At 63.1% G+C, this 115,343-nt stretch carries 95 protein-coding genes, 2 tRNA genes, 1 pseudogene and 1 CRISPR repeat array (2 of these 99 only partly in view); of the genes and pseudogenes, 52 read left to right on the forward strand and 46 right to left on the reverse strand.

What is annotated here, in order from left to right:
• From JQS30_RS01430 to JQS30_RS01445, 4 genes are all read right to left on the reverse strand, one after another.
• Positions 1-1,556, reverse strand: partial view of an SCO7613 C-terminal domain-containing membrane protein gene (locus tag JQS30_RS01430; RefSeq protein ID WP_213171629.1) — the 5' portion only. 1,270 nt of this gene lie to the left of the window's left edge; the window shows 1,556 of its 2,826 coding nt (coding positions 1-1,556); the start codon lies at positions 1,554-1,556; its stop codon lies off the left edge, out of view.
• A 102-nt stretch (positions 1,557-1,658) separates the two neighbouring features.
• Positions 1,659-2,270: a dihydrofolate reductase family protein gene (locus tag JQS30_RS01435; RefSeq protein WP_213171630.1), complete on the reverse strand. Its 612-nt coding sequence runs from the start codon at positions 2,268-2,270 to the stop codon at positions 1,659-1,661.
• A 94-nt stretch (positions 2,271-2,364) separates the two neighbouring features.
• A complete protein-coding gene (locus JQS30_RS01440; RefSeq protein WP_213171631.1) occupies positions 2,365-2,766 on the reverse strand; it encodes a VOC family protein in 402 nt (133 codons plus the stop codon).
• Between the two features lie 89 nt (positions 2,767-2,855).
• Positions 2,856-3,416 carry a TetR/AcrR family transcriptional regulator gene (locus tag JQS30_RS01445; RefSeq protein ID WP_213171632.1) on the reverse strand — a complete coding sequence of 187 codons (561 nt, stop codon included), beginning with the start codon at positions 3,414-3,416 and terminating at the stop codon, positions 2,856-2,858.
• Between the two features lie 88 nt (positions 3,417-3,504).
• On the opposite strand from JQS30_RS01445, the gene JQS30_RS01450 reads away from it, so the two are divergent.
• The 6 genes from JQS30_RS01450 to JQS30_RS01475 all read left to right on the forward strand — a co-directional run bounded on the left by JQS30_RS01450 (position 3,505) and on the right by JQS30_RS01475 (position 9,593).
• On the forward strand, positions 3,505-3,915 hold the full coding sequence (locus tag JQS30_RS01450; protein ID WP_213171633.1) for a hypothetical protein: 411 nt from the start codon (positions 3,505-3,507) through the stop codon (positions 3,913-3,915).
• Between the two features lie 294 nt (positions 3,916-4,209).
• Entirely contained in the window at positions 4,210-5,706 is a 1,497-nt protein-coding gene (locus JQS30_RS01455) for a CoA-acylating methylmalonate-semialdehyde dehydrogenase (RefSeq protein WP_213171634.1), read from the forward strand.
• An 8-nt stretch (positions 5,707-5,714) separates the two neighbouring features.
• Positions 5,715-6,854: an acyl-CoA dehydrogenase family protein gene (locus JQS30_RS01460; RefSeq protein WP_213171635.1), complete on the forward strand. Its 1,140-nt coding sequence runs from the start codon at positions 5,715-5,717 to the stop codon at positions 6,852-6,854.
• Positions 6,851-7,912: an enoyl-CoA hydratase/isomerase family protein gene (locus tag JQS30_RS01465; RefSeq protein ID WP_213171636.1), complete on the forward strand. Its 1,062-nt coding sequence runs from the start codon at positions 6,851-6,853 to the stop codon at positions 7,910-7,912. Before JQS30_RS01460 ends, JQS30_RS01465 begins: the two co-directional genes overlap by 4 nt.
• Positions 7,909-8,814, forward strand: coding sequence for a 3-hydroxyisobutyrate dehydrogenase (gene mmsB, locus JQS30_RS01470; RefSeq protein WP_213171637.1), 906 nt, complete (start codon positions 7,909-7,911; stop codon positions 8,812-8,814). The genes JQS30_RS01465 and mmsB overlap by 4 nt, the downstream gene beginning before the upstream one ends.
• Positions 8,811-9,593, forward strand: a complete 783-nt coding sequence (locus JQS30_RS01475) for an enoyl-CoA hydratase (RefSeq protein WP_213171638.1) — start codon at positions 8,811-8,813, stop codon at positions 9,591-9,593. The genes mmsB and JQS30_RS01475 overlap by 4 nt, the downstream gene beginning before the upstream one ends.
• Positions 9,594-10,004: 411 nt before the next feature.
• Here the strand turns inward: JQS30_RS01475 and JQS30_RS01480 are convergent, their stop codons facing one another.
• Positions 10,005-10,532: a MarR family winged helix-turn-helix transcriptional regulator gene (locus JQS30_RS01480; RefSeq protein WP_213171639.1), complete on the reverse strand. Its 528-nt coding sequence runs from the start codon at positions 10,530-10,532 to the stop codon at positions 10,005-10,007.
• Between the two features lie 82 nt (positions 10,533-10,614).
• Entirely contained in the window at positions 10,615-10,938 is a 324-nt protein-coding gene (locus JQS30_RS01485; RefSeq protein WP_425498844.1) for an ArsR/SmtB family transcription factor, read from the reverse strand.
• Between the two features lie 47 nt (positions 10,939-10,985).
• Between JQS30_RS01485 and JQS30_RS01490 the strand changes: the two genes are divergently transcribed.
• Both JQS30_RS01490 and JQS30_RS01495 read left to right on the forward strand, forming a co-directional pair.
• Complete coding sequence (locus JQS30_RS01490; RefSeq protein ID WP_213171641.1) at positions 10,986-11,444, forward strand: SRPBCC domain-containing protein; 459 nt, start codon at positions 10,986-10,988, stop codon at positions 11,442-11,444.
• A 165-nt stretch (positions 11,445-11,609) separates the two neighbouring features.
• Positions 11,610-12,281, forward strand: a complete 672-nt coding sequence (locus JQS30_RS01495) for a VOC family protein (RefSeq protein WP_213171642.1) — start codon at positions 11,610-11,612, stop codon at positions 12,279-12,281.
• A gap of 290 nt (positions 12,282-12,571) precedes the next feature.
• Here JQS30_RS01495 and JQS30_RS01500 read toward each other — a convergent pair whose 3' ends face one another.
• Positions 12,572-13,270 (reverse strand): MerR family transcriptional regulator, encoded by a 699-nt coding sequence (locus JQS30_RS01500; RefSeq protein WP_213171643.1) that lies wholly within the window; start codon positions 13,268-13,270, stop codon positions 12,572-12,574.
• Between the two features lie 87 nt (positions 13,271-13,357).
• On the opposite strand from JQS30_RS01500, the gene JQS30_RS01505 reads away from it, so the two are divergent.
• Both JQS30_RS01505 and JQS30_RS01510 read left to right on the forward strand, forming a co-directional pair.
• A complete protein-coding gene (locus JQS30_RS01505; RefSeq protein ID WP_213171644.1) occupies positions 13,358-14,815 on the forward strand; it encodes an MFS transporter in 1,458 nt (485 codons plus the stop codon).
• Positions 14,816-14,964: 149 nt separating this feature from the next.
• Entirely contained in the window at positions 14,965-15,822 is an 858-nt protein-coding gene (locus JQS30_RS01510; protein ID WP_213171645.1) for a protein phosphatase 2C domain-containing protein, read from the forward strand.
• Between the two features lie 49 nt (positions 15,823-15,871).
• A CRISPR array of direct repeats spans positions 15,872-16,387; the repeat unit is 28 nt; unit sequence ATGCTCCCCGCGCACGCGGGGATGAACC.
• A gap of 45 nt (positions 16,388-16,432) precedes the next feature.
• Here the strand turns inward: JQS30_RS01510 and JQS30_RS01515 are convergent.
• Complete coding sequence (locus JQS30_RS01515; protein ID WP_213171646.1) at positions 16,433-17,077, reverse strand: helix-turn-helix domain-containing protein; 645 nt, start codon at positions 17,075-17,077, stop codon at positions 16,433-16,435.
• Positions 17,078-17,124: 47 nt separating this feature from the next.
• Here JQS30_RS01515 and JQS30_RS01520 point away from each other — a divergent pair, with 47 nt between their 5' ends.
• Positions 17,125-17,964, forward strand: coding sequence for a class I SAM-dependent methyltransferase (locus JQS30_RS01520; protein WP_213171647.1), 840 nt, complete (start codon positions 17,125-17,127; stop codon positions 17,962-17,964).
• An 85-nt stretch (positions 17,965-18,049) separates the two neighbouring features.
• A complete protein-coding gene (locus JQS30_RS01525) occupies positions 18,050-18,997 on the forward strand; it encodes an NAD(P)/FAD-dependent oxidoreductase (RefSeq protein ID WP_213171648.1) in 948 nt (315 codons plus the stop codon).
• A 38-nt stretch (positions 18,998-19,035) separates the two neighbouring features.
• Here JQS30_RS01525 and JQS30_RS01530 read toward each other — a convergent pair whose 3' ends face one another.
• Positions 19,036-20,358 carry a carboxylesterase family protein gene (locus JQS30_RS01530; RefSeq protein ID WP_213171649.1) on the reverse strand — a complete coding sequence of 441 codons (1,323 nt, stop codon included), beginning with the start codon at positions 20,356-20,358 and terminating at the stop codon, positions 19,036-19,038.
• A 152-nt stretch (positions 20,359-20,510) separates the two neighbouring features.
• The gene (locus JQS30_RS01535) at positions 20,511-21,080 is read right to left on the reverse strand and encodes a TetR/AcrR family transcriptional regulator (RefSeq protein ID WP_213171650.1); all 570 of its coding nucleotides are present in this window, start codon (positions 21,078-21,080) and stop codon (positions 20,511-20,513) included.
• 41 nt (positions 21,081-21,121) lie between these two features.
• On the opposite strand from JQS30_RS01535, the gene JQS30_RS01540 reads away from it, so the two are divergent.
• Positions 21,122-21,943, forward strand: coding sequence for a metallophosphoesterase (locus JQS30_RS01540; RefSeq protein ID WP_213171651.1), 822 nt, complete (start codon positions 21,122-21,124; stop codon positions 21,941-21,943).
• The gene (locus JQS30_RS01545; protein ID WP_213171652.1) at positions 21,943-22,563 is read left to right on the forward strand and encodes a LysE family translocator; all 621 of its coding nucleotides are present in this window, start codon (positions 21,943-21,945) and stop codon (positions 22,561-22,563) included. The genes JQS30_RS01540 and JQS30_RS01545 overlap by 1 nt, the downstream gene beginning before the upstream one ends.
• Positions 22,564-22,871: 308 nt before the next feature.
• Here the strand turns inward: JQS30_RS01545 and JQS30_RS01550 are convergent, their stop codons facing one another.
• Entirely contained in the window at positions 22,872-23,321 is a 450-nt protein-coding gene (locus JQS30_RS01550; protein ID WP_213171653.1) for a MarR family winged helix-turn-helix transcriptional regulator, read from the reverse strand.
• A 244-nt stretch (positions 23,322-23,565) separates the two neighbouring features.
• On the opposite strand from JQS30_RS01550, the gene JQS30_RS01555 reads away from it, so the two are divergent.
• On the forward strand, positions 23,566-24,915 hold the full coding sequence (locus JQS30_RS01555) for an FAD-binding oxidoreductase (RefSeq protein WP_213172919.1): 1,350 nt from the start codon (positions 23,566-23,568) through the stop codon (positions 24,913-24,915).
• 61 nt (positions 24,916-24,976) lie between these two features.
• Here JQS30_RS01555 and JQS30_RS01560 read toward each other — a convergent pair whose 3' ends face one another.
• Complete coding sequence (locus tag JQS30_RS01560) at positions 24,977-25,222, reverse strand: hypothetical protein (protein WP_213171654.1); 246 nt, start codon at positions 25,220-25,222, stop codon at positions 24,977-24,979.
• Between the two features lie 154 nt (positions 25,223-25,376).
• On the opposite strand from JQS30_RS01560, the gene JQS30_RS01565 reads away from it, so the two are divergent.
• Positions 25,377-25,670 carry a hypothetical protein gene (locus tag JQS30_RS01565; RefSeq protein WP_213171655.1) on the forward strand — a complete coding sequence of 98 codons (294 nt, stop codon included), beginning with the start codon at positions 25,377-25,379 and terminating at the stop codon, positions 25,668-25,670.
• Positions 25,671-25,685: 15 nt separating this feature from the next.
• On the opposite strand, the gene JQS30_RS01570 is transcribed toward JQS30_RS01565, so the two are convergent.
• The gene (locus tag JQS30_RS01570; RefSeq protein WP_213171656.1) at positions 25,686-27,980 is read right to left on the reverse strand and encodes an ATP-binding cassette domain-containing protein; all 2,295 of its coding nucleotides are present in this window, start codon (positions 27,978-27,980) and stop codon (positions 25,686-25,688) included.
• Between the two features lie 412 nt (positions 27,981-28,392).
• Here JQS30_RS01570 and JQS30_RS01575 point away from each other — a divergent pair, with 412 nt between their 5' ends.
• The gene (locus JQS30_RS01575; RefSeq protein ID WP_213171657.1) at positions 28,393-29,151 is read left to right on the forward strand and encodes a TetR/AcrR family transcriptional regulator; all 759 of its coding nucleotides are present in this window, start codon (positions 28,393-28,395) and stop codon (positions 29,149-29,151) included.
• Between the two features lie 547 nt (positions 29,152-29,698).
• On the opposite strand, the gene JQS30_RS01580 is transcribed toward JQS30_RS01575, so the two are convergent.
• Positions 29,699-29,771: transfer RNA gene (locus JQS30_RS01580), tRNA-Arg, on the reverse strand.
• Between the two features lie 316 nt (positions 29,772-30,087).
• Between JQS30_RS01580 and JQS30_RS01585 the strand changes: the two genes are divergently transcribed.
• Positions 30,088-30,555, forward strand: coding sequence for a fluoride efflux transporter FluC (locus tag JQS30_RS01585; protein WP_213171658.1), 468 nt, complete (start codon positions 30,088-30,090; stop codon positions 30,553-30,555).
• On the forward strand, positions 30,552-30,917 hold the full coding sequence (locus JQS30_RS01590; protein WP_213171659.1) for a fluoride efflux transporter FluC: 366 nt from the start codon (positions 30,552-30,554) through the stop codon (positions 30,915-30,917). The genes JQS30_RS01585 and JQS30_RS01590 overlap by 4 nt, the downstream gene beginning before the upstream one ends.
• A gap of 10 nt (positions 30,918-30,927) precedes the next feature.
• Here JQS30_RS01590 and JQS30_RS01595 read toward each other — a convergent pair whose 3' ends face one another.
• Positions 30,928-32,676 (reverse strand): glycerol-3-phosphate dehydrogenase/oxidase, encoded by a 1,749-nt coding sequence (locus tag JQS30_RS01595; RefSeq protein WP_213171660.1) that lies wholly within the window; start codon positions 32,674-32,676, stop codon positions 30,928-30,930.
• Between the two features lie 276 nt (positions 32,677-32,952).
• Here JQS30_RS01595 and JQS30_RS17215 point away from each other — a divergent pair, with 276 nt between their 5' ends.
• From JQS30_RS17215 to JQS30_RS01620, 6 genes are all read left to right on the forward strand, one after another.
• Positions 32,953-33,855, forward strand: coding sequence for a hypothetical protein (locus JQS30_RS17215; protein ID WP_246497999.1), 903 nt, complete (start codon positions 32,953-32,955; stop codon positions 33,853-33,855).
• A gap of 4 nt (positions 33,856-33,859) precedes the next feature.
• Positions 33,860-34,231, forward strand: coding sequence for a dihydroneopterin aldolase (folB, locus tag JQS30_RS01600; protein ID WP_246498000.1), 372 nt, complete (start codon positions 33,860-33,862; stop codon positions 34,229-34,231).
• Positions 34,228-34,749: a 2-amino-4-hydroxy-6-hydroxymethyldihydropteridine diphosphokinase gene (gene folK, locus JQS30_RS01605; protein WP_213171662.1), complete on the forward strand. Its 522-nt coding sequence runs from the start codon at positions 34,228-34,230 to the stop codon at positions 34,747-34,749. Before folB ends, folK begins: the two co-directional genes overlap by 4 nt.
• Entirely contained in the window at positions 34,742-35,263 is a 522-nt protein-coding gene (locus JQS30_RS01610; protein WP_213171663.1) for a DUF3180 domain-containing protein, read from the forward strand. Before folK ends, JQS30_RS01610 begins: the two co-directional genes overlap by 8 nt.
• 187 nt (positions 35,264-35,450) lie before the next feature.
• Positions 35,451-36,896 carry a hypothetical protein gene (locus JQS30_RS01615; RefSeq protein ID WP_213171664.1) on the forward strand — a complete coding sequence of 482 codons (1,446 nt, stop codon included), beginning with the start codon at positions 35,451-35,453 and terminating at the stop codon, positions 36,894-36,896.
• A gap of 153 nt (positions 36,897-37,049) precedes the next feature.
• Positions 37,050-38,495 carry a hypothetical protein gene (locus JQS30_RS01620; protein WP_213171665.1) on the forward strand — a complete coding sequence of 482 codons (1,446 nt, stop codon included), beginning with the start codon at positions 37,050-37,052 and terminating at the stop codon, positions 38,493-38,495.
• Positions 38,496-38,612: 117 nt separating this feature from the next.
• On the opposite strand, the gene JQS30_RS01625 is transcribed toward JQS30_RS01620, so the two are convergent.
• Positions 38,613-39,398 (reverse strand): DeoR/GlpR family DNA-binding transcription regulator, encoded by a 786-nt coding sequence (locus tag JQS30_RS01625; RefSeq protein WP_213171666.1) that lies wholly within the window; start codon positions 39,396-39,398, stop codon positions 38,613-38,615.
• Between the two features lie 108 nt (positions 39,399-39,506).
• On the opposite strand from JQS30_RS01625, the gene nagA reads away from it, so the two are divergent.
• Positions 39,507-40,637, forward strand: coding sequence for an N-acetylglucosamine-6-phosphate deacetylase (gene nagA, locus JQS30_RS01630; RefSeq protein WP_213171667.1), 1,131 nt, complete (start codon positions 39,507-39,509; stop codon positions 40,635-40,637).
• Between the two features lie 18 nt (positions 40,638-40,655).
• Here the strand turns inward: nagA and JQS30_RS01635 are convergent, their stop codons facing one another.
• Positions 40,656-41,168, reverse strand: a complete 513-nt coding sequence (locus tag JQS30_RS01635) for a hypothetical protein (RefSeq protein ID WP_213171668.1) — start codon at positions 41,166-41,168, stop codon at positions 40,656-40,658.
• Between the two features lie 845 nt (positions 41,169-42,013).
• Between JQS30_RS01635 and hppD the strand changes: the two genes are divergently transcribed.
• The 3 genes from hppD to hisC all read left to right on the forward strand — a co-directional run bounded on the left by hppD (position 42,014) and on the right by hisC (position 45,736).
• The gene (gene hppD, locus JQS30_RS01640) at positions 42,014-43,168 is read left to right on the forward strand and encodes a 4-hydroxyphenylpyruvate dioxygenase (RefSeq protein ID WP_213171669.1); all 1,155 of its coding nucleotides are present in this window, start codon (positions 42,014-42,016) and stop codon (positions 43,166-43,168) included.
• 515 nt (positions 43,169-43,683) lie between these two features.
• Positions 43,684-44,652: an RDD family protein gene (locus JQS30_RS01645; protein WP_213171670.1), complete on the forward strand. Its 969-nt coding sequence runs from the start codon at positions 43,684-43,686 to the stop codon at positions 44,650-44,652.
• A 7-nt stretch (positions 44,653-44,659) separates the two neighbouring features.
• Positions 44,660-45,736: a histidinol-phosphate transaminase gene (gene hisC / locus JQS30_RS01650; RefSeq protein WP_213171671.1), complete on the forward strand. Its 1,077-nt coding sequence runs from the start codon at positions 44,660-44,662 to the stop codon at positions 45,734-45,736.
• Positions 45,737-46,162: 426 nt separating this feature from the next.
• On the opposite strand, the gene JQS30_RS01655 is transcribed toward hisC, so the two are convergent.
• Together JQS30_RS01655 and JQS30_RS01660 are read right to left on the reverse strand one after the other, a co-directional pair.
• Positions 46,163-46,687: a hypothetical protein gene (locus JQS30_RS01655; protein ID WP_213171672.1), complete on the reverse strand. Its 525-nt coding sequence runs from the start codon at positions 46,685-46,687 to the stop codon at positions 46,163-46,165.
• On the reverse strand, positions 46,684-47,136 hold the full coding sequence (locus JQS30_RS01660) for a helix-turn-helix domain-containing protein (protein WP_213171673.1): 453 nt from the start codon (positions 47,134-47,136) through the stop codon (positions 46,684-46,686). The genes JQS30_RS01655 and JQS30_RS01660 overlap by 4 nt, the downstream gene beginning before the upstream one ends.
• A gap of 446 nt (positions 47,137-47,582) precedes the next feature.
• Between JQS30_RS01660 and JQS30_RS01665 the strand changes: the two genes are divergently transcribed.
• The 8 genes from JQS30_RS01665 (at position 47,583) to pknB (ending at position 59,759) form a co-directional block, all read left to right on the forward strand.
• Positions 47,583-48,293, forward strand: coding sequence for an FHA domain-containing protein (locus JQS30_RS01665; RefSeq protein ID WP_213171674.1), 711 nt, complete (start codon positions 47,583-47,585; stop codon positions 48,291-48,293).
• A gap of 551 nt (positions 48,294-48,844) precedes the next feature.
• Positions 48,845-49,312, forward strand: a complete 468-nt coding sequence (locus tag JQS30_RS01670) for an FHA domain-containing protein FhaB/FipA (RefSeq protein ID WP_213171675.1) — start codon at positions 48,845-48,847, stop codon at positions 49,310-49,312.
• On the forward strand, positions 49,309-50,676 hold the full coding sequence (locus JQS30_RS01675) for a PP2C family protein-serine/threonine phosphatase (protein WP_213171676.1): 1,368 nt from the start codon (positions 49,309-49,311) through the stop codon (positions 50,674-50,676). Before JQS30_RS01670 ends, JQS30_RS01675 begins: the two co-directional genes overlap by 4 nt.
• 18 nt (positions 50,677-50,694) lie before the next feature.
• On the forward strand, positions 50,695-52,617 hold the full coding sequence (locus JQS30_RS01680) for an FtsW/RodA/SpoVE family cell cycle protein (RefSeq protein ID WP_213171677.1): 1,923 nt from the start codon (positions 50,695-50,697) through the stop codon (positions 52,615-52,617).
• Between the two features lie 343 nt (positions 52,618-52,960).
• Positions 52,961-54,421 (forward strand): penicillin-binding transpeptidase domain-containing protein, encoded by a 1,461-nt coding sequence (locus tag JQS30_RS01685; protein ID WP_213171678.1) that lies wholly within the window; start codon positions 52,961-52,963, stop codon positions 54,419-54,421.
• 223 nt (positions 54,422-54,644) lie between these two features.
• Complete coding sequence (locus JQS30_RS01690) at positions 54,645-56,117, forward strand: penicillin-binding transpeptidase domain-containing protein (RefSeq protein ID WP_213171679.1); 1,473 nt, start codon at positions 54,645-54,647, stop codon at positions 56,115-56,117.
• A 338-nt stretch (positions 56,118-56,455) separates the two neighbouring features.
• A complete protein-coding gene (locus JQS30_RS01695) occupies positions 56,456-57,946 on the forward strand; it encodes a serine/threonine-protein kinase (RefSeq protein WP_213171680.1) in 1,491 nt (496 codons plus the stop codon).
• A gap of 40 nt (positions 57,947-57,986) precedes the next feature.
• Positions 57,987-59,759, forward strand: a complete 1,773-nt coding sequence (gene pknB, locus JQS30_RS01700) for a Stk1 family PASTA domain-containing Ser/Thr kinase (protein WP_213171681.1) — start codon at positions 57,987-57,989, stop codon at positions 59,757-59,759.
• A gap of 341 nt (positions 59,760-60,100) precedes the next feature.
• On the opposite strand, the pseudogene JQS30_RS01705 reads toward pknB, so the two are convergent.
• The 7 genes and pseudogenes from JQS30_RS01705 to fahA form a co-directional block, all read right to left on the reverse strand.
• Positions 60,101-62,611: pseudogene (locus JQS30_RS01705) on the reverse strand (ATP-dependent Clp protease ATP-binding subunit); the annotation flags it as partial.
• Positions 62,612-63,534: 923 nt separating this feature from the next.
• Entirely contained in the window at positions 63,535-63,894 is a 360-nt protein-coding gene (locus JQS30_RS01710) for a histone-like nucleoid-structuring protein Lsr2 (protein WP_213171683.1), read from the reverse strand.
• A gap of 1,649 nt (positions 63,895-65,543) precedes the next feature.
• Positions 65,544-67,052, reverse strand: coding sequence for a lysine--tRNA ligase (gene lysS / locus JQS30_RS01715; protein ID WP_213171684.1), 1,509 nt, complete (start codon positions 67,050-67,052; stop codon positions 65,544-65,546).
• Positions 67,053-67,392: 340 nt separating this feature from the next.
• Positions 67,393-68,121 (reverse strand): class I SAM-dependent methyltransferase, encoded by a 729-nt coding sequence (locus JQS30_RS01720; protein WP_213171685.1) that lies wholly within the window; start codon positions 68,119-68,121, stop codon positions 67,393-67,395.
• Positions 68,122-68,550: 429 nt separating this feature from the next.
• Positions 68,551-69,345 carry an AmmeMemoRadiSam system protein B gene (amrB, locus tag JQS30_RS01725; RefSeq protein WP_213171686.1) on the reverse strand — a complete coding sequence of 265 codons (795 nt, stop codon included), beginning with the start codon at positions 69,343-69,345 and terminating at the stop codon, positions 68,551-68,553.
• Between the two features lie 178 nt (positions 69,346-69,523).
• Positions 69,524-70,645 carry an AmmeMemoRadiSam system radical SAM enzyme gene (gene amrS / locus JQS30_RS01730; RefSeq protein WP_213172920.1) on the reverse strand — a complete coding sequence of 374 codons (1,122 nt, stop codon included), beginning with the start codon at positions 70,643-70,645 and terminating at the stop codon, positions 69,524-69,526.
• 194 nt (positions 70,646-70,839) lie between these two features.
• Positions 70,840-72,057 carry a fumarylacetoacetase gene (fahA, locus tag JQS30_RS01735; protein WP_213171687.1) on the reverse strand — a complete coding sequence of 406 codons (1,218 nt, stop codon included), beginning with the start codon at positions 72,055-72,057 and terminating at the stop codon, positions 70,840-70,842.
• Between the two features lie 430 nt (positions 72,058-72,487).
• Between fahA and JQS30_RS01740 the strand changes: the two genes are divergently transcribed.
• Entirely contained in the window at positions 72,488-73,654 is a 1,167-nt protein-coding gene (locus JQS30_RS01740) for a homogentisate 1,2-dioxygenase (protein ID WP_213171688.1), read from the forward strand.
• A gap of 1,060 nt (positions 73,655-74,714) precedes the next feature.
• Positions 74,715-75,974, forward strand: coding sequence for an amidohydrolase (locus JQS30_RS01745; RefSeq protein WP_213172921.1), 1,260 nt, complete (start codon positions 74,715-74,717; stop codon positions 75,972-75,974).
• A 363-nt stretch (positions 75,975-76,337) separates the two neighbouring features.
• Here JQS30_RS01745 and JQS30_RS01750 read toward each other — a convergent pair whose 3' ends face one another.
• A complete protein-coding gene (locus JQS30_RS01750; protein WP_213171689.1) occupies positions 76,338-76,829 on the reverse strand; it encodes a YajQ family cyclic di-GMP-binding protein in 492 nt (163 codons plus the stop codon).
• 458 nt (positions 76,830-77,287) lie between these two features.
• Between JQS30_RS01750 and JQS30_RS01755 the strand changes: the two genes are divergently transcribed.
• Both JQS30_RS01755 and JQS30_RS01760 read left to right on the forward strand, forming a co-directional pair.
• A tRNA-Tyr gene (locus tag JQS30_RS01755) sits at positions 77,288-77,372 on the forward strand.
• A 553-nt stretch (positions 77,373-77,925) separates the two neighbouring features.
• A complete protein-coding gene (locus JQS30_RS01760) occupies positions 77,926-78,765 on the forward strand; it encodes a class I SAM-dependent methyltransferase (RefSeq protein ID WP_213171690.1) in 840 nt (279 codons plus the stop codon).
• On the opposite strand, the gene JQS30_RS01765 is transcribed toward JQS30_RS01760, so the two are convergent.
• Positions 78,762-79,271, reverse strand: a complete 510-nt coding sequence (locus JQS30_RS01765) for a tetratricopeptide repeat protein (RefSeq protein WP_213171691.1) — start codon at positions 79,269-79,271, stop codon at positions 78,762-78,764. The genes JQS30_RS01760 and JQS30_RS01765 overlap by 4 nt on opposite strands.
• A 187-nt stretch (positions 79,272-79,458) precedes the next feature.
• Complete coding sequence (locus JQS30_RS01770; protein WP_213171692.1) at positions 79,459-79,827, reverse strand: hypothetical protein; 369 nt, start codon at positions 79,825-79,827, stop codon at positions 79,459-79,461.
• A gap of 81 nt (positions 79,828-79,908) precedes the next feature.
• On the opposite strand from JQS30_RS01770, the gene JQS30_RS01775 reads away from it, so the two are divergent.
• Positions 79,909-82,005 carry a MalT transcriptional regulator family protein gene (locus tag JQS30_RS01775; protein WP_213171693.1) on the forward strand — a complete coding sequence of 699 codons (2,097 nt, stop codon included), beginning with the start codon at positions 79,909-79,911 and terminating at the stop codon, positions 82,003-82,005.
• Here JQS30_RS01775 and JQS30_RS01780 read toward each other — a convergent pair.
• The 5 genes from JQS30_RS01780 to JQS30_RS01800 form a co-directional block, all read right to left on the reverse strand.
• Entirely contained in the window at positions 81,941-83,746 is a 1,806-nt protein-coding gene (locus JQS30_RS01780) for a hypothetical protein (RefSeq protein WP_213171694.1), read from the reverse strand. The two genes, JQS30_RS01775 and JQS30_RS01780, sit on opposite strands and share 65 nt — an antisense overlap.
• Positions 83,747-83,931: 185 nt before the next feature.
• Complete coding sequence (locus JQS30_RS01785; protein WP_213171695.1) at positions 83,932-85,143, reverse strand: metallophosphoesterase; 1,212 nt, start codon at positions 85,141-85,143, stop codon at positions 83,932-83,934.
• 236 nt (positions 85,144-85,379) lie between these two features.
• A complete protein-coding gene (locus tag JQS30_RS01790; RefSeq protein WP_213171696.1) occupies positions 85,380-86,534 on the reverse strand; it encodes a DNA polymerase III subunit delta' in 1,155 nt (384 codons plus the stop codon).
• Positions 86,531-88,750 (reverse strand): dTMP kinase, encoded by a 2,220-nt coding sequence (gene tmk / locus JQS30_RS01795; protein ID WP_213171697.1) that lies wholly within the window; start codon positions 88,748-88,750, stop codon positions 86,531-86,533. The genes JQS30_RS01790 and tmk overlap by 4 nt, the downstream gene beginning before the upstream one ends.
• 1,282 nt (positions 88,751-90,032) lie before the next feature.
• Positions 90,033-90,965, reverse strand: a complete 933-nt coding sequence (locus JQS30_RS01800; RefSeq protein WP_213171698.1) for a TetR/AcrR family transcriptional regulator — start codon at positions 90,963-90,965, stop codon at positions 90,033-90,035.
• A 694-nt stretch (positions 90,966-91,659) separates the two neighbouring features.
• Between JQS30_RS01800 and JQS30_RS01805 the strand changes: the two genes are divergently transcribed.
• Both JQS30_RS01805 and JQS30_RS01810 read left to right on the forward strand, forming a co-directional pair.
• Positions 91,660-92,994, forward strand: a complete 1,335-nt coding sequence (locus JQS30_RS01805; protein ID WP_213172922.1) for a glycosyltransferase — start codon at positions 91,660-91,662, stop codon at positions 92,992-92,994.
• A gap of 65 nt (positions 92,995-93,059) precedes the next feature.
• Positions 93,060-93,572, forward strand: coding sequence for a YbjN domain-containing protein (locus JQS30_RS01810; RefSeq protein WP_213171699.1), 513 nt, complete (start codon positions 93,060-93,062; stop codon positions 93,570-93,572).
• Here the strand turns inward: JQS30_RS01810 and JQS30_RS01815 are convergent.
• Positions 93,556-94,452 carry a diacylglycerol kinase gene (locus JQS30_RS01815; protein ID WP_246498123.1) on the reverse strand — a complete coding sequence of 299 codons (897 nt, stop codon included), beginning with the start codon at positions 94,450-94,452 and terminating at the stop codon, positions 93,556-93,558. The two genes, JQS30_RS01810 and JQS30_RS01815, sit on opposite strands and share 17 nt — an antisense overlap.
• A gap of 127 nt (positions 94,453-94,579) precedes the next feature.
• Here JQS30_RS01815 and JQS30_RS01820 point away from each other — a divergent pair, with 127 nt between their 5' ends.
• Positions 94,580-95,329 (forward strand): phosphoglyceromutase, encoded by a 750-nt coding sequence (locus tag JQS30_RS01820; RefSeq protein WP_213171701.1) that lies wholly within the window; start codon positions 94,580-94,582, stop codon positions 95,327-95,329.
• A 242-nt stretch (positions 95,330-95,571) separates the two neighbouring features.
• On the opposite strand, the gene JQS30_RS01825 is transcribed toward JQS30_RS01820, so the two are convergent.
• Positions 95,572-97,308 carry an N-6 DNA methylase gene (locus JQS30_RS01825; protein WP_213171702.1) on the reverse strand — a complete coding sequence of 579 codons (1,737 nt, stop codon included), beginning with the start codon at positions 97,306-97,308 and terminating at the stop codon, positions 95,572-95,574.
• Positions 97,309-97,442: 134 nt separating this feature from the next.
• Here JQS30_RS01825 and JQS30_RS01830 point away from each other — a divergent pair, with 134 nt between their 5' ends.
• Positions 97,443-98,060: a hypothetical protein gene (locus JQS30_RS01830; protein ID WP_213171703.1), complete on the forward strand. Its 618-nt coding sequence runs from the start codon at positions 97,443-97,445 to the stop codon at positions 98,058-98,060.
• Between the two features lie 63 nt (positions 98,061-98,123).
• Here the strand turns inward: JQS30_RS01830 and JQS30_RS01835 are convergent, their stop codons facing one another.
• Positions 98,124-98,936 carry a ComEA family DNA-binding protein gene (locus JQS30_RS01835; protein WP_213171704.1) on the reverse strand — a complete coding sequence of 271 codons (813 nt, stop codon included), beginning with the start codon at positions 98,934-98,936 and terminating at the stop codon, positions 98,124-98,126.
• Between the two features lie 134 nt (positions 98,937-99,070).
• Positions 99,071-100,531 carry a serine/threonine-protein kinase gene (locus tag JQS30_RS01840; RefSeq protein ID WP_213171705.1) on the reverse strand — a complete coding sequence of 487 codons (1,461 nt, stop codon included), beginning with the start codon at positions 100,529-100,531 and terminating at the stop codon, positions 99,071-99,073.
• Positions 100,532-100,659: 128 nt separating this feature from the next.
• Between JQS30_RS01840 and JQS30_RS01845 the strand changes: the two genes are divergently transcribed.
• From JQS30_RS01845 to JQS30_RS01870, 6 genes are all read left to right on the forward strand, one after another.
• Positions 100,660-101,985 (forward strand): sensor histidine kinase, encoded by a 1,326-nt coding sequence (locus JQS30_RS01845; RefSeq protein WP_213171706.1) that lies wholly within the window; start codon positions 100,660-100,662, stop codon positions 101,983-101,985.
• A 2-nt stretch (positions 101,986-101,987) separates the two neighbouring features.
• Positions 101,988-102,677, forward strand: coding sequence for a response regulator transcription factor (locus JQS30_RS01850; protein ID WP_213171707.1), 690 nt, complete (start codon positions 101,988-101,990; stop codon positions 102,675-102,677).
• Positions 102,678-103,053: 376 nt separating this feature from the next.
• Positions 103,054-103,926 (forward strand): ABC transporter ATP-binding protein, encoded by an 873-nt coding sequence (locus JQS30_RS01855; RefSeq protein WP_213171708.1) that lies wholly within the window; start codon positions 103,054-103,056, stop codon positions 103,924-103,926.
• Entirely contained in the window at positions 103,923-105,122 is a 1,200-nt protein-coding gene (locus JQS30_RS01860) for an ABC transporter permease (protein WP_213171709.1), read from the forward strand. Before JQS30_RS01855 ends, JQS30_RS01860 begins: the two co-directional genes overlap by 4 nt.
• A gap of 527 nt (positions 105,123-105,649) precedes the next feature.
• Entirely contained in the window at positions 105,650-106,321 is a 672-nt protein-coding gene (locus JQS30_RS01865) for a potassium channel family protein (protein ID WP_213172923.1), read from the forward strand.
• 10 nt (positions 106,322-106,331) lie between these two features.
• Positions 106,332-107,675 carry a TrkH family potassium uptake protein gene (locus JQS30_RS01870; protein ID WP_213171710.1) on the forward strand — a complete coding sequence of 448 codons (1,344 nt, stop codon included), beginning with the start codon at positions 106,332-106,334 and terminating at the stop codon, positions 107,673-107,675.
• Between the two features lie 18 nt (positions 107,676-107,693).
• Here the strand turns inward: JQS30_RS01870 and JQS30_RS01875 are convergent, their stop codons facing one another.
• The 8 genes from JQS30_RS01875 to JQS30_RS01910 form a co-directional block, all read right to left on the reverse strand.
• The gene (locus tag JQS30_RS01875) at positions 107,694-108,611 is read right to left on the reverse strand and encodes an alpha/beta fold hydrolase (RefSeq protein ID WP_246498005.1); all 918 of its coding nucleotides are present in this window, start codon (positions 108,609-108,611) and stop codon (positions 107,694-107,696) included.
• 390 nt (positions 108,612-109,001) lie between these two features.
• A complete protein-coding gene (locus tag JQS30_RS01880) occupies positions 109,002-109,355 on the reverse strand; it encodes a cation:proton antiporter (RefSeq protein WP_213171712.1) in 354 nt (117 codons plus the stop codon).
• A complete protein-coding gene (locus tag JQS30_RS01885) occupies positions 109,355-109,612 on the reverse strand; it encodes an MrpF/PhaF family protein (protein ID WP_213171713.1) in 258 nt (85 codons plus the stop codon). Before JQS30_RS01885 ends, JQS30_RS01880 begins: the two co-directional genes overlap by 1 nt.
• Positions 109,609-109,977: a Na+/H+ antiporter subunit E gene (locus tag JQS30_RS01890; RefSeq protein WP_213171714.1), complete on the reverse strand. Its 369-nt coding sequence runs from the start codon at positions 109,975-109,977 to the stop codon at positions 109,609-109,611. Before JQS30_RS01890 ends, JQS30_RS01885 begins: the two co-directional genes overlap by 4 nt.
• Complete coding sequence (locus tag JQS30_RS01895) at positions 109,974-111,488, reverse strand: monovalent cation/H+ antiporter subunit D family protein (RefSeq protein WP_213171715.1); 1,515 nt, start codon at positions 111,486-111,488, stop codon at positions 109,974-109,976. The genes JQS30_RS01890 and JQS30_RS01895 overlap by 4 nt, the downstream gene beginning before the upstream one ends.
• The gene (locus tag JQS30_RS01900) at positions 111,485-111,889 is read right to left on the reverse strand and encodes a sodium:proton antiporter (RefSeq protein ID WP_213171716.1); all 405 of its coding nucleotides are present in this window, start codon (positions 111,887-111,889) and stop codon (positions 111,485-111,487) included. The genes JQS30_RS01895 and JQS30_RS01900 overlap by 4 nt, the downstream gene beginning before the upstream one ends.
• Entirely contained in the window at positions 111,886-114,687 is a 2,802-nt protein-coding gene (locus JQS30_RS01905) for a DUF4040 family protein (protein ID WP_213171717.1), read from the reverse strand. Before JQS30_RS01905 ends, JQS30_RS01900 begins: the two co-directional genes overlap by 4 nt.
• Before the next feature lie 327 nt (positions 114,688-115,014).
• A protein-coding gene (locus JQS30_RS01910) for a DUF397 domain-containing protein (RefSeq protein WP_213171718.1) crosses the window boundary here: on the reverse strand, positions 115,015-115,343 show its 3' portion. Its footprint extends 184 nt past the window's final position; the window shows 329 of its 513 coding nt (coding positions 185-513); its start codon lies beyond the right edge, outside the window; the stop codon is at positions 115,015-115,017.

Consider the following 115,343-nt stretch of genomic DNA (forward strand, 5'->3'; position numbering starts at 1 on the left):
AGCACGCTGATGGCGGCGAGGGTGACGATTCCGATGGCGGCGGCGATGGCGCCGATTTTCACCGGGTGGCGCAGGTTTTCGGGTAGCCCGAGGCCCAGGAGCGTCACGATGCCGGTGGCGGCTGCGGCGAACATGAGGTGTTGGCCGCCGGTGATGACGATGCCGATGGTGGCGATGGCGGCGATGAGGGTGGCGGTGGCCGCGATGGCGGTCACGTTGAGGGATGCGGGTTTTTGGTAGCTTTCGTCGGTCGCGTGGACCAGTCCGATGAGGACGGTGAGGCCGAGTCCGATGGTGGGGGCGAACAGTGTGTTTTCGTCGGTGTTGACGACCATCCACAGCGCGAATACGGCTGAGGATGCTACCGAGGTGTAGATGGTGATGGCGGCGGTGGTGGAGGTGATGCGGCCCGCGTAGAGGCTGCATCCCCAGACTCCGGCGGCGATGAGTGTCAGCAGGATCGCCGCGACGAGGCCTCGGTCGGTGAGGTTGAGGTCGTAGAACAGGTTTGCCAGCGCCAGCATGGTCAAGGCGATGGTGGTGATGGCTAGGCAGCGGCGGGCGAATTGGTCGGAGCGTGGGTAGGCGCTGGTGCGGGTTTTGATGAGGATGGCTGAGGCTGCGGCGGCCGCGGCGGCTCCGAAGGTGGCGGCGGTGCCGGTGAAGTTGTCGAGGGTGGAGCCGTATCCGGCGGCGATGATGGCTAGGCCCAGTAGGGTCCAGCCGGGCGCGGTGTAGGTGGCTGTGGCGCGGTAGAGCCCGATGATGGTGATGGTGATGAAGGTGAGGGCGGTGATGGTGGCTGCGTTGAGTGCTCGTCCGTCGGCGAATATCAGGTAGTACCCGGCGAGGCTGGAGCACCAGAGGCCGAAGCTGGCCAGGGCGGCGAATGTTTCGGCGGTGGCGTTGAGTTTGAGTTTGGTGAGGATGGTGGGTGCGGCGAAGAGGAGGGCGGTGACGGCGAGCAGGATCGCGAAGCGGCCGGCGTCGGTGATGCTGTCCCAGGCGTAGGCGGTGAATCCGGCGAGTGCGGTGGCGGTGAGGAGGCCGCCGAGGCTGAGCAGGATGACTTGTACGGTGCGTCCGGTGGCGTCGGGGTTGGCGTGGGGGTGGCCTGGTGGCGCGTAGTGCGGTGGTGGTGGGTTCGGTTGTGGCGTTGGGACGGGGTTGGCCATGGGCGTGGTGGGTTCGGTCATGTCGGGCGCGTTTGCGGGGTGGGTGGTTTGTTGTTGTGCGCCAGGTGGTGTTTCGAAGCTCGTGGCTTGGTTGTATGCCGGTAGTCTCTCGGAGGTTTGTTTGCCGGGGGTGTGGTGGTGGGTGTTGGCGAGTTCTTGCAGTTGGCCCAGGAGGGTTTGGTGGCGTTGGCGGAGGCTGGCGAGCTCGTCGTCGAGGTGGACTAGTTGGTCGTAGTGGTTTTTGCGGGCGTCTTGGCGGCTTTTGAGTTCCGCGTCGAGGGCTTCCAGTTGCCCAAGGAGGGGTTCTTCGCCTCGGCCGCAGTGGGTGCATGCGGCGGGGGTGCTCGCTTGATGGCAGCGAGGGCAGGCGTAGGTAGTCATGTCGCCATTGTCGCGCCCGTTGCAAATGGCTAGTAGGCCATTGCGGGTGGTTGTTGTGATCGGACGGTCATAAATGGTGGGTATGAGGGGTGTCGTGGCTACCTATCGGTGGCGGGGGCGTAGCCGGATGGTGGTGGATCGCCTTTGTGGCCTGACTTCTACGATGTCTAGTTCGATGGGGCCGCTGCGGTTTTCGAAGAGGTTGACGCCGCCGCCGAGGAGTATGGGCACTTGGTGCAGGAGCACTTCGTCGACGAGGTTGGCCTCGAGGCATTGGGAGGCGATGTTTGCTCCCAGGACGAGGAGGTCTTTGCCGTTGGCTGCCTTCAGGCATTCGTTGACGATGTCGTTGATGTCGCCACTGACGAAGGTGACGCCGTGGTTGTCCCCAGCGGGTGGACGGTGGGTGGCGACGAACGCGGGGCCGCTCCAGGCTCCCCCGAAGAGCTCGCCGGTCTCTGGGGGCACCTCGGTGGCGTCGCGGCCGAAGTCGTAGCAGCCGCGGCCGGAGAGGACTGCGCCGGTGGCGTCGATGACGGCGCGGGTGGCGGGGCCGTCTAGCACTCGGAGGCCTTCGACGTGTTCGGTGAGTTCGGCATGGTCGAAGACCCAGTCCATCCAGTCGTTCGGCCCGCAAATGTATCCGTCGAGGGACATGCTGCTGTGGATGCGGACGATTCCCATGGTTGCCTCCACTCGGGTGGATTGGTTCATTCTCTCAGTGCAGACGAGGCCAGGGGCGAAAAGTCATCTGTCGGGTTTTACGGGGGCGAATCCACGGTGGGGCGCGGGCTTGGCCGTGGGCCTGTTAGGGCCATACCACCTGTCCATCCACCCAGGTGACTCCTTTGTTGCGGCACAGGCAGAAGGGATGTCCGACGGGGTCGGTGTAGATGCGCCAGCCGTAGCCTTCGGGGCCGATGAAGTCTTTGTGTAGTTTTGCGCCGAGGTCGAGGATGCGACGCTGTTCGGATTCGATGTCGTCTACTTCGAAATCCAGGTGGAACTGTTTGGGGTGCTCCTGGTCGGGCCAGTGGGGGGCCCGGTAGTCGTCCACTCGTTGAAAGGCTAGCTCGATGTGGCCAAAGCGGATGCCAGCCCAGTGGTCGTGGCTGTCGGGCTTGAGCGCTTGGTTTGTCACCGCCGAGTAGAAGGCCGCCAGCCGCATCGGGTCGGGGCAGTCGATGATGAAATCGGTGAGTTTGAGCATCGGATGATCCTGTCACAACACAGGTCAGGACACACTTGAATTTTGTGCGGCGGCGTCGGTGATGTCACTGGGGTGTTAGGCCACCGGGACTAGGGTTGCAGTTTCTGGGTGAGAAGACGAGCGGTGGCGGCGGGGTCTTGTGCCAGCGACTCGGGCAGATTGCCCGCTAGTAGCAACGTGGCGTATCCGTGGACCAGCGACCAACCGGCCAGGGCGGTGATCTGCGCTTCGCCGGTGGAGGTCGCGGCGTCGGCTCCGGTTTGCAAGGCGTTGTAGGCGCGGGTACGGCCCGCTTGTAGGTCTGGGTCGTTTTCCCGCAGCAGTTCGAGGCGATACATGAGCCCGAAGTAGGTCCGGTGGTCCAGCGCGAACTGGACGTAGGCGATGCCCAATTCGGCGAAGTCGCCGGTCTGGGCCCACTTGGCTTCTAGCGCGTCGGCGAATTTGTGGTAGCCCTCGGCGGCGAGGGCGGTCAAGAGACCTGCCTTGTCGCCAAAGTGGTGGGCGGGGGCGGAGTGTGACACGCCAGCGGCTTTGGCGACAGCGCGCAGGCTGACCGCGCTGGGGCCGTGGGTTTCTATTTCGCCGATGGCGGCGGCGAGTAGGGCCTGTCGTAGGTTTCCGTGGTGGTACTGGTCGCTTTCGTTCACCCACCCAACCTACCCCCAATCTTGACACTGTCAAAATTTGCACGTATATTGACAATGTCAAGATTGGTTTACTAGGAAGGCAACCGCCATGATCGAGCTCTCCGATAGCTCCGCGTCCATCGCTGGAATCGTGCTGCTGACGATCGTCACCATCGAATTCGGTGGCGCATTCCTCTTGCGTATCGTGCGCGGACAAGTGCCCATGACCGAATTTCAAAAAAGCTTTGCCCGCGCGGGCCACGCCCACGCCGGGGTGCTGGTGACCCTGGGTCTGGTCTGCCTCGTCCTAGCCGACGCTACCGACCTGGCCGGCTTCGCGGGCTGGATCGCGCGAGTCGGGGTGCCCGCCTCGGCCATCTTCATCTCGGCCGGCTTCTTCCTCTCCTCGCTGGGCAAAGGCACCACCGCGCCGAACAAACTCATCGCGCTCATCTGGATCGGCGCGGCCTTCCTGGCGGCCGGAACCCTCACCTTGGGCGTGGGGCTGTTGACCGTCTAACCACACCTGGGGCCCGACAGCGGCCCATGCGACGACAACCCGGCCGGGGCGCTTCGGCGCCCAGGCGGACACAAGGCTGCCATCAACGGTAAATACGCAGGTGAGGAAGCCGAACAGCCCAGGCGGTGCCTTCGCATAAGCTCCTGACCACACCCGCACGACCTTTTACGCGACGTGAACAATTCCCCACCTCAAAGACCTTCGGTATTTCGGCCTCCACGTATATAATTTGGTTTCCATACATTTATTTGGAAACCCAAATACTTGGTCATCGACCCTATGGGAGTGTCAAGAATGGTCACCGAACTGAGCCACTTCGTGGGCGGAACCCACGTCGCGGGAACGTCGCAGCGCTACTCCGACGTCTTCGACCCCAACACCGGCGGTGTGCAAGCGCGCGTCCCACTCGCCAGCAAAGCCGAAGTCGTCACCGCCATCGACAACGCCGAAGCCGCACAAGCCGAATGGGCCGCCTGGAACCCCCAGCGCGCCCGCGTCCTGCTCAAGTTCCTCGACCTAGTCAACCGCGAAATGGACTCGCTGGCCGAAACCCTCTCGCGCGAACACGGCAAGACCCTCGCCGACGCCCGCGGAGACATTCAACGCGGCCTCGAAGTCATCGAATTCGCCGCCGGAGCCCCCCACCTGCTCAAAGGTGAATACACCACCGGGGCCGGAACCGGCATCGACGTGTACTCCATGCGCCAACCACTAGGCGTCGTCGCCGGAATCACCCCGTTCAACTTCCCGGCCATGATCCCGCTATGGAAAGCCGGGCCCGCGCTGGCCGCCGGTAACTCCTTCATCCTCAAGCCCTCCGAACGCGACCCGTCGGTACCGCTGCGCATCGCCGAGCTGTTCATCGAAGCGGGCCTGCCCGCCGGTGTCTTCAACGTCGTCAACGGTGACAAAGAAGCCGTCGACTCGCTGCTGGAAGACCCGCGCATCCAAGCGGTCGGCTTCGTCGGCTCCACCCCGATCGCGCAGTACATCTACGAAAACGCCGCCGCCAACGGCAAGCGGGCCCAGTGCTTCGGCGGGGCCAAGAACCACATGGTGATCATGCCCGACGCCGACCTCGACGACGTCGCAGACGCCCTAGTCGGAGCCGGTTACGGCTCCGCCGGCGAACGCTGCATGGCCATCTCGGTAGCCGTCCCAGTGGGCCAAGAAACCGCCGACGCGCTGGTCGAGAAGCTCAAAGAACGCATCAAAACCCTCAACATCGGCCCCAGCCTCGACGCGAAGTCCGATTACGGACCGCTCGTGACCGCCGAGGCCCGGCAGCGAGTCATCGACTACATCGGCGACGGAGTCGCCGAAGGCGCCGACCTGCTCGTCGACGGACGCGACTTCGTGCTCGAAGGCCACGAAGAGGGCTTCTTCCTCGGGCCCACCCTGTTCGACAACGTCACCACCGACATGCGCATCTACCGCGAAGAGATCTTCGGCCCGGTCCTCATCATCACCCGCGCCGAGAACTACGAAGACGCCCTGCGCCTGCCCTCCGAGCACGAATACGGCAACGGCGTGGCCATCTTCACCCGCGACGGCGACACCGCCCGCGACTTCACCGCCCGCGTCAACACCGGCATGGTCGGCGTGAACGTGCCCATCCCAGTCCCGATCGCCTACCACACCTTCGGCGGCTGGAAGCGTTCCGGATTCGGCGACCTCAACCAGCACGGACCCGACTCCTTCCGCTTCTACACGAAGACGAAGACGGTCACCTCCCGCTGGCCCAAGGGGGCCAAAGAAGGAGCCAGCTTCGTCATCCCGACGATGAAATAGGGCCGCGCATGTCTGAGGAATTCGAACTAAGCGACATGACCGAGGCGATCCGTAAATTCGCCGAGGCTGAACTCGAACCACACGCTGTGACCTGGGACGAGACTAAACATTTCCCCGTAGACGTGCTGCGTCGGGCCGGGGAGCTGGGACTGGGCGGAATCTGGGTCGCCGAAGATGTCGGTGGCGTGGGCCTGGGCCGGTCGGCGGCAGTGCGGATCTTCGAGGAACTGTCTCGTGGGGACACCTCGATTGCCGCCTACATTTCCATTCACAACATGGTCGCCTCCATGATCGACACCGCTGGCACCCCCGAGCAGCGGCAACGCTGGGTGCCGGACTTGGCCAGCATGGCGACGCTGGGCAGCTACTGCCTGACCGAACCCGACGCGGGGTCGGACGCGGGAAGCCTGCGCGCCACCGCCCGCCGCGACGGCGAAGACTATGTCCTCGACGGCGTCAAACAGTTCATCTCCGGAGCCGGAACCTCCGATGTCTATCTGGTCATGGCTCGCACCGGGGGCGAAGGGGCCGCCGGAGTCACCGCGTTCATCGTCCCCAAGGACAGCCCCGGGCTCAGCTTCGGGGCCAATGAACGCAAGATGGGCTGGAACGCTCAGCCAACTCGCCAAGTCATCTTGGAAGGGGTCCGCGTCCGGTCCGACCAGCGACTCGGCGCCGAAGGCGACGGCTTCAAGATCGCCATGCGCGGCCTCAACGGCGGACGGCTCAATATCGCCGCCTGCTCCCTGGGCGGGGCGCAATGGGCACTGGAAAAGGCCACCGCCCACCTGAGCTCTCGCGAGGCGTTCGGCGGACCACTGATCAACCAACAAGGTCTGGTCTTCGAACTGGCCGGAGCCCAGACCCGCCTCGAAGCGGCCCGCTGCCTGCTGCACAAAGCCGCCGCCGCGCTCGATGCGAAAGACGCCGATGCGGTGAAGCTATGCGCGATGGCGAAGATGTTCGTCACTGACGAGGCGTTCAACGCGGCCAACACCGCCTTGCAATTCCACGGTGGGTACGGATACCTCAGCGAGTACGGTATCGAGAAGGTCGTGCGCGACCTGAGAGTTCACCAGATCCTGGAAGGGACGAACGAGATCATGCGAGTCATCGTCGGCCGCGCCCTCATCAAGGAGGCCGCGTGAGCGAACCTGCCGTCATCACTAGCAAATCCGGCCGCGTCGGCCATCTGCTACTTAACCGGCCCCGCGCCATCAACGCCCTTACCCACCAGATGGTGGGCATCCTGCAAGAGACCCTCGACAAGTGGGCCACCGACCCGCAGGTGGAGACGGTCTTGTTGACCGGTTCCGGAGATCGGGGCCTGTGCGCGGGCGGCGACATCGTCTCCCTGTACCACGATGCCCGCGCCGGCGGTAGTGCCGGAGCGGACTTCTGGCGCGACGAATACCGCCTCAACGCCACCATCGCCAACTACCCCAAGCCTTTTGTGGCGATCATGGACGGCATCGTGCTCGGGGGCGGCATCGGACTATCGGCGCACGCCGATGTCCGCGTCGTCACCGAACGGTCCTCCATTGGCATGCCCGAGACCGGGATCGGCTTCCTACCCGACGTAGGCGGCACCTATCTCCTCTCTCGCACCCCCGGCGAATTGGGCACTCACTTGGCTTTGACCGCCGGGTCGGTCAAAGCCGGTGACGCGATCGCCATCGGCATGGCCGACTGGTACGTTCCCAGCGAAAAACTCGACGACCTCATCACTGGCCTGGCCACCGCCGACCCCAAGGAAGTGCTCACGGGCCTGGCCGAGCCAGCCCCGGCCGCTGCGTTGTTGGCCTCCCGCGAATGGATCGACGAATGCTACGCGGGCGAGGACCTGGCCGCCATTGTGGAGGCATTGGCCGCACACGATCTCGAGGCCGCTACCAAAGCCGCCGAGACGATCCGCAAGAAGTCGCCCACCTCCTGCGCCGTCACGCTGCGTGCCCTGCGCACGGCAAAGGCGTTCGCTACCCTCGAAGAAGCGCTCGACCAGGAATTCCGTCTGGCCGTTCGCATTTCGCGGGCGCCGGACTTTGTCGAGGGGGTGCGCGCCCAAGTCATCGACAAGGACCGCAACCCCAGCTGGAACCCGCCGACGATCGCCCAGTTGAACGCGGACGACATCGAAGCCTTTTTCGCTCCCCTCCCCGATGAACTCGGCCTAGGGAAGCGTGCGAACTCCAAGGAGAAATCATGACTTCCATAGCCTTTATCGGTCTGGGCAACATGGGTGGCCCGATGGCGGCCAACCTGGTCAAGGCCGGACACTCAGTGACCGGATTCGACCTGGTTCCCGCCGCGCTCGAGGCCGCGCGCGAACAGGGTGTCACCATCGCCTCCTCCGCGCCAGAGGCCGTGGCTGATGTCGACGTCGTCATCACGATGCTGCCCAGCGGCAAACACGTGCTCGACGCCTACGGCACCGGCGAGGGCCTCCTGGCCGCGGCCAAACCCGACACGTTGTTCATCGACAGCTCCACCATCTCCGTCGATGACGCCCGTGTGGCCGCGAAGCGAGCCAACGCGGCCGGACACCGCAGCATCGACGCCCCGGTCTCCGGTGGCGTCATGGGCGCCAGCGCCGGAACGTTGACCTTTATGGTCGGCGGCTCCGAGGCCGATTTCGGCAAGGCCCAGCCCGTGCTCGAACCGATGGCAGGGCGGGTCGTCCACTGTGGTGAGGCAGGGGCCGGGCAGGCGGCGAAGGTGTGCAACAACATGATGCTGGCCATTTCGATGGTCGGTGTCAGTGAGGCGTTCGTACTCGGGGAGAAGCTGGGCTTGACCAACCAGGCGCTCTATGACGTGGCGTCGACCGCCTCGGGGCAATGCTGGGCGTTGACGACCAACTGCCCGGTGCCTGGCCCCGTTCCGGGTAGCCCGGCCAACCGCGACTACAAGCCCGGCTTTGCCGTGTCGCTGATGAGTAAGGATTTGGGGCTGGCGATGGACGCTATCGACAGCACCGGGACCCACTCTCAGCTGGGTACGCTGGTGGCCGAGATCTACCGCAAGTTCGCCGAAGAGGGCGGGGCGGGATTCGACTTCTCGGGAATCATCAATCAGATCCGTGACAACTCCCAGGACGAGGCAGCATGAGTGAACAGGCGTACGAGAACATCATCGTGACCACTGAGGGCCGGGTCGGCGTCATCACGCTGAACCGTCCCAAGGCGCTCAACGCGTTGAATGACGCGCTGATGCGGGAGGTTGTGGCCGCTGCTGAGGCGTTCGACGCCGACCGTGGCATTGGCGCGATCGTGGTGACGGGATCGGAGCGCGCCTTCGCCGCCGGGGCCGACATCAAGGAGATGCAGGCACAGTCCTATCAGGACATGCTGTTGTCGGACTGGTTTGCGCTGTGGGACCGGTTCTGCGATGTACGCACTCCGACGATCGCGGCCGTATCCGGCTATGCGCTGGGCGGTGGCTGCGAGCTGGCGATGATGTGTGACATGTTGATCGCCGCGGATTCGGCCAAGTTCGGACAGCCTGAGATCACCCTGGGTGTCATCCCCGGTATCGGCGGATCGCAGCGCCTGACCCGCGCCGTCGGCAAGGCCAAGGCGATGGACCTGATCCTGACCGGGCGGCAGATGGACGCCGAGGAAGCCGAGCGTTCGGGTCTCGTCTCACGGGTGGTTCCCGCTGACACGTTGTTGAAAGAGACGATGGAGGCGGCGACTAAGATCGCCTCGATGTCCCTTCCGGCCACCTACGTTGCGAAAGAAGCCGTCAATGCGGCCCTGGAGACAACGTTGGCCGAGGGAGTCCGTTTCGAGCGTCGCACGTTCCACGCGACGTTTGCCCTGGAGGACCGCAGTGAGGGAATGGCGGCCTTCATTGAGAAGCGAAAGCCGGAATTCAAGCACAACTAGCGTTGACCTAGTTGGTTAAAGCCCCCCACAGGGGGCACAGAAGGCACTCGGTAAGCAGGAGGCTCTTTCGTCGAGCTGGCAGCACTCCCACCGGGCCGCGAGGCCCCTGCCAGCAAGCGGGAGAGCCTCCGTTGTGCGTTCGGTGGGTTCGATGTGGTCTAAGTGGAGCCAGCGGATGGGCCTATGCCCGAGCGGAAGCTACCTCAGAATAGGTCAGGCAGGCCGCGTGCTGGCCGACGTTATCCACAGGTGAGCAACATTGCCTTGACCACTAAAAAGAATCGTGGGCACAATTGGGTTTCGGGGCAAGAGGTTGAGAAATTCTCACTATGGAACCGGCTCGCAATAACCCCAGCTTCCGCCACAGTGAACCCCCTTTTCGCCGGGTGGCCCACCACGCCCCTTGGCCGACTAAAGCGGGTCGGGTGGCTCTTGCGCTGGCCCGAAGTCTCCACTGCGGCGGCGAAAGTCCGCCAATAGTCGGGTGAGCGTTGCCAGTTCCGTATCGGCGAAACCCGTATTTTCGAAGATGTGTGTATTGAGCGCGTCGGTGGCTTCGGCCACTAGCGCGGAGCCTTGATCGGTAATCTCAACGAGCACGGCCCGTCCATCGTCGGGGTGGGCGACGCGACGCACGAAGCCGTCTGCTTCGAGCCGGTCGACGATGTTGGTGACGCTGGCGGGGTGGACTTGCAACAGGTTTCGCGCGCGGCTCATGGCCATGCGCCCATTTTGTGCGAAGCGTAGTAGCCGCAGCATCTCGAACCGGGCGAACGAGATGCCGAAGGGTTTGAGCACGGTTTCAATACGCCCGAGCAAGATTTGCTGGACGCGCATGATCGAGGTGACCGCGGCCATTCCGTCGGCGGCAGCTTCCCATCCCCACGCGCGCCAATTTTGTCGAGCCTCGGCTATGGGGTCCCACGGAAACTGCTGCACACCGGAATTCTACTCAACAGTCACTGTGGTCAACGATCATGGCTGGCGCGTTGGCCATGTAGTGGCCGCCAGCCGGTGGAGCCTATTGATTGAGGTCTGATTCCAGCCGGGAAAGCACCTCGACCGCAGGTGAGGCGTACTCGCTGATCCAACGGTCGTAGATGTGTTTGATGGGCAGAACCGAGAGGTGGTTCCAGCGTTCGCGGCCTTTGCGCTGCGGGATGACGAGTCCGGCCTGCTCCAGGACGCGCAGATGTTGCATGACCGTGCAGCGGTCGAGGTCGTCGACGGCCGCGCACACTTCGCCGGTGGTCTTGGGGTGGTCCTTGAGTTGGTCGAGGATGCGGCGGCGCGTGGCGGAGGCTAGGGCTTTGAAAACTTTGTCGTCGTCAATCGGGGGCGCCATCTCAGAACTCATGTTATAAATATATAACATATATGAGAGGAGTACCCATGGAACCCAAGTTCAGCATCGCGGGACGCATTGACCGGCCGGTCGAAGAGGTCTATGAGGCCGTAGCGAACCCCGATCAGCTGTCGAAGTACTTCACCACCGGTGGAGCGAAGGGCCGCGTCGAGACTGGTGCCGTTGTGCACTGGGATTTCGCCGATTTCCCAGGAGAGTTCCCCGTCGACATTGTCGAGGCGAAGCCTCACGAGCGCATCGTTTTGCGGTGGGACTCCGACGAGGACAAAGACGGCGACGTGGCGGTGAAAACGACCGTGACCTTCGGGTTCGAGTCGCTTGCGGATGGCCGCACCCTGGTCACAATCTCCGAGGAAGGTTGGCGAGCCGACGAATCGGGACTGCAAGCCTCGTTTGGCAACTGTCAGGGCTGGACGCAAATGCTGTGCTCAATGAAGGCATGGCTGGAACACGGCATCACCTTGCGCGCCGGTTTCTACGCGTAGGTAGGTCTGGCTAGCTCCTGAGTCGACCAGCGGTGAAACTTTAGTCGCACTGGTTGCTTATGATCGCAGCACCACCGTTAATGCCGGTGGTGCTGCGATCGGCCGTGGCCGGTGAGGTCCATCACTGTTGGCATGGAAGTGGCTATACCGTCGAGGAGGCGCGACATGACTGGTGACCAGCAAGCACTGCGGGTAGCGCAGATCAACTCCGATGAGACGCTGAGCGATTGGCGGCTGATTCTCGGGCGACTACGGGCTCGGTTCGCCACGGGGAGTTTCGCATCCGGTGTGGAATTGGTCAACGCGATCGGGGAGGTCTCCCAGGAGGTCGACCACTATCCGGAGGTCGACCTTCGCACCTGGCATGTGGACGTGAAGTTGATAAGCCATGATCTCAGCGCGGTCACGCCGCGCGACGTGCGCTTGGCCCGACGCATTAGCCAACGGGCCGCACAGCTTGGTGCCGAGGCCCGGCCGCGCGAGGTGCAGAGTCTCGAAATTGCCCTCGATACTCCCAACTACCAGGGCATTAAGCCGTTTTGGCGCACCGTACTTGGTCTGGCGGACCACCCGAAAATTGACAAGGACTTGGAAGACCCGGCGGCTTCACTGCCGGACTTGTGGTTCCAACGCACGGAGGACACGGACCCCAGCCGGATGCGTTTCCACCTCGATATCGCCGTTCCACCCGATGTGGCAACCGAAAGGGTGGCCGCTGCTGTGGAGGCCGGTGGCACGTTGGTGGACGATCGGTTCGCTCCGGCGTTTTGGGTCTTGGCCGACGCAGAGGGAAACAAGGTGTGCGTGTGCACCTGCGAGGGCCGCGAAGACGACTGAGTCCAGGCGGCGACAGTGGCACCCGGCCGAATTCGCGCCACTGTGGAGGATGGCTCTTCTCGTATGACCCCTGCGGAAGAGCGCGTTCAATGCCACTGGTGCAATTCATCGCCTCTGGGCCGGCGTAGCCGATCATTCACTGAAGCCAGCCTGTCGCATACTGGCGCTCCCTTCCCGCCACGACATTGGGTCCGCAATTGTGGAACCTGGTCAGTGACTTCGTCGCCACCAGAGCCGCCCCGCCTGGGCCGGACTGGCCGCCCCACCAACTGACGGGGACGTCGCGGTGTTCATCCGTGACCTTCGGCCCTGCGCTGTCCCTGATCCCCGTCGCCCAACTTCCCGCCGGTGTCACTGTCGTAGTCCTCAGCGCTGTTTTCGGAGCGTTTGAGGCCCAGCTCGTAGTGGGCCAAGCGCCGCAGCGCCAGCAACACTGGTTCATATAGCGCCGTGCCCAACACCGCGAATTGGAGCGTTTCTTGGGGGTCGTTCCACGGAATGCGCTCGAAATCGGCCTGGGCGATTTCTCTGACGGCCCGAATGTAGACGCTGAGCTGATCGGGGTCTACGTCAATGCCGACCTGCTGGGCCAGTGCGAGCGCATCCTCCAGTCGTCGCAGGTCTGGCGATTCGGGGTCGTAGTCAAACTCCAGTTTCTCGAGTAGCTCCCGGGTGGCCGGGGTGGGGCCAGCCGAGGCCGGGGCGGGGTCGTCGGCGTTTGTCACTGCCCGGGTCGCCTGTGCCATCGCCTCCAAGATGTCCTGCGAAGGCCCGTCGATGATGTTCAAGATGAGGCGCACTTGTTCGATGGAATTGCCCAGCGCGTGCACGAGCCCCCGAATCAGGTGCAAGCGGGTGATGTGGGTTTCATCGTAGGACCGTTGGCGGGCGTTGAGCATTTCGCCTGGATGGAGTAGCCCTTCGCGCAGGTAGTACTTCACTGTCGCCACGGGCACGCCCGAGCGTTCTGAGAGTTGTGAGATCCGCATGGCTGCCTTTCATCGACATACCCCAACTAGATAGCTATACTATCGTTTATATGATCGATAGTGTCACTATCTAGTGGATGGATGAGCATGACAGCATCAGAACGCAACCGGAGGGGCCTAGCCCTCGCCATCGTCGCCACCGCACTACCGACCTTTATGGCCTCCCTGGACAACCTGGTCATGATGTTCGCCCTCCCCGTCATCCAGGCAGACCTTGAAGCATCAGTCGTGCAGCTGCAATGGTTCATCAACGCCTACGCCATCGCCTTCGCCACGCTCATGCTCCCCATGGCCGCCCTCGGCGACCGCTACGGACGCCGCAGAATCTTCTGCGCCGGCATCGTCGTGTTCTGTCTGGCCTCAATCGCAGCCGCCCTAGCGGCCACCCCGGAGACACTCATCGCCGCCCGCGCCGTGCAAGGCCTCGCCGCGGCCGCCATCGTCCCCCTCTCCCTGGCCCTGCTCTCTGTGGCCGCGCCAGACGACAAACGCGCCCTCGCCGTGGGGATCTGGGGCGGCGTCAACGGCCTGGGCATCGCCACCGGCCCCATCGTCGGTGGAGCCGTCGTCGAAGGATTCCACTGGTCAGGAATCTTCTGGATCAATATCCCCATCGGCCTAGCCGCACTCATCCTCGTTCGCCTCGCGCTCAACGAATCTCACGGACGACGCGCGCCCTTCGACATCTACGGAATCACCCTGGCCACCCTGGTGGTCTTGCCACTGATGTGGGCCGTCGCCGAAGGCAACGAACGCGGATGGACCGACCCCTACGTCGGGCTGGGGCTGACCATCGGCACCCTGGCGCTGGCCGGGTTCCTCTACCACGCCGCCCGCAGCCAGGCTGCCTTCTTGCCCCTGCGGCTCTTCGGTGACCGCACCTTTAGCCTCGCCAACGCCAGCGGCTTCCTCTTCTCGGCCGGGGTATTCGGCTCGATCTTCCTCCTCAGCCAATTCCTACAAATCTCGATGGGCTACGGGGCGCTCGAAGCCGGGCTGCGCGCCGCCCCCTGGACCCTCGCCCCCATGGTCATCGCGCCCCTCGCTGGACTCATCGTCCACCGCCACGGCGTCAAAGGCATCCTCGGCGCGGGTTTGAGTTTGCAAGCCTGCGCCCTCTTTTGGATGGCCGCCATCGGTTCGCCCGACCTCACCTACGCAGCAGTCGTCATCCCGATGCTGCTAGCCGGAATCGGCATGGGGCTCACCTTTGGGCCGCTGGCCCTAGCCGTCTTGCTGGGACGATGCGAAAGTGAGCACGGCATCGCCTCGGGCGTCAACAGCACCCTGCGCCAACTCGGCGTCGCTAGCGGAATCGCGTTGGCGGCGGTGATATTCACCGCCAATGGTGAATATCTGCCCGGGCAACCCTTTGTCGACGGCCTGCGGCCCGCGCTAGTCCTCTGTGGCATCCTGGTAGCCATCTCGGCGATCATGGCCCTGGCATTGCCCTCACGCGGAACCCGGCCCGCAACAACCGCCCCAGTGGCAGCCGCAATTCCAATAGCCACAGGTGCGAACAAAGAGACTCGCTCGCTGGTCTAGCCAGATACCGTGAACTCCGCAGAGCCCATCGCGGCCACAGTATTCGCCCCTTCGGCGGTGCCATCACCGCCTAGGCTGCCAAGGGAGAGCTCCCTTTCCTCCGGGACACCATCGCCCAACGCGTGCCATGAGTAGACGAAGGGAACCGCATGATCACCACCGTCTCGGCCGCCTCTCAAGCAGGCGGCTCAGCGCCCAATGAGGACTACTTTCTGGTCTCGCACTCCTGGGCGTTGGTGCTCGACGGCGTCACCCGCTACCCCGATGATGGGTGCGTCCACGACGTGCCCTGGTATGTCGCCCACCTCGGCGCGGCCCTGGCCCGACAACTCGCGCGGCCGGACCAGGAACTGACCCAGGGACTAGCCGAGGCCATCGCCTCGGTTGCGGCGCTGCACCAGGACTCGTGCGACCTGTCGAACCCGCTGACGCCAGCGGCCACCGTAGCGATCGCGCGTGAACGCGACGGTCACCTCGAATGGCTGGTACTCGGCGACTGCGCGGTCGTATGGCACGGCAGTGACCAGCGAACCCACGTGGAGTCGGACGACCGGCTGGAACGCCTGGCCGACCCGCCAGCGGCAGTAGACGTCGGCGGAATCCATCGATATGGCCCTGACTATGTGGCGACAGTCCGCAACCGGCCCGGAGGATATTGGGTGGCCGCGGCAGAATCGCACGCCGCGACCCAAGCATTCACCGGCACCGCGCCCCTCGCAGCCGATGCGCTGGTCGGACTCTTTAGTGACGGGCTGACCAGATTGGTGCAACGGTACGACTATGACTGGGCGACCCTAGTGCGAACCGGAGCAACCGACGGCATGGGGCGGCTCTTGGCAGACCTCAGAGCAGCCGAAGTTGCCCAGTCGCAGTCTCACCGGCGGGCCAAAATCCATGACGATGCCACCGGAGTGATCCTGCACATTAAGCGGCCCAAGGCAACCGGTGGATACACAGCTGCCTCAACGCCGGTTGTGTCCGCTGCGCCGCGCGCGGCCGGCCGCTAAACTGAAGTAAAACCACGGCAATGCGCCACTGCGCCGCAGGTCAATAAGTATGCTCCCCGCGCACGCGGGGATGAACCCAGGTATGCGGTCGCTGTGTCCTTTTAATCCACATGCTCCCCGCGCACGCGGGGATGAACCGGGCGCTTCCCACAACCTAGCCCCTAGCGTCAAATGCTCCCCGCGCACGCGGGGATGAACCCTATGCCGCTATTCCGCGCCGATGCGAACGTGTATGCTCCCCGCGCACGCGGGGATGAACCCCGAGAGTTTCAGCGCGTAAAAACCAAAAACGAATGCTCCCCGCGCATGCGGGGATGAACCCGCGGACAGAGGCCGCACCCGCCGCCCGCTGCAATGCTCCCCGCGCACGCGGGGATGAACCCATGCCACCGGTGGACCACCGCAAACTCAAACTATGCTCCCCGCGCATGCGGGGATGAACCGTCCGAAGACGGATCGGCCGGGCCGTTTGGGCTATGCTCCCCGCGCACGCGGGGATGAACCACAGGGCTGCCGGACAGGGCACGAAGAACACAGATGCTCCCCGCGCACGCGGGGATGAACCCTATGACATGGATGAATGACGTAGCCTGTGCCGATGCTCCCCGCGCTAGTGGGGTAAGTCGTCGGCGGCCGTTGCTTCGTCCTGCTCTTTGGTTTCGGTCGCCGCCGGTTGCGCGCTGCTGCGGTTGTGCAGGTGGGCGCGCTCGCCGGAGCGGTCAAAGATGCTCAAGATTTCCGCTTCTCCCTCGTGCGCGCCGAAGACGTGGGGCACCATGGTGGAGAATTCGGCCGCGTTTCCCTCGTGGATGAGGATGGTGCGCTCGCCCAGCAGCAATCGGATGACCCCGGACATGACGGTGAACCACTCACGCCCTGGGTGGACGTGCAGTTGTTCGGGCCAGAAGTTTTCCTCGGCGGTGAATCGCATCTTGGCGACTGTCACGCCGTTGAGGCCGCGTTCGCCGGAGAGAATCCAGGTGGTTACTCCCGGCGCATGTGATGGCTGGGGCCGGATGACCACGTCTTCGTCGTCGGTGGGCTCCACCAGCTGATCAAGTGTGGTTTCGAGGGCGCGCGCGATCGACACCAGCTGATCTAGGGCGATGCGGCGATGCCCGGTTTCGATCCGGCTCAGGGTTGACGGGCTGAGGTAGCAGCGCGCTGCCAGGGAGTCCAGCGACCAGCCGCGCGCGAGCCGCAAACCACGGATGCGCTGGCGGACCATCGCGTCGAGGGCAATTTCTTGCGTCATAGGCAAGAGTGTATGCGCTAGGGGCATACGGTGGCTAATTTTGAACGATGTCACCGCACTCGCACACCCACACCGAAGTCCACGCCCACCGCTCCAGCCATATGGCGGACATGCTCGATTTGGACGCCGCAGTGCTGAAAGATCACCTGGAGGAGGTGATCTCCTGGGTCGCATCGCATGCGCCCTCCTCGCCGCGCACCGTGGTCGACCTAGGCGCGGGCACCGGCACCGGCACGTTGGCCCTAGCCCAGCGTTTCGCCACGGCCGACCTGGTCGCGCTCGACGTCTCGCCGACGATGCTCGACCGGCTCCGAACAGCTGCCCGCAGCCTCGGCCTGACGCGGCGGCTGCGCATCGTCGAGGCTGACCTCGACCAAGCCTGGCCCGAGGTCGGTGGGGTCGATGTGGTGTGGGCGGCCTCCTCGCTGCATCACCTGTCCGATGCCGACCGGGCCCTGCGCGACGTCCACGCGGCGCTGGCGCCTGGGGGCCTCCTGGCCGTGATCGAGATGGATTCCCATCCGCGATTTCTGCCCCAGGACATCGGATTGGGCCAACCGGGCCTGGAGGAACGTTGTCGACAAGCCGTGGCTGGCCGCAACTGGAACGCCCACCCGAACTGGCATTCACACCTCGAAAGCGCCGGATTCGAAGTGCTGCAACAGCGCATTTTCGCCTACGAATTGCGCCCAGCGCCGCCTGCGGCCGGGCTCTACGCACACACCTACTTCGGTCGCCTACGCGACGCCGTCGCAGATCAGCTGGGGGAAGACGACCTGCGCGTCCTCGATGCGCTGCTAGCTGAGGACGGCCCGGACTCGCTACTACATCGGCCCGACCTGCGCGTGCGAGGAAGCCGGACTGCCTGGGCGGCTCGCAAAGCCTGAGCGCGGCACGGGATGCCGATGCGTCGCGAGAGACCAACCACAGAATCACCTCAATAACGAACACTGAAGGGCAAGGAGAACCACTATGAGTACCGAAGAAACCTACGACGTGGCCATCATCGGGGGAGGGGCGGCGGGGTTGAGCGCAGCCGTCGCATTGGCCCGTTCCCTGCGGCAAGTCCTCGTCATTGACGATGGCCAGCCCCGCAATGCCGTCTCACATGCGGCACACAATGTCCTTGGCCGGGAGGGCGTTGACCCCCAGGAACTGTTGGCCACCGGGCGCGGCGAAGCCGAGCGTTTTGGGGCCCAGTTTCGCAATGATCGAGCCGTCGCGGCTCGTCGCACCGAAATAGGCTTCGAGGTCGACCTCGCCGGTGGCCAGAGCGTGGCCGCGCGCCGGGTCCTGCTCGCGACGGGCCTGAGCGACCAGCTTCCCGACCTGCCGGGAGTGCGGAAATTCTGGGGCACGACCGTCTTGCACTGCCCCTACTGTCACGGCTGGGAAGTCAAGGGGCAGCGCATCGGCATCCTCGCCTCCGGGCCCATGAGCATTCACCAGGCCCTGTTGTTTCGGCAGCTCAGTGACGATGTCACCCTCTTTGCTCACGACATGCCCGACCCGGGTGAGCAGGCCTGGGCCGAACTGGATGCCCTTGGCATCACGGTGGTAACCGGTGAGGTCGCCCGGCTGGAAGGGGACGACGCGGTACGGTCGGTGGTTTTGGCCAGCGGCGAAGACTTCGCCGCCGACGCCGTGGTCGTGGCTCCCCGGTTTATCGCGCACACGCAGCTGTACGAGCAGCTTGGTGGCACGGTGGAACAGCATCCGCAAGGTGCGTTTATTCCCACCCAGGAGCGGGGCCAGACCGAGATTCCCGGGGTGTGGGCGGCGGGCAATTCCAGTGACCTGATGGCGATGGTTTCCATGGCCGCCAGCGCCGGTGTGTTGGCCGGGGTCGCGATCAACGTCGATCTTGCCACTGAGGAGGCGCGCGTAGCTGTGGAGCGAAAGGCTACGGCTGTGTCCTAAGGCAGGTGGCCATGCGCCTGGGGCAGCCTGTGCCGCGTTTAGGCCTTGCTGTAGGTCAGGAGGTTGAGCAGGGTGCAGCTTTCGGAGAGTTGTTCGCCGCGGACGAAGGCCGCCCAGAGCTGTCGCATGATTTTTCCGTGGGCGTTGACGTCCTCCCAGGAAGCGCCGCGCAATAGCTGCATGCCGTCCCAGGCTTCCTTGACGCCGAAGAGGAACGGGATTTCGATGGCGTGGGCGGCCCCGAACGGGTTGTTTGGTGCCGCCCAGGTGAACTCGTATCGAAATGCCCGGCCGCCGGCGTCTCGGTGGCGTTGGGCGAAACGGCGGGCCGGTGTCGCGTAGATCTTGTTTGTCATGGTCCGGCTGAGGGCCGCGCCGATGCGTTTGCCGACCACTGGAGTGGCGAAGAGTCGCTGGGCGGAGGGGACGGCGGGGACGAATAGGCGGACTTCATCGGCCGTGGAGCCGATGAGCACGTCTATGTCGGGGGCTGCGGCGTCCCAGGCTGCCGCGATGCCTTCCTCTGGCGGTAGTGGGTCGGCACCATAGCCAGTGCCAAAGGGCATCGCTCCTTTCAGGCCGAAGCGAGCCCCCACTGCGGAGATGGCCGCTTGCGCGTCGAAGAGCTCCTGCATTGATGAGGTCTGGTCGAGGGCCGCGCCAGCCTTGGCCATCGCCGTGCGCATCCGCCCTCGGCCACGTGAGAGTCCCAGCGGGGCGCTTTGGATGATGGCGCGGGTGAATAGTTCTGTGGCTTGGGGAGTGGCCATGAGGTGGGCGACGGCGTCTCCGCCTGCTGAGTGCCCGGCGACGGTTACTTGCCGCGCGTCCCCGCCGAAGGCCTCGATATTGCGTTGTATCCAGGCTAGGGCGGCGATCTGGTCGCACAGCCCCAGGTGGGGGGAGCGGTCTTGGCCGCCCAAGTACCCGAGGACTCCGAGACGGTAGTTGATGGCCACGACCACGATGCGCTGTTCGGAGACGATGGAGGTGGGGTCGTAGCCGGGGGCGTCGCCTGCTCCGGAGACATAGGAGCCGCCGTGTATCCACACCATGACCGGTAGCAGCTCGCCCTCTGCGCGGTCCAGTGGGGTGGTGACCGATAGGTTCTGGCAGCGCTCGTCTTCGGGAAGGTTGCCGGTGGGATGTCCGACGACGGCTTCCAGGTTGGGGGCGGGCGGTTGTGGGCAGGCCGGTGAGGCTGTAGTGGCGTGGAATGGGGTGGTCCAGTCGGCGACGGGGCGCGGTTGCTCGAATCGCTCGGCGGTGGCGTAGGGGATGCCACGGGCGCGGATGACTGGTCCGTCGACGTAGCCCACGACCGGGCCGCACGCGGGGTCGAACACGGGTTGCGAGGTCATGACGGCATCCTTATGGCTTGGTCCGCAGCGTGGGCTTTTAGTGAGGTCTGTGGGCCCACACGATACCAAGCGGTAGCGTCGCAGGGGTCGCACTTTCAGGATGCGCCAGTGCGATGAACAGGCGTTTCGTATCGGAGAGTATGAGCAAGGACTCAGTCACCTTCGAGTAGGTCCATGAGGCCAGAGGTGGCGCGTTCCAGTGCGTGGGCGTCGCCACCAGCGCGTGCGAGCACATAGCCGCCTTGCACCACGGCCGCCACCGTGGTCGCTCGCGCCGTTGCCGTTGTGAGGGGCACGCCCGTTTCGGCGATCACTGTGGCCAGGGCTTCGACTAGCGCGGTGAAGTAGCGGCGAATGGGTTCTCGCATTTCCGCATCGGCCATGACGTCGGGGTCGGCGGTCAACCGTCCGATTCGGCAGCCCGCCAAGGCGTCGCGTTGGCGGGTCAGGAAGGCGCGCAGCCGTTCGCGCGCGGGGCGGTCCTGGTTGAGTACCGCGAGGGCCCTGGCCAGGGCTTGTTCCGAGGTGCGTTGGATGGCCGCGATGGCTAGCGCCCGTTTGGTCGGGAAGTGGTGGTAGAGACTGCCGTGCCCAACGCCACTGCGCGCCAGTACCTGTCGAGGCGTTGTCGCCGCGACTCCGTTTTCCCAGAAGAGTTCTTGCGCTGCCGTGATGAGTCGCTCTCGCGCTGCCTGGCCTCGCGATATGCCGGTTTGTGTCACCCCGTACTTATAGCATACCTACCTATAGGTATGTTTGAGTGATGAGCACAGCAGACCCCACTGCGGCCACACCCCAATCCGGTACCACCGCAGACCACCTCGCCGAGGATCACGACCGACAGGTCGTGATCGCCCATCTTTCCGACCCCCACGTGGACACCAGCGTCGAACGAGCCCGGCGTTTCGCCAGGGTCATGGCGCAACTGGCCGAACTGAACGACATCGACGCGGTCGTGGTGACCGGCGACATCTCCGACCATGGAGCCGCACCGGAATATGAACAGTTCTTCACGCTCTTTGACGTGCCCCAGCCATCCATAGTCGTGCCCGGCAACCACGACCTGCGGGCCGCCATGTCGGCGCACATGACGCCCGATGAAAACGGGCGGCTCAACTCGGTCATCGACGTCGGTGGCGTGAGAATCGTCGGTCTCGACAGCCTGGTGGAAAATGCCATCGAGGGTCGCCTCGACGCGCAGACAATCGAGTTCGGCCATGCCGCCATCGCCGAGGCGACCGGGCCGGTCTTCCTCTCCCTGCACCACCCGCCCGTGCCGGTGGGACACCACGTCATGGACCGCTACGGCCTACATGAACCCGCTGCCTTGGCGCAGCTTGCGGCCGAGCCAGCGGTGGTCGCGGTCCTCACCGGCCACATTCACACCGCCCTGTCGTCAACATTCGCCGGCAAACCCCTCCTGGGCGCGCCGGGCATCGTCTCGACAATGCGGCTGGGCAGCCGCGTAAACCCCGTCGCCGACGACGCGGCGATGCCGGGCCTGGCGATTCACACCCTGCGGCCCGGATGCCACCTGACCTCGGTGTTCCACTACTTGAGCCCTGAGCCGTCGGGGACCACCTAGTGGAGCTGCTCACCCTGGTGGGTGTTGCCATCCCCTTCGTCCTCAGTCCGGGCGCGAGCTTTGCGCTCACGCTTTCCCATGCCGCCAGCGGGTTGCGTCTGGCCTGGCTTTACGTCATGGCGGGAACCGCTGGGGGCACCTTCGTCATGGCATTTCTCGTGGGAGCGACGGGCCTGGGTGAAGCACTGACCGCCAACCTGCTGGGTCGCTCGATGCTGGAGGTGACAGGCGGGGCGGTACTGATCTGCTTTGGGTTGATCTTGCTGCGCAAAGGGTTCGGGCGCGATACCGAAGTGGCCGACGCTCCGGACACGTCACGGCTGGTGCGCTGGTCGTTCGTGACCGTGGTGGCCAACCCCAAGGCACTCAGTCTCTACTTGGTGGTGGTTCCAAGCTTGGCCTCCCCACAGTTGCGCGGGCTGACACTTCTCCTGGCCTTCGCCGCTATCCACATGGGGTTGCACACCCTATGGCTATTCCTGGTGAACTGGGGTGCCATTGGCGTACCCGGCCTGGTCGGATCGGTGCGGGCCCAGCGCTGTGCCTACGCGGCCTCAGGTCTGATGATGATGGGTTGGGGCCTCTACATGGCCGCCCCGGTCGCGAACATGGCCTCATAGGTCGGTTTGGCGTAAAGGGAGGCTCCGAAGGTTGTGCACTCTTGCATAGGCCTCAAGGTTCAACCAGCCATGCTTCAACACGTGTGAAGCCAGCGGTGGTTCGTACAACATGGACTTCAAAACCGGCGACTACGCGCCCTCGAAATGTCTGTGAGGAGGCTGGCCCGGTGTGCGGAGAAACCGACGCGGTTCGCAACAACCGCGCGATTAGCCGCCTTGACATCCACATGCGAAGGAGGCTCTTAGCCAGCCGCGCAATCACCCAGGAAGCTAGCAACGGGTCGCCGGTGGCGGCAGGTGAGAGGCTTCTACTCGGTGCGACCAATGTATTCGTCGGCTGCGGCGGCAATGCGGGGCCCCATGGCGAACAGCCGGGCTAGGTCCTCGTCCGTTCCAGCGGCCGCCCGCAAGTGGGCATCGAAATCTCTGATGGCCTCACGCAGCCGCGCGTAGAGCTCTTTGCCCTGGTCTGTGAGCAAGATCTGTTGCACGCGCTGGTTGTGTGGATGCCGGTAGCGACTGATGAGGCCAAGATCACCCATCACCTTCAGATGGTGGCTCAGCGTGGCCTCGCGGATATCGACGGCGGCGGCCAGTTCGCGCTGGGTGTGGATCTCTAGTTCATGCAGTGCCAGCAAGATGAAGTAGATGGAGCGGCTGCCACCATGCCGGGCGAAAATAGTCTCCGCCGCCTGGCTGGTGTGCTGGTCCACGTGCCTGATGAGCGCTGCCACCGGCTTTTTGCTCCAGTCGATCATGCCCCACAGCTTACGAGCCTATGGCCAGGAACTTTCTAGCACCGCGTGGAACAGGTTGAGTTGCTCCATTTGGCGGTGCACAGCGGCAGGGGTGGTTGCTTTGCGCGTAGTGGGCCTAAATCGGTTAGCTCGTCGACCATGCGCAAGGTACTGTTGCACAAACACTTAGATAACGAAGTGTTAGATATCGAAGTATCTTTGCGAGTCTACGTTCCTATGCCGACGTGACCACACTGGAGGATTCATGACCCCGTACGCCACCCTAGAGACCGTTCTACGCCAGCAACTGCTCCCGCCGGGCTCACCGGGCTATGCCACTGCCACTGAGACCTTCTTTGCTTCTCCTGGCCGTGTCCCGCTGGCAGCCGTGCGGCCGACCAGCGCCGAAGAGGTCGCCGTGGTGGTGCGCGAAACACACCACCACGGCGTGCCCTTGACCGTGCGCTCGGGCGGTCACACCCCTCGTGCCATCGCCGACGGGTCGGTAACCCTCGATACTCGCAAACTCAACGCCCTTCACATGGACCCCAAAGGGCGCATCGGCACGGCTGGTGGAGGCGTGCTAGCCGGGGACTATAATGCCGCCGCTCATCAGCACGAACTGAGCACCGGCTTCGGTGACTCTCCGACCGTGGGCATCGCCGGTCTCACCCTCGGCGGTGGACTCGGGTTCCTCAGCCGCCGAGATGGCCTCACCATCGACAACTTGCGCTCTGCGGATTTGGTCCTAGCTGACGGCAGTTTGGTGACCGCCAGCCACGAGGAACACCCCGAACTGTTCTGGGCACTGCGCGGAGGCGGCGGTAACTTCGGCGTGGTGACCCAGCTGCGCTATGACCTGCGGCCAGCCGGAACCATCACCGGCGGCCTACTGGGCTTCAACGCTGACCCGGACCTACTTGTCGCCGTCACAGCAGCGGTAGCGGCGGCGCCGCGAGAACTCGGGGCCATGCTGAATCTGATGATTGTTCCCCCTATTCCGTGGATCCCAGAAGAGATTCACGGAACTTTGGCGCTGATGCTCTTCCTGTGCCACTCTGGCAGCGCGCGCGACGCGGAAAAGGTCTTCGCAGGCTTGCGCGCATTGGGTCAACCGATCATCGACACAGTGACACAAAAGCCTTACCCGGAGATGGTCGAAGGTCCGCCTGCGGCTCCGGAGAAGCCTCGCGTAGCGGTGAGTTCGGGCTTTATCAGCAGTATCGACCGTGCATGGGCAGCCTCTGCGATCGACGCTGTCGAAACCTCGGCCATCGAACTGGCCTCTATCCAGCTGCGGTTTATGGGGGGAGCAATTGCCGAGGTGCCGCCGCAGGGCACCGCTTTCGCCTACCGGCACCACCAGGCCAGCGTCGCCGTCGTCGCTGGCACTTACGATCCCGCCAAAGCAGACGAAGGCGCCGCCTGGGCCACACGGGCCCGCTCCGCTCTTGGCCTGACCGGGCTTTATGGCAATTTCCTAGGCGATAGGCTCACCGGCGACGACGTGACCAACGCCTTTCCGGGTGAGACCCTCCCTCGGTTGCGCGAGGTGAAGCGCCGCTACGACCCGGATAATGTCTTCTTCTCCAACTTGAATATTGATCCGGCGTAGGTTCAGGGCAAGGAAGCGGATCACGCTAGGAACGTCCATAGTGGTCGTTTAGGGCGCTAGGTCACAGATAGCAGCTTCTGGCCGCCGTTGGCAGCACACAGCCGCATTCGACAAAGAGACCCGCCTCCAGCGTGATCACTGGTGAGCGGGTCTTTTTGCTGTTCAGGTGTTGCGCACCTCGCTGGGTGGTTCTCAAACCCGCGCACGCCCCTCGTGGCGCTGATTCGCCGAGTTCTACGGGGATCGCGGCGTCGGGGTTGTCACCCGGATGCGGGCTAGCGTGGTCGTCGGCTCGGTCGAGGATCACGTAGACACGATTGGCGTGCTTGCCGCGGGTCGGGGAGAGCCTGGAACAGGTGCGGAGCTCGTCGCGGGACGATCGCGTTGTCTCATCAGATCATCGACCTGGCACTGCGCGGACCGGCTGGATCACCGAGGCAGAGCGCCGAGTCGGAGACACTGTGGTTCCTGATCGAGGACATCTTCGCCGCTGGGGACGCTACGCCCCAGCTATCGCCCGCTGGGAACACATCACCGGACGGCCTGCCCCCGCACCAGCGCTCTTGAACGAGGCGAAGGGGCCACGGCCCGCGCCTGAGTTCGTGGAGTGGCTGATGGGCCTCGAACGAGGCCGGGTTACCGAGTCCAATCATGGGCTCACCGCCAACCAGCAGTTCACCGCTCTCGGAAACAACCTCCTTCCGCTCCATGCGGCTGTGGCTTTGGGAGGACTGGCGGGCGCCGCAGGCCCGTAGGACGACTCGAACTGTTCACATGGCGGCGGGAGTGCGTGATCGGCCAGCGAGGTGGCGGCGAAGATGTTCGGCGGTGTGGGTGTTGCTGTCGACGGTCATCTGGTCCGGGGTGCCCTCGAAGATGACCTGGCCGCCGTCGTGTCCGGCCTCGGGGCCGATGTCGATGATCCAATCGGCGGCGGCGATGATGTCGAGGTTGTGCTCGATAACCACCAGCGTCGACCCGGCGTCGATGAGCCGGTCGAGCAGCCCGACTAGGCGGGAGATATCGGCCAGGTGCAGCCCTGTGGTTGGCTCGTCGAGGATGATCGTGCGGCCGGGGGTGGCCAGTTCGTTCGCCAGTTTGAGCCGCTGACGTTCGCCGCCGGAGAGGCTGGTGAGCGTCTGTCCCAAAGTGAGATAGTCCAGCCCGACGTCGTGTAGCCGGGACAAAACACGAGTGATCTTGGGCTGGGTGAAATAGTCCAGTGCTTCCTTGACACTCATCTCAAACACATCGGCGATGTTCGCGCCAGCGACAGTATGTTCTTGGGCTTGCGGGGTGAAGCGCCGCCCCTGACACACTTCGCAGCTAGTGACCACGCCGTCCATGAAGGCCAGGTCGGTATAGATAACGCCGTTGCCTTCACAGGCGGTGCATCCTCCAATGGAATTGGGGGTGAACAGCCCGGATGGAGCTCCGGTGGACTTGGCGAACACGTCGCGAATGAGATTGAGCATGCCGGTGAAAGTGGCTGGATTAGAGCGACGCGACCCACGGATAGGGCGTTGGTCGATCACGACCGCATCGGGTTCGACTGTGGGGAGGTTTCCGAGCACCAAGCTGGACTTCCCTGACCCGGCCACCCCCGTCACGGTCGTCATCACCCCACGTGGGATACCGGTGGAGACATCCCGGAGGTTGTTGGTGGTGGCCCCGACGATGTCAATCCAGCCGTGAGGCTCACGCCGGGGTCTAGCAGCATGAGCATCGACGCGCAACCCGAATCCGGTGGGCGTGTCGGCCTGGGTGAGACCCGCGTAGTCGCCTTGATAGATGATCTGTCCACCGGTGGTCCCGGCACCGGGACCCAGGTCGATGATGTGATCGGCAATGGCCATGATGTCCGGATCATGTTCGACCACGAGCACGGTGTTGCCGCGATCTCGCAGCGCCAAAAGCAGCTGCCCCAAGGCAGCGACATCGCGAGGATGCAGGCCCACCGTGGGTTCATCGAAAACGTAGAGCATATCGGCCAAAGCGCTACCGAGATGGCGGACCATTTTAATTCGTTGGGCCTCGCCCCCAGAAAGGGTAGAGGTGGCGCGGTCAAGGCTAAGGTAACCCAGGCCCAGCGTCATCATCCGCTCCAAGTGGACACACAGGTTCGTGACCAGGGGCGCCACATTTTCGCCGTCGATCTTCGCGACGTGCTCGGCGAGGTCGCTGATCTGCATCGCGTTGAGGTCGGCGATGGACTTGCCATTGATGAGACTGGCTCGGGCGGGCGCGGCGAGTCGGGAGCCGTGGCATTCGGGGCAAAGCCCGCGCGAGACGATCCGCTCGAACGCCTCGCGCTGGGCGCCTTTGAACGAGTCGGGCTCGCGTTGCAGGTAGATACGGTTGAACCGGGTAAGGATGCCTTCATAGGAGGTGCCGACCGCGTCCATTCCGGCTGGCGGGGTGTGCTCGCCGGCCGGTGCGTGGAGGAACAGTTCACGGAGATCGGTCGGGTAGTCGATGATCTTCATGTCTGGGTCAAAAAACCCGGACTTGGCATAGGCTTTCCACAGCCACGTACCTGGTTTGAACGCGGGAAAGGTGATCGCTCCTTCGTTGAGGGAGCGGCTGAAGTCGATCAGCTCGGATTCCACTACTGTGGCCGCGATGCCAAGCCCTTGACAATGGGGACACATACCAGCGGGGTCGTTAAAGCTGTAAGCATGGGAGTAGCCAGCGGCTGGTTCGCCAACCCGGGAGAACAACAGTCGCAAGCGAGCGCCGATGTCGCTAATCGTGCCCACTGTGGAGCGCGGTCCACCGGAGAGGCGCTGCTGGTCAACCACGATGACGGCCGAGAGATTCTCCAGTAGGTCCACATCAGGTTGGGCATAGCTAGGCAGCCGGCCTTGGGCGAATGCCGAAAATGTCTGGTTAAGTTGGCGCGCTGATTCGGCCGCGATCGTGTCGAACACCAATGAGGACTTGCCCGAGCCCGACACGCCGGTGACGACTACGAGCTGATGCTTGGGTACATCTACGTCAATGTTGCGAAGTGAGTTTTGACGGGCTCCGCGCACGCGGATCACGTCGGGGGTTGTGGTTGTCATGAAAGCCTCCGATAGGTACGAATGAGTAAGGGGGGCACCGTGGCTAGTGCGAATAGCCAGCTGATGCAAAGGACATGTCGCCGCCGATGGTGATAGCGGTGCCGCTACCGTGATGTCGACGCACGCGGGCATCGTCGAGGCGGCAGTCGCGCAACCTTCTTCGCGACTGAACTGTGGACGCTTTCGCATCCGAGAGGGCACCGGCGGAGGCCATGGAACCCATTCCCAGAAGGCGGTTGTTGGTGATCGGCGAATGGCACTGAGCTGACACTAGAGTCGCCGTGTCCAGCCTGTGGAAAGCCGTGCTTATTGCCTCGGCCCAAACTGAGCCCGGCGGGCTCGTATCGATAAACATGCTGCCCCCAAATAAAATCTACAATGTATTATACAACGTATAGTTTAGGAGGCGCGGATGCCCAAGCGCACAGAGGTGGATGAGCTAAAGCTGCTCGGGCTGCTCTGGCGGGACTCGCCAGCGAGCCCACGCAGCGGGATTAGTACTCAGAGCATTACCGCACTGGCAGTCGGTCTAGCCGATAGAGAGGGCTTGGACGCGGTGACGATCCGGCGGCTGGCCCAAGAAGCCGGCGTTACCGCTATGGCGCTGTATCCCCACATTGGTGGCCGTGCCGAATTGGTCGAGCTCATGCTTGACCACGTCGCGGGCAGAACGTACGAGGCGATCACCATCCCTGACGGTCCCGACTGGAGGGCGCGTGTGACCGCGATTGCGGAAGCGAACTGGGCCAGTTGCCAAGCCCATCCTTGGATTACCGACCTGGCCACCGGCCGCCCTGTCCCCGGGCCGGGGGCCTCCCGAAAGTACGAGATCGAGTTGAGTGCCTTGGATCGAATCGGACTGACCGAGATTCAAATGGAGCACACGCTTACCGCGTTGCTGTCATTGGTACAGGGAACCGCTCGCGCCACCATTGCGCTCCACCGCTCCAGAGAGCCGGGGGAAGAGCACGACGCCAACTGGTGGGCGCAAATTGAGCCATCCTTGACCAGTGCCATTGGTGACGAGACCCGGTTTCCCACCGCTTCGCGCGTCTCGGGCATCCTCGGAGAACAAACCGGCAAGGCTAATGACCCAGAAGGTGCCTACCGGCGTGGTGTGGGCTTGTTTATCGACGGCATCGCGAATCAGCTCAATCGTCCCAGCGCCTGAGACCAAACCGGCGCGACAGCATGTTTGGGCCGCACCATGACCTCGCTCGTGCGGGAACGAGAACCCCGCCAAGTCCTTCGCCTTTGTGCACGTGTGGCTAGCTTTTGTCCAGTACGGATCGGTATCTTCGTCAGCCGAAACGACTAACCCCAAGCTTGATTCGATGCCTGTCCGGTCGTGGTAGGCGGCATCCTCATGCCGAGCGGCGATGGTTCACCGTGTCACTAGAATTCCTGTGAGCGACGCTGGTTGAGGCAACTGGATAACATTACGAAGACCAGGACCAATAATGTCCACAATGGTATTCAGTGGAGTTTGTCTACGCATAGAGGCTCATGCGATAGCGCAGGTTCAAGGCCGCGGCGGGCGAAGTTTGCGCAGGTAAACGAGCTGACAAGATCGAAGAAGGAGGAGCCTTTTGCATGAGTCTCATGGTCCTCAGATGGCCGCTCTTAGCTGCCGTGGGCAGCACACAGCCGCATTCGACAAAGAGACCCGCCTCCAGCGTGATCACTGGTGGGCGGGTCCTTTTGCTGTCCGGATAGTGCGCCCCCGGCAGGATTCGAACCTGCGACACACGGTTTAGGAAACCGTTGCTCTATCCCCTGAGCTACGGGGGCCACGTGCCGAGTTTAGATGACCGCTTGACTACCGCTGTCGGGCCCCATGGACGCCGGTTCGCGAGTATGGGGACAGCGACCGATGCCAGGCTGGGACTGGCATTGACCCCGCTGGCCAGCCGGTGAGCCGTCACCGCGACAACGTGAGGGTGTGCACAGCATGGGCCCAACCGCAGCCCAGATGTGTCAGGATGGGAAGCGCCTGGATAGGCAACCGGAGGTGGGGCTCTCCGGAACCAACCTCACGGACGTGACAACGGTCCCTATCTCGAAACCGCACCCTAGGATGGTGCGCGCAGAGGGAGGGTGCCGACCGTTGAGTGAGAAACTGACCACGCAAGAGCTGCGCGAGTCCGAACCGGGGATCACTGAAAAGACCAATCCCCGACCTGGGCCGCGTGACCTTGGCCTAGTCGCCCTCGGCGGGGCGGCCGGATCGCTCCTTCGTTACGGGTTCGACATTTTCCTCCCCTTCGACGGTGATATCGCCTGGAGCGTCTTGGTCGTCAATGTCTGCGGGGCGTTCCTACTAGGAGCTTTGATCACCATTCTGACGCTGAACGGCCCAGACCGTGGGCCCCGGCGTGACCTGCGATTGCTGCTGGGGACGGGCTTGCTGGGCGGTTACACCACCTACAGCATGCTGGCCCTAGACGTGTCCGCCTCGTTGCTCCAAGGCCACATCCTCACAGCGGTCGGATACGCCATGGCGACTCTCGTGCTAGGTGCCCTGGCCGGTTGGGGCGGAATCGTGGCCGCGCAATGGTGGAGGTCACGACGATGAATGAGTTTGTGCTGGCCGCCAGCGTCGGTATCACCGGCGGGTGCGGCGCGGCCCTGCGTTACCTGGTGGATCAGAGCCTGACCGAGATTCTCGGTGCCCGTTTTCCCTGGGGCACCATGATCGTCAACCTCACCGGCTCCCTTGCGCTTGGCCTGCTCGCGGGCGTCGTCTCCGGTGGACCCTGGTTCACCATCCTCGCCATGGGGCTATTGGGCGGATACACCACCTTCAGCACCGCGAACCTAGAGATGCTGCGCCTAGTGCGGGAAAAACGATACGCCGCTTCCTTGCTCCACGGCCCCGGAATGCTCCTGGGCTGCACGGCCTTGGCCGTGGTCGGGATTCTCATCACCAGCGGCTGACCTCGCGTCGCTAGCTAGCCTCAGAGGTCGCCAAGGGACGCACCCGACGGATTTCGACGGCAGCCAGGCGCGCGGCCTCGGCCGCGTCGTCGGTGGGCTGCTGTTGCGAACGACGTTCGGCGGCGACCCGCTCATGATAGGCGTCGATTTCCCGCTCTCGGGTTTTTTCGTCCCAGTTCAACACGGCGCCCATGAGGTCGGCGGCGTCTGCGGCCGCCTCGATTCCACGATCGGGCGTTTCCACAGAGATGCGCGTCCGCCGAGTCAGCACGTCTTCCAAGTGCAGCGCCCCCTCCGACCGGGCCGCATAGACGATCTCAGCCCGCAGATACTCCTCGGCTCCCTTGACCGGGCGCGCCAGCTGCGGCTGCTCCACCGACAGACGCAACACCTGCGGCGTCAGACACCCATAGCGCTGCAGCAAATGCTCAATCATCGGCACGCTCTGGTTGTAATGGCGAGCCAGCTTGGAGCGCCGCTGCCAGTAATAGTGGTAGGCGTCAGCACCCAACAGCGGCAGACGGTCCGTCCCCGAGGGCGGAGCGGTCGGTACGGCCGCGTCCACCGCGTCGGCGGCCATAACCCGGTAGGTCGTGAACTTGCCACCGGCCACCAACACCAGCCCGGGAGCGGGCTGAACCACCGCGTGCTCGCGCGACAACTGCGAGGTCGAGTCGGTCTCGCCGCGTAGCAGAGGCCGCAGCCCGGCATACACCCCGGCCACGTCCTTGATGGTGATCTGCTTGTTGAGCAACATGTTCGTCTGTTCGAGCAGGTAGGCAACGTCGGAGGCCGAAGCTGCCGGGTGCGACCGGTTGAGATGCCAGGGAGTATCGGTCGTGCCGATGATCCACTGCTCTCCCCACGGAATAATGAACAGCACACTCCAACGAGTCTTGGAAATGATGCCCATATCGCCATCGATGGCGCTACGAGGCAAAACTAGGTGCACTCCCTTGGAGGCCTGCACCCGAATCCCGACTGGTTGTTCGGTCAACGCGGCGATGTCGTCCGACCACACGCCCGCCGCCGAGATGACTGATTTGGCGCGGATTTCGAAGTACTCGCCCGACTCCACGTCGAATGCCTTAATGCCACGCACCCTGCCCGAGGGGGTCTGTAGCAGCCCCACCGCTTCCACCGATGCGGTCACGGCGGCTCCCAGTGAAGCGGCGGTACGCGCCAGCGTCGTCACGAACCGGGCGTCGTCGACCTGGCCGTCGAAGTAGCGGATCGAACCGTGCAAGTCGGAACGCAAGTGGGGGAACACTTCTTGGGTCTGGCGTTTCGAGAGGTGCCGATGCCACGGCATCCCGCCCCGCCCACGGCTCTTCGCCGTGGCCAAGAGGTCATACAGCGCCACTCCCGCGCCGTAATAGCCCCGCTGCACCACATTGTTCAAGGGAACGAGGAACGGCAAGGGCCGCACCAGATGCGGAGCGATGCTTTCAGCCAGCAGGCCCCGCTCGGTCAGCGCCTCATGCACGAGAGCGAAATTGAGCTGTTCGAGATAGCGCAGTCCACCGTGAATGAGCTTGCTGGAGCGGCTGGAGGTCCCAGCGGCGAAATCGCGCGACTCCACCAGAGCGGTCTTCAAGCCACGACTGGCCGCGTCCACAGCCGCCCCGGCCCCAGTGACACCTCCGCCAATGACCAGGACGTCATAGGTCTCGTTGCGCAAAGACCGCAAGTCGCGCTCCCTGCGTTGCGGCGAGAGCTGACCGGCACGGGATCGAGGCCACGAAATTTTGGTACGCACGAGACAACTCTATCGACCGCGACAAAATCTGACAGACCATTGGCGACGTTGGGTCCGATGTCGCCACAGTAGGATCTCCCGCCGCAGCTAACGCACTGCTTGGGGCAGATATCCGACAGGACGAAACCCGGAGCCACCCATTTGTGGCCAACCTGCGGCGACAAAGGCGACGAAACGGCCCCGGCGAGGCTTCGCACAGCCCAACGGCCCTGTGCCACATCCGGCCGCACCGACGCTCGGTTCACACGCGAGAATAATCTTCGATATTTTTAAGGGGTGAACCCCTCGATTCGAATCAGCCTCGGCGCGCTCACCCATGTGTGCCGCAAACTGGAGAATAAGCTGACGATCCCCGTCGTCGTCGCTGCCCTCGCCAGCATCCCGGCTGTCTTCTTGACCGTGTGGGGCAGCGAACAATACGAAATGGCCGGGCATGCCATCGGCTGGGCCGCCGCCATCGTGCTGTGGGTCGAGTTCGTCATTCTCCTGATGGCAGCCCGCAACAAACGCGAATGGCTGCGTACCCACAAATGGCCGCTCACCATTTGCCTGCTCACCCTCGTCAGTCTCGTCTTTGCCGCTGGCGGCGCCCAAATCCTGCGCCTTATCCACCTCATGGGCTCCATTCGCATGCTGCGCGCCAAACGAATCTGGGACGCCAGCCTCGTCCTTCGCCGCCGGATGGGCCTCAACGGCTGGTGGAACGCCGTCCTCTTCGGCGCGATGGGGATAGTCGTGGCCGGTTTTGTCGCCATGGTGCTAACCGACCCGACCGCGCAGCACTCCGAAGTGGTCAACTGGTTTGGCCAAAACGCCCGCATCATCCCCATCGCCGCCGCGGGCCTCATCCTGGCCGCGGCGACCTACCTGGTGGTGCGCAATAACCACGAAGAGGCCGACGAACGCGCCGACGAAACCTGGGAAACCGCCGTACGAGAAGACCCGCCACCGCCGTCTCCCTCCGAGGCCGCGCCGGAGCCGTCGACTCAAATGCTGCCCGGCGCTTCCATCGAACCGGCAGACCCCCTCATCGATGTCGACGAAGCGGCCTTCCCCACCACCGAAGCACGACCGCCCCACGAAAGAGGGTCCGACGGTACCGCCTCCATCGGTACCGAACACTCCCGTGACGGCCGCTTCGAGAACGACGTTCCCCCCACACCCGGTGACGTACGGTAGAAGCGTGGACACCACCGACACCATCACGCTGACCGGCCTGCGAGTGCACGGACGACACGGCGTCTTCGAGTTCGAGCGACAACGCGGCCAAGACTTCATCATCGACGTCGTCCTCACCACCTCAACCGCCGCCGCTGCCGCCTCCGACAACCTCGCCGACACGATCGACTATGGCGCTTTGGCCGACAGCCTGGCCCATATCGTCGCCGGAGAACCGGTCAATCTACTTGAAACCCTCGCCCAGCGGCTCGCCGACGCCTGCCTGGCCGACCCGAGAGTTATCGACACGACAGTCACCGTGCACAAGCCGCAAGCACCCATTGCGCACGCGTTCTCCGACGTCGCCGTCACCATTCGCCGCTCGAGGGCACTATGAGCACCGTTGTTCTCAGCCTTGGAGCCAACCTCGGCGACCGGGAGGAAAACCTCACCGAAGCCCTCGACCACCTGCGGCCCGACCTGGCCTCCGACCTCTACGAAACCCCACCGTGGGGCGAGGAGGACCAACCGGCCTACTTCAACCTCACCGTCATATGCACCCGGGCGGGTCACACCGCGCACGACTGGCTCTCCCAGGCAGCCAAAGCCGAAATGCGCGCCGGGCGACTGCGCGACCCACAACGCCCCTACGGGCCGCGCACCCTCGACGTCGACATCATCGCCGCCTGGGACGACCACGGAGACCCCGTCCTCTCCAACGACCCCCAGCTGACCCTTCCCCACCCGCGCGCACACCTACGCGCCTTCGTCCTGGTCCCCTGGTTGGCTATCGACCCCGCCGCCGAACTGCCCGGGGTCGCAAAAGTGCGGACATTGTTGCGCAAACCGAATCTAGCTGCGGACGCGCGTTCCCTTCGCCGCCTTCACCCGATATGGTCGAACGATCATGGCTAACCAAGAACCGCAACCGACCTTGCGACCGACCGCCTATTCCACGCTCGTCGTATGCGCGCTGGCCGCTGGAGCGATCACGCTCGGACTCGTCTCGCGCTTCTACCAGAACGTTCCCGAGCTGGCCTGGTACAACCCAGTCGCGCTGCTTATTTTGGCTCTCGTGTTGGCCAACGTGGCCTACATGACGCGCCGCCGTATCCGCAAGCCCGGAGAATACGCCCCAGTGCAGCCGCTGCAAGTGGCACGCTTTGCCGTCCTGGGCAAAGCCACCGCCATCGGCGGAGCGCTTTTCTTCGGTGCCTACAGTGGCTTCACCATATGGGCGGCGGTGCAGGCCCCACTGTTGGACGCGGCCGCCGATGACGTCCCACCTGGCCTATTCGGGGTGGTCGCCTGCCTGATGCTGACTGCCGCCGCATTGTGGCTGGAGCGTTCCTGCCGCATCCCCGATGACGAGGAGTCCGACCTCACGGGTCAGCCCCGCCTCGAGCGTCCTAAAGACAACGGAGAATAGGAGGCCCGCACCCCCTAAGCAGGCTATTGAACCGCCCCTGACGCGGCCCGCACCCCAAGTGCCGCACTCGGCCCTGCCTGCGGCCACGCCTGATCACCACCGGCCGATCCGGCTCCATCCCCTCGTATCCCCAGCGACGAATACGACAATGCGCTTTTGACGACTTTGCGCTTATGAGGTGCGCTTCATGACCAAGAAAGCCCCACCACGCAGTCCCAGCCCCGTGGCTGCGCCTTCCACCACTGCCAGCGGAGGCGACCTGTCGTCCGATGACGACTTTGACTCCGAGGGCCAGCGCGACCGGCTTGGTGTCCACATTGTGTGGGAGCTGATCCTACTGGTCGCCGCGATGGGCGCGGTGTTCCTGCTGTCGCAGACCTCGCTGGGTCCATTTGGGGCCTGGGGGTGGCACGGCCTGTTTCTTGTGTTGACCCCATTCCTGTTGGCCGCCACGGCTGCGGCCATCAGCTTGCGCGTCGGCTCCGCGAACTTCGCGGTCGGGCCTATCGCGCTGCTGGCGGGGTGGCTGTTCCTCGACGCGTCGAGCCTGGGGCTGGCCGCGGTTCTCTTGGGGCTGGCATCGGCGGGTCTGGCAGGGCTCATGCTGGCGACTCTCGTCGCATGGCTGCGCATCCCGGCCTGGGCGGCCAGCCTCACGATCGGTATGGCCATCGGGTTGTGGTGGCTTTCGGCCGGAGCGCCGGGGCCTTTGCAGTTCAGCCAGTTCCCTCGCTCGGTCGCTCTGTTGGCGGTGGGGGCCGCCATCGGATTTTCCATCATGCTTGGCCTCATCGGCGCGGCCTCGAAGTTGCGAGAGAAACTCTCCGATATTCGCGACGCGGCCCCAGGCCAAAAGCACGGACGCGGCAAGCTCGTGTTCGTGGGGCTCCTTGCCTCCTCGTTGCTGGCCGGAGCCGCCGGGGTGGCCGCCGCCTGGATTTCTCCGCACTTCAATGACGGCGCGTCGGTACCAGCCGATGGCATGAACTACACGTTGCTGCCCATGGCGGCCGCATTGCTGGGCGGTACCAGTTTGTTCGGTCGCCGGGGTGGGTTCGCTGGCACGGCGTTGGCCACGACGGTGCTCGTGTCGACCATGTGGTTTCTGGAGTCCCGCAACGAAAACTTCGATGAGAAGTGGTTGCTTGTGGCGGCGCTATTCGCCGGGTTCATTATCAGCCGCGTCATCGAAACCTTCAATTTGCCCGCCGAGGATGATGACGACGATCGTGACCTTTCGGACTTGGGCGGATTGGCTCAGGACGATAACGGCGAATTCGAGCGGGTTGCCGCTGAGGAGATACCCGCGCAACGTGACAGTGGACGGCCGTTCGATGGCACCGGATACGACGATGACTTCGCCTCGGTAGCCGGGGGTGGCGGCTATGGGCCGCAGGGCGACCCTGGTCGTTTCGGCCCACAAAGCGGGCACGGCGGCTATGGCCATGGCACTCAGCCGGGCGCGAACGAATACGGCGAGCCCGGCTATGACAACGGTGGCTACCCAGAGCCTGGCACGAGGGGCGGCTATGGGCCGCGCGGATATTCCGCAGACACCTACCCGCCTAACCAGCGCGGATTTGACGACCCTGGATACGATGCCAATGGTGGCTACGGCAACTACCGACGCTGATGCGGTAGGCGTGACCGGCGGATGCGCCTGTCTCAAAGCCAGCTGTAACCCGGTTCGAGGTGCGTCAAGCCAGACTCGGCGAACTACTGGCCCATCTCGAACCAACCTGGCCGCGTCGAGACTGTTTCACCCCATATAAGGATTCCCATTTCCATGACTCAACCATCCGATCCTCAACCCGGCGGCCAATACTGGGAACCATCTGAGCCTTCCCAGGCTGCGGGCGAGCAAACCCAGAGACTCACTGGGGCCCCGGCCGAGCCGCCGTTCGTCGCCCCGGTTGGCGGGCCGACTCCGCCTCCGCCAAACCTGGGCGCCTCGGCCGTGGCGGGTACCTCGACCATGCCCGCCGCGCAGAGCCCGATCGATCCATTCGCAACGTCTCCGCAGGCGAGTGAGGAATCTGCGCCGGGCCGCTCTCGCGACCGGATGGGATTCACGCTGATCTGGGAGGGCATCTTGCTGCTGCTGTCCCTCGGTGCTCTGGCGGCGGTAATCTTCACAGTTGACGATGTCTTCCCCGCTGGCGCGCGTTTCGATGAAGCTGCCAACGTCATCGTCCCGTTCCTCTTGATGGCCTTGGGGCTGGGCCTGTCGTTGCGGCTAGGTGCTCCCAACTTCGGCATTCCGGTGTTCGTGATCGTGGGGGCTTGGGCTGTTGGCATCGGGGTGGGGGAGAACCTGTTGCTGGACGTGGGCGTGCTGGTGGGGATCGCCCTTGTTTCCACGGTGCTCATCGTGATACTTACCGTGGCGTTGCGGCAACAACCCTGGATTGTCACGCTGGCGGTCGCGTTGTTGATGTTCGCTATTGTCGCCGCGTGGGCAGAGTCGCTATCTGGCCTGTCGAACCACGTCCCCACGGTTTCGGGATTCACCCTCACTCCGTGGATTGCCCTGGTCGCGGCCGTGGCATTGGCCGTGATTGGTGGTTTGCTGGGTTGTCTGACCGCGATGCGGGAACGCTTTACCAAGGTCAGCTCTATGCTGAAGGGGGAATGCCCGCGTTCGGCCTCGTTGGTGAGCTTCTATGGGCTGTGCACGTTTATTTCGATCACGTTGGTGTTTGCGGCCGTAGTGCTGTCCCAAGCCCTTCCCCAAGGGGAATACGGCGGCCTTTGGGCCGTGTGGGCACCCGAAACCGGCTTCTCCGCCGTTTTCGCCTTGGGCGCGTTGACACTGTTCATGATGGTGCTCGTCATCGTGACATGGGGTGGCACCAGCCTTAACGGCCGCCGGGGCGGTATTGCCGGAACGGCGCTGGCCGCGATCTTGGTATTCGCGATCTTCCTCTTGGTGGAGAGCGCCATGTATGGGCAGCGCCCGAATGGGCTAGAGATGCTCTTGGAGCCGGTGATGTTCTTGGGCACCGATGCGTCCAATATCAGTTTTCTTCTCTTGGCCCTCATGCTGGTCCTCGGTCTGTTCATTAGCTGGATGGTGGACCGGTGGGGGCAACCACGAACACCTGTTACCGAAGGTGACCCGGTTGAGTTTCCACCACAACCGGCCCAAGACTCGGCTGAATCAGACGCGGATTTGGGGATCTTTGGGGAGCCAAACCGAGACCCGGACGCCCATATGTTTCCCAACCGCTAGCTGCCTACCAGGGCAGTGCGGGAATATCCCACCGCCGCGCAGTAGTCCATCATGGACGACAGCGGGCGCGGGGGTGGCTTTGGTCCCGCCGCAGGCGCTGTCGGGATCTTTCGTTTTTCACACTTGTATGACGCGAATGCCCACGGCCTCGAACTCGCGCAAATGGTCGCGAGGGGCGGTGTAATCGGTCACGAGGGTGTGGATGCGGTCGGCCGAACAGATGCGGGCAAAGGCGTGCCCGCCGATCTTGGAGCCGTCGGCGATGACGACGATCTTGCGGGCCCGCGCCGCCATGAGGGCGTTGATCGCGGCTTCACCTTCGTGATGTGAGGTTGCGCCGAGCTTGACGTCTACCGCGTCGACGCCCAAGAACGCGATGTCCAATGTGATTTCTCGCAGGATGGGGGCAGCCAGCGGCCCAATCAGCTCATAGGACTGGGGACGGACGACGCCACCGACGACGACCACTTTCAGGTGTGGGCGCACGATGAGTTCGTTGGCGATGTTCAAGGCGTTGGTGACGACCGTCAGGCCGGTGGAACCGGGGGCGGCGACGAGATCGGTGCGGGTGGCTAGGGCTCGCGCCACTTCGGTGATGGTGGTGCCGCCGTTGAGGGAGATGACCATGCCGGGCCCGACGAGCCCGGCGGCGGCCTGCCCGATGCGGTGTTTCTCCTCGACGTTCTTGGCGGTTTTGTACCGCAAGGGAAGGTCATAGGAGATGCCTCCGGCGACCGCGCCTCCGCGTGTGCGGGTGATCATTTGCTGTTGTGAAAGCTGGTCGAAGTCACGCCGGATGGTCGCTTGCGACACTTCGAGGCGTTTAGCGGCGTCTTCCACGGTGATGCGGCCGGTCTCGGCCAGAATCTCCAGCAAGGTGTTCCACCGGGCGTAGCGGTCCACGTGACTCCTTTACCGTCGATCTAAACTTTGCATGGTCGTACTTGCACAATACTGATCAATTCGCGGGTAGTTACGCGCACCCGCTGCGCATATTCTAAAGGAGCCGTGATGAGCGAGCTATCTTCCCAGGTAAATTGGCCGACCGTGGCTAGCGTGGTGACGCCCGATGGCGTGCTCACGGGAGCAATCGTGATCGAAGACGGTTGTGTCACGCGCATTGAGGAGCGCCAAGGCGAGCCGCAGGGGTGGGTGGTGCCTGGATTTGTCGATATCCACTGCCACGGCGGGGGCGGGCACTCGCTGGCCACCGGCGAGGCCGAATCGGCGCGGGCCGCCCGGGCCTTCCACCTCGGTCGCGGCACGACCTCGTTGGTCGCTTCCCTGGTCTCTTCGCCGTTTGACCTGATGCTCAAAGCCACCGAGGCATATCGGCCCCTGGTGGAGGAGGGCACGCTGGCCGGAATCCACTTCGAGGGCCCCTATCTGGCCCAGAGCCGCTGTGGGGCCCAGAATCCGCAATATTTGCGCGACGCCTCGGTGAGCGAACTTCGCCAGTTGGTCGAGACTGGGCAGGGGGCGGTGAAAATGGTGACGATTGCGCCGGAACGCCCCGGTGCCTTGGAGGCGATCGAGTTCTTGGCCTCCCAGGGGGTGGTGCCCTCGATCGGGCATACCGATGCGACGTTTGAGCAAACCGAGGAGGCCATCGAGGCGGGGGCCTATGCCGCGACGCATTTGTTCAACGCGATGCGGCCGTTCAACCACCGCGACCCCGGCCCCATTCCGGCGTTGTTGGACGATGGCCGAGTGGTCGCGGAGATCATCGCCGACCCGGTGCATTTGCACCCGGGGACCATGCGGTTCGCGTTCAATGTTTCCCTTCCGCAGTGGACGGTGTTGGTCTCCGACGCGATGGCGGCGACCGGACTATCCGATGGCGACTACGAGCTGGGCGGCCTGGAAGTCACGGTAAAGAATGGAGAGGCGAGACTTACCTCCGACGGTTCCATTGCCGGGTCGACCATCACGATGTTGGACGCCTTCCGCAACGCGGTGAATATGGCTGGCCAGGATGTTGTCTCGGTGTCTCAGATGGCCTCGGCGACCCCGGCGGAGCTGTTGGGCTTGGCCGATGTGGGCACACTCGAGATCGGTAAGCGTGCCGACGCGGTGTGGTTGGGGCCCGATTTGGAGCTGCGCGGGGTGATGCATCGCGGGCAGGTCCAGCCGCTGTCGTGACCACTAGGTTTGGTTGACTTAGCCGCCGAAGACCGACGGCGTGGTGGGGTTCGATCCGGTGTACATGCCGCAGGTGATGAAGAACGACGCCAAGCCCGTGGCCAGACCGTAGACCGAGTAGCTCTTGTTGGTGGCCTCACCTTTGTTGGCCAGGTTCCACCCGATCGCGCCGAAGACGACCGCGATGCCGCCCAGTGGCCAGGTGACGAGGTTGAGAATCGGGATCATCGACAGGATGATGCTGGCCAGGCCGCACACCAGTGAGGTGGTACCGATGTTGTTGCGTGGCTCGCCTTGGCTGCCCAGGGCCGCAGGGGTTGCCCGAGGGCGCTCGTCGCCGTTATTGGCGAGGGCCTCGCCGCTGATGTGACCGTCAATGAGCGCACTGGTGTCGAAGGCGCTGTCGTCGAATAGCCGGTCGTCAAAGGAGTCATCGGGGGCCGGTTGCGCTTCGTGAGGCCGTGGTTGTTTTTCCGGTGGCACGTGGTCGTCGGGGACGTCCTCTGGTGGAGGGGGAGGGCTGGTCGACATGGCATCAACCTTTGCTCGAAGTGGCGTGGCAGCCGAGGCCTCGGCTGTGGTTTGTTGGCACGGGCCACCGTCAGACGGGCGCTGTCTGTCCCTTGACCGTATACATATTTGGGCTGTTCATGTGCCATATCAAGCGAAAAAAATTCGCGGGAAAAAGTTTCGCCACAGAGGTTTACTACGGGTGAGTAAGAGAGTACAAATGAATTACGGGTCTTCAAGGACTTACCCGGGACACGCTCCCGGCAGACCTGCGGATCCGTACACAGCCGCTGAGTACCCACGTGCGACCAAGCCGTCGGGAGGCACAGCGAGTTCGGTCACCTAGGGGCCGACTCCATATAAGACATCACGCTTGTTAGCTCGGTTGGATGTGGACCTTAACGGTTCAGCTGCGGCACTGCCCCAGCTGGACCGTTTTACTGTGAGGCTTGTGCAAAAGCGCGATCCCAGGGCCGCTGGAGGCGAAGTTTACGAAGGTAGACGAGCCAACGAGAACGCCTAAAGTGCCTTTTGCGCAAGCCTTTGTGCATTCCCGGCGCAGTTCGGACCCTTCCCCGCCGGGTCAACCCGGCCCTTCCTCCTAGGCGCATTGTTCACCTATGGCGGCACAATGATCATATTAGCCCGATCATGGAGTCCAACGAGTGGACATATTGACCATGAATCGCGCACTTGGTTGACGCAACGGCACTCGTCGGACAATAGTGGTCTCAACCGCACGGTGGCCGGTGAGAAAACGTGCCCTCACGCCGAGGGCGACGCTCTGGCACCGCCGCATCCAGACACGCACGCTCCGCAAGGGCAGCGAGCTGGGCCCCACAGACGAATTCCGGAGGATGGTGGACATGACCGACACCCGCCCTGCCACAGAAGCCGACCTTGTCGGCCTCACCGACCACGACGTGTCGAACGACCCATTCCCCATTAAGGGCTGGGACCACGTTCGCTTCTATGTAGGCAACGCCAAGCAAGCCGCGCACTATTACGCGCACTCCTTTGGCATGAAGCTCGTCGCCTACCGCGGCCCCGAACAGGGCTACAAGGCCCACGCCGAATATGTCATGAAAGCCGGAGGCGTCACCTTCGTGCTCACCGGAGCCGTCCAGCCCGACGCGCCCGCCGCTCTCCATCACGCCAAGCACGGCGACGGCGTCATCGAAGTCGCGCTGACCGTGCCCGACGTCGACAAGGCATGGGAGCACGCCACCAAGCAAGGAGCGAAGGGCATCAGCGCGCCCGAGGACTTCAAGGACGAAAACGGCACCGTCCGCGTCGCCTCCATTGGTACCTACGGCGAAGTGCGCCACGTGCTGGTCGACCGCTCCAACTACGAGGGCCCCTTCCTGCCCGGCTTCATCGAGCGCAAGCCGATCGGCAATCCCGAACGCCGCTTCCAAGCCATCGACCACATCGTGGGCAACGTCGAACTTGGCAAGATGAACGAATGGGTTGACTTCTACAACCGCGTCATGGGCTTCACCAACATGGCCGAATTCATCGGTGACGACATCGCCACCGAATACTCGGCCCTTATGAGCAAGGTCGTGGCCAACGGCAACCGCAAGATCAAATTCCCGCTCAACGAGCCGGCCATCTCCAAGAAGAAGTCGCAAATCGACGAATACTTGGAGTTCTACGGCAGCCCGGGAGTCCAGCACATGGCCCTGGCCACCAACGACATCCTCTCCACCGTCGACCACTTGCGGGCGGCGGGAGTGGAATTCCTCGACGTTCCAGACTCCTACTACGAGGACGAGGAACTGCGCTCGCGTATCGGCAAGGTGCGCGCCCCGATCGACGAACTGCAAAAGCGCGGCATCCTGGTCGACCGCGACGAAGACGGCTACCTCCTGCAAATCTTCACCAAGCCACAGCAGGACCGTCCGACGTTCTTCTTCGAGTTCATCGAACGCCACGGGTCGCTCGGCTTCGGTAAAGGCAACTTCAAGGCACTCTTCGAGGCCATCGAGCGCGAACAAGACCGTCGCGGCAACCTCTAAGAACCCAGAAGCTGACGCGAAGGCCGCTTCCGGATTCGCGAGGCGGTATCGCATCGCGATGTAGCGAACGCACGCCCTCGCGTCAGCTTCACCGCAGAGTGGTTCGCAGGCACCTGTGGCCATCGGCGGCCCTAGGCCGACCGACACCAGAACGCTTGCGAACGGCCTGGGAGGCAACGTCTGCGTGGGGACATCGAGCAAACAGCACGCCATAGGCGGCTCGACCCCACGCAGATGGCTCGTCCCACCCGGGCGGGCCCGGATAGCTCATAAACCCCGCGCTTTAGCAAACAGCACCACCTTCGAGGCCATTGGGGCGGACGACTCCGTCAACCCCCGACGAGATATCGCCCGCGGAAACCCGAATCGGCCTTGGCGCGAGCTAGAGATGAGCTGCCCGGGCCCCATTTTCACCGGCGCCATGGCCGCAGGCCAAGCGCTGGGGCTGGCACCGAAATGGCAATCGTGAGGGAACGAGGGCAGCCGCTCAGACCGAGCTGCCAAAATGGGTGGCGATGAAAGATATTGCGCCAGGCTGGTACACCGACCCCGCCGACCCCAGCACCCAACGGTACTGGGACGGACAACAGTGGGTCGGCAAAGCCATAGCCTCCGACGCCACGCCGCCGGAGGGACCGCCGGAACCCGAGCCAGAATCCGAATCCGACACCGCGAACCTCGACGCCGAGGACCCCTCGGACCCGCGCAAAGACCCCTTCGCGACCTCGCCAGCAGACTTTAAGCGGCCCACCTCACCGATCGTGGAACGCGCACCCGGTGTCACACCGCCCCCGGACGGCATCCCCGTGCGCTCCCTCGGCGTCACCGTCGGGTGGATCACCCCAAGCGAAGTCGACCGCATCCTGCACGGGCGCACCCTGGCCAACCCAGGGCGCCGCCTGGCCGCCCGCATCATCGACATCGCCTGTCTGCTGGGCCTCAACCTGGTCATCAACGGCTACTTTCTCTACCAGTACTTCGCCACGCTCGCCCCCTACGTATCCGAATACACCTCCGGAGTCGCGTTCGACGATCTCAACCTGCCCACCAGCGAACTGCAACAACAACAATGGATCATGATCGGGATCGCGCTGGCGCTGTGGTTCGCCTATGAAGTGCCCTCCACTCTCAACGGCGGGCAAACCTTCGGTAAGCGGCTCATGGGCATCAAAGTTGTCTCGTTGGCCCCGGCCAGCCGGGATTCCGCCGGTGTTTCCGAAGGGTCGGCTCCGCTGGGTTGGGGCCGCTTGACGTTGCGGTGGATGTACTTGGGGCTGCCACTGATCTGCTTCCCCTTCGGAGTGGTGCTGTGGCTGCTCGACAGCCTGTGGTGTGTGCGCGACAAGCCCTTTAAACAATGCCTCCATGACAAATCACCCGGCACCGCGGTCGTTTTCACCTCCGAGGTGGACGCGCCGCCGGAGTCTTCACCGCCAGCAACCGACGCCGATTCGCAGCCCGAATCGGACCAACGAGGAAAGTGACACCCACATGACTAGGCCGTTGCGCGAGGATCTGCTCGCTCTCCCGAAGTATGTACCCGGCAAGAGCCCCGAACAGGTTGCCGCCCAACTGGGCTTGGACCGGGCCGTGAAGCTGGCTAGCAATGAAGTCGCGTATGGGCCACTGCCCGGTGTGCCGGAGGCTATCGGCGCGGCGGCGGCCTCGGTCAACCGATACCCGGACATGGGTGTGGTGGCGCTCAAGGGAGCGTTGAGCCAACGCCTGGGCGTGGACACCGAGCGCATCACCGTCGGTTGTGGATCGGTGGGTCTGCTCATGCACCTCATGGCCGCGATCGCCGAACCAGGCGCTGAAGTCGTGTATTCCTGGCGCTCCTTCGAGGCCTATCCGATCGCCGTGCAGATCGCGCAAATGAACAGCGTGCGCGTGCCCAACACCGCCGACCACCGGCACAATCTGGAGGCGATGGCGGAAGCGATCGGCCCCAAGACGAAGGCGGTGTTCGTGTGCAACCCGAACAACCCCACCGGGGAGTCGCTGACGGCCGCTGAGATCACGGCTTTCTTGGACAAGGTGCCCTCCGACGTGCTCGTGGTCATCGACGAGGCTTACCGCGAATTCGTGACCGACCCGGACGTGCCCGACGGTTTGGAACTGTATGGTGACCGCGAAAATGTGGTCATCTTGCGCACGTTCTCCAAGGCCTGGGGTCTGGCGGGTCTGCGCGCTGGCTACCTGATCGGTTCGCCTGATGTGGCCCAGACTGTTCACAAGATCGTGGTGCCCTTCAGCGTGAACTCGCTGGCGCAAGCGGCGGCGGTGGCGGCGCTTGCCGCCGAGGAGGAAATGCGGCGGCGGGTGGACGAGGTGGTGCAGCAGCGCGAGCGGGTCCTCGCTGAGGCCCGCAAGCTCATCGACGGCGTGCCGGGGACGCAGACGAACTTTGTGTGGCTTCCGTTGCGGGACCGGGCTGTGGAGTTTGCGCAGTTGACCGAGTCGAAGGCTGTGACGGTGCGTCCGTTCGCAGGGGACGGGGTGCGCGTTTCGATCGGCACGCCCGAGGAGAACGACCTGTTCTTGGAGATCCTGCACACCTGGAAGTAGCGGATAGGTCGATTGTGGGTTTTCTGACTAGCTCATGCTCGGCCTCATCTGTGCCTGGCGCGGCCTGAGGTTGGGCCGGTGGTGAGGACACTGGGACACGTACGGACCCATAACACAGTGGTGGCCCGCGCGAATGCGCGGGCCACCACTGACGTGTGTCTTTACTCTTATTGGAGGATCGGCCGATGCCTGGAGGCCGTGCCCTGTGGGCCCATGATCAAAGGCGGGCCCGCCGCAGGCGGCAGCGCGAAAACCCAGGTGGGCGAGTGTCTGGCCGAATAACGAGAATCCATCAAAGCGAATTTTTCTCACCCTGGGACCCCCCGATTTTATTGTCCCAAGAATCGAATTATGGAGTCAAGGAGTTCATTTCCGCCTGTGGATAACGCCTCCGGCTGGTGGTTTCCGCAGCTGCGCGAGCGGGATTTATGCTCCGTCAGTGTCTTTGGCTTGCCTGTCCTGCTTGCGGGCGCGGTTGTCCTTAGTCTTCTTTTCGTCCACTAGGTCACCGTCGAGGGCGTCTTCGGCGTCGGCGACCTTTTCGGCCACCGAGTCTATGATCTTGACGCCATCGACTCCCACCCGTTGCTCGCCGCGGGTTCGCATGTTGGAGTAGGTGCGCTGGGTGGCCTCCCCGGCGGCCTTCGACGCGGCGGCGACCTTTTTCCATCCTTCGCGCGCGCCATCCTTGACCTGCTCGGAGTCAATGCTCCGCACCTTCTCAAAGCCCTTGGTGGTGCTTTCTTTCACTCGGTGCGATGCGGTCTCGAACTTCTCGGAGACCTTGAGCTTCTCACTGGCCTTGCTCAAAGCCGTCGGTACTTCCTTGATCTTTTCGACTGTGTAATCCCCCAAGCCCGCCGCGGCATAGACAGGGCCGGGAAGCTTGCGTCCCTTGGCCTGCGTGTCATCGGTGTCGTTGGTTGAGTTGTGGTCTTCCCGCGTCATCACGATGCGTCCCTCCGGTCGTTAACGTCCTCACGTGCGGCATCGTTGCCGGTGATGGCGACATCGGCATCGGTAACTGGCCCGATGTCGTCATCGTCGTCCCCCAGGTCTGTTCCTTGTTCGCGAACATTTTCCCTGGTGAAAGCCTCATAGATCTCGGTTAGGGTTTCTTTTTGTCGGGTGGTGAGGTTGGGGTCGGTGGCAATGGCGGACAGGGTGGACGGCCCGTCCTTGGAGTTGAGCAGGCCCGCGCGCAGGTACATCAGCGGTGTGGAGACCTTGAGCGCGTTGGCCAGCTGTTGGAGTACCTCGGCTGAGGGCTTGCGCAGCCCACGCTCCACCTGACTTAGGTAGGGGTTGGACACGCCAGCCTGCTCGGCGAGCTGTCGCAGCGACACTTTCGCGTTGCGACGCATCTCGCGAATGAAAGATCCAATGTCTCTATCAGCCATGCTTGCAAAAGTGCCACAAAATGCTAGCTTTTGCAAGCGTAGACTCGCTGGGGTGTACCCAGTAACATTTCTGATGGGTAAGCTCGGCACTAGCCTGTAGATTCCAAGGAGACAGACTTCGGGGCACAGCCAAGGGGATTGAGGTGGGAAGCGGACGGACATAATCTCCCCACCTGGGCCGCTTGGTCTTGGAGTCGCGCGTTGATTCCCCACCGGGGTGCTAGGCGCGGCTTGGTCCGCTTTCTGCGGATTTGTAGTGTGGCTTTGCTTACCTGCTGTACGTGGCGCTTGACATTTGTCGGCGTTGTGTCTCAGATTGCTTGCGGGCGGTGCCAACTGGTCGTCAGCGGCCCAAACCGCCCGATAACATTTAAGATTGACGTACTCATAATCACCGCCCCGGACACGCAGCTCGGTGCGCTGCGGGTGAGGCAAGGAGGAAACTGGTGAGCGTTTTGCAACGCTTGGAGAAGCAGCTGGAGGGCCTGTTCGAGGGCACCTTCGCCAAGATGTTCAAAGGCGTTGTTCACCCGGTTGAGGTTGCCAGCGCTATGCAGCGAGAGGCGGAAACGCACAAGGCTGTCCTGGCGGGTGGACGTGTACTGGTTCCCAACCGCTACGTCATTGACTTGTCGGCGCCCGACCATGACCGGTTGGCGCCCTATGCCGCCGCGTTGGCGCAGGAGTTGGCTCAGTCGCAGGCGGAGTTCATTGGGGAGAACTCCTGGACTGTCTATGGTGACGTCATTGTCGAGATTGAGCGTGGTGAGGGCCTAGACACGGGCATGTTCCGGGTGACGGCTGAGGTCGCGGCTCAAAATGAGCCCGATGCGGGCCCCGGTGGCAATGGTTATGGCCCAGCGCAGCATCAAGCTCCGTCTGGTCCGGTCTTGGCGGCCACGGATGGTCGCCAGTTTTCCATCAGCATGGGGTCAACGGTGATCGGTCGCGGGGAGCAGGCGCAGGTGCGTCTGCCTGATGTCGGCATTTCGCGCCGCCACGCCCGGGTCGACTTCGATGGTCGCCAGGTTTCGGTGACTGATTTGGGTTCGACGAACGGTACTTTGGTCAACGGTCAGCGCATCACGACGGTGAGCATGCAGCCGGGCGACGTACTGCAATTGGGCACGACGTCGCTGACTCTTCAGGTCGGATAGTTGGCTGAGGCTAGCTGCGCGTCAGCTGGCAAGGCTCTGGGGAGGTGCAGAGGCCGTCTGCCGCTGCACCTCAGGGCAACCGGTCACACGGGGTGGTCTGCGCTTTTCGCACAAGGTGGAGGTCTCGCGTTTGCGGGTGGCTTCAGAGTTATCCACAGGGTGTGGAGAACCTCTTGCCCGCAAAAGTCCCTTTTGAGACCATGAATATGGGGACGCCCCCACATCGGTATATGTCGCTATATGGATCTTTTGGGTGGTGTGAGGTGTTCCGCACCGAAACGCGCCGGGCTGAGCTCCCATCGCGCTTCGACATGCGATAGTTTCACCTTGGTACTTCCCAACGCCGGGCCGGTTGGCGCACCTGATTGGCAGCGCGCAACCACGGCGACAGTCGCCTATCAGTCGCACTCGACTCATCGGGCCGCGTCACCACACCACCGCGAACCCAACGCACCCACAAACCATCTGGTCTGCAATCGAGCCTGGTTGGCTTGGGCTACGGTGTGGTGGAAGGTGCCGTGCCAGCACACCATTAAATGAAAGGGCCCCCAATGCCTGAGGTCGTTGAGGCAGTAGCCCGCTACGGGTTCCTGATCCTCATCTGGTTGTTCATTTTTGCGGTGGCGCGGACGATTCGGAAAGACCTGTTCTCACTACGGCGCGTTGGGGGCGCGGCCGCGGCCGCGGGCCCGCAGCCCAGCCAACCCCAGCAATCACGCCAAGCAGCCGGAGCCCAATGGCTGGTCGTGACGCAGGGAGAACTCGCAGGTCGCCGATTCCAACTTTCTGGCCAAATGGTGACCATTGGCCGGGCGAATGATTCAACCGTCGTCATCCGCGACGACTTCGCCTCCACCCGACACGCCCGCATAGTCCCGCGCGGCGGTCAATGGGTGCTAGAGGACCTGGGTTCAACGAACGGAACCTACCTAGGACGAGCTAGAGTCACTGGACCGACCCCTGTACCACTCGGCGCGCCGATTCGCATCGGCCGCTCCTCTTTTGAGTTGCGACCATGACTTTGAACTTGCATTTTGCCGCGGTGAGCCACCGCGGGGTTGTCCGCAAAGGCAACCAAGATTCCGTATTCGCGGGGAAGAAGCTGTTGGCCATCGCCGACGGCATGGGCGGCATGGCCGCTGGCGACCTCGCCTCCGCCATCGTGATCAACACGATCACCCGGCTGGAGACGCATGCGGACCCAGACACCGACGAATCCACCGACCCGACCGACGCCCTAGCCGACGTCGTCGTCGAATCCAACCGCCGCCTGCGAAACGTCGTGGCCGCCGACCCCTCCAAAGAGGGAATGGGCACCACCCTCACCGCGCTGCTGTTCGACGGAGAATGGTTCTCCATGATCCACATCGGAGACTCGCGCGGTTACCGCCTGCGCTCAGGCTCCCTCGAACAGATCACCAAAGACGACACCTACGTCCAACTACTCATCGACGACGGCCGCATCACCGAAGAAGAGGCCGAACGCCACCCACAACGCTCCATGCTGCTGCGAGCCCTCGGCGCTGGCGAGATCGAACCGGCCTTCAAAACCATGCAGGCCCACCTGGGCGACCGCTTCATGCTGTGCTCCGACGGCCTCAGCGGAGTCGTCCCCTTTGCCCGCATCGAGCAGTCCCTGCTCGAAAACGACGACCCGCAAGCCGCCGCCGACGAGCTACTACAGCTAGCCCTCGACGGCGGCGCTCCTGACAACGTGACCCTCCTGGTGGCTGACGTCGTCGAAGAACCCGTCGCCGCCGAAACGGTCATCGCCGGGGCCGCGGCCGACCAACTCATGGCCGAATCCGACACCGCCGCCCTGCCTGCCCAAAGTCCCGCCGAATCCGACATTGACGACCCGTTCGCTCAACAGGCCACCGAACCGGACGAAACCTCCGCCGAAGAGGTCGAGGCCACCGAAGAGACCACCGACGAACCTGAGGACAAGCCACGCCGCCGCGCTGGCAAAGTCTGGGCCTGGATCATCGGCGTACTGCTCATACTCGGACTTCTCGCCGCTGGAGCCGCCTGGTACCTGCAGTCGCAGTTCTATGTGGGCGTTAGCGACGAGGGCAACATGGCGATCTATCGCGGCGTTCCGGTTGAAGTGGCCGGCGTGTCCGCCTCGTGGCTGGAAATCGAATCCCAGCGCAGTGTCGACGATGCCACCGCTGAAGTCCGCGCCGAATTGGAAGCCGGCATCAGCGCCGAGGACCTTGCCCAAGCCGAGGGCATTCTCGCCGACCTGTCGGATAGCTCCAGCCACAACGACAACCTGTTGCCGCTGTGCGAGGTCGCCACCGATGAGGAAATCGACCCGGACGACGAGGATGATTCCTCGGCCCAAAGTGACCCGATCACCACGAACTGCCGCGACGACTAATCGGTAGGAAGAGAAACGATGTCCCAGGCGAAGGCTGTTGCGTCCAAACCCAAGGGTGACGACGACACCCCCATGACCCCGACATCGGGCATGCCTAAGCGCATTGGGCGCCAGCTGTATCTCATCGGGCTGTCCGTCATCGCCCTGTTCGCCTTGGAACTGGCCATCGAGATGGCGCTCAACGACAACGAGCCCACCTCGAATGTTTTCATCCTGCCCGCGACCATCGGCGTATTGCTACTGCTGGCCTTTGGCATCGTGCAGTGGCTCGCCCCGCACGCGGACCCGATCTTCCTGCCTGTCATCGGCTTTATGAGCGGCCTGGGCCTGGTGTATGTGCGCCGCTTGAACGTGCACGACAATGGCATCACGGTCGACGCCAGTATCTTCTCTGGCACCGGTGGCCGCCAACTCATGTCGTTCATAGCGGCGCTGGTGGTCTTCGCCGTCGTGCTGTGGTTTGTCAAGAGCCACCGCGACCTCATCAAGTACGCCTATACCTTGGGCTTCCTGGGGGTCTTCCTCGCCGCGCTGCCTGGTTTGCTGCCCGCTTCCATCTCCGGTGGCGCGTACGGCTCCAAACGCTGGATCAACTTCCCCGGCTTCGCCGTCCAGCCCGCCGAGTTCGCGAAGTTCATGCTGTTGATCTTCTTCGCCTACTATTTGGTGCGTAAACGCGATGTCTTGAGCGTCGCGGGAGCGAAGTTCTTGGGTGTGCAGTGGCCCCGCGCCAAGGACCTCCTGCCAGTGGTCGTGTTGTGGATGGGCAGTATGTCCATGCTGGTGTTGGAACGCGACCTGGGCTCCTCCTTGTTGTTCTTCGGCATGTTCGTGTCGATGCTGTACATGGTCACCCGCCGGGTTAGCTGGATTCTTATCGGCCTGACATCGTTTGTGGCCGGGTGTGTCGCGATCTATCCGTTCTTCGACCACCTTCAGTTGCGGGTGCGCATCTGGCTGGACCCCTTCAACGCCGATTACGTGTACGGCGACTCCCATCAGCTGGTGCAGGGCCTTATCGCCATGGGTTCTGGCGGGCTGCTAGGAAACGGCCCGGGCGCTGGGCACCCACTGGAGGTGGCGTTCGCCGACTCGGACTTCATTCTGGCAAGTTTGGGCGAGGAACTTGGCATGGTCGGCCTCATCGCCGTCTTGGTGCTGTACGCGCTCATAGTGGTGCGGGCGTTCAAGACCGGTCTGATGCTGCGCGACCAGTTTGGCAAGATCTTGGCGGCTGGCCTGGGCTTTGGCTTGGGATTCCAGGTGTTCGTCATTTGCGCTGGTGTCACCGGGTTGATCCCGTTGACCGGTTTCACCGCCCCATGGCTGTCCCTGGGTGGCTCCTCGATGGTGGCCAACTGGGTGCTCGCGGCGTTGTTGATCCGGCTTTCGCATGAGTCGCGCAAACCGTGGCAGCCGGGCTATGGCCTCAACAAGGTGGAGGCCCCGCCCGAGTACTGGGAGAAGCAGCGGGAGAAAGAGGCGCGGGAACGTGCCGCTGTCGAGGCACTGGAACAGCGTAAAGTCGCGGCCGTGGCCGACAATCCCACCGAGCTGGTGTCGCTGCCCAGAACCCAAGATGAGGAGGCCGACCTCACCTCGTCGGGCACCCGCGAGGAATCGTTGGTGGACCTGGAGGAGCCTGTCTCCGGCAGCCCGGTGCAGGAGTACTCCTCTCCGCCGCGACATTCCACCACTGACGTCTCACCGGGCCACCAGCCCTACGCGGAGGGAACTCCGCAGGACCCGGCTGGTCCAACGCCTTCGGGGCCACAATCCTATGGCCAACCCTCGCCCGCATCTGGCGGCCCAAGCCATAGCGGCCACCAGTGGCCGCGCTTTTCCGATGACACCTTCGCCGGTCACGACGAGTCCGACTCATCGCAACATCGCAAATCAGAGGGCGACACCGGCCCCGGTGACAACGGTTCTCACCGCTAACCGGCATCGCGCCGACTCGGCGCGATGCCTTGCCGAGCCCGAAGGTGGGCCTCACAGCTGCTCATCCCACCCCACTGGCCCGGTGCCACCCCCTTGCCCCTCCACGCACTAAAGCGTCATGGTCGAGAACCAGACCTGACCGGAACTGGAAGGCTGCGCGCCCGGGCGAGACGATGTCGGCGAACGGTGGACAAACCCTCGCCGCATCGGCCAAGGTGGTATCCGAGGCTCAACCACGGTGTGCGCGGGCGCGACGTCTTGTCGCACCTGGATTCCCCACACCACCTAGGCACGTGGGATCGCACCTGAGTGGGCCCTCAGACCCCGGGAGGGAGGGGAGTCGGTGAATCGCGCCCTACGTCGCATGGCCATCGTCGTTCTCGCCATGTTCGCCTTGCTGCTGGCCCAAGTGACGCGGGTACAGTTCATCGACCACGACTTCTACGCCAACAACCAGTACAACGGCCGAGTCCTCATCGACCAGTACTCGGTGCCGCGCGGGTCGATCTACGCCGGTGACACCCTCATTGCCCACTCTGTGGACGTCGGCGGCTCCCAGCTGCGATACCAACGCGAATACCCCGAAAGTTCCACCTACGCCAACATCACCGGCTTCATCTCGCCCACCATCGGCATGAACAACCTGGAACAGGCCGAGAACCCCGTGCTCACCGGCGAGGATTCCCGATTCTTCTTCCAACGGGTCCGCGACACATTCACCGGTGAGGAAACCCTGGGAGGGGATCTGATCCTCTCGATTGATCCCGATGTTCACCAGGCCGCCTATCAAGCTTTGGCCGATTCGGGCGTTCGCGGTGGCATCGTGATGATGGAGCCGCAGACGGGGGCGGTGGTGGCGCAGGCGTCCTACCCAAGTTGGGATCCCAACGAGGTCGCCAGCAATGACAGCGCGGTGGCGCAAGAGGCATGGGACGCTCTCAACGACGACGACGCCGACCCCGGTGTCGACCGGACTCGCTCCAATCACGCCGCCCCCGGCTCGACCTTCAAGACCGTGGTCAGTGCCGCGCTGATTCGGGAACTCGGTTTTGAGGCCGACACGATGGTCCCCGCTGGGAACCGCTACGAGCCACCCAATACTCAACACGTGATCACCAACGCCAGTGACCAATGCCCCGAGAGCGAATTGCCGCTGCGCGAGGCGTTCGCCCGCTCGTGCAATACGACGTTCGCGCAACTGTGCGTGGATCAGCTTGAGCCCGACCAACTGCGTGGCATGGCGCGCGACCTGGGCATGGGGGAGGAGTTCGCGACGCCACTGCCCACCGTGGCCAGCGACCTTGGCGACATTGACGACCCGGCCTTGCGCGCGCAGTCGTGTATCGGACAGCAGGATGTGCGGATGACGGTCATGCAAAACGCCATGATCGCCGCGACGGTGGCCAACGACGGCCAGCGAATGGAGCCCAACACCGTCAGCGAGGTCCGCGACAGCGAGGGCAACACGATGGACCGCCAGAGTTCCTCGCGAGCCGGTCAGGTGCTCACCGCGGCTGAATCACAGCAGATGGAACTCATCATGAGGGCCGTTGTGGAGGACGGCACTGGCACCAACGCCGCCATTGACTCTCATGTGGTGGGTGGCAAGACCGGCACGGCGGAAAACACCGACTCCGATGGCAACCGTCGACCCAACCATGGCTGGTTTATTGGCTGGGCGCAGGACTCAGACGACTCTCCGGCGATCGCGATTGCCGTCTACCTGGCCAACTACGGTGAAAACGCCTCTAGCGAGGCCGCCGACATCGCCGGTGACTTGATGGAGCGTTACCTCACCGACTGAGCGGCGAAAATCTGGCGTGGCGATGGCCTCGGCTACCGTCCTCAACCCGTCGACCACCGATGTGGGCACGGTAGGCTGACATCGCTTAACGTCTGTGAAACCTACGTGGCGCCTGCCTTGGCGTGGCCCGCCCGCCTGCCCGGTCCATGGTGACCCGGCAGGTAAGCTGAATTCCCGCGGTTCGAAGAAGTACTCACGTGTTTGCGCCCCAAGGAGATCCCCGTTGAACGTAACCGTACGCCGCATGGCGGGAGTGTCCCTCGTCCTGTTTGTGCTGCTGTTTGCGCAGGTGACACGGGTGCAGTTCTTCAATCACGAGTTTTACGACACCCATCATCTCAACGCGCGGGCACTGATCGCGGAGTACTCGGTGCAACGGGGCAGCATCCTGGCCGGAGACACGGTGATCGCGCAGTCGGTGGAGACCGACGCGGAGCGCATCCGGTTCGAACGCAACTTCCCCGAAGGGGCGCTGTATTCGAACATTCACGGCTACAAGTCGCACAACTACGCCAATTCCGGACTCGAACACACCGAAAACCGGGTATTGACTGGCGATAGTTCGGTGTTTTTCTTCCGGCAGATCGCCGATGCCTTCACCGGCTTCGAGCGACCCGGCGGCAATGTTTTGACCACGCTCAACCACGACATGCAGGTTGCGGCGTTCGAAGGGCTGCAAAACTCCGGCTCGGACGGCGGCGTTGTGGCGATCGACCCGACTACGGGCGCGATCCTCGCTCAGGCGACAAACCCGGCCTGGGACCTCAATGACATCTCTTCGAACAGCGGCGACGTGTCAAGCGCGGCGTGGGCGGAACTTCAGGAACAGGAAGCCGCTGGCGTCAACCCAGCCACCGACCGTACCCGCCAGACCCACTATGCTCCCGGGTCGACCTTTAAGACGCTGGTGGCCGCGGCTGCCGTCCGTGAGCTGGGCTACTCGGCCGACACGATGGTCTCCGCCGGGAACAGCTACGAGCTGCCCAACACCGACCATGTCATCACCAATTCCACCAACCAGTGCCCCGAAGGACAACTGACGCTGCAAGAAGCGTTCGCCCGCTCGTGTAACACGACGTTCGCGCAGATGTGCGTGGAGGAACTGACCGCGGATCACCTGCTGGACATCGCCCGTGACTTCGGTTTCGGAGAAGACCTCACCACGCCCCTGTGGACGGCTGCAAGTGGGATCGGGGACGTGTCGGACCCGGCCTATCGGGCCCAGTCGTGTATCGGACAGCAGGACGTGCACACCACAGTCACTCAAAACGCGATGATCGCCGCAGCGGTGGCCAACGACGGCAAGCTCATGGAGCCCTACCTGGTCGACGAGATCCAAGACTACGACGGATCGACCATGCGGCGTAACAACTCCTCGCAGCTCAACCAGGTCTTGTCGGCCTCGGAAGCTCACGAGATGCGCAAGATCATGCAGGCCGTGGTCGAAGAACGAGGCACTGCGCCGGGAGCCCAAATCTCCGGGCACACCGTCGGCGGTAAGACCGGCACCGCCGAAAACACCGACTCCGAGGGCAATAAACGACCCAACCACGGCTGGTTTATCGCCTGGGCCGATGACGCCGAGGGCAACCCGTCCATCGCCGTGGCCGTCTTCCTGCACCAGCATGGAGACGGCGGCGCGACCCAGGCGGCCCAAATCGCCCGCACCCTCATGTCGATGCATTTGGACGGCTAAGCACCGAAGAACCCGCCGCAGCCGGGCGCAGACGAACTCGCATTAATGCGAACAGACAGGTCGATGGCCACAGCGGGAACGAAAAAGTCCCGCACATTGGCACGACCATGTGATGTGGGACCACGCGATGTCCGCGACGATGGAAGTCAGCCGGTGATGATGGAGTCGGTCGAACCCGCTGGCGGCAACCACGCAGGTCCGCTAAGGGGAACCTGCCAGGTTTGGCCGACCTCCGCCCAGGTAAGCCCCGGGTGAACCTGCCGCCATCATCGAGCGGGCCGACCGAAACTTGTGGTGCGGCCCCGCCCAGGGCCGCCACGACCATGAAGGAGCGCATCGTGTTGTCCCCAGACCTAGTCCTAGGCGGGCGTTACCGTCTCACGGCCCGCATCGCCACCGGTGGCATGGGCGAAATCTGGCGTGCCAACGACACGGTGCTTGACCGGGAAGTCGCCGTCAAAGCGCTCCTGCCGGCCCTACTGGCCGATGAGGGATTCACCAAACGTTTCAAAGCCGAAGCCAAAATGCTCGCCGCCTTGACCCACCCGAACATCGTCCGCGTCTACGACTACGGCGAAGCCGACCTGGGCAACGACGACACCACCGCTTACCTGGTCATGGAGTATGTCCCCGGCACCTCACTGACAGCCCTCATCGCCCAACAGGGCCGCCTGGACTTCACCACAGTCCTCCCACTCATCGCCGCGATCGCCGACGCGCTTCAACACGCCCACGACCACCACATCATCCACCGCGACATCAAACCGTCCAACATATTGCTACGCCCAGATGGCACCCCGCTGCTGACCGACTTCGGCATCGCCCGGTCGGCGGCCACCGGCGACCTCACCGCATCGGGCGAAATCATGGGAACCGCCGCCTACATCGCCCCCGAACAGGCCGAAGGGGGAAAACTCGGTCCCAGTGTCGACATATACGCCCTCGGCGTGGTCGCCTACCAGGCCCTGGAAGGGCGTCGGCCCTTCGAATCGGACAATCCGATCGAACTGGCCCTACACCACATCCGCACCCCCGCCCCCCCGCTGGGAGACCACGTTCCGCTGGCAGTGCGACAGTTCGTCGAAAAGGCCCTGCAAAAGGTGCCCTCGGCCCGCCATCGCAGCGCCGCGGACATGAAAAACGCCGCCTCCACGAGCGTTCACCTCGGCGGCACCCATCTAGCACCCAGCGCCCCCACTCAGCCATACGCGAGCCCAATTGGCAACTCAGAGGAGACAACCCTCGACCCGGCCCCCAGCCTCGCCCCTGGGTACGGCTCCGACCCGGCATCCTTCACCACCCCATACGGACTCAACGACGTCCACCACCCCTACACCGGCGGCACCGGCGCGCCTGCGCACGGTAACCCCCATGGCACGATGCCGATCGCTTTGCCTGGTAACACGACCAGCCACGGTGTCCCTCGCAGCCGCGCCCGCCTGGCGGGTATTCTCGCAGCGGTACTCCTCGCAGCCACCCTCGCAGGCGGACTAGGCTGGTATCTGGTCACGCAAGACGCAAACGAGGGAAATCTCGCAGATACCACCACATCTGAGCAAACAACCGACAAAGAAGAGACACCCACCGGATACGGTGACAGAATTGCCATAGCTTCGGCCGACTACCTGGGGTGGAACCCACAAGCCACCCAAGAGAGTCTGGAAGGTCTGGGGTTCTACGATGTTCGCATCCAGGGATCTGGGGACGAGGTATCGGGAATCTCGCCCGAAGGTGAACTCAGCGCGGATGAGACCATCACCATCCACACCCAGCACAGCGACGAACCAAGTGGCGACATCGGGGACTGCCAGTTCCCACCGTGCGATTAGACTCAAGCGACCACGTAGAAAATAGAGGGCTAGACGGAACATGACGGCGCAGCCCCGCCTGGTAGGCGGACGATACGAGATCGGGGACGTCCTCGGTTACGGTGGTATGGCCGAGGTCCACCACGCTCGCGATCGGCGACTCGGGCGAGACGTGGCCGTCAAGCTGCTACGGTCCGACCTGGCCCGCGACGAGAGCTTTCTCATCCGCTTCCAACGAGAAGCGCAAAACTCCGCCTCCTTGAACCACCCCAACATCGTGGCCGTGTTCGACACCGGCGAAGAGGGCGGCGTGCCCTACATGGTCATGGAATACGTTCCTGGCCGCACCCTTAAAGAAGTCCTCATTGCCGAGGGGCCCTTCGACGCCGACCGCGCCTGCAATGTCGTGGCCGACATGTCCTCGGCACTGGACTTCAGCCACAAACACCAAATCATCCACCGGGACGTCAAACCCGGCAATGTCATGCTGTCCGAATCCGGACAGGTCAAGGTCATGGACTTCGGTATCGCCCGCGCGATGGCGTCGGGCCAGGCCACCATGACCCAAACCTCTGCCGTCATCGGTACGGCCCAATACCTTTCCCCCGAACAGGCGCGCGGAGAGACCGTCGACGCCCGCTCCGACGTCTACGCCACCGGCTGCGTTCTCTACGAACTCCTGGTCGGCCACCCTCCCTTCACCGGTGACAACCCGGTTTCCGTTGCCTACCAACATGTGCGCGAGACTCCCAAGCCTCCCTCGGAACTGAACCCGGACGTACCGCCAGAAGTCGACGCGGTCGTGATGAAGGCGCTGGCGAAGAACCCGGAGAACCGGTATCAGTCGGCTGGGGAAATGCGTGAGGACTTGCAGCGGGCCGCTATCGGCGCCGCCGTTCACGCGCCGATGGTGATGGGCGAGGACGAACGCACCCAGCTTTTGAACGCCACTCCCGACGCCACGGGCCCGCTGACCCCCATTGAGCCGGAAAACTCGAAGAAAAAGGGTTGGCTCATCTTCTTGGGTATCGTGTTGGCGCTTCTCTTGACGGCCGGAGCCGCGTGGGCGGCCTGGCAGTTGATGGACGAGCCACTGGATCTCGTCGAGATTCCCGATGTGGTCGGGGACGAGGAATCGGTAGCCGTCGACGCGCTCGAAGACCTGGATTTCGTGGTCGACGTGGAACGGACGCCCGCCGATGACCCGGATGACCCCAATATTGGCTTGGTTATCGATCAGGACCCCGCTGGCGGTCTCGAAGAAGAACGCGGCACGGTCATCACGCTAGAGGTGATGACGGACCCCGATTCGATCGAGTTGAACGATCTGAGCAACTTCACCAACTGTGACGCCGCTTTGGGTTGGCTGACAGACAACAACCTCAACGGTGAGTGCGAGGAACAATCCGATTCGAGTGCTTCGGGCACGATCATTGGCCAGGACCCGAGTCCGGGAACTCCCATGCAGCCGGGCGACACGGTGACCATTTATGTCTCCTCGGGTGACCAGCAAGAGGTTCCCGACGTCATCGGCGACACCACCGATGCGGCCCTGGGCCGCCTAGGTGACCGTGGATTCTCGGTTTCGCAGTCCCAATCAAGTGATTGCGACGAAAGCGACGACGGTCGGATTATCAGCCAGGACCCCTCGGGCGGCTCGACAGTGTCGAGGGGATCGAACGTCGCCATCGTGACCTGTGCCTACGTCAATGACGAACCGACGGAGACACCAACGGACGATGAAGAGGATGACGACGAGGATGACGACGAGGATGACAATAATGGTGACGACCGCATCGGCATTGTGAACCGGTCCAACGTCCCGTTGACGTAGACCGGTAGCTCAGGCGGGTCATTGACCCCCACTGACAGCCACAAAGTGGGCTTACCAGAAAAATTTCTGGTAAGCCCACTCCTCGTTTATGGCGTCTAATTGCAGTGGGGAACTTTATTCTCGGAAACCCGTGACCGCATTCCCACAAAATAGACACAGAAATGGGGCGGTTCGACCGAAGGTCGAACCGCCCCACCCGTTGTTATGTGCCGTTGCTGCGCGTCAAACGCACAGGAGCGACTTTTCTAGGCTCCTGCCTGACCGGCCTGGCCCCCACGTGGCTCAGAGCCACGCGGTGGCATCGTGCCACCCCCGCTGGAGGGGTTCTTCGGGGCGGAGTCGCCCGCCAGCTCTGCCACTGGGATATCTGGCACGCCCTCGGGCTTGTCGGCCCCTCGGAATGTCAGCTTGGACTTCTCGACATCCTTCGGGTCGCCTTCGCAGTCGACGATGATGATCTGCCCGGCGGTGAACTCGCCGAAGAGGATCTTCTCCGACAAGGTGTCTTCGATCTCGCGCTGAATGGTGCGACGTAGCGGACGTGCGCCCAGCACCGGGTCGTAGCCCTTGTGTCCCAGGTACAGCTTCGCGTTGTCGGTCAGCTCCAACGCCATGTCGCGGTTGGCCAGCTGTATTTCGAGGCGCTTGGTCATCAGGTCGACGATCTGGACGATCTGGTCCTGGCTGAGCTTGGGGAACACGATCGTGTCGTCGATACGGTTCAAGAACTCCGGGCGGAAGTGGTTCTTCAGCTCGTCGGTGACCTTGTTCTTCATCTTCTCGTAGTCGGAGTCCTCGCCCTGGTCGGCCTGGAAGCCCAGCGACACGGCCTTGCCGACGTCGCGGGTGCCCAGGTTGGTCGTGAGGATCAGCACCGTGTTCTTGAAGTCCACGATGCGGCCTTGGCCGTCGGTGAGGCGTCCGTCTTCGAGAATTTGCAGCAGCGTGTTGAACACGTCCGGGTGAGCTTTCTCGATCTCGTCGAACAGCACCACGCTGAATGGCTTGCGGCGCACCTTTTCGGTGAGCTGCCCGCCTTCGTCGTAACCGACGTACCCGGGAGGCGCGCCGACGAGGCGGCTGACCGTGTAGCGGTCATGGAACTCGGACATGTCCAGCTGGATGAGTGCCTCTTCGGACCCGAACAGGAATTCCGCGAGCGCCTTGGCCAGCTCAGTCTTACCCACACCGGAGGGGCCGGCGAAGATGAACGAACCGCTGGGGCGCTTGGGGTCCTTCAGACCCGCACGGGTACGACGGATCGCCTGGCTGACGGCCTTGATGGCGTCCTCTTGCCCCACGACGCGCTTGTGTAGCTCGTCTTCCATGCGTAGCAGACGTGAGGTCTCTTCCTCGGTCAGCTTGTAGACCGGGATGCCGGTCCAGTTCGCCAGAACCTCGGAGATCATCTCCTCGTCGACTTCGGTGACCTGGTCTAGGTCTCCGGCCTTCCACTCTTTCTCACGCTTGTCGCGCTTGTCACGCAGCTGCTTCTCGGTGTCGCGCAGTTGCGCGGCCTTTTCGAAGTCTTGCGCGTCGATGGCGGACTCTTTGTCCTTGCGCGCCTCGGCCAGTTCCTCGTCGATTTCGCGCAGGTCCGGCGGGGCGGTCATGCGGCGGATGCGCATGCGCGCGCCCGCTTCGTCGATGAGGTCGATTGCCTTGTCCGGCAGGAACCGGTCCGAAATATAGCGGTCGGCCAGTGTGGCCGCTCCCACCAGTGCGCCGTCGGTGATGGACACGCGGTGGTGTGCCTCGTAGCGGTCGCGCAGGCCCTTGAGAATTTCGATGGTGTGAGCCAGCGATGGCTCGGCCACTTGGATGGGCTGGAAACGGCGCTCTAGCGCGGCGTCCTTCTCCAGGTACTTGCGGTATTCATCCAGGGTGGTCGCACCGATGGTCTGTAGTTCACCTCGGGCCAACATCGGCTTGAGAATGCTCGCCGCGTCGATCGCGCCCTCGGCGGCACCCGCACCCACCAGGGTGTGAATCTCGTCGATGAACAGGATGATGTCGCCGCGGGTCTTGATTTCCTTGAGCACCTTCTTCAGGCGCTCTTCGAAGTCACCACGGTAGCGAGAACCGGCCACCAACGCGCCGAGGTCCAGCGTGTAGAGCTGCTTTTCCTTCAGCGTCTCGGGGACTTCGCCCTTGACGATGGCCTGGGCGAGACCCTCGACGGCGGCGGTCTTACCGACGCCGGGCTCACCGATGAGGACCGGGTTGTTCTTGGTGCGGCGCGACAGCACCTGCATGACGCGCTCGATCTCCTTTTGGCGACCGATGACGGGGTCGAGCCCGCCGTCGCGTGCAGCCTGGGTGAGGTTGCGTCCGAACTGGTCCAACACCAAAGAGCCAGAGGTTTGCGCCTCGGTACCGGTGGCACCGGCCGCGGCTCCCGCGGGCTCTTTGCCCTGGTAGCCCGACAGCAGCTGCAAAACTTGCTGGCGCACGCGGTTGAGGTCGGCCCCGAGCTTGATCAAAACCTGCGCGGCGACACCCTCGCCTTCGCGGATGAGGCCCAGCAAAATGTGCTCGGTGCCGATGTAGTTGTGGCCAAGTTGCAGCGCCTCGCGCAGGCTCAGTTCCAAGACCTTCTTCGCCCGAGGGGTGAAGGGGATGTGTCCCGAGGGAGCCTGCTGGCCTTGACCAATGATCTCTTCTACCTGCTGGCGGACGCCTTCGAGCGAAATGCCGAGGCTTTCCAACGCCTTCGCCGCCACCCCTTCACCTTCGTGGATGAGGCCCAGCAGGATGTGCTCTGTTCCAATGTAGTTGTGGTTGAGCATCCTGGCCTCTTCTTGTGCCAAGACAACTACCCGTCGTGCACGGTCGGTAAACCGTTCAAACATTACGCTCCTGCTCCTTGCGTCCGCCCCAAGCCGAGCCGCGTCTTCCGTTCGACCTCGGAGGAGGTCCCGGTCGTCGAGTGCCGCGCGTGGGGATGCTGTGTCGTTCCACTTGTTCCGCCAAACGTGCGCCGCCCGCCAGTAGACGGGCCGGTGGTGTCTGTTCCAGTTCGGAATCCTCCTAGGGAGTGATCCGCACCACCTGGGTCGGCTCAGTCTGTAGTTGGTCGATTGCTGTCATAGATCTAGTACTTGCCTATACCTTATCTCCCGGCGAGCCCTGTCCAGGGCCCACGTGGCGGACAACAAACCTGTGCGGGACAAATATTCCTGCAGGTACAGCTCAGGGGCCCACGTCATAGGTGGGCCCCTGAACTTCGCTGAAAGCGAACAAATAGTCCTGCGCTGACAGCGAACAGAAGACACTGAGCCCCGGTGAACGGGTGACAGCGCGTTATGGACAGACGCCGAGACGCCTGCGCTCATCACTGTGCGCAGTTGCCGCACAGCGCCGATGAGCTGAATTTTCGACTGCGCTGTGCGGGAAGTCATGTCACGTGTGGTGAACGACTCGCATACCGCAGTGGCCGGAAACGCCTTAACCACTAGATGCTGGCGCTAGTCTCCAGCGGTCGGTGTTTCGAATGTCCGTGCCTGGAACGGCCTTCGTTAAGAATGCGTCGCTGGGCTCGGCATAGGCCGATGAACGGGATTCCCATCCGGGACATCGGCGAAGCACTTTGCCGATACGGCCTGCGAAATTCTCGCGCGGCGATCGAGAAACACGCAGGCAGCGCAGCTTTTTCTTAAGAGTTCACACCGGGAAAAGCCCTGCCGGAATTACCCTGTGTCGGTGCGCGATAGTGACTCGCTCAGTCACGAATGTGAGTGTGTTTGTGATGGGTTAGCCAATGTGAATTGGCTAATTACTTGCCAGCGGTGGCGTGGTATTCGTCGACAATTTCCTGTGGAATGCGACCGCGCGGTGACACCTTCAGACCCTTGGCAGAGGCCCATTCGCGAATGGCCTTGTTCTGCTCCCGGTCAGCGGCGATGCGACGGCTCACCGATCCACGGGTGGTGCTGCGCTGTGCGCCACCGACGTTGTAGCGGCCCATGCGACGAGCGACATCTACATACTTAGCCAAAGCCTCGCGAAGCTCATTCGCGTGTGCTTGGGACAGGTCGATTTCGTAAGCCTGCCCGTCCAGAGCAAACTTAACGGTTTCGTCTGCGCGGCCACCGTCAATGTCGTCCAGTAGAAGAACCTGTACTTTTTGTGCCATAGCTAGTACCTCTCGATTACGGGGCGTTATTGCAAGCGCTTAGCCTTTTCGGTTAAGTTCTTGTTCTAGAGGATAGCCGAAAGTCCCCCGAGAAATAAACGGCCCCCATTAATAAACTCTAACCGGAATGTCGGCAGTTGCCTGGAGCAAGGGAATGTCGAGGTCGTTAGCGACGGCATTGAGGTTTCGCCAGCGTTGGCACACAATGTATTGAACCTGTTATGAATCCCTAATGAAGCGCGAAAAGCGCAGGTCTTAGAGCCCGTATCAGGTTTGCTTTCGATTAGCCGAAGGCGGGTTTCGTCCTCGGGGCAACGCTGCGCTGCGGCTACATGCCTAGAAGGTTAAGGATTCGCACCAACCCGCGACAACGACACGCGATGCCGGTCTGTTCAGGAGAGGGAGAATCTGATGCGAGCGCTTAAGGCTGTTTGTCGGCCTTTGTCGGATGCGAGCCGAGAAGATGGCATCGGTCAATCAGTGAGGTAAGTGGCGGGTTCTAGGGGTTGCCCTTGTGCAGTTAAGGCCATTCAACTGGGTCCACAATCGTGCGTTTCAGCAGGTGCTTGAGTGAAACTCAGTCCCCCATACGGGGGTGAGCGAATGTCGACTGACGGTGAGACGGGATCGCGAGGCCGTGGCTTTGCCCACCGACCTTGGGTGAACCGGACATAGTTGAGCACACGGTTCATTTCCGAATTACCCCCAAAGCAATGAGAGATATTCGTAATACAAAGGGCGATAAGTGCGGTAATCGTCAGCGGTGAGCTAGCCACCCAGAAGGTGAGAAGCACGAGAATTCACTGGGGTAAATGGCGCACTGACCTGCGAATATGTATTAGAAATGGTGTTGTGGGCGGCCCAGTGGTCACCACTGAAAAAGAAAGGCGTGGGCGGCGATCGGAACCGACGGCCGCAGATGAATAAGTCCCCGTCGGCGCTGGGCATTGTTCACAAGATGGACTTCGCACCTGAGAACTTATGCGAATGCGCGGACGCCAAACCGTATGAAGCGATGTTCACGCTGGTGACCCAACCATCGCGAACGTCCAACCGACTTCTACCCAGGGAGGCTTATGCGAAAGTGCGAGTTCAGGGCCGAAAAGGCGAAGTTTACGCAGGTGAACGAGCTGAGGAGAACGCTGAAAGTGCTTTTTTCGTTAGTCTCAGGGCCTGCCTCGCGGGAGGTCGACGTGGCAGACAGCACCCATAGAACCCTCAACTGAGGTGATTTCGTGGCGAAGCTGGAGTACTGCCAGCCCCACAAGGCACCGGCGCTGGTTCACACCCAACAGATATGGTTGCGCGCCGCCAGCGCATGCCAGATGCCACAGAACCCCACCGCAGCGGGAAGAAATGTCTGGCCGGGGTTCTAACGCAAAGAGATTTGTGTCGAAACAGTGGCAGAAGAACATTGCCGACCACATCTACTCGCCTCACAAGCGCCGGGGTAGAACGGCCCTCCTCGCATACTCGCACGAGGCTAGGCCCCGGTAGCTCGCGTGCGCAATGGCGCAAGAACCCATCCCTGGGCAAACTCAATGAGCGCCTCGGCGGGACCGGCTCATCGACTCACGTTGATAGCGGGTCCCGCCGAGGTGGCCAGAGGCCTGAGCCCTAGCTTTCCTCTTTGACCAGAGGTCTGAACCTTAGCTTTCCTCTTTGACCAGAGGAAAGAGAATTGTTTCGCGAATTCCCAGGCCCGTGAGAGTCATCAGCAGGCGGTCGATGCCCATGCCCATGCCTCCCGTGGGTGGCATGCCGTATTCCAAGGCGCGCAGGAAGTCTTCGTCGATGCGCATCGCCTCGTCGTCTCCCTTGGCACCCAAGCGGGCCTGTTCTTCGAAACGTTGCCGTTGGATGACCGGGTCCACCAGCTCAGAGTAGCCGGTAGCCAATTCGACGCCGCGCGCATAGAGGTCCCATTTCTCCGTCAAACCGGGAGCACTACGGTGCGGAGCGGTCAATGGAGAGGTGTCTTCTGGGTAATCGCACACGAATGTGGGAGTGTGTAGCTGGTCAGCTACCAAGTGCTCGAACAACTCCTCGGAAAGTTTTCCGTGGTTCCAAAACGGTTCAACCTCCAAATTGACTTTGTCGGCATAAACCTTCAGCTGGGACATTGGAGTCTGTACCGAAACTTCTTCACCTAGGGCTTCGGACAGCGAGCCGAAAAGGGTAATCCGGTTCCAGGTGCCTCCGACGTCATACTCGGTCCCGTCGGCCAAAATGGCCGTCGTGGTACCGAAAAGACTGTGAGCCACACCCTGAACCAGTTTTTGAGTGAGGTCAGCCACGGTGTTGTAGTCGCCATAAGCCTGATAGGCCTCAAGCATGGCGAATTCGGGAGAATGGGTCGAGTCGGCGCCTTCATTGCGGAAGATGCGATTCAACTCGAAGACCCGTTCAATACCGCCGACGACACAGCGCTTGAGGAAAAGCTCAGGCGCAATGCGCATGTACAGGTCGATATCGTAGGCATTGATGTGAGTGACAAATGGGCGAGCCGCCGCCCCACCAGGCTGCACTTGCAAGATCGGTGTTTCGACCTCAAGGAAGTCTTGATCGTGCATCAGATCACGGATGGTGCGCACGGCCAGGGCCCGATTGCGGGCGGTCTGGCGGGCTTCGGGGCGGACAATCAAGTCAACGTAGCGCTGTCGTACGCGCGTCTCCTCGGCCAGCTCCTTGTGTGCCACAGGTAGCGGGCGCAGCGCCTTTGCGGTAATGGCGTAGCTGTCGGCCATGACCGACAATTCGCCACGCTTGGAACTGATAACTTCCCCAGTCGCACCGATGTGGTCGCCAATGTCGACCAGTCGCTTCCACTCATCGAGTGCTTCGGCGCCGATCTTGCCCTGGGAGAGCATGACCTGGAATTCGGTGCCGTCACCTTCGCGCAGACGGGCGAAGCACAGCTTTCCAGCGGTGCGAATAAAGATGACGCGGCCGGTGACAGACACGATCTGTCCTGAGGATTCTCCAGCGTCGAGATGGTTGAATTCATTGCGAAGCTGGCCGAGCGTGTGCGTGCGCTTGTAGCCGTGAGCGTAAGCAGGTTTGCCTTCCTTGAGCAGGGCTTCGCGCTTGGCACGGCGAATCTTCATCTGCTCGGGAAGGTCGTCCTGGGGGCTCTCGGTGCTCGGATTCTCAGTCACGTCCGCTCGTCTCTGTGCTCAGAAGTGGTCGTTTCAATGTCATACGCGGCCGCGTTCGACAATGGGTACCGGGATTCGGCTGGCGTCGGAAGTCATCGCAAGTGGCCGCACGTTCTAGCCTACGAGGTTCGCGGTGCGAAACGCCAGCGCGTTACAGGCGTGGCACGCAGGTCACGCAAGAATTTCGTGTCTGAGCCAGGCGGTGGACTGAGCGGGTACGTTCTGGGCGCGGCGCCTTTGGCAGTGGACGAATATGTGGGTGGGCCTCGCGCTGTGGGGCGGGCCGGGGGCGCCCTCCATGAGTGGTCACTGGTAGAGCGCCCGTAGCGGCGGGGTCGGCCTAGCGGTTGATCATTTTGAAGACATACGTCACGTAGGGCAGGGCGAAGGTGTTCTTGCCACGCAGATCGGGGTGGGTTCCGATCAGCTCCTCCAGTTTGGCGGTGAGCTCGGCCTTTCCCTTCTCATCGGCGGTGAGGTAGTAGGAACGCGACTGCATGAGCTTGATGAGCCCATCGCCGTTGATCTGGTATTCGTGCCGGAACTTCTTGAGTTCGGGCTCCTCAAAGTGGGGGCCGAAGAACCCGGGTTGGCTGGCGATGGCGGCCGTGTGGTCGGCCGAGGAGGTGCCGACGACCTCGCTCATGGCCGTGACCCATTCGACTGATTCGTCACGCACGTTCCACATGGGAGCAAATGTTCCGCCGGGGCGGAGTACCCGTTTGATCTCTGGTAGGGCTTTGTCGGGATCGAACCAGTGAAACGCTTGTCCGGCGACGGCGGCGTCGAGGGAATTCTCGGCCAGCGGAATTTCTTCGGCGGGCGCTTGGTGAGATTTGACGTTTGGGAGGTTCTCGCGCAGTTGACTGAGCATGCCTTCGTCGGGCTCGACCACCGTGAGTTCATGTCCCTGGGCTACCAGTTGGCGGCTAAGGAGCCCGGTTCCGGCTCCGATGTCGACTACGTGGACAGGCTCGGTCCCCAGCGCATACTGAATCGCTTCATCGGGGTACGACGGCCGGATGGCGTCGTACAGGGATGCGGCCTGACCGAACGATAGTGCGTGCATCTCGGTTCCTTCTTTGTGAATCAACCATGCGGCCGGGGCCGTGGTTGCGATATGAGTCCCCATCATTGGCGCATCGTAACGGCGGGTGATACGGTCCACAACCGTCAAATCTGCGACAAATTCGGTTTACAGATAGACGTTATCTCGCGCCTCAGCTATTCGCTAATGTATTGCACGAGGTCAGAGGCTTGAAGGCGGCAACGAAATTTTTTGCGCGGCGTGAGCAAGATTGAAAAAATTCTTCAATTTGTAACGAGTATCCTTGTGTCAGAACGATTCTCGCCGTGATGCGAGTGGTTCCTGAGGTGCCCGCTGGCGCTTGGCACGAAGCTTATGTCACTGACGTGTAGGGCCGTCGCATGTTGTCACTGCCAAGCCTAGACCACAATGGCCAGTTGCCGCTGGGCTATGCCGTCACCCGCACCGGTCTCACCGCAAAGACATGGCCGCATAGCCGACAACCCGATCATGGTGGCCGCTGACCTCGCCCGAATGCGTCAGCCGCAACAGCTCTGGGCGCAAACCCTCCCGCCTTGCCCACTCCAAACACGCGCGCAAGGCGAACACTCCACACGCGTCCGAAGTGGAGATGTCGTCCGGACGCAGGTCCACCATCGCCTCGGCGGTTCGCTCGTCAATCTCAGTGGCCGTCGCGCCATCATGGTAGTGCGACAAATCAGTCGAACACAACAATACGGTGGCACCGTCACCGCTGGTGGCATCCATGATCCGGGCGATAAGGTCCGCGACCTCAATGTACTGGGAGACCCCGACGGCCACCGGAAGGATCTCCACCTCCGGTAGGCACTCTTGAATAAAAGGGATCTGCACCTCGATGGCATGTTCGCGCTCGTGCGGTGTCGCGTCAACCCGCAGTGCCGCCTGAAGTTCGGCTGGCAAAGAGGCGACCCTTTGCAGACCCAATGGCGTTTCCCACTGCCGGTGTGGGGAAAGCGCAGTCCCTCGAAGTGGTTCGAAATGGGAGGGGCCTAGCAGGACCACCGTGGAGATTTGCTCCCGGTGCGAGCGCAGTCGCGCGTACACCTGCGCTGCCACGCCTCCGGAGAAAACATAACCCGCATGCGGCACCACATACGCTCTAGCCAGGCCAGATGACTCACCTTCGGCTGAATCCAAGAGTTCGGCGATGTGTTCCCGCAACCGCTGTGGAGAGCGTTGGTAGAAGCGGCCCGCGACAACAGGGGAACGCACCTGGTCGGTCATGGAGCACCCTCCACTTCGTATCGGGACTGTAGGCGGATCGTACAAGGCCAGAACCTATGACGCACGCTTCCCTCTCAAAGAGCGGACACCGCAATGGCGAGCCCGCTCATTCGCCTGGTGCCAAGCCCCTTGCGTGTGCTGCCTTCGCTGGCAAAGCGGTCAGGCCGCAGCCTCACAGTCAGGAGAATCGAACCGGCAGCCGCCGCGCTCCCCACGATCCGGCTGGACCCGCGAAAACTCCCGGAAGCTCATAGCCGCACCTCAGGCACGCGCCCGAGTCTGACACCGCGTAGGCGCCGATGACGTGCCAATCGCGTTCGATGACCAGGCTTTGACAGCCCGGACAGTACGTGGAGGACGAAGCCGCCTCGTGCACATTCCCGGTGTAGACAAATCGCAAGCCCTCACCGAGGGCGATCGTCCGCGCCCGCAGCAATGTGGCCGCCGAGGTTGGCCTCACGTGACGCATCTTGAAATCGGGATGAAACGCGCTGAAGTGCAATGGTACGTCTGGCCCCAAGCGGTCGGCGATCCAAGCGCACTGGGCGGCGACCTCAGCGTCGGCGTCGTTATAGCCTTCGATGAGCAACGTGGTGATCTCCAGCCACACATTGGTCTCATGGCGCAGGTATTCCAATGTCTCCAAGACCGATGCCAACGATCCCAGCGCGACCTTTTTATAGAACGACTCGGTGAAACCCTTCAGGTCGATATTGGCCGCGTCCATATGCGCGTATAGCTCAGCGCGGGGTGCGGCGTTCATGTAACCGGCGCTCACCGCCACCGACTTGATTCCTCGCTCGCGACAGGCGATCGCCGTATCGATCGCGTACTCCAAGAAGATGGTCGGATCGTTGTAGGTAAACGCGATCGAGGCGCAGCCCAGCCGGTGCGCCTCGAGTGCTAGGCGCTGCGGTGAGGCATTGGCGGACAATGTCTCGATCTGACGCGACTTGGAGGACTCCCAGTTTTGACAGAAGCGACATGCCAAGTTGCAGCCCGCAGTACCAAACGACAACACCGGGGTTCCCGGCAGGAAGTGATTGAGTGGTTTTTTCTCGATCGGGTCCACGCAGAATCCCGAGGAACGGCCATATGAGGTGAGTACCAGCTCATCACCCTGCCGGGCCCGGACGAAACACAGGCCCCGTTGACCCTCGTTCAGACGGCACGCCCGCGGACACACGGTGCACTCGAGGCGGCCGTCGTCCAGCCAACGGTAATGATCGGTGGCCACGGTGAACTCGCCGCGCTGCGAGCGCGGCGGGACAGGCGAGGCGTGGCCCGGATCGTGGCCCATCATGTTCCTTGCGCGCCGGGTGTACCGTGATCGGCCCCGGCAGATGGTTAGCAGCATTGACCGTACATATTCCAGCGTATCGCCTGGAAGCGGCCGTGTTAAGGCGTGTGGCCCCGGTTAATTCCTCGCCCGGTGCCTATCGTGGTGGGTGCGGCCGGTCGACGCGTGCCCACGCGGCCGGCCGCACCCAGTGCTCAACCGTGGCGGGCCGGGCCAATGGTGCCCTCGACCTCACCTAGCGCGATAGAGGTCCCCTTGGGGCCGGGAGCCGTCGCCTCGATGCGTACTGTGTCGCCATCGCGCAAATACGTGCGCGGGGTGCCGTCTGCCAGCATCACCGGCTCTTGGCCGCCCCAGGTCAGCTCCATGAAACAGCCTCGCTCGCCCTTGGTCGGGCCTGAAACCGTGCCCGAACCGAACAGGTCGCCCGGTCGCACCATTGCCCCGTTCGATGTCAAGTGCGCCAACTGTTGCGCGGGTGTCCAGTACATCTGTCGCAGGTTCGGCCGCGCCACTTCCGTGCCGTTCCACTGCACGCTCAGCCGCACGTCGTACGCGTAACGGTCGGCCTCCTTTAGATAGGCGGGAGTCTCCGGTCCCTGTGGGGGAGCCGTGGTCATCGCCGGAGCCAGCGCATCCAGCGGGGTCACCCACGAGCTCATGGTCGTGGCGAACGACTTGCCGGTGAACGGGCCCAGCGGCGTGTTCTCCCACGCCTGCAAATCCCGGGCCGACCAGTCGTTCAGCAGCACCACCCCAAACACGTGCTCCTTGAACTCATCGGGGCTGATACCAGTGCCCAGTGGGTTGGCCGAGCCCACGACGAAACCAACTTCAGCCTCGATGTCCAGGCTGAACGACGGCCCGAAGTCGACGCGATCCTCCACAATGCGTTGGCCGTGCGGGCGGGTGATGGCGGTGCCATTGGGCATCACCGTTGCCGCGCGCCCTTGATAGCCCAGTGGCTGGTATTTCCAATTGGCCGGCAATGCCTCTGCCCCAGGTCGGAAAATGTGCCCCAAGTTGGCCGTGTGGTGCTCCGAGGAGTGGAAATCAGTGAAGTCGGTGACCAGGAATGGCAGGTGCATCTGTGCCTCTTCAATCGGCACCAGCCAGGACGAGGCCACCTCTCGCATGCTCGGCTCGGTCAGGGCGTCGTGTACTTGGGTGCGGACCTTGGTCCACATCTGACGCCCCAGGGACATAAAGCGATTGAGCACCTGATCTTGCAAGGCGGTGCAGGTCGGGCAGTCCTGGCAGTTGCCCGCGCGTACCGCCAACTTCATGTCGAAGACAAAGTCGCCGATGCGCACCCCGATGCGCGGCGTTGGGTCCTCTGCCGTGGAGAAGACTCCGTAAGGCAGGTTGTGGATGTTGTAAGGGCTCTCATCGGCGCCAGGTACCCAGCTCACGTTGACTCCTTTATGTGTCGCTGTCCTTGAATTGGGACGGTTGTGGGGTATAACGAGCCAGGCGCTGGACCGTCGCGCGCACCAGTGGTGATTCGCAGCGTCGGGATGAGGACTGTGAGCTGGGCCGCAAGTGGTGGCTCTAGTAGAGAAATCTGCGGTAGTCCGTAGGTGTTCTTGGGGCCGCGCTGAGCCGCAACTCGACTAGTCGCCGCCGCTATCGCCCACCCATGGTAGGTAAACTTGTTCAGCAATGGCCGCTGACAGGTATAAACCTGACTAGAAAAGCCGCTGACAATCGCGATTATTGACCGATTGCGGTAGCTTGACAGAAACCCGGCGGTCGCAGAAGCTAAGAGAGAAGAGCGAATAACCCTCCTGCCTCCCCTCCGCGGTGGCCGGGAGCTGTGCAGGTGTGCAAAGGAGTACAGACATGCCGTTTTACCGCCAAGTGGGCGAGATACCGCCTAAGCGTCACACCCAGTTTCGCCAGCCTGACGGCAGCCTCTACGCCGAGGAGCTGATGGGGGAAGAGGGCTTCTCGTCCGACTCCTCGCTGCTGTACCACCGGCATTTGCCGACCGCGATTCGCGCCAGTCAGCCATGGGACCTCGCCGAGGTGACCACCACGCCGAACCATCCGCTGAAGCCCCGGCACTTCCAGCCGCACAAGCTCGCCGCCGGTGGCGACGCCGTTCGCGACCGGCACCTACTGTTGAGCAACCCCGATGTGCGCATCAACTACGCGGCGGTCACCAACGCCTCGCCGCTGTACCGCAACGCCACCGGGGACGAATGCCTGTATGTCGAATCCGGTTCCGCCACCGTGGAGACGACCTTCGGTGCCCTCGACATCAGCAAGGGCGACTATCTGGTGATCCCGATGTCGATCATCTACCGGGTGGTGCCGCACGAAGAGCTGCGGTTGCTCATCATCGAGGCCTCGGGCCACATCGGGCCGCCCAACCGGTACCTATCCAAGCGGGGCCAGTTTCTGGAACATTCGCCCTATTGCGAGCGCGACCTGCGTTCGCCAAGCGAGCCGTTGCTGGTCGATGGGGAGGACGTCGAGGTCTATGTCCGCCACCGGGGGGCTGCGGGGGCGCACGTGGGCACCAAGTTCACCTTCGCCAATCACCCCTTCGACGTGGTCGGCTGGGACGGATGCATGTACCCGTGGGTGTTCTCCATCTATGACTTCGAGCCAATCACCGGGCGTATCCACCAGCCACCTCCGGCGCATCAGACCTTCGCCGGCCCCGGATTCGTGGTGTGTTCGTTCGTGCCGCGCAAGGTCGACTATCACCCTGATGCGGTACCGGTTCCCTATAACCACCACAACGTGGATTCCGAGGAACTCATGTTCTACGTGGGAGGGGACTACGAGGCCCGTAAGGGGTCGGGCATCCGCCTGGGTTCGATGTCGCTGCATCCGGGTGGGTTCACCCACGGTCCGCAGCCGGGCGCGGCGGAGGCCTCGTTGGGAGCGGAGAAGTTCGACGAGATGGCGGTCATGATTGACACGTTCCGGCCCCTGCAGCTGGCGCAGCCCGCGCAGGAGTGCGAGGACCCCGACTACGCGTGGACGTGGGCTCAGTAACCACGGTTTTTCCCTCCGCGATACTGCGGGGGCAGGGCTAAAGTGGCTCGCGGGTGCGTACGCACCCGCGAGCCACTGTCGTATTCAGCCAGCCGCCGGTTACCCAAGCCATGCGTTCTGCGGCGGTCTGTCGAAGTGAGGGTCCCGGGCGTGAACGGGCGCTGGTTGTGAAGCGGTCGACGCAGCCTGCCGGTGGGCTCCCTAGATGTCTACCGTGGCGTGGATGCGAATCCGAATAGCGATAACCAATTGTGGCGCTGACAATTCATAGGGTACCGAAAGTGCAATTATTGCTATATCAACATTGGGAATCCCGCTCATTGAATACCCTCAGTGATCGTTCACGCGTAATTCTTTAGGGCGAAAGTCGGCCTTTCATCGGGGTAGTTAGTTCACTGTAGAGTGATGGGGATCGGTGTGTCATGGCGTTCAATTCGGCGTGCGCCAGCGCGCGGGGGCGAGCATTCGAGATTCCGGCGGCGGCGATGTCGGGCTCGGGAATCGGTTGATTTCGCTCGGTGTTGAGCGGGGTAAAACGGGTGGTCGAATTGGCGCTGGTGTCCGGTCTCACAGGGTCACGATGTGTAAGCGGTGAGAAGTTGCGTCCTTAAATAACCGTTTTGGGGCCAGTTTTTGCGTCTCAGACTGCGGGAGTCGCACAGTATGTGCGGTACAAACGCGAGCCCATCGGGCAAACTGGGTGTCAGGAACCCGACTGATGCCGGTTTGGGGGAGCCGAGAAAGTTGACAACTTTCACGTCATACCGGCCGCGCAGTTCCGTTTAGTTACTGAAAGAACCGTAACTTATCACCAAATGCGACCGTTAGGGATTGTAGAGCCACTGGTTGCGCACTGGTCTAAGCTAATCACCTATATATAAATTGGCTCTCATCAATATCTGCTTATGGAGGCGTGGAGCTCATGCAAATGCTCGATGCAGACGCAAACCCCGGACACACTACGGCAACTGGTCCCATCATGGGCGACCTGTTGCAGAGGGTCGTGCACCCGGAACTTGCGAACGTAGCGTCAGCAAACCAGCAGAAGAACCTGGCCTCAATGTCCACAGCGGGTCTTCGGACTCCTGATTCAGACCGCGCCTTGGGGTCGGATGCGGAGACAACGGTGCCTATTCCGCTGCCAGAATTCCTCGATGACTGGCTTGGCCGCAACCACGACGACCTCGTCGCCATGCGCCGCCACATCCATGCCAACCCTTGCTTGTCACGTGAGGAACAGCCCACCGCCGAGTTCGTCGCCCGGCAACTGCAAGACGTGGGCCTAAAGCCCGAGTTCATTCCCGATGGCACCGGCTTGACGTGCGACATTGGCTCTGGTGACCGGGTGATTGCGATTAGGGCCGACATGGACGCACTACCCATCCATGACCCGAAGAACGTGCCATACCGCTCCACCGTCGACGGCGTCTGTCACGCCTGTGGGCACGATGCCCACACCGCGATCGTGGCCGGAATCGGCAAGGCTCTCGCGGCACTGGCCCACAGCAGTGAGCTTCCCGCTCGCTTTCGATTGATCTTCCAGCCCAGTGAGGAGAAATTCCCCTCCGGCGCACCCACCATGATCAAACATGGCGCGCTCTCGGGGGTGGACGCGATCTTCGCCTTCCATTGCGATCCTCGTTTGGAAGTCGGACGGGTCGGAGTGCGCAATGGTCCGCTGACCGCCGCTTCGGACATGATGGAAGTCAAACTCACCGGTTCCGGTGGGCACACCTCGCGGCCGCACTTGACGACGGACCTGGTTGACGCGATCTCCCGGGTGGTCACCGATGTGCCCCCGCTGCTGCAGCGCCGGATCGACCCTCGCCAAAGTGTCGCCCTGGTCTTTGGCGCGATCAACGCAGGCAACGCCGCGAACGCGATTCCGCAGGTGGCCACCGCCCGCGCGACCTTGCGGGTACATGACCGCGAACTGTGGCACTCGCTGCCGCAGGTGATCAAAGAGATCACCTACGACGTGGCCAAGGCTTCCGGTGCCGAATGCGAGATCGACTACACGCGCGGGGTTCCGCCGGTGATCAATGACCGTGCTGCGGCGGCGATGTTTGCCGGGGCGACCTCTGCCGCGCTAGGCCCGGAGGCGGTGACGGAGAGCCCAGTGTCGATGGGGGGCGAGGACTTCGCCTACTACCTGGAACAAGTGCCCGGTGCGATGGCGCGGCTGGGGGTTGGTCGCCCGGATGGTCAACAATTCGACATCCACCAGGGAAACTTCGACATCGACGAGACGGCCTTGAGTCACGGGGTGCGCGTCATGATGCACACGATCTTGGCCGCGGCCGCGTCACCGGGTTTTTAGGGCTGTTTTCGCACAAATCTGACGGTGCGAAAGCGCATTAGTATTGCATACTGAAGATCTGACAGCTGGCGCTGTTCGAAGTGTCCCCCGGTCAATACCGGGGGACACACTCTTATGCGTGGGTTCGAGGTCGATCGACACGTTTGGGGCCACCCAGCCATGGGCCTTGGCCGGGGATGAGGTATGCGATTGAGCCGCTGTCGCATGGTGAATAAGGCAGCCATCTATCGCCTACCGCAGTGAAACCACCGCCAGGCATGGGAGAACCGGCCGCTTAGTGTGGGTCCGCGACCGGATTCGACGCTGTGCCTTGGGCCCGTTGAGGGCATGGCGGCCTAGCGCTCGCCCCGGAGAGGCCCAGCGCTAGCGGTAGTTCGTGAACTGCAATGCCACATCGAGGTCGGAGTTCTTCAGCAGGGTGATGACCTCTTGCAAGTCGTCCCGCTTCTTGCCGGTGACGCGGATCTTGTCACCTTGGATCTGCGGTTTGACCCCCTTAGGGCCTTCATCGCGAATGATCTTGGTGATCTTCTTGGCTTTGTCCTGCGCGATGCCCTGTTGGAACGTCCCGTCGATCTTGCTGGTCTTGCCCGATGCCTGTGGCTCGCCAGCGTCGAGGGCCTTCAAACTGATGCCCCGTTTGATGAGCTTTTCCTTCAGCACATCGAGAGCGGCCTTGACCCGGTCCTCGGTCTCAGCCGTCAGCGTCACAGCCTCGTCTCCGGACCGTTCGACCTTAGCTCCGGTGCCTCGGAAGTCGAACCGGGTCGACAGCTCCCGAGATGCCTGGTTGATGGCATTGTCCAATTCAGCGAGGTCGATCTCTGAGACGATGTCAAACGACGCGTCTGCCACGGCTGTGCTCCTTCCGAGTGGGGCTAATGCGGGCCAGTGTTAAAGAGTTCCTAGCAGATTCCCGTTTTCGCTGCGGGGTGTTCTGTCGTACGTGGCCGCGTCGTCGGCATGAGCCCATACCCGCCGGGTATGAACTAGTACCGCCGCCTTACCAGTCACCGACAGCGCACTATCCGCGCCATGGAAACAAATCTGATGGGAACTCTAAGCTTATCCTTTCGCCTAGCGGGCCTCTTAGCCTGCCGCGCCAACCTGGCGGGCTGAATCCAAACCCCGATCACGAAGGCGAATTCACGTCACGCCACGGGTATCGACGCAGTTCAGGAATCCGGTATGACTCACGCCCCAATTGCCCCGAGCCCGGGTGCGAACGATGATGGAGCGACCGTTATCCTAGTGAACGCCTAGCCCGACAGCATTTGAGTTGGGCGGTTTGTATGACACCTGAATAGATTCCTGGCGCGTTGCCCGAGCGGCCAAAGGGAGCGGACTGTAAATCCGCCGGCTCAGCCTACGTTGGTTCGAATCCAACACGCGCCACCAGGAACAATCAGCCCGTCACCAGCAGATACGCGGTGGCGGGCTGATTGCGTCTGAACCAGTGATCCGGCCGGGATCGGTTTGCTCTAGCCAGTCTTGTGCCCCAGCCCTACCGGGGCCATCGATCGGGAACAGGCTTGGTGGATTCACCCCTAGGTTTTCAGTGGGACGTCAAGATCCGGGCAGCTAGTCAGCAGCCCCGGCTAGTCTGCTCTGGATGCCACCCGAGGCAGAATCCGATCGGCTAGCGGCAAAGCCAGTCCCGCTCAGCGAAAGCCCCATCACACGGGCTCGACGGCGGGCCCGACATTGGCCAGATGACGAAAACGCTCCCGGTGGCTATGCTCAGGCAGAGCTTTGAGACGGTGTTAGGTGAAAAATCCGCATAAACAGACCATTGAGTTCCAGATCGGCTACCGCCACCTCTGGACCCAGCGTCTCACTGACTTACCGCATCGTCACGTCACCGCCACCGTGCCTGGCAGCGACGATGCGGTCCTAGACTCAGGCGTCGCACCAGCCCCGCGAGGCCTCGACATAGCGAAGGGGACGACAGGTGAAACCCACCGACCGCAAGTCAACGTCACGCCAGATCTTGACCGAAGAGGCTTACAACGGCGACGCCCTTCTATCTACCCGGCAGCGTCTATACGAGGACCAGTATCCCGCCCATGACTTGCCAGCGCTGGCCTCTGACGCGATTAAGACCGCCTGCGCCGGCAGCGCGCGTGGGCAAACCATCATTGATGTGGGCTGCGGAAACGGCCGTTACGTGGAGCGCTTGCGGCAGGATTTTCCCGACGCGACGGTGATTGGCGCCGATCTGTCACCGGCGATGGTGGAGCTGGTCCCTGAGCCGTCCCAGGTCGTCGACATCCAGTCGCTTCCCTTTGCCGACAACAGTGCCGAGGCGTTGCTGGCGATGCACATGCTCTATCACGTGCCCGATATCGACCAGGCGATCTTTGAACTGGCCCGAGTGTGTACCCCGGAGGGCATCGTGATCGTCTCCACGATGTCCTCGCAGGATAAGCGGGAGTTGACACAGTTGTGGTCGACGGCCTTGGCCTTGTACAAGGGGGAGCCGTTGCCCGCCGCGCCGGTGAGCCAAACCGGGGTCTCTTTCCTGCTTGAGGATGCCGAGGCGAAACTGGCGCGACAGTTCGACACTGTGCATCGGCTCGATCTACGCAGTGAGGTGCCGTTGCGGGAGGCGGGCCCCATATTGGCGCACATGGCCTCGCAGCGCAGCTTTACGGATCTGGACGACGCGCAGTTTGACGCGGTGCTCGACATTGCCCGGATGCTGGTGATGGGACAAATCGAGGAGCGGGGCCGGATCGTGCTGCGCACTCACATCGGTTTTGTGATCGGTCGGGAGCCGAAACCTCGCTAGTGGTGCTGGGCGATGCTCTTGGCGTAGTCGATCGCCTGCTCGGTGGAGGCGATGAGGTCGGCGTCGCCCGCTTCTTTTCGCAACGTCAGCGCCTCTTCGAGTACGGCCAGGGCGGCGGTGACGTCCCCTGCTTCGGTGAGGTGTTTTCCGTAGTGCTGGAGAGCGAAGTCCAGGTAGTCGCGGCTGTGGACATGCGCGATGCCGATGGCGCGTTGATACAGCTCGGCGGCAGTCTCTCGGTGACCGCTGTAGCGGTAGGCGTCGCCGAGGTTGATTAGGGCGGCCATGCGCCGGGCGTGGCTGTCGGCCCGCGCCAGGACTTCGGTGAGGGTGCTAATGGCCCGGTCGTACTCTTCGAGCAGGATAAAGCCGATGCCGTGTTGCCGCAGCAGCGGCTGGTTGACCGCTCCGGTGGAGGTGGCGGCGATCCAGGCACGCAACCCTTCGGCGTCGGTGGTGTACATGCGTCCGTTTTCGGCGGTGTCGAGGAAGTCAGACAGTGACATGGGTGGCTCCGGTGGTGGGCATTAAAAGTACACAATGGACTATCTGGATTCTATGAGCATGACGCAAAGATGCGAATTCAAGGCGCAACAGACGAAGTTTACACAGGTGAACAAGCCGAGGAGAGCGCCGAACGAGAAGCCTCTAGTGGCCCTTTACCGTGCGGCGGAGCCCTCAACCCGATGCGGTTTAGAAGTTGAAGTCGCCATCGACTTTCAGGTTTTCCACCTGCATCACCTTGCCGACCTTGGCCCCTTTCGAGATCGTGAAAGTGGTGGTCTTGGTGGCTTCTCGCAGGTGAGTGTCCATCTGTTCGGCAAAGTCGCGATCGCGCTGGCGCAGTATTTCGATGTGGGAGGCCACGAGAGCTACGTCGGCTTCGCTGGCCTCAGGCTGTTGCCCTTGCTCTAGCGCCACGGCCGCTTCGGTGTCACTGCCAAGTCGCTTGCGCACCAGGTTCACGAGCTTTTCGAGGGTGCCTTTGCCGCCCTGCATGAGAAACTCGGTTGTCTTTCCGGCACAGGCGGCGGCGACCGCCATCAGAACGGGATCTGGCATCGGTGGCTCCTTATCGTGGCACCCGACCAGTGTATCGGTGTGGGACGATGGTGGGGGTCTGCTGAGTGTAGGGAGTTGCCAGTGTCGAAGCGAGACCGGGAGGGAGCCGAACACATCCAAATGGAGTTCGGTGGTACGGCCGACAAGGTTGTGCAGGCTGCCCGCGTTGACACGATGCACGTGACCGTCAATGCCCACCTTGGCGCGGGCCAGTCTGGAGGCAACGGCGACCAGTCCCCGCCGACCCGCCCCAGCGAAGTCGCCCCGCCTCCCCGGATGTTCTTCGCCCGCCACGATGTGCTGCGCAACTTGTCGGTCTTGGTCGACTCCGACGGGGCGGCGTTGATTCTCATCCACGGCTGGAAGGGCATCGGCAAATCGGCTGTGGTCAGCCAATGGCTGGTCCACAATGCGCAGCGCTTTCCCGATGGGGAGCGCTATATAAACCTGGCGGACTACCACCAAAATGGGGGAATCGCGCAGGCGCTGCGCGACCTCCTGCGACGACTGTCCATTGACGACGATGCGTTGCGGGGGCCTCTGAGCGATCTCATCTCCCGCTACCGCTGTCATTTCGCCGACAAACACGGCGTCATCGTGGTGGACAATGTGACCGCGATCGAACAGGCCGAACAATTCCTCACCAATAACCCCGGCCTGCTTGTGGTCGCGATCAGCCGCAAGGAACTGGCCAGCCTTGAATGCGAACCGGTGCGCGTGGAGGCCTTCACCGAGGCCGAGGGGCTCGCATTCCTCAAGACCAGTGGCTTGGAAAATCGAGTCGAGGCCGAACCGGGACCCACTGCGGAACTCCTCCGGTTGTGCGGGGGATTCCCCCGCCATATCCACCGGGTCGCCGCCCAGTTGAAACACCGAGGCAGCCTGCGGATCGCCGACTTCGTCACAGAGCTGAGGCTCCAGAGCGAACCGATGCTCGCGGTGTTCGACGATGCCTATGCGGAACTCTCTGCGCCCGCCGCCCACCTTTACCGACTCTTGTCGGTATTCCCAGGACATCGGGTAGACAACGGGGCCATGTGCGCGGCGACCGGTTTCGATGAGGGCACCGTCGTTCAACTGCTCGAAGAGCTTCGCACCTGGGGGCTCGTGACCGAAACGGGCCCGGGACTCCACGAGATCGACGAGGCGGTTGCCCGCCACGCGAAGGCCTGCGCCGACCGTGATGCCTCGGCCCAGACGATGCGCGACGCGCTCCTTGGCTGCTTGCGCCACTACAGTTTGCTAGCCGCCTATGCCGATGAGACCATCATGGGCGATCGGCTGCGGGTAAGCCCGAAACCACCGGCGCGTAGCCAACCACTCTTTCCCAACCAGGGCGCGGCGCAAGAGTGGATGCGAAAGAACCGCGCCCTCCTGGCGGCCCTCGTGCGCCAGGCCAACGAAGCGGGCCTCTACGAACTGTGTTGGGCGTTGGCCGACAACATGTGGGCGCACTACACCAACGAAAAACGGCCCCTGGAAGCCGCCAGTATCTACCACCTAGCCGCCGCGTCGGCACGGGCCACACCCGACTACGCGGCCCTCTCACGCATGCTGGGGCTAGAGGCGAAATCGCTGACCGACGCGGGGGAGTACGACGCGGCGCTCACCATCGCCAACGAAGCCGAGCAGGTGGCCCCGCCAGAGGAGACCCCCATGGGCGCTCGGCTGCGCTCCAGCGCGATCGAGTTCCAGGGACGGGCTCAACACAAGGGCGGCTATCTCACTTCCGCCCAGGACAGTTATCAGCGGGCACTAGCTATGGCCCCCCGGCCCCGCTCACGCGGACTGCTGCACCGATTCCTCGCCCAAGCACATCGCCAACGCGACGAGACCGAACTGGCCTTGAGCGAATGCGACCGATCCATCGCGTGTTTCAAACAGGCCCAAGATGTGCGCAACCTTGCCATCTCGACGCTGGAAAAGGCTCGCCTACTACGCGCTAGCGGGCACAAGACCGAAGCGATATCCGAGTTCCGGCACGCACAACTACTGCTGGCCCAAACGGCGGCGCACTACTACGAATCGCAAGCCTGGCACGAGATATCCCAGCTCACCGAAGGCCAAGAGCGGATCGACGCTCTATGGCAGCAATTGCGACTGCTGCGTTTGATCAGCGACCCTGCCCAAAACGAGATCGCCCAACTCCTGCGCCAGCACGAGCCTGACGCACGGTGACCACAAGGCGCTCCTGGCCCCGCTGAGCCACCAGCCGCGATGGAAACTCGGCCAGATCCCGCCGATGCAAATGCCAATACAGGGCGCTGGCACAAATATCCAAAGCCGCCGCCGCCAGCGGGCCCGGTTCGGCCGTGAACTCAAACCGCCACGAATCTTGCCTGGGCCGGGCCCGAGTGATGACGATGGACCGATTCTCGCCGACGCGAACGCTCGCCACCGAACATAGCGGATGATGCTCCACCATTTCGGCTAGCACGGCGTCGGCCTCCCAAACGGCCACTGGCTGCCTGTGATGCAGCAACACCGGAGCCTCCCGCCATTCGGGGCGACGAGTGGCCACATCGCTGACCTGGTGAGCCGAGGCGAAACCATCACCGGCTTCGTCAAGATCCGGGCTCTCCTCCCACGCAGCCAATGGATAACGCCGCCAGGTCACTTGCTGCTGCTTGAGGCGCACCCGCACCATCCAGCTGCTCGTCGGTCGGCATTCCCGCTCCAGACTCGGCGATTCCAACAATGTCGGCCGCCACCGATACTCCGGCAAGTCCAGGTCAAGTAGGTCATAGATCATCTCGGTAAGCAAAGCCGCAGGAGTGTCCGAAGCGCTGCGGGTTTGGCGTGCGCTCTCGGGCTCATACAGAATCTGATCGGTGAACTCCCGGTAGCGACCCGAGGGAGGATCGTCGCGCAGCGACTCCAACTGCCCCAACCAGCTCGTATCGGTCGTGAACCGAGGAGCGGTGGCCCCAAAGGCGCGCAGTGGCTCCCCAGCCGGAATCTCGGCGGAACCGAACGACGCCAGTGCGATCGGTTTGTCGAGCGCGGCCGCGTAGAGGGTCACCGAGCCATGGTCGCCAATGACGATGTCCGAGGCGATGAGCAAAGCTCGCCAGCCCTCCTGCGCAATCGGCATAATCAGCCCGTTTTCACAGGCGGGGCGCTGCAACTCCGGTAGTGGGCCCCGATGCTCGGTACCGACATTCGGGTGAGGAATGAAGGCGACCGCGTAGTCGTCGCTGGGCAATTGGGCCAGCAGCCGCCGCGGCAGAGACGGGTTGGCCGCATAGGCCGAATGAGGGCCCCACGTGGAGGCCACAACGACGAGAGTGCGCTCACCGATTCCAAGGTGCCGACGGTATTGGCTGCGGCAGTGAGCGCTGCCCCTGAGACGCTCCAGACACACATCCCCAATGACCGCCGCCTTTGGAAGCGCCTCGGGGAAGTCAATGGCGAGTCGATCGCGGGCCGCCACACCCGGTAGGGCCAGCGCGTCGGGAAGGTTGCCACTATGGCCGCGCAGTTGATCGGCCGAAACCCCCGATACCCCGTCGATACCGGTACGTCTGCGCCCGTGTCCGGCCCCATGCGGCAGCAGGAGAAGTTTGCCGGGAAGGTCGGGCAGATCGTGATGGGCGCTGGCCGAAATCGTCAGGTCCGGTTGGAGCGCGTTGACCTCACTCCAGGGGATGACGGTGTGTGTGAGTTGATTGCTCAGCTGCCGAGCGCCGGATTCGAATTGTGAGCCGGGGTGAGTCGAATAGGTCAGACGCAGTCGAGAGTCCGTGGCCAAGAGCGGGCGGACGTCGAAGTGCAATCGGGCGAGAGCTTGGAGGGTGCGGCCGGTCAGGAGAATGTGCCGTTCGGCCGGAACGGTGGCTGGTGACTGGTGACTGGTGACTGGTGACTGGTGACTGGTGACTGGTGACTGGTGACTGGTGACTGGTCTACTATAGTTCATTTGCGCCCTGAACTGCGTATTTGTGCCTGTGTCGCGGCTGTGTCGAACCGTTGCGACCCTAGCGAATTCATGGCGTCAGCCTACCGCGCGACCCCGAAAATGATCTTGCTCGGCCATCCGTGAATGTGGCGAAGTCGAAACCCATCCACCCTTGGGGACAGTCACCGTGACAGTGTCGTCGCCGGTCACGAGTTCGGCGAGCGCAGCGTCATCACCGTGATCTCCGAGGGCACTCCCAGACGAACCGGCGGGCCCGACGTCCCGACCCCATTGGTCACGTACAGCGTCGTGTCACCTTTGGTCCACAGACCAGAGGCGGTTGGGTTCGAGAACCCGGAAATGAGATTGTTCGGGAAGATTTGACCACCGTGGGTATGCCCCGACAGCTGCAAGTCCACGCCCCGACGCACGGCCTGGTCCACTTCGACCGGTTGGTGAGACAGCAGCACCACAGCCCGCTGCTCGTCTCTACCGCCCAAAGCGGCATCGTAATCGGGGCCGACATCGCCCGGGGAGTTCTTCCACACGTCCACGTCATTGACCCCGGCCAGATCGAAGCCCGCCAACGAGGTCCGCACGTTTTGCAACGGCACCAGTCCCAGACTGCTCAAGTGCTCCACCCAATGGTCAACTCCCGAGTAGTAGTACTCGTGGTTGCCCGTCACAAAGAAAACGCCCTCGCGGGCCTGTAGTTCTCCCAAGGGCGCGGCGGCATGCTCCAACCCCTCCACGTCGCCGTCGACCATGTCTCCCACCAGCACAATAAGGTCGGCGCGGGTGGCGTTGACAGCGTCGACGACCCTCTGACAGAAGTCGGCTCCGCGTAGAGCCGACAAGTGCATGTCGCTGATGATGGCGATGCGATAGCCGTCCGTGGCCGCGTCGAGCTTCGCGAGCGTGACCTCAAGGTACTTATAGCGTGGGGTGCGGAATCCCTCATAGAGGCCGTAGCCGGTTGCCGCCAAGGCGGGCACGGTCGCGGCCACGGCGATGGAGCGCGAAAGGAGAACGCGGCGGGAAATCCCCGCTGGTTCTTCGCACGAAGCGGGTGCGGGGTTGAGGCTTGCTTGGGCGGTGTCGCGGCGGCGCAACCACCAGCGGATGGGTTCTGCCCCCAGTAGTGCGGCCAGCAGGCAGGCGAAAATGGTGAACCAGATCTGGCCGGGCCAGGCGACGAGTTGCTGGAACCAATGGGGCAGTAGCGAGGGGGTGGTGAAGCGGGAGATCAGGTAGACGATCAGCAAGACCACCATGGTGGTAGTGGCGGCGCGACGCGGAATTGACCCAAGCCTTGTGGTGTCGCGCACCAGGCGACGCCACACATAGTAGTGCGCCGCTGAGACGCCAACGGTGAGCAAAGTCAGACGCACCAGAAACCAAAACCAATAAATCTCCACTGTGAATTTCTATCGCAACCAGTTGGTGCGACCGGTTGTGGAGGAGTCGCGGCCCCCACAGTTCACAGTGGCATGAGGCGCCGTACGACCTCAGGGTGCCACGACAAATATCCCAAGGGAAATGAGGAGGCCGCCACCAAAGGCACTTTCGGCGTACTCGTCGTCTCGATTACCTGCGTAGACTTCGTCTCCTGCGGCCTTGAGTTCGCACTTTTGTATAAGCCGCCAGGTGTGCGCTAGTTGCCCGTCCACAGCCGCGTCATGAGGGCTTCGACGGCGATTCGGGGCCGCACGTTGCGGTCGATCGCCTCCCGGCACTCCAACACCGCGCTGATGCGACGTAGCAGCGACTCCGGCGACATCTTCGAAGCCGCGGAACGGCTGACCTCGACCATGTCCGGATGCACCGGTTCGACCGGCGAACCGAAGCCCGCCACCAGCGCGTCCCGGTAGAACGCGGCCAGGTCGACCAGAGCCCGGTCGAGACTGTCACGTTGGGACCTGGTGTCACGGGTCTTCTGCCGTTTCTCCAAATCTTTTAGCGCGGCGGCCGACCCTCGGGCGGCCTTGCTGGCCCCTTTGCCGGTGCCGCCCTTGCCTAGCGCCATTTCCAGGGATTGGCGTTCGGCGCTGGAGCGTTCGGTGTTCGCGTCCGAGGCTTCAGCCTCGGCCGCTTCGATCAATTCGACCGCGGCGGAGAAACAGGCGGAGATTCCGGTCAGCTGGCGGGGAATGGCGAGGACGTCGCGCCGCTTGGCCCGGGCAGTCTCATCGGTGGCCAGTCTGCGGGCACGTCCAATATGGCCTTGAGCCGCGGCGGCGTATAGTTCGGCCTCACCTGCGGGCAGCTGTTCGGAATCCATGAGTAGGCGCGCGATCGCGTCCTTCGGGGGTTGCCGCAGTGATACCACTCGGCAGCGGGACCGAATCGTGATCGACAATTCCTGGGGGTTGTCCGAGGGCGCGCACAGCAGGAAAACCGTTCGCTCGGGGGGTTCCTCGATGGCTTTCAACAGCGCGTTCCCGGCCGACTCTGTCAGGCGGTCGGCGTCTTCGAGGATGAGGATCTGCCATTTGCCTCCGCTGGGGGCGCGGCTGGCCATCGTGATCACCCGCCGGACTTCGCCCACACCTATGGAGAGGCCTTCGGGAATGATGCGCTGCACGTCCGCGTGCGAGCCGCTTTGCACCAGGTGACACGAGGAACATTGCCCGCAGCCGGTGTGGTGGTCACATTGGAGGGCTGAGGCGAACGCGGAAGCGGCAACCGACCGGCCGGAGCCGGGCGGCCCGATGAACAGCCACGCGTGGGTCATGCCGATTCCGGCGGCGGCGTTACTGAGCACCCCACGGGCGTCGTCTTGGCCGATCAGGTCTGCGAACACGCTCACTTGCGGCTGGCCTCCCAGGCGCCCTGATGGGCGGTGGGGGAGCCCGGCTCGCCCGAATCGGTGTCCGCCTCGCCCGGGCCAGCCGCCGGTGCTGCGGTTGCCTCGGGCGAGCTCGCCGGGTTGCCACCGTTGGATCCGGTTGCCCCGTCGTCGAATTCGGGCCACGGTGAGTGTCCGGTGGCCAGCGATTCACCCTTGGGCAGGACACCCAGACGAGCCGCGACCACGGACTGTACCTCTTCGGCGATGGCCTCGGGGCTCTTCGAGGCGTCCACAACCAGATAATTGCGCTGGTTGCCCTTCGCTTTCAACAAGAACGCTTCGCGTACCCGGGAGTGGAAGTCCAGTGATTCCTGTTCCAGTCGGTCGCCGTTGCCGTCGTGTTTGGCGCGGCGCAGCCCGGTTTCGGGGGCGATGTCGAGCAAGACCACCAGGTCGGGACGCAAGTTCTTTGTCGCCCAGTCCGACAGCCAGGAAATCTCCTCGCCTCCCAGCGCACGGCCAGATCCTTGGTAGGCGATCGAAGAGTCGATATAGCGGTCCGAGACCACCACCGCCCCGCGTTCCAGGGCTGGGCGCACGATGGTGTCGACGTGGTGAGCTCGATCAGCCGCGTACAGCAGCGCCTCACAGCGGGCCGAGGGCGTCTCAGAGGTGGAACTGAGCAGCATGGAGCGAATCCGGGCCCCGATTTGGGTTCCACCCGGTTCCCGGGTCCGTACCGCTTCGTAACCTTGCAGCTTCAGCCAGGCGGAAAGTTTAAGTGCCTGGGTGGACTTGCCTGAGCCCTCGCCACCCTCGAAGACGATGAAGAATCCGGTGCCATTGCCCGGTGTGGTGGGGATGAGCGGGCGGCCCCGCAGGGACGCCCACAAGTCGGCCAGCGCCGGCACCCCGGGCTTGTCGTCCATGCGTTTGAAGGCCATGAGGCCAATGATGATGACGAATACGGCCGCGATCAGCATGATGAGGCGGCTGAACGACCAGGTGAACTCGACGGCGCCGAGTTGCACCTGTCGGGTCGCGCCGAGCCCGGCCAGCGTGGCGCCGAGCGAGATCGTGAGCATGAGAATTACTCGCACGGCGGTGCCGATGAAGGCGAAGATACGCCCGCGTACTTGGTCGGACACTTCGCGTTGCAGCAGCGTGATTCCTGCCAGGAATGCCATCCCGGCCCCGGCGCCGATGATGGCCGTGCCGATGAGGGCTAGGCCCAGCAGCGGGGCGACCGCGTTGAACAGCAGCCCGATTCCGGCTAGCACGATGGACATGCCAAACCAGCGGCGCCGCGATAGCGCCCCCACGATCTTGGGCCCGGCGACGATGCCAATTCCCAACCCGATGAACAAGGTGGCCGCCAGGGTGTTGAACGCCGCCGATCCGGCGTCGAGCGATTCGGCGTAGGTCTGGCCGCTGCCGATGAGGATGCCCGCGCCGCAGAAGGCACCGAGGATACCCACGACAAGGCCACGCACCAGTTGTTGTTCTTGTACGTAGCGCCAGCCGTCGGCGAAATCGCGCCACATGCTGTTTTGAGAGTCGGGACGGCCTTCGGGGCGGCCAGAGATCTCTTTGATGCCGAAGTAGACCGTCAACGCGACGATCAGGAACATCAGGGAGTTGATGTAGAGGCCGATGACCATCGGCTGGGCCCACATGCCCAGGTTCCCCCAGACTCCGGAGCCACGTTCCAGGATGGCCATGAGACCGAAGGCGAGGACGGGGGCGATGCCGTATGTGGTGGCGAGGGTCAGCTGGTTGGCCATCTCCAACTTGCTCTTGGGAAGCAGGTTGGGCATCGCGGCTTCCTTGGCGGGCATCCACACCATGACGACGGCTTCGATGGCGACTTGGGCGATCATGATCCACACGATCGTGACGCCGACTGAGCCAGTGGCCAGGTACACCGTCGGGATCGACCCCAGAAGCAGGAAGCGAGCGATATCGCAGGTCACCATGGTTTTGCGCCGGTCGAACCGGTCGGCGAAGATGCCAGCTATGGGACCGAAGATCAGGGCGGGGAGGAGTCGCAGGATGATGACGCCGGAGAACGCCGCGCCTTTGGCGGCGGCTCCCTCGAACAGCGACTGGGCGAAGGCGGCGGAGGCGAACAGCCCCAGCCAGTCTCCGAAGGACGCCAACCCGAGTACGGTCCACAGTCGTCTAAAGGGCGGAATCCGCAAGACCGCCTTCAGGTCAGCTGCTGGGTCGCTCATGGTGGTGGGTGCCTTCCTTGTATTCACGCTGCCGAGTTGCGCTGGCCACAGAAACTGCCTCGAGCGACACGTCGCGTGGTCGGCCAGAGGATCCCGCGAACCTCGACGCTGGGTGGAGGACCACCTCGCATCCGGTCACCGACCGGGTTACCTCAGCCTCTAGAGGCCCTGGGGCCTGCCCTCGACGAGCCCGCGCCAGCGTCACTGACTCGAACGTAGTCGCCCTGAGAGTTGCCCTAGAGGCGAGGTGACGACGTGTTATGACGCCTGAGCAGGTCCTCGACGTGGTTTGCCGAGTCTGGCGGCTGTGAACTAGTGAGAAACCGACCTGGTTTCACCCGTATTGCTCACCCTCCGCTGCCCTGAAAAGGGCTGGTGTCGCTCGCGCTGGGTCCTGTGTGGGGAGCCAGAGGCAATGCGTCGTTATTGTCAACGACTATTGCTGTGCATCGATACAGTCAGCCTAGCCCGCGCCGCGAGCTCATGTTTGTTTCGGCCCACTAACTGTGGGCCAGCAGGTTCGTCGCACCTCAAAAGCGCGCGATGACTACACCGTAGCGGCTGCCGCCGCGCAGCTCAGGGGCGGCAGCCAGCAAACGCGGCCATCGTGACGCAAGAGGAAAACTGTGAATCATGAGCTTCACGACAGTCGCTTGCCCGGTCGGTCATAGTCGTAGTGGGCAAGCCCATGACTTAGTTGAGTCTGCGCGCCCAGAGGGTTGTCTCACGGTGGCCCAGCGGTGTCCCTCCGCCCATCTGAGCGCGGTAAATGGCTGTTCTGTGGCCCGGCGAACCTGCCTACCCGGGACCTTCTCCCGGTAACATCTCGGCGTACCCACATTGGGGCTCGCACCGCCTGATGGGGCGGCCTGGCCACCGAGTGCGGGCACCTCAGGCGAAGAAGGGAAGTGTTGAGTGCGACCGCTGGCCCCCAAACCAGAATCAAGCCAGCGGAATCGGGCAAAATCGCACGTTGAGCTCTCAACTGGGGTCGCCTGAGCGTTGTTGGATCACCACGGCCAGATGCGGGCCGTGGCACAGGGCCGCCGACCGGGCAGTGAATCGAACCATTCGAGCGCGGTTGCGTTCACCTCCCCAGAGCAGGGCCACATACCGAGCCGTCAAACATAACCTTTAGCCCCCACCGTCAAACACTGCCGTGACGAAAGGCTTGTGGCGAAAACTCACAACAATGCTTTAAGGCAATGCCCCACGACTCAATCCGGGGGACTGAGCCGTCAACATCAGCGTTAATGGTCAAGATTGACTAAACCCACCGCCCCTAACGCACTCGATCTCGCAGGTACTCACTCACCATACGACGCGCCTCCGACAACGCTTCGTCATCGCCTTCGGGGTCGCGCCTAAATGCCCGCCGCACCAGCGCCTGACCGGTTTCCAGCGCCACGGTGACAGCTTCGGTCACCCACGGGTCGACCTTGCTGCCGACCAGCTCGGCAACGGTGGCGATGACCTGCTCGGCGATGAGGTCGCCTCCGGTGGTCATGGTCGTGCCACGGCCCGGATCAATAACGTCGGCCAGATGCAGCACCCGGAATCCGGGAGCCGTGCGGTACATGTGGATGTACTCGTCCACTGCCGCCAGCGTTCCGTCGTGCCAGGTGGAGATGTGGTGCGCCTCCAGGCGCATGGCGAGCCGGTCCAGATATTGGTCGATGTAGCGCTGGCTCAGTGCCTCGGTGAGGGAACGCTTGTCTCCGAAAAATTGGTACACCGAACCGATGGCCACGTCCGCGCGTTGGGCGATCGCGGTGGTTGACAGGCGGTCGTAGCCGACCTCTTCGACCAGGCTGGCGGCGGCGTCCAGCATGCGGGAGACACGGGCGGCAGAGCGCTCCTGCACCGGCAGGCGACGCAGCGCGCCGACCGAGGTGACCGTCTCGGTATGGCGAGTGATCTTGGGCCGACGCTGCGTCTTGGGTTGGGACGGTGGCTGGGTGGTCTGGTGGGTCGCCGCCGGGCCGCTAGTGGTCTCGGCGGAGCGGGCACGCGGCAGGGACGGTTGAGCCGGTGAGGCCGGTTCGGACCCAGCGGTCTTGGCCTCGGAGATGGTTTCCTTCATTAGCCTCTTGCGTCGAGGCAGGTCCGCCGATTCCTTGGCGCTGTCGGCAGACAGCGCGTCCTCGGCCAATGCTTCTCGAGTCAGAGATTCCTGTGCGACTGTTTCCTGCGACGCGACGGCCGTTGAGCTCATAAGAGTTGTCTCCCCCCTTGAAGCTGCTTCCAAAGCGCGGTGGCCGCGTGGTCGGTGGGGCGCTGCGCAATCGAACGTCCCCTCCCGCGGCCGGGCCGACCGACTCTTGGAAAAGCCTCCTTGTTGACAATTAACTCTCATGATGAACGACTTGTCCGGTTTAACGGGTGAAGCTAACGCTGTGTCGCGAACAAATTTCTATGAGTCGAATGGTCGAGAGTGTCTCGGAATATATGACTGACTGGTCACGTTCTCCTTAGAAGGTTGTGTCGTGACCTCCTCTGGCGTGAAAATTAACGAGGTTCGCAATGCGCCGACGCCGACCGATCTCAAGGCACTTCGGTCCGGTCGTTGGGGTATTGCCCAACGTCGGTGTTCGTCTAGCCCACGAGTGCCGCAGGCAACCCTATGTTTGCCGCATAACCTGCGCAGAATGTGAAGGAGGCTGGGAAGACGTGTGCCTATGGTCCGGTGGGTTCAAGCAGATGCTGCTGCGGCCAACCGGCAAGACAGTCCCTCACACGGGGCCCACGGCGGTGGGCCAGCCGCAGGCGTGTCTGGGCACACACTCCGATCAGTCTCGGCATCAATAGAAAGGCACAGGACCTTGTCCTTCTCCCGTGGTCGCTTCTCCTCCGTTCCCTCGCCTCGCCGCGACCCCCGCAACCGTCGCTCGCTTCCGCGCCGCGTCGCCATGCTGTCGATGCACACCTCCCCGCTGGCACAGCCCGGAACCGGTGACGCTGGTGGAATGAACGTCTACATCGACCAAACCGCGAAACAACTGGTAAGCCGTGGTGTCGAGGTCGAGGTCTTCACCCGGGCCACCTCCTCGTCCGAGCCTCAGAGCGTCGTCACCGACCACGGCGTCGTGGTGCACCACGTTCCCGCTGGCCCGTTTGAAGGACTCTCCAAGCACGACCTGCCCGGTCAGCTATGTGCCTTCGCGGCCGGAATCTTGCGCACCGAGGCCCACCGCCCCGAGGGCTACTTCGACCTACTTCACAGCCACTACTGGCTCTCCGGCCAGGCCGGATGGATCGTCGCCGACCGTTGGAACGTGCCGCTCCTGCACACCTTTCACACCTTGGCCAAAGTCAAGAACGACAATCTTGCCGCCGGCGACACTCCCGAGCCGCTGGGCCGCATCATCGGCGAAGAGCAGGTCGTGGGCGCGAGTGACCGCCTCATTGCCAACACTCCCGCCGAAGCCCGCGACCTCTACCAGTACTACGAGGCACCGACCGACGCCATCGACGTGGTTTCCCCAGGAGTCGATCTGGGAATCTTTCGACCAGTGACCGGCAGCGGCGAACCCGAAATCAGCACCAATGACCCCCTCGCCGCCACAGTGCACGGGCGCCCCTCCGACCGAGCCCCGAGCATAAGCTCTCCCGCCCTATCCAAGGCCGCGGCGCGCGCCCAGTTGGGTCTAGACCCGCAAGATCTCGTCGTGGCCTTCGTGGGCCGCATCCAACCGGCCAAGGCTCCCGATGTCCTCCTCCATGGATTCTCCCGCCTGCGCGAACGACACCCCGAACTGTCCGGTCGCCTCAAAGCCCTCTTCGTCGGTGGCCCCTCCAACTCCCACGCCAACTGGCTGCCCGACCTCATCACCGCCCACGGCCTAGACGAGTGTGTTCAGCAACTCCCTCCGCGCACCGGCAATGACCTCGCCAACCTCTATCGGGCCGCCGATGTCGTCGCCTTCCCCAGCCACAACGAATCCTTCGGACTGGTCGCCCTCGAAGCCCAGGCCTGCGGCACACCGGTCATCGCCTCCAACGTGGGCGGACTCGCCACCGTCGTTGACGACCAGCGCACGGGAACTCTGGTCAACGGTCACGCCGCCGACGACTGGGCGGCCGCCTTGCACCAGCTGCTGACCGATGCCGACCTGCGGCACAAGTATGGACGCGAAGCCAGTGCCCATGCCCAGCACTACAGTTGGTCATCGACGGCCGAAGGTCTGCTGCACTCCTACGTGCGCGCCCGACAAGCCGCCCGTGCCTTGGTGGCGTGCAGTTGAGGCGACGCGGGGCCCATAATGCATACCCACTGTCATTTGTCATTGAGGGAGGATGAGCCGAGGCTGTGAACACCGAACACCGCAACACGCGAGCGCTGGCCGATCAACTGGACGTCATCTTGCGAAGCATGGATGTCGATTACACCAAGAACGATGCGGGCCTGCTCTTCACCGTGTCGATCCCGGGCGAACGCCGTAAGACCATCGACGTCACGTTGGTGGTCGAAGATCACGCTTTGAAAGTTCTCAGCTTTGTCGCGCGCTGTCCCGAGGAGCGCCACCAGCAGGTGTGGGAGGAGCTTTTGCGGCGTAACTTCGAGCTGTTCAGCGTCGCCTTCACCATCGACGACCGTGACCACGACATTTATCTAGTGGGGCGCGTCTCGCACAGCAGTGTCAATGAGCATGACATCGACCGGCTGCTCGGCGTCGTCCACCAGGCCACCGATGGGGTGTTCAATCGGATTTTGGAGCTGGGGTTCGAATCCTCGATTCGGCAAGAGTGGCGGTGGCGGCTGGATCGCGGCGAGTCGACCGTGAACCTGCAGGCGTTCGAGCAGTTCAAGCCTCGCGATTAGCGGGTGACGGTGGGGCGAACACGGAGAGGGCTTCGGGCACGGCGGTGAAGGTCTGCGGCAATGGACCTAGCCGTTCCCCGTCCACGTAGGCACAGATATCGGGCGCGTTGACGCGGACGCTCCTGGCTTGCCGCACTTCCACGAAGGGAAGGCGCACGTGAGTACCCGCGTAGACCCTGGGGAAGACCGTCAGCAGCTTCGCTCTTGACAGCGGCTTGACGACCATGACGTCGAACAGGCCGTCGTCGGGCCGCGCCGAGGGTACTACCTTCATTCCGCCCCCGTAGTAGGGCATATTGCCGATGGCCACCAGCATCGCCTGCGTCGACCACTTTTGGCCGTCCAACTCCAGTTCATAGGGCACCGCGGTGAAGACGCCCAGTTCGGCTAGCATCGCCAGGTTGTACCGCAGCCGACCTTGGGGCCAGCGCATACGATTGGCTCGCTCGTTGACGCGGGCGTCGAATCCAGCCGCGACGACCCCGCCGAACCAGCGTCCCGAGGCTTTCCCCAGGTCGATTTTTCGTATTCGGCCCGCGCCAACATAGTCGGCCGCCCGCAGCGGGTTGCGCAGCGGCAGGCCCAGCGCGCGGGCGATGTCGTTGCCACCCCCGGCGGGGATGATTCCCAGCGGGGTGTTTCTCCCGGCCACAGCTTGCAGGCCCAGGTGAACCATGCCATCGCCGCCGACGAGGACGAGGGCGTCGGTACCTCCTTTGACCGCGGCTTCGGCGAGCTCGCCGCTGTGGCCCGCGTCGGTGCCGATCATGGTTTGCACAGTGAACCCGGCGATTGTCAGATGGGTGGCCACGCGCGAGCCGATGCGCTCGCCCCGGCCTCGGCCCGAAGTCGGGTTGATCAAAAGAGTGATATCGCGCATAGTCACGCTCGCAGCCTATCGGTCCGTCTTGCCGCGTTGGTGGGTAACTGGTCTCATCGGCGGCGAGGAGCTAACAATCACGCGCCCCAACTACTGCCACGGTATGAGACGCGGCAGGATAGGGGACATGACCGCTACTCTCGTGTTGCTTCGCCACGGCGAAAGCGAATGGAACGCTAAGAACCTCTTCACCGGCTGGGTTGACGTCGATCTGACCGCTGAGGGTGAGAAGGAAGGCGAACGCGGTGGCCAGTTGCTGGCCGAGGCGCAGATCGCCCCGGAGGTGGTGCACACCTCGCTGATGCGACGGGCGATCCGCACCGCGGAGATCTCGCTCAACGCGATCGATCGCCACTGGATTCCGGTGAAACGTCATTGGCGGCTCAACGAGCGCCATTATGGAGCCTTGCAGGGGAAGAACAAGGCCGAGACGCTGGAGGAATTCGGCGAGGAACAGTTCATGACCTGGCGTCGCTCCTACGACACGCCGCCGCCGCCCATCGCGCCGGACAATGAGTTCTCTCAGGTGGGCGACCCTCGCTACGCCCATCTTCCCGAGGAGATCATGCCGCGCACCGAGTGCTTGAAGGACGTGCTGGAGCGGATGATGCCCTACTGGTATGACGCGCTGGTGCCGGACCTGCAAGCTGGCAAGACGGTGCTGGTGGCCGCGCACGGGAACTCGCTGCGGGCGCTGGTGAAGCACCTGGAAGGGGTGTCCGACGAGGACATCGTCGGCTTGAACATCCCCACCGGCATGCCGCTGGTGTACAAGATCGACCAGACCACGTTGCGAGCCGAGGGGCCCGGGGAGTACCTGGATCCGCAGGCGGCAGCCGAGGCGGCCGCGAAGGTGGCCGCGCAGGGTAAGAAATAGCGGTTGTCCGGGCTGACCGTTCGAGCCTGACCGTAGGCAGTGTTTGGCAACCACCGTGGGGTGGGGCTGGCGTTAACGCCAGCCCCACCCCACGCCTTGTTTGTGGGCCGATGCGCTGTGGCCGGGGACCGCACTCCTGGTCGCAGGTTTGGCACGGCGCCGGTCTCAAGATGTAGTGGTCGATCCCGGCGGCGCGATGCGGTAGACGGCGCGCCGGTGATGTTCTCACCTATGCCGAACGATCATGCGTCGGCCGGGCGAACGGTCCCCGTGGCGAGGCCGTTCGCGGCCAGCAACGTTATCCGATCCAGTTCTTCGCGGGTGCGCCGCAGGTGCTCGCGCTCAGCCAGCAGTTGTCGAAACGCCGCCCCGAGTCGTTGTTGCTCCTCCAGCGGCAGCTGGGGCACCCGCACCGATCTGAGCTGGTGTTTGCCCGTCGACGTGGAGGTGCCCGCCGCGCTGGTCAACTGCGCGGTGAGCAGTACGGCGAGCCATCCGGGGTCGATGCTGTGGGGTGGGCATACGACCGCGATCGCGCCCGAGTCGACTGTGTCCAATGAGCCGATTGTCGTGATGGCGACTCCGTCGACGAAGGTGACCTTCACTCCTTCGGACTCTGGTAGCGAGACCGGACCCAGGTGTATCTCAAGCTTTAGCGTCTCCTCTAGCTCGGCCAATGTCGCCACCGGATGGACTTCGGGTTGGCTGGCCTCGACTGAGACGAGGTCGGGCAGTGGTGTTGTGCGCCCCAGTAGTTCCCGCAGCGGCTCTGTCTCGGCCCGGAAGTCGGAGACGTCCAATGTGGCGTTGGTGAGATATGACTGCGGTGTCACGTCGACCGTCTCGTTGAGCACGTGGACCAGCGGAACGGTACGTGAATGCGTGGTGGCGAGGCTCGCCGCGGGCTGGGCGCGGAATTGTGGCCAGGTCTGGGCGGTGTCTTCTCCGTTCGCCAGTAGCAGTTGCGTCGGTGGATGGTGTGGGTCGGGGTGGCGCAAGACCCACAGGTGGGCTTTCGCGTGGCTGAGGCCAATGACCGCTTGCAGGGCTCCCTGTCGCAACAGTTCGGCCCGTATCCGTCGTCCGGAGCGCCTATAGGCCGCTAGTAGTGGCATGACGAGCAGCGCCACTCCGGATGGGGCGACGCGGCGTAGGCACAGTTGGGCCCACGCCAGTTCGTGTTCGATCCGTGGAGGCGTGCCGAACGTGTAGGGGCTGGCCGCACCCAGTTGCTGGCTTTCCCAGGTGGGGAATCTATTGGGTGGACGACACACGACGAGGGAAAAGCGCCCTTCGTTCGGGTCGGGACTGGCGATGGGCGCGCTGGCGGTGCACGAGATGTCGGCGTTGGGGAAGGCCAGGGTGAGTCGGGCCTGGGCGATGGCGACCCGGGCGGGGTCGGCGTCTTCCCCGGCGATGGCCCTCAGCCGCATGGAGGCGGGCATCGCCGCGCCGAGGGCCAAGAGCGCGTCTCCGTCATGACAGTTCGGGTCGTGGAGGGAAACCGTGGTGGCTTCCGGAGCGAGGATCGCGGCCAGCTGGGCTAGCTCGCTGTGGTCGCCGCCGCGCATCTCGCCGTCGCGGGCGCGTTCGAGAAAGAACTCCAGCAAATCGCCCGGTGAGTGTTGCCCGCCAAGTTGGTTTAGCTGATGGCGTATGTCCGCGTCCCAGCCTGGCGGTGTGGCCCCGGTCAGTGCGCTACCGAGGTCGGCGACGAGCGCGTGTGGGTCTCCATAGGCGGATACGAGGCTGAACCATAGCCGGTCAGGCTCGGTGATGTTCAGTTGTTTTCCCTGTTGTTGAGCCCATTCTTCGATGTCCGCGAGCCGGAATAGCGGCCGGGTGGCAGTGCCGCCTGCCGGTTCGGGAAAGCTGGCCAGCCGCCGCCGCCAGTTGCTGACGGCGGGGCGGTTCACATTCGCGAAGCGGGCGATGTCGGTGAGTGTCACGGCTGCGGCCGATGCCGTTGGTGTAGCCAAGGGAGCCTCCTGAGCTGCTCTTACGAGCGTGAATCGCAGCATATCGCATCGAGTTAAGCACCCCGGTTCACGGCGTGATAAGCTGTGAAGTAGATTCACAAGTATATCGGACGTGAATATACCGAACATGGAGAATGACTGTGAAGACTAAGACCACTCCTCGACGCCGGGCCATGCGACTGGCCGCCCTTGCCAGCGGCGTCGTGCTTACCGCCGGGCTGGCCGCCTGCGGCGGCGACGACTCCAGCAGCAGCAGCGACTCAGGAGACAACGACAACGGCAGCAGCGACTCCAGTGACAACGGTGAGGCGGACGGCAACGACGGATCGAACCCCGGTTCGGCCCTGCCCGCCGGTTCCACCGTTGAAGTCGGAGACTGGGAAGTGACGCTAGGGGACACCGTCCTCGACGCGGCCGAGCTGGTGGCTGACGAGAACCAGTTCAACGACGAAGCCCAAGAAGGCCACCAGTTCGTCCTGGTCGCCATCGATGCCACCTACATTGGTGAAGATTCCGGAAACTTCTGGATCGACGTGACCATGAAGGTTCACGGCAGCGGCGGCAACACCTTCGACGACCGCTGTGGAGTGATCCCCGATGACATCACCGACGCCGGTGAGACGTTCAGCGGCGCATCCGTCAGCGGAAACCTGTGTGTCGAGGTCGAAAGCGACCAGCTGGACGGCGCGACGTGGATGGTCGAAGAACTCTTCTCTATGGACGACAACCGGTTCTTCATCGAGATCGAGTAAGAAGACACTGGCCGATGGCTTGGGGCGAACCCGCGTGCGCCCCAAGCCGGTGCCATGGCCTGGCTAGGGAATGAAGACGACGTACTCCTCTAGCTGCGGCAGGTACGTCGGATCGATATCAATCTCCAACATCACCTCGCCCAACGATGAGAACGGCCCCACATGCCGAACCCGGTCCCGGATTTCCTGGGCCACAGCCTGCTCCACGCCAGGCAACTGTGCCATCTCCTCGACCGAGGCATGATTGAAGTCGACCAGTCCACCGTCATCGGACGATCCTCGCACAGAGGGGCGTCCATAACCCAGTTCCTTGGCCAACATGGGATCGGCGGCGATCAATGATCGTGCGTTGCGGCGATGCTGTTGCCTCTGTTGCACATGTTGCAATGGGCTCGGCTCACCAGCGGGCCGCGAATGCGGCCCAGACTGGGTGGGCTGCGACGAAGATTGGTGCGCGTGGGGAAACCAGCCGCCACCGCGCTGTGGCCCAGCGCTCGCGGCCTCCTTCGCGGCCGTGCGTACCAGACAGGCGTGAATCGTGGCGCCAATCCAGACGATCACGAAACCCAGCAACACGGTGTCGAACAGCGTCGAGTCATCCTCGGGCGCATAGGCAAAGGTGACCGCCCAGACGTATACCAAGGCAGCTGAATAGAACACCGCTGAAAAGATCGACATGGCCGAGGTGAGGCGGACAGCCCGGTGAATGAACACGGCCGGGGTCGCGAAACCGAAGGACAACAGGGGAAGCAGCGCCCACAAGACGCTGCCGAAGAATCGGAACCGACGCCGCGCCACAGCAGTGGGGAAGGGCTGGCCCCCAGCTGGCCGCGCTTGGGACATCGGTCGAGCTGGGATCGAATGGTTGTAACTCAAGGGCAGTACACCTTTAGGTCCTAAATGAGCAAACACCGCCCACGGCAGTCCTCGCTTGGGTGTCGTCGAGGCCGCGACATAGATGGGGGCACGTGCGGCACGTCGTCCATTTCGGAGACTACCTCACCGAGGCGTCAACGCGCAGCCGTAAATTCCCACTCTTCGATGTGACCTCCACGCCAACGGCGACTCGCCTCCCCTAAACGTGTCGACACATCCTCGCCCCAGGTGCCCAACAGCTGCTGGGCCGCAACGGTTTCGGGGTGAGTGGCCCCAAGCGCCGAAGCCATATCGTCAACGAGCCCTCGCAACTCCTGGTCGGAGTGCCCATGCGCCCCTAGCGACCGCCGCAGCCGGGCCAGATTCAGGCGGGTACGCAACACCGTCAGGTGCTCATGACCCCACAAACGCTGCTGCTCATCGGTCACCGCCGTCAACCCGCTGATCGCCGCCTGGGTATGCCCCATTGCCGCCAGACACTCCGCGGCTCGCGAACGAGCGTTCAACGCCGCGCCGAGATCCACACCGCGCAACTCTTTGCCCAAGGCTCGAAACAAGGTCAGCGCCCCGGCCATATCCCCCTGCTCAAAGCGCCGCTCCGCCTCAGCCACCCGGCCGGACACCACTTCGGTGACATCACAGCTGGCGGGCCCTTGCGCGCGCAAAACCGCGATCGGCGCGCAAGGCAAGCGAAACGGCCACGTCGGGTCACCCGCGTCCCCCAGCGACTCAGTCGCCTCCGTACTCAGTAGCGGCACCAGCAGCCGATACAGCGTCGAATACACCTGCGCGGCGCTGGCGGGCCGATGCACGGGGTCCTTGGCCAACAGAGAGGCGACCAAGTCGGACAGTTCGTCCGGCGCGTCTGGGCGTACCGATGGCAGTGACGGGGGCCTTTGCGTCGCGTGGGCATGCAACACCGCGTACTGGGTGTGCGAATCGAAGACTCTTCTCCCGGTCGCCAGCTCGAACAGCAGGCAGCCCAGGGCATACAAGTCGGTATAGGGCCCGACGGTCTCGCCGTTGATCTGTTCGGGTGCCATGTAGTGGTCGGTTCCCACCCGGTCCCCAGTATGGGTCAGGCGGGTCTGATGGGTCTCCACTACGGCCGCGATCCCAAAATCGACTACCTTGACCTGCCCATTTGTGTCGATGAGGATGTTCGCTGGTTTCAGGTCGCGGTGGATGACCGGCGTATCGTGAGCCTGCTGGAGCACAGCGGCGATCTGGGCCCCAATCGCGATCACCTGCGCCCACGGCAGGGGAGAGGATTCGGCTATCGCGTCATCGAGGTTCAGCCCGGGTATGTACTCCATCACCAGATAGAGCTGGGCTGCCTCGGCATCGAAATCGGCGTCATAGATGGCGGGCACGCCATCGTGGCGCACCCGCGCGGTCACCTGCGCCTCCCGGCGGAACCGGGCGATGATGCCGTCGGACTCCGATGCGCGGCCCAAGAGGTCGGATCGGATGAGTTTGACGGCGATATCGCGGTCTAGTCGCAGGTCACGGCCTTTCCATACTTGGCCCATGCCGCCGGTGGAGATCGTCGTCAGCAGGGCATAACGTGACGCGATCACCGATTTTTCACTCACCTGTCCTTTGTTAGCACATCGGGGGAGAAGCTCCCAGGCCCGCGCGAGCCTGATTGGCCACCTAGACATTCACCTCACATTCACATTGTTGTTTTTCCTGGGGACCTCCCCATGCCTACAATCGAGACGTGGTGAAACGACAGCGCGCACGAACTGCAAAAACACCCTCCTCAGCTGGGGAGGACCAGCGGGGTGCCGCCCTGCGCAGTGTCACCGTGGGACTGATAGCCGGAGCCGCCTCTGCCAGTGTGGCGATCTTGCGCCGCCGCAACCGTGCCCCGGCCGCGGAGGTTCGCTCCCGATCTGGCCTCGGCGGTCCGGACAAGCCTCGGCGGGCCACCGTCTCGGCGGGTAGCTACGAACCGCCCCGTTTCAACTCCGCGCTTGACGCCCTGAGATCGGGAATCGTCGTCGTCGATGCGGGGGGCACCGTCACCTACGCCAACCTCACCGCTGAAAATCTGGGCCTCATCGATGAGGACAAGCTCAGTTTCCTCGCCTTGCGGGCGCTGGTGGCACAGGTGAGGCGTTCGGGGCGGGTGCGTGACACCGAGTTGGAGGTCGCCGCGCCGGAAATGGGCGACCCGATCGCGGTGCGAGCTCGCATCACGCCGCTGCCCGATGAGGCCGCCGTCATCGAGCTGACCGACATTTCCGAGCTGCATCGCGTTGAGGCGGTGCGGCGCGATTTCGTCGCCAACGTCAGCCACGAGCTGAAGACTCCGGTGGGGGCGTTGCAGGTGCTGGCTGAGGCTTTGCAGGAGGCCACGGCCGACCCCGACGCGGCCGAGCGGTTTGCCGCGCGTATTCAGAAGGAAGCCACCCGCATCGGCCATCTGGTGCAAGATCTGTTGGTGCTCTCGCGGTTGCAGGGGGCCGAGCCGTTGCCTGCCCCGCAGCCGGTCGCCGTGGACCGGCTCATTAGCGACGCCTTCGACCAGTGCCGGGTGCTCGCCGAAGACAAGGGCATTCGCCTCCAGCGCGATGGGCTTGAGGGCATTGAGGTCACCGGTTCGGAATCGCAGCTGGTCACAGCGGTCAAGAACCTGGTTCACAACGCCATTTCGTATTCGCCGGAGGAAACGACGGTCACGGTGCGCGTTGGAGTCGCGGTACCGCAAAACCAGGTGGCGAAGGCTCGCACCATCTGTATCAGCGTCGCCGATGAGGGTATCGGTATCGCCCAGGAGAATCTCGATCGGATTTTCGAACGCTTTTACCGGGTCGATTCCGCCCGCTCTCGTGCCACGGGAGGCACCGGCCTGGGATTGGCCATTGTGAAGCATATCGCCGTGAATCATGGTGGTCGTATCGAAGTGTCCAGTATGCCCGAAGTTGGAACAACGTTCACTTTGATGTTGCCTGAACGTACGGTAAACGCCGACCGCTCATCACCGACGGCGGATGAAATCAACACATCCGAGAAATCGGCTGGCCCGACTAAGGAAGGTTGATCGTGACCCGAGTGCTCGTAGTGGAAGACGAAGAGTCGTTTTCCGATGCCCTGTCTTACATGCTCACCAAGGAGGGTTTCGAGGTGGCCGTGGCCGCCGATGGTTCCGCAGCGCTCAAGGAGTACGAACGCGCCGGGGCGGACGTGATCTTGCTGGATTTGATGTTGCCCGAAAAGTCCGGCACCGAGGTGTGCCGGGAACTGCGGGCTGAGTCCTCTGTGCCCATCATCATGGTGACCGCCCGCGATTCCGAAGTGGATAAAGTGGTGGGCTTGGAGCTGGGGGCCGACGACTACATCACCAAGCCCTATTCTCCGCGTGAACTGGTCGCTCGCATCCGCGCGGTGCTGCGGCGTTCGAGTGAGCCAACTGACCCGGTGCAAACCGTGTTGGAGGCTGGGCCGGTGCGCATGGACGTTGACCGCCACACCGTCACCGTTGGTGGCGACAACGTGCAGTTGCCGCTGAAGGAGTTCGAGCTGCTGGAGATGCTGTTGCGCAATGCCGGACGAGTGTTGACTCGTGGCCAGCTGATCGACCGCGTCTGGGGTGCCAACTACGTGGGCGACACCAAGACCCTTGATGTGCACGTGAAGCGGTTGCGTTCCAAGATCGAATCCGAGCCGGGCAAGCCTCGCCATCTGGTGACGGTTCGGGGCCTGGGCTACAAGTTCGACCCAAACCCTCGGTAGCGCAATTGCGAACCAGGCCTTTCGCTGTCTCGTTGTGCGGCATTGCGCCCGCGCTATCGCATTAGAGGTTTACATTGTTCTTTTCCGTATACGTCCACTTATTACCGAAGTAATCCACTCCGGATTCCTACTCGCCGGTATAACCAAGATCACCAAAGTCGAAGGCAGCGCTGTTAGAGCTCTTCCTCGCTTGCGAATCAGCCCCGTCTGTCATCCGACAGAGGGGCCATTTTCTTGCGTTCGTCCACCTCAGCACCCAGAAAACACCGGCCCGGGTCCTCCTTGAGGAGGAGCGAAACTTCGTTCCGGCAACGGAAGAGGATAGGGCACGTGCGCATTAGTGTTAAGCGAGTGAGAAACGTAGGAGATGTCAGAAATGCTTGAAGTATCTAATCTGCATAAGCGTTTCGGTGACGTAGTTGCCCTTGATGGAGTGTCGTTCTCCATCAAACCTGGAGAGCTCACCGGATTCGTCGGCGCCAACGGCGCCGGAAAAACCACCACCATGCGCATCATGATGGGAGTGCTGAACAACGACTCTGGCGAGGTCGTTCATGGGGGCAAACCCGTGGTTGGCGATATGCGCACCCGCTGGGGATACATGCCCGAAGAGCGCGGCCTATACCCCAAGATGAAGGTGGCCGAGCAGATCGCCTACTTCGGACAGTTGCATGGCATGAGCCCGGCCGATGCCAAGTCCGCCACTGCCGACCTGCTCGAACAGCTGGAACTGACCGCGCGAGCCAAGGATGACGTCCAAGACCTCTCGCTTGGTAATCAGCAGCGTGTTCAGCTGGCCGTCTCCCTGGTACACACCCCCGAGGTCCTGGTTCTGGACGAACCCTTCTCCGGCCTGGACCCCCTGGCTGTCGATGTCATGGCCGAGTCGTTGAAGCGCCGCGCCAGCTCCGGCGTGCCGGTGCTGTTCTCCAGCCACCAGCTGGAACTCATGGAACGCATTTGCGACTCCGTCGTCATCATCTCCGGCGGCAAGATCATCGCCAAAGGCACGGTTGAACAGCTGCGTAGCGACGCGGTCAAGCAGTTGCGCCTCAACGTCGAAACGAGTGCGGACCTCACCGACGTCCTCCCCGGCACTGTTACGCGCGATGGCGACGACTACCTGGTCGCCGATGCCCCCGACAGTCAAGCCGTACTCGCCGCCGCCCAAGCGGCCGGTCCCATTAACAGCTTTGGCTACGACCGCCCCAGTCTGGCCGAGATCTTCCGAGAGGTGGTTGCCAAATGAGCAATGACACCAAACCACACCAGCGGGCATCGCGGATGCGGGGCCTCGGATTGGTCACCGCTCGCGAGATCAAGGTGCGTGGCCTCAGCAAGGCCAACCTGGTCAGCCTGGGCATCACCGTGGTCGTCATCGGCATCCTCGCGGCGTTGCCCAGCTTCTTCGATGGCGACTCGCAGCACGAGGTTGGTTTCGCTGGCGAAACAGCCGCGTCGATGCAAGAACACTTTGAAGCCGCCGCCGAGGCATCCGATGTGTCGGTGGAGATCACGCGGTATGACACGATCGCTCAGGCCGAAGAGGCCGTCGAAGAGGGCGACATTCACGTCGCCGTCGCTGACGGAAACCTCTATGTGGACGGTTCGGTAGCCACCGAACTGGAGCTTCTGCTGGAATCGGCTCACGCTGCCGTGTCGGGAAATGAGCAGCTGATCGAGGCCGGACTTGACCCCGCCGAAGTGTTCTCCGCTCTCAACGTCGAGCCGCTGGCCACGGTGCAGCTAGGCGAAGACGGCAGCGACCAGGGCATGCGGGCTTTCATCGGCACCTTCGTCGCCCTCATTCTCATGTTCACCATCATGATGCCGACGATGTACGTCGCCATGGGCGTGGTCGAGGAGAAGAGCAGCCGCATCGTCGAGATCCTGTTGACCTCCTTGAAACCCTGGCAGTTGTTGGGCGGAAAGATTCTCGGTCTGGGCGTCATCGGCGCGGTGAACGTCGGTGTCATCATCGTGACCTCGCTGGGAGTCTCGGCGGCGGTCGGTACCTTGCCCGAACTGCCCGATGGCGTCACCGAAGTACTTGGCACGATGATCATCTGGTGGATTCTGGGCTATGCGATCTTCGCGGCCATGGCTGGAGCCGCTGGCTCGCTGGTCAGCCGCCAAGAGGATTCGAACTCCGTGCTGACCCCGGTCACGATGCTGATCATGGTCGGCTACTTCGGAGCGATCTATGCCCTAAACGACCCGCAAGGACCAGTCGCACAGGCCCTGTCCATCATTCCGCCGTTCTCGGCCTTCACGATGCCGGCCCGTCAGGTTGCCGTCGACGTCCCGCTGTGGGAATCGTTGCTGGCCGCTGGGTTGCTGTTGGTCGCGGCTGCCGGAATGCTCGCGGTCGGTTCGACCATCTACAAGCGGTCGGTCATGCGGACCGGGTCGCGGGTGAAATTGATGGAAGTACTGCGCTCCTAAGGCTTTACTCCAGGTCTGCACGGCTCTCACAGCGTGAGCCGAACACCCAGCAGACCGTGCGGCCCATGTTCACGAACAAAGAGTGACGACTCCCAACAGTGCACTTGTGAATCGACTTTGGCTGGTCAGACACGAGTGTCACTTGGAGGAGGACTGTTGGGAGTCCTCGGCACCCTCAGGTGCTGGCTCCGCGTGGCATGGGCCGCGTTTTTCTCTCCTGGCCGTAGGGTCATGATCACAGCACCTATTGTGCGCTGGTGCACAGGCGTTTTACCTGCTCTAGCTCTCATGATCACGTTAGGCCTCCTCCGATGAAACCGGCCAGAATCGAGGAGTATCTTCTGTACGGGATTCGGCGGAACCCTCGTCGAATCCGAGGCGTCCCCGTCGGTGCTTCACAGGATCGACGTGAACGCAGAACATGTGGGCCGGGCCCACTGACTCTCCAGTGGAATGACTCGGCTGGATATTTCAGACACAAAGGATCTAAATGTGCTTATGTGGGGTAGAGGAGAATTGTGGGACTAATCGGCCGATCGAATCGCAAACATGCCGACGCCGTCGCGGTGATCGGACTGGGGCGGTTCGGCGGCGCCGTCGCCGTATCGTTGGAAAACCAAGGTCACGAGGTCTTGGCCATTGATGAGCGCGATGACGTCGTACAGCGTTTCTCTGAGACATTGACCCACGTGGTGCAGGCGGACTCCACGAGCGCCACGGCCATGAAACAGCTGGGTGTGGGCGAATTCGACCATGTTGTGGTCGCCATTGGCACCGGTGTCGAAGCCAGCGTGTTGACGGTGCTGACCTTGAAGGAAATAGGTGCCCAAGAGGTCTGGGCCAAGGCCATCACCGCCAAGCACGGCGAAATCCTGTCACTGGTGGGGGCCAGCCACGTGGTGTACCCCGAGGCGGAGATGGGGCAGCGAGTTGCCCACCTGGTCACGGGGAAGATGATGGACTTCATCGAATTTGACCACGGCTTCGCCTTGGCCAAGACCCGCGCGCCTCAGGAAGCGGTTGGTAAGACTCTTGGGGAGACGAAACTCCGCTCCCGCTACGGCATCACCGTGGTCGGTATCAAGACCAGCGAAGAAGAGTTCACCTACGCGCAACCGAGCACCATGGTCCGAGAAGGCGACACTTTGATCGTCGCCGGGCCCACGACCAAGACCGAAACTTTCGCGTCGATCACCTGACGTTTCTGACATGCCCAAGTTGATTGAACGCTTCATGAGTCACCCCATCAGGTGGCTTCCGCTAGGTTTTTTCGCCGCGATCGTCGTCGCCACGTCGCTGCTCTTGCTCCCCGTTTCGCGAGAAGGCTCTGAAGGGGCCGGATTCGTCGAGGCGTTGTTTACCGGCACATCCGCCTCCACCGTCACCGGACTGGTCATTGTCGACACCGGTAGCTACTGGTCGCCCTTTGGCCAAGTGGTCATCATGGTGTTTATCAAGCTCGGTGGCTTCGGCATCATGACGACCTCAGCCCTCCTGGGAATGATGGTCAGTCGGAAAATGCGGCTCCGGCATCGGCTGGCCGCACAAGCCGAGGTCAAGACCGGAGCGTTCGGCGATGTGCGCTTGATCTTGCTGAAGGCGCTCGTGGTCTCGGTGAGCGTGGAGATGACCGTAGCGGTCATTCTCAGCGTGCGCTTCTACACTCACCACGGTTTCTCGGCCGGTGAGGCGGCCTGGAACGGGCTGTTCCACGGGGTATCGGCGTTCAACTCCGGTGGGTTCTCGCTGTTTTCCGACTCTTTGAGTGGGTTCGCGTTGGACCCGGTGGTCATCATGCCGGTGGCCGTGGCCGCGATCATCGGCGGCCTGGGAGTGCCGGTGATCTTCGAACTGGCCCGGCGTGGACATGGCCGTAAACGGTGGTCGCTGCATACGAAGCTGACGATCGCGGGAACGAGCTTTTTGTTCGTGGGTGGATTCGTGGTGTTCTTGCTCTTTGAGTGGAGCAACCCGGCCACGCTGGGGCAGTTCGCTTGGAACGAGCGCTTTATGCCCGCCTTCTTCCAATCGGTGGTGACGCGCTCCTCCGGTTTCAACTCCATTGACACCGGTGCGATGCATGAACACAGCATGTTCGCCGCCATCGTCTTGATGTTTATCGGTGGAGGTTCCGCCTCCACCGCTGGTGGCATCAAGGTGACCACGTTCTTCTTGCTGTTGGCCGTCATTTGGGTGGAGGTGCGCGGTGAACCCGACGTGTCGATCTTCCGCACCCGGGTGTGCAATGAGGTCATCCGCCAAGCGTTGAGCATCGCCTTGCTTTATGTGGCCTTTATCGCCTCGGGAACCATTCTGGTGCAGGCGTTGTCTGAGCACAACGCGCTTCCGGTGATGTTCGAGGTGACCTCAGCGGCCGCCACAGTGGGGCAGTCGACCGGTATTACGGCCGAACTCGACTCGGCCGTCCAAATGATCCTGTCGGTCATGATGTTCATTGGCCGGATTGGTCCCATCGTGATCGCCACCGCGTTGGCGATTCGCTATCGACCCCGCCGCTTTCACTTCCCCGCCGACCGCCCCATTGTCGGGTGATCTCGTAGGCGAGGGCGGCTACTTTTTCCACTCCAGCCAGCGGGCTATCTCATCGTTGATTGTCGCGGGCGCTTCCTGTTGCGGGAAGTGCCCCACGCCTGGTAGGACGTGCCACTCATAGCGGCCGTAGATGTAACGCCCCGAGCCCTGCGCGGTACGGGGGAGGACGCAGGTGTCATTGGCGCCGTGTAGTTGCAGCGTCGGTACCGGCGTGGGCCGCTGAAGTAGCCGCACAAACCGGCGTCCTTTGAGCCCGGCGGCGGTCCGAAACGGCCAGCGAAAGGCCTCTAGCGCGCAAAAGGAGGCTTGCGGGATTTGGATCACGTCGCGACAGGCGCGCACATAGGTGCGAAAGTCGGCCGTTTCCCGCCAGGTTGGACCGGCCCAGCGCCACATCAACTCGGCCACTTTGCGCGCGTCGTGGGCGGTCACCTTGTGTTCCCACCGGGGTAGCTGGAAGGCCAAGAGGTGGGCCGAGGCTCGCAACTGTCCGCGTGGGTCGACGGCGAGGGCCGCCCGCTGCCGCAAGGGATGGGCGGCCCCCAACACCATCAGGCTGCGGATCTTGTTGGGATGGAAAGCGGCGGCGGCGAAACCGAGGATGCCGCCCAGATCGTGACCCACCACGGCCGCGTTGCGTTCGCCGAGGACGCGAATGAGGCCGGTGACATCGGCTGCCATGGTGTAGGCGTCATAGCCGCGCGGGGTTTTGTCGCTGGCCCCGTACCCACGCAAGTCCACGGCCACGGCCCGATATCCGCGTTCGGCCAGGTAGGGGATCTGGTTTCGCCATGACCACCAGAACTCCGGGTATCCGTGCAGCAATAGGACCATCGGGCCGGTGCCCGCTTCGGCAATGTGGAATCGGCTGCCATTGGCGTCGACAAAACGATGACGCCAGGGCCCCTCCCGCAGGGCGGTGGAGTCATCAAACATGGTCGTCATTATGCCTCATGTGAGCGAACAATTTCTGTGCACAGTATTGAGATTAGCGTGGTCAGTTGGGTTCTTCGCCCCATACCTCACCGAGCCTCCGTCAGTGATGGGGCGCCGCGTCAACCTAGGTCTAGCCCTGGCCGACTGAGGCCACGCGAGCGTCGATCGTCTCATCGTCAGCGGGCGTCCGCCGCCGAGAGCCGGTGATTCCCCAATGTCGCGCGCTGGTCCTACCGATGGCGGTTTGAGGGCAGCGAACGATCTCCCGCGTTGCTTTCGCAAGCTAGAGCGCAAACATGGGTCGTTGTGCGCATCGGGCCGGACGCCAATGGCATCCGCCGGGGCGGTAGATCTCCCTGAAGGTGCTCGGTGAGGACCTACCTACCGCCGTCACCGCGGATCGTCTGAGCTCGACGAGGTTCCGCCCGACGCGTCGGCCAGCTCGTCGAAGTGTGGTTGTTCCAGGGGAATGCCGGTCAAGTAGGCCGACCGGGCGATGGCGATCGCTCCCAGCGCCGAGGTGGCCAGCTGCAAGGGAATACTGATGGCCACTTTGAGCGTGTCGGACAGGGAGGGGTGAACGAAGAGCGCTCCGATCACGATGAGCATGACTCCGAGTCCGGCCGCCGTACCTATGGCCGAGGCCCGGGTGTAGATGTCGGGAAACCGGGCCAGGCCCAGGGCGGCGATCACGAAGATAAGGCCACCCATGACGATAAAGACTTGGCCGATGATGTCTAGCATTAGCGCTTTCCCTTCGTCAAAGCCCGGGCTAGGGACATCGCGGCCAGGAATCCCACTAGCGTGGCGATGAGAACCACGTCGAAGGTGGCCGTGCTGGCCACGCGGACACCCAGTAGCGCGATGCCCGCGATAACGCTAAAGAACAACAGGTCCGAGGCGAGCACCCGATCGCCGTCCGTCGGGCCCACGATGATGCGCCAGGCGGTGGCGAGGATGGTGATGGCCACCAAGGCGATGCCGATATCGATTCCGATCACGATGTCAACCCTTCGCGCCGGACCGCGGCGAGCATGTGCGCCTCTAGGATGCGCACGTCTGCTCGTAGCGAGTCGGCGTCTTCGTTGTACATACCGTGCACATAAAGGGTGTGTTCCGGTTGTTCCTTCGAGACGTCGCTGGCCGATCCGACGGTGAGCGTGCCCGGCGTCAAGGTGATCAGCGTGCCCAACAGCATGACCTCAAACTCGCTGTTGCAACGAGTCGGCAGTTGGGCGATTCCGGTGGTGGAATTTTGCCCCGGTGACAGGTTGTCGATGATGACGGCCCAATTGCAGCGGACGACTTCCTTGAAGAACCAGCAAATGAACCACAGGATTCGCCACGGCCATGTCAACCAACTCATGAGTTCGTCACCGCCTGTATGTAACCGGTTGGGTCATCGAGGCCCAAAGCCGCGATTTCGGAGAGGAACAGCAACAGTTCCGCACCCAGACCCAGCGACAACGTCAACAGGGCCAGAATCATCGAGGGTGCCAAGAGTCCGATTCCGATCCGTCGATCGGTGCTGGTGGCGGTCAGCAGCGCCCCTTGCGAGACGGCGTGATCGTTGGTCTTGACCGGGCCCCAGAACATGCCCGACCAGATTTTCAGCATCGACAACAGGGTGATCAGACTGACCAGGATCGCCGTGGCGGCCACGATTCCTTGACCGGCGTCGATGGCCGCGCTGATCAGGGTCAGCTTGGCGACGAACCCGGAGAAGGGAGGCAACCCGGCCAGGGACAGGGCCGCGGCGAAGAAGGCCACGGCCACCCACGGTTCTCGTTTGGCGATCCCGCTGACATCCCCCAGGTTGGCAGAGCCGTATTTGACTTCCACCGCCCCGGTGGACAAGAAGAGGGACGCTTTCACGATCATGTGGTGCAACAGGTAGAAGATGCCCGCTGTCAGGCCGATGGGGCCAAACAGTGCCACACCCAACAAGATGTAGCCGATCTGGCTGATCATGTGGAAGGCCAGAATGGATCGACTGGAGGATTCGCCGACCGCTCCCATGACGCCGATGACCATCGTCAGCGAGAAGGCGACCAGACCGATCCATAGGTAGGCCGCGTCCCCGTCGAAGATCACCGCGTAGATGCGGTAGATCGCGTAGATGGCCACTTTGGTGTGGAGCCCGGAGAACAGCGCGGTGACCGCCGGTGAGGTGGATGGGTAGGTTCGGGCCAGCCAGCCGTGTACCGGTACGACCGATGCCTTGATGGACAGGGCGAACAGACAGATCGCGGCGGCGAAGGCCGCGGCGTTGGATTCCTGTGCCGCCCCGGCTAGCTCGCCCAGGTTCACCGTCCCGGTGACTCCGTAGAGGAACGCGACCCCGGCCAGGAAGATCGTGGAGGTCAATAGGTTGACCGTCACGTAGAGGCGGGAACCCTTGATGCGGCCCATCCCGGCCTTGCCCGGCGCCGATAGCACCAGCAGCGCGTAGGAGGGCAGCAGCATCACTTCGATGAACACGAAGAGGTTGAACAGGTCGGCGGTGAGCAGCGCTCCGTTGACTCCGGCGACCAAGAACAGCACGAGGGCCGCGAAGAAGGGCCGCCGGGCGTGACCGGAGGCGAGGCCGAACGCCGAGCAGGTCAGGGCGAGGATGCCCGTCACGGTCAACATGAGGGCGGCGAACATGTCGGCCACGAAGGGGATCGCGATGCCAAAGGGCCACGCGGCCACTCCATGGGCGAGGATGTCGCCCTCGACTTGATCGATCACCAGCCACACACTCGCGGCTAGGGACGCGCTGAGCACACCCATGAGGACCACGGCGTTGAGCCGTTGTCGTTCGCGCACCATGGCCAGGGCACCGCCAGCTAGCAGCGGCACCGCCACCAGCAGGGGCAGAAGAGAGGCAGTCATGTGTTACTCCCTTCGCCTTGGGGGCTAGTGGCCGGTGTTTCTTCCCGCTGCGCGGCGCTGTCGCCGCCGGTGGGGCCCTCGTTGTCGTCGGTGACTTGGTCGCGGGTGTCGTCGTCACCGTGTCCGGTCACGGCCAGCACCAGCATGTAGATCGTGATGGAGAACGCGATCACGATCGCGGTCAACACGAATGCCTGTGGTAGCGCGTCGGCGGTCACCGCTGGGTCCGGGTCGGAGCCCAGGGGTTCGGAGCGCCTATCGGAGCCGCCTGCGGCGAAGAGCATCATGTTCACCGAGTGGCTCAGCAGGATAAAGCCGAGAATGATGCGGAGCATCCCGCGTTGCAAGATCAGATAGACCGCGCCGACCATGAGCAGACCGGCTGAGATCGCCAGTGTCATGTGGTCAGCTCCTTTTCGTCGTTTCTGGCTTCGGTGGGTGTGGCTTTGTCCGGTGGAGCCGGGTCGACCAGCGCCGGTGCGGATCGGCCCAGCAGGTTCAGGGCCGCCAGCACGACACCGATCACGGCTAGGTAGACCCCCACGTCAAAGACGAGGGCCGTGGTCAGGTGGATTCCGAAGATGTACCCGTGCAGCGGCAACAGGAACGATCCGTCGAAGTAGCCCAATAGACCCGAGGCGGTCGCGATGATGATGCCGCTGCCGATGAGGGCCATGTAGGGGGCTTTGACCTTGGCCGAGCGGTCGGAGGAGGCGGTGATGTAGGCCATCGCGAATCCGGCGCCACCGATCAGGGCGGAGATGAAGCCACCGCCGGGCGAGTTGTGTCCGCGCAGCAGGAACCACAGTGACACGATGATCATCACCGGCCATAGCAGGCGGTCGAGGCTGCGTCCGAAGATGGCGTTGTCGTGTGGGTCGATCAGGGGCGAATCCGCACGCACCTTAATGGGTTCGTCCACGAAGGGCAGCATGGGGCGCGAGTGCAGCAACACGGCGATGGCGATGCCCGCGATTCCCAAGACGGTGAGCTCGCCCAGGGTGTCGAAGGCTCGGAAGTCCACCAGGATCGTGTTGACCACGTTGGTACCGCCGGTGACGTCTTCTCCTTCACGCAGGAAGTATTCGCCCGCGCTGGACAGTTCGCGGCGTCCGGTCATCGCCAGCACGCCCAGCGTGGTGGCCACGCCCGCGCCCAGCGCGATGATTCCCGCGGCTACCGCGCGGCGTTTGGTGGGCCGGTGGAACTTGCGGGGTAGGCGGCGTAGCAGCAGCACCATGACCACGACGGTGAGGATTTCCACCAGCATTTGGGTCAGCGCCACGTCGGCGGCTCCCAGTACGAAGTACCACAGGGTGACGCCGAAGCCGACCACTCCGACCACGACCACGGCCCCGATGCGGGTGCGCACGGTCATCGCCCCGATGACGCCGATGAGAACGATCATCACCAGACCCCAGTCCATGGGGCGCGACAGCCCGGGGACCTGTTCGGGTAGGGGGCCAATGGTGATCACGCCGACGATGGCGATCAGCACCAGCGACACGGTCGGAATGGCCAGGTGGCGCGCTGGCGAGTCGGACCTGGTGAGGTCGCCGACCCTGGCGCCCCAGGTGATGATGCCAGCCCGGGCGGCGTCGACGACTCCCAGCGCGGTGAAGGGTAGTGAGCCGCGGTTGAGGAGGGGGTCGACGCTGTTGCGTTTGGCGACCATGGCCACACCGGTGGCGATCACGATCACCGACATGATCAGTGGCGCGTTGACCCCGTGCCACAGGGTCAGTCCCGCTTCCAGGTTGAGGTGGGTGGAAGCTGAGGCCGCCGCGCTGGTCAGTGGCTCGGCCAGGGCGGGCCACAGCCCCAGCAGCAGACCGGCCAGGGCGGGAAGCACGGCCGGGAAGAGGTAGGCGGGGGAGGCTTCGGATGCGGAGGAGGAGGAGCGGGGGCCACCGAAGGCTCCGAAGACGATCCGTCCGGAGTAGGCGAAGGTGAGGATGGCGGCGCTCATCGCCAGTCCGCCCACGATGGGGCCCAACCAGGGGGCACCTGGGGCTTCGAGGAACGCGGCGAAGAGGTTTTCCTTGCTGATGAAGCCCAACAGGGGCGGCACACCGGCCATTGACAGCGCGGCGAGGCTGACGGTGATGGCGCTGATGGGCATGGTGTGGCGCAGGCCCGACAGCTGGCGGATATCGCGAGTGCCGGCTTGATGGTCGATGATGCCGACGAACATGAACAAGGTCGACTTGAACAGGGCGTGGGCCAAGGTGTGAATGGCCGCGGCGATCAGGGCGGTTTCGGTGCCGATTCCGATAGCGGCGACGAGGAAACCCAGTTGGCTGACCGTGGAGTAGGCCATCAGCTCTTTGAGGTCCCAGCGGCGCATGGCCAGCACGGCCCCCAAGATGGCCGTCAGCAGACCACAGGAGATCAGCAGAATGTTCCAGATGGCCACGTCTCCGAGCACTCCGGAGAAACGCATCAGCAGGTAGATGCCCGCCTTGACCATGGCGGCCGCGTGCAGGTAGGCGCTGACGGGGGTGGCGGCGGCCATCGCGTCGGGAAGCCAGGCGTGGAACGGGAACTGGGCCGATTTGGTGAAGGCGGCCAGGATGATCAGGAGCGCCACGGTGACGGTGAACGTCATGTCGCTGCCCCAGATGGGGTCGGCCAGGATGGCCGACAGGTTGGTGGTTCCCACGCTGACGGCCATGACCACGACGGCACCCAGCAGGCTCAGACCACCGCCGGCTGTGACCAGCAGGGTGCGGATGGCGGGTTCGCGGGCTTTGGGACCTGAGCGGGCGATGAGGAAGAACGAGCACAGGGTGGTCGTCTCCCACATGACAAAGAGGACGATGATGTCGTCTGCCAGGACCAGGCCCAGCATGGCGGCGGCGAAGAGGGTCATCAGCCCGTAGAAGCTGCCTTGGGGGCCGGGGCCGAGGTAGCGGGCCGAGTAGGCCAGGACTGCCGCGCCGATGATCAAGACGAGCAAGGAGAAGAGGAGGCCCAGGCCGTCGAGTTTGAACGCTAGTTCGATGCCGAGGGTGGGCATCCACGGTAGGGATTCAGTGGTGCCGGAGGTGCCGGAGACGTCGGCGTTGGTCCACAGCAGCACGCCGATGGCCAGTAGCCCTGCGGCGAGCGGCCAACCGGCGTTTCGGCCCAAATATCGGCCCGCGAACGGGGCTATCGCGGCAAGGGTTGCCGTGGCAGCGACGCATATGAGTAGCAATGGTCATCCTTCGTCGGGGCAGGCGTCAATGTCCGTAGTGCGGGCATAGGAAACTATACGAGCAGCTGGCGCCGCTCGTGGATTAAAGACGAAGGCTGGTCCGGGGGCGTGCCAGCGAAGGGCGCGCCCCAGCTGGAAACGTAGCCGTTCGTTCCCGCGCGCAGCCACCACCGCAGGGGTGGGGCGTAGGGCGCGCGCGCCGGGTGGTGGGAACGAATCACGCGCAGAGCCTACCCTAAGAATGTGTAAGGGCACCAGTGCTGTGAGTGTGCCTCAGCATATGACAGCTACCACTTTTTTGGCCATCCGAAGGCATTTTATGACTTGTTATGCCTGATAGAGGTGTTCTGAGGGGTCTAAGAGATAGACGTTTATCACTATCTGGGAGTGGGTCGGGGAACCGGCCGCGCCTGGCGGCTCGATGTTCGGCCACCGGCTGCGCCGTATTGCCTCCCGGCCTAGCCAGTGGCGCGTTTCGCGCCGAGAGGGCCGCACGCGGGCCACAGTAGGCACAGAGCCCCGTTTCCCCCTCCACACAGCGAAACGGCCCTCACCGATAGTGAAGACCGCCAAGTCGTCGTAGCTATTGAGTGTCGCCGCTGGGCTGCTGTGTCTTAAGCGCTGCGCGGCACGCAACAGACCGGTGAAATCCTGGC

This window comes from Natronoglycomyces albus (genome assembly GCF_016925535.1).
GTDB lineage: Bacteria > Actinomycetota > Actinomycetes > Mycobacteriales > Micromonosporaceae > Natronoglycomyces > Natronoglycomyces albus.

Excerpts from the sequence above, each read along its gene's own strand:
- JQS30_RS01435 (WP_213171630.1), bottom strand. The coding sequence starts at position 2,270 with ATGAACCAATCCACCCGAGTGGAGGCAACCATGGGAATCGTCCGCATC.
- JQS30_RS01440 (WP_213171631.1), bottom strand. The coding sequence starts at position 2,766 with ATGCTCAAACTCACCGATTTCATCATCGACTGCCCCGACCCGATGCGG.
- JQS30_RS01450 (WP_213171633.1), top strand. The coding sequence starts at position 3,505 with ATGATCGAGCTCTCCGATAGCTCCGCGTCCATCGCTGGAATCGTGCTG.
- JQS30_RS01455 (WP_213171634.1), top strand. The coding sequence starts at position 4,210 with ATGGTCACCGAACTGAGCCACTTCGTGGGCGGAACCCACGTCGCGGGA.
- JQS30_RS01460 (WP_213171635.1), top strand. The coding sequence starts at position 5,715 with ATGTCTGAGGAATTCGAACTAAGCGACATGACCGAGGCGATCCGTAAA.
- mmsB (WP_213171637.1), top strand. The coding sequence starts at position 7,909 with ATGACTTCCATAGCCTTTATCGGTCTGGGCAACATGGGTGGCCCGATG.
- JQS30_RS01475 (WP_213171638.1), top strand. The coding sequence starts at position 8,811 with ATGAGTGAACAGGCGTACGAGAACATCATCGTGACCACTGAGGGCCGG.
- JQS30_RS01485 (WP_425498844.1), bottom strand. The coding sequence starts at position 10,938 with ATGGCGCCCCCGATTGACGACGACAAAGTTTTCAAAGCCCTAGCCTCC.
- JQS30_RS01490 (WP_213171641.1), top strand. The coding sequence starts at position 10,986 with ATGGAACCCAAGTTCAGCATCGCGGGACGCATTGACCGGCCGGTCGAA.
- JQS30_RS01495 (WP_213171642.1), top strand. The coding sequence starts at position 11,610 with ATGACTGGTGACCAGCAAGCACTGCGGGTAGCGCAGATCAACTCCGAT.
- JQS30_RS01500 (WP_213171643.1), bottom strand. The coding sequence starts at position 13,270 with ATGCGGATCTCACAACTCTCAGAACGCTCGGGCGTGCCCGTGGCGACA.
- JQS30_RS01505 (WP_213171644.1), top strand. The coding sequence starts at position 13,358 with ATGACAGCATCAGAACGCAACCGGAGGGGCCTAGCCCTCGCCATCGTC.
- JQS30_RS01510 (WP_213171645.1), top strand. The coding sequence starts at position 14,965 with ATGATCACCACCGTCTCGGCCGCCTCTCAAGCAGGCGGCTCAGCGCCC.
- JQS30_RS01515 (WP_213171646.1), bottom strand. The coding sequence starts at position 17,077 with ATGACGCAAGAAATTGCCCTCGACGCGATGGTCCGCCAGCGCATCCGT.
- JQS30_RS01520 (WP_213171647.1), top strand. The coding sequence starts at position 17,125 with ATGTCACCGCACTCGCACACCCACACCGAAGTCCACGCCCACCGCTCC.
- JQS30_RS01525 (WP_213171648.1), top strand. The coding sequence starts at position 18,050 with ATGAGTACCGAAGAAACCTACGACGTGGCCATCATCGGGGGAGGGGCG.
- JQS30_RS01530 (WP_213171649.1), bottom strand. The coding sequence starts at position 20,358 with ATGACCTCGCAACCCGTGTTCGACCCCGCGTGCGGCCCGGTCGTGGGC.
- JQS30_RS01540 (WP_213171651.1), top strand. The coding sequence starts at position 21,122 with ATGAGCACAGCAGACCCCACTGCGGCCACACCCCAATCCGGTACCACC.
- JQS30_RS01550 (WP_213171653.1), bottom strand. The coding sequence starts at position 23,321 with ATGATCGACTGGAGCAAAAAGCCGGTGGCAGCGCTCATCAGGCACGTG.
- JQS30_RS01555 (WP_213172919.1), top strand. The coding sequence starts at position 23,566 with ATGACCCCGTACGCCACCCTAGAGACCGTTCTACGCCAGCAACTGCTC.
- JQS30_RS01570 (WP_213171656.1), bottom strand. The coding sequence starts at position 27,980 with ATGACAACCACAACCCCCGACGTGATCCGCGTGCGCGGAGCCCGTCAA.
- JQS30_RS01575 (WP_213171657.1), top strand. The coding sequence starts at position 28,393 with ATGCCCAAGCGCACAGAGGTGGATGAGCTAAAGCTGCTCGGGCTGCTC.
- JQS30_RS01590 (WP_213171659.1), top strand. The coding sequence starts at position 30,552 with ATGAATGAGTTTGTGCTGGCCGCCAGCGTCGGTATCACCGGCGGGTGC.
- folK (WP_213171662.1), top strand. The coding sequence starts at position 34,228 with ATGAGCACCGTTGTTCTCAGCCTTGGAGCCAACCTCGGCGACCGGGAG.
- JQS30_RS01610 (WP_213171663.1), top strand. The coding sequence starts at position 34,742 with ATGGCTAACCAAGAACCGCAACCGACCTTGCGACCGACCGCCTATTCC.
- JQS30_RS01615 (WP_213171664.1), top strand. The coding sequence starts at position 35,451 with ATGACCAAGAAAGCCCCACCACGCAGTCCCAGCCCCGTGGCTGCGCCT.
- JQS30_RS01620 (WP_213171665.1), top strand. The coding sequence starts at position 37,050 with ATGACTCAACCATCCGATCCTCAACCCGGCGGCCAATACTGGGAACCA.
- nagA (WP_213171667.1), top strand. The coding sequence starts at position 39,507 with ATGAGCGAGCTATCTTCCCAGGTAAATTGGCCGACCGTGGCTAGCGTG.
- JQS30_RS01635 (WP_213171668.1), bottom strand. The coding sequence starts at position 41,168 with ATGTCGACCAGCCCTCCCCCTCCACCAGAGGACGTCCCCGACGACCAC.
- hppD (WP_213171669.1), top strand. The coding sequence starts at position 42,014 with ATGACCGACACCCGCCCTGCCACAGAAGCCGACCTTGTCGGCCTCACC.
- JQS30_RS01645 (WP_213171670.1), top strand. The coding sequence starts at position 43,684 with ATGAAAGATATTGCGCCAGGCTGGTACACCGACCCCGCCGACCCCAGC.
- hisC (WP_213171671.1), top strand. The coding sequence starts at position 44,660 with ATGACTAGGCCGTTGCGCGAGGATCTGCTCGCTCTCCCGAAGTATGTA.
- JQS30_RS01660 (WP_213171673.1), bottom strand. The coding sequence starts at position 47,136 with ATGGCTGATAGAGACATTGGATCTTTCATTCGCGAGATGCGTCGCAAC.
- JQS30_RS01670 (WP_213171675.1), top strand. The coding sequence starts at position 48,845 with ATGCCTGAGGTCGTTGAGGCAGTAGCCCGCTACGGGTTCCTGATCCTC.
- JQS30_RS01675 (WP_213171676.1), top strand. The coding sequence starts at position 49,309 with ATGACTTTGAACTTGCATTTTGCCGCGGTGAGCCACCGCGGGGTTGTC.
- JQS30_RS01680 (WP_213171677.1), top strand. The coding sequence starts at position 50,695 with ATGTCCCAGGCGAAGGCTGTTGCGTCCAAACCCAAGGGTGACGACGAC.
- pknB (WP_213171681.1), top strand. The coding sequence starts at position 57,987 with ATGACGGCGCAGCCCCGCCTGGTAGGCGGACGATACGAGATCGGGGAC.
- JQS30_RS01710 (WP_213171683.1), bottom strand. The coding sequence starts at position 63,894 with ATGGCACAAAAAGTACAGGTTCTTCTACTGGACGACATTGACGGTGGC.
- JQS30_RS01720 (WP_213171685.1), bottom strand. The coding sequence starts at position 68,121 with ATGCACGCACTATCGTTCGGTCAGGCCGCATCCCTGTACGACGCCATC.
- amrB (WP_213171686.1), bottom strand. The coding sequence starts at position 69,345 with ATGACCGACCAGGTGCGTTCCCCTGTTGTCGCGGGCCGCTTCTACCAA.
- amrS (WP_213172920.1), bottom strand. The coding sequence starts at position 70,645 with ATGGGCCACGATCCGGGCCACGCCTCGCCTGTCCCGCCGCGCTCGCAG.
- JQS30_RS01740 (WP_213171688.1), top strand. The coding sequence starts at position 72,488 with ATGCCGTTTTACCGCCAAGTGGGCGAGATACCGCCTAAGCGTCACACC.
- JQS30_RS01745 (WP_213172921.1), top strand. The coding sequence starts at position 74,715 with ATGTCCACAGCGGGTCTTCGGACTCCTGATTCAGACCGCGCCTTGGGG.
- JQS30_RS01765 (WP_213171691.1), bottom strand. The coding sequence starts at position 79,271 with ATGTCACTGTCTGACTTCCTCGACACCGCCGAAAACGGACGCATGTAC.
- JQS30_RS01770 (WP_213171692.1), bottom strand. The coding sequence starts at position 79,827 with ATGCCAGATCCCGTTCTGATGGCGGTCGCCGCCGCCTGTGCCGGAAAG.
- JQS30_RS01780 (WP_213171694.1), bottom strand. The coding sequence starts at position 83,746 with ATGAACTATAGTAGACCAGTCACCAGTCACCAGTCACCAGTCACCAGT.
- tmk (WP_213171697.1), bottom strand. The coding sequence starts at position 88,750 with ATGAGCGACCCAGCAGCTGACCTGAAGGCGGTCTTGCGGATTCCGCCC.
- JQS30_RS01800 (WP_213171698.1), bottom strand. The coding sequence starts at position 90,965 with ATGAGCTCAACGGCCGTCGCGTCGCAGGAAACAGTCGCACAGGAATCT.
- JQS30_RS01805 (WP_213172922.1), top strand. The coding sequence starts at position 91,660 with ATGCTGTCGATGCACACCTCCCCGCTGGCACAGCCCGGAACCGGTGAC.
- JQS30_RS01815 (WP_246498123.1), bottom strand. The coding sequence starts at position 94,452 with ATGCGCGATATCACTCTTTTGATCAACCCGACTTCGGGCCGAGGCCGG.
- JQS30_RS01820 (WP_213171701.1), top strand. The coding sequence starts at position 94,580 with ATGACCGCTACTCTCGTGTTGCTTCGCCACGGCGAAAGCGAATGGAAC.
- JQS30_RS01830 (WP_213171703.1), top strand. The coding sequence starts at position 97,443 with ATGACTGTGAAGACTAAGACCACTCCTCGACGCCGGGCCATGCGACTG.
- JQS30_RS01855 (WP_213171708.1), top strand. The coding sequence starts at position 103,054 with ATGCTTGAAGTATCTAATCTGCATAAGCGTTTCGGTGACGTAGTTGCC.
- JQS30_RS01860 (WP_213171709.1), top strand. The coding sequence starts at position 103,923 with ATGAGCAATGACACCAAACCACACCAGCGGGCATCGCGGATGCGGGGC.
- JQS30_RS01870 (WP_213171710.1), top strand. The coding sequence starts at position 106,332 with ATGCCCAAGTTGATTGAACGCTTCATGAGTCACCCCATCAGGTGGCTT.
- JQS30_RS01875 (WP_246498005.1), bottom strand. The coding sequence starts at position 108,611 with ATGTTTGATGACTCCACCGCCCTGCGGGAGGGGCCCTGGCGTCATCGT.
- JQS30_RS01880 (WP_213171712.1), bottom strand. The coding sequence starts at position 109,355 with ATGCTAGACATCATCGGCCAAGTCTTTATCGTCATGGGTGGCCTTATC.
- JQS30_RS01890 (WP_213171714.1), bottom strand. The coding sequence starts at position 109,977 with ATGAGTTGGTTGACATGGCCGTGGCGAATCCTGTGGTTCATTTGCTGG.
- JQS30_RS01895 (WP_213171715.1), bottom strand. The coding sequence starts at position 111,488 with ATGACTGCCTCTCTTCTGCCCCTGCTGGTGGCGGTGCCGCTGCTAGCT.
- JQS30_RS01900 (WP_213171716.1), bottom strand. The coding sequence starts at position 111,889 with ATGACACTGGCGATCTCAGCCGGTCTGCTCATGGTCGGCGCGGTCTAT.